This is a genomic window from Trichococcus sp. TS_SC_9 (assembly GCF_056156325.1).
Window position 1 is genome coordinate 1,196,582 of the sequence record NZ_CM149591.1, and the last position, 114,950, is coordinate 1,311,531.

91 protein-coding genes, 58 tRNA genes, 6 rRNA genes, 1 riboswitch and 1 other annotated feature (1 of these 157 cut by a window edge) are annotated in these 114,950 nt (G+C 47.4%); of the genes, 126 read left to right on the top strand and 29 right to left on the bottom strand.

The window, feature by feature from the left end:
- The 4 genes from AC0J5I_RS05625 to AC0J5I_RS05640 form a co-directional block, all read right to left on the bottom strand.
- A protein-coding gene (locus AC0J5I_RS05625) for an NAD(P)/FAD-dependent oxidoreductase (RefSeq protein ID WP_475304519.1) crosses the window boundary here: on the bottom strand, window positions 1–439 show its 5' end (the start). The gene continues 695 nt to the left of window position 1, outside the view; the window shows 439 of its 1,134 coding nt (coding positions 1–439); the start codon lies at window positions 437–439; its stop codon lies beyond the left edge, outside the window.
- Window positions 440–539: 100 nt separating this feature from the next.
- Window positions 540–1,790, bottom strand: coding sequence for a glutamate-5-semialdehyde dehydrogenase (locus tag AC0J5I_RS05630; RefSeq protein ID WP_475304522.1), 1,251 nt, complete (start codon window positions 1,788–1,790; stop codon window positions 540–542).
- 13 nt (window positions 1,791–1,803) lie between these two features.
- Complete coding sequence (proB, locus tag AC0J5I_RS05635) at window positions 1,804–2,610, bottom strand: glutamate 5-kinase (RefSeq protein ID WP_475305568.1); 807 nt, start codon at window positions 2,608–2,610, stop codon at window positions 1,804–1,806.
- Between the two features lie 316 nt (window positions 2,611–2,926).
- Window positions 2,927–3,772: a Cof-type HAD-IIB family hydrolase gene (locus AC0J5I_RS05640; protein ID WP_475304526.1), complete on the bottom strand. Its 846-nt coding sequence runs from the start codon at window positions 3,770–3,772 to the stop codon at window positions 2,927–2,929.
- Window positions 3,773–4,317: 545 nt separating this feature from the next.
- On the opposite strand from AC0J5I_RS05640, the gene AC0J5I_RS05645 reads away from it, so the two are divergent.
- The 68 genes from AC0J5I_RS05645 to AC0J5I_RS05980 all read left to right on the top strand — a co-directional run bounded on the left by AC0J5I_RS05645 (window position 4,318) and on the right by AC0J5I_RS05980 (window position 25,183).
- A 16S ribosomal RNA gene (locus AC0J5I_RS05645) occupies window positions 4,318–5,876 on the top strand.
- Between the two features lie 210 nt (window positions 5,877–6,086).
- A 23S ribosomal RNA gene (locus AC0J5I_RS05650) occupies window positions 6,087–9,000 on the top strand.
- Window positions 9,001–9,091: 91 nt separating this feature from the next.
- Window positions 9,092–9,207, top strand: a 5S ribosomal RNA gene (rrf, locus tag AC0J5I_RS05655).
- Together the 16S, 23S and 5S rRNA genes with 27 tRNA genes alongside form the textbook arrangement of a ribosomal RNA operon.
- A 22-nt stretch (window positions 9,208–9,229) precedes the next feature.
- A tRNA-Asn gene (locus AC0J5I_RS05660) sits at window positions 9,230–9,303 on the top strand.
- Window positions 9,304–9,317: 14 nt separating this feature from the next.
- A tRNA-Lys gene (locus AC0J5I_RS05665) sits at window positions 9,318–9,390 on the top strand.
- A 3-nt stretch (window positions 9,391–9,393) separates the two neighbouring features.
- Window positions 9,394–9,475, top strand: a tRNA-Leu gene (locus tag AC0J5I_RS05670).
- Between the two features lie 11 nt (window positions 9,476–9,486).
- Window positions 9,487–9,562, top strand: a tRNA-Thr gene (locus AC0J5I_RS05675).
- 3 nt (window positions 9,563–9,565) lie between these two features.
- Window positions 9,566–9,637: transfer RNA gene (locus AC0J5I_RS05680), tRNA-Gly, on the top strand.
- A gap of 47 nt (window positions 9,638–9,684) precedes the next feature.
- Window positions 9,685–9,770 (top strand) — tRNA-Leu (locus AC0J5I_RS05685).
- A gap of 5 nt (window positions 9,771–9,775) precedes the next feature.
- Window positions 9,776–9,849: transfer RNA gene (locus AC0J5I_RS05690), tRNA-Arg, on the top strand.
- A gap of 18 nt (window positions 9,850–9,867) precedes the next feature.
- Window positions 9,868–9,941, top strand: a tRNA-Pro gene (locus AC0J5I_RS05695).
- 15 nt (window positions 9,942–9,956) lie between these two features.
- A tRNA-Ala gene (locus AC0J5I_RS05700) sits at window positions 9,957–10,029 on the top strand.
- 11 nt (window positions 10,030–10,040) lie between these two features.
- Window positions 10,041–10,114 (top strand) — tRNA-Met (locus tag AC0J5I_RS05705).
- 14 nt (window positions 10,115–10,128) lie between these two features.
- Window positions 10,129–10,202, top strand: a tRNA-Ile gene (locus tag AC0J5I_RS05710).
- Window positions 10,203–10,222: 20 nt separating this feature from the next.
- Window positions 10,223–10,312: transfer RNA gene (locus AC0J5I_RS05715), tRNA-Ser, on the top strand.
- A 29-nt stretch (window positions 10,313–10,341) separates the two neighbouring features.
- Window positions 10,342–10,414: transfer RNA gene (locus tag AC0J5I_RS05720), tRNA-Met, on the top strand.
- Between the two features lie 22 nt (window positions 10,415–10,436).
- Window positions 10,437–10,512, top strand: a tRNA-Asp gene (locus AC0J5I_RS05725).
- Between the two features lies 1 nt (window position 10,513).
- A tRNA-Gly gene (locus tag AC0J5I_RS05730) sits at window positions 10,514–10,584 on the top strand.
- Window positions 10,585–10,595: 11 nt separating this feature from the next.
- A tRNA-Ile gene (locus AC0J5I_RS05735) sits at window positions 10,596–10,669 on the top strand.
- A 36-nt stretch (window positions 10,670–10,705) separates the two neighbouring features.
- A tRNA-Ser gene (locus AC0J5I_RS05740) sits at window positions 10,706–10,793 on the top strand.
- Window positions 10,794–10,820: 27 nt separating this feature from the next.
- Window positions 10,821–10,892 (top strand) — tRNA-Glu (locus tag AC0J5I_RS05745).
- A 16-nt stretch (window positions 10,893–10,908) separates the two neighbouring features.
- Window positions 10,909–10,981, top strand: a tRNA-Val gene (locus AC0J5I_RS05750).
- 2 nt (window positions 10,982–10,983) lie between these two features.
- Window positions 10,984–11,056: transfer RNA gene (locus AC0J5I_RS05755), tRNA-Asp, on the top strand.
- Between the two features lie 19 nt (window positions 11,057–11,075).
- Window positions 11,076–11,148, top strand: a tRNA-Phe gene (locus tag AC0J5I_RS05760).
- 13 nt (window positions 11,149–11,161) lie between these two features.
- A tRNA-Tyr gene (locus AC0J5I_RS05765) sits at window positions 11,162–11,242 on the top strand.
- 23 nt (window positions 11,243–11,265) lie between these two features.
- Window positions 11,266–11,336: transfer RNA gene (locus tag AC0J5I_RS05770), tRNA-Trp, on the top strand.
- 18 nt (window positions 11,337–11,354) lie between these two features.
- Window positions 11,355–11,427: transfer RNA gene (locus tag AC0J5I_RS05775), tRNA-His, on the top strand.
- A 7-nt stretch (window positions 11,428–11,434) separates the two neighbouring features.
- Window positions 11,435–11,506, top strand: a tRNA-Gln gene (locus AC0J5I_RS05780).
- Window positions 11,507–11,528: 22 nt separating this feature from the next.
- Window positions 11,529–11,599: transfer RNA gene (locus tag AC0J5I_RS05785), tRNA-Cys, on the top strand.
- 45 nt (window positions 11,600–11,644) lie between these two features.
- Window positions 11,645–11,728 (top strand) — tRNA-Leu (locus AC0J5I_RS05790).
- A gap of 311 nt (window positions 11,729–12,039) precedes the next feature.
- Window positions 12,040–13,107: a mannonate dehydratase gene (gene uxuA / locus AC0J5I_RS05795; RefSeq protein WP_475304528.1), complete on the top strand. Its 1,068-nt coding sequence runs from the start codon at window positions 12,040–12,042 to the stop codon at window positions 13,105–13,107.
- A 32-nt stretch (window positions 13,108–13,139) separates the two neighbouring features.
- A complete protein-coding gene (locus tag AC0J5I_RS05800) occupies window positions 13,140–13,781 on the top strand; it encodes a bifunctional 4-hydroxy-2-oxoglutarate aldolase/2-dehydro-3-deoxy-phosphogluconate aldolase (protein WP_475304530.1) in 642 nt (213 codons plus the stop codon).
- A 734-nt stretch (window positions 13,782–14,515) separates the two neighbouring features.
- Entirely contained in the window at window positions 14,516–15,946 is a 1,431-nt protein-coding gene (gene trpE / locus AC0J5I_RS05805) for an anthranilate synthase component I (protein ID WP_475304534.1), read from the top strand.
- The gene (locus AC0J5I_RS05810; RefSeq protein ID WP_475304537.1) at window positions 15,947–16,543 is read left to right on the top strand and encodes an anthranilate synthase component II; all 597 of its coding nucleotides are present in this window, start codon (window positions 15,947–15,949) and stop codon (window positions 16,541–16,543) included. It begins immediately after the preceding gene.
- Between the two features lie 567 nt (window positions 16,544–17,110).
- Window positions 17,111–18,669: ribosomal RNA gene (locus tag AC0J5I_RS05815) — 16S ribosomal RNA — on the top strand.
- Window positions 18,670–18,879: 210 nt separating this feature from the next.
- Window positions 18,880–21,793: ribosomal RNA gene (locus AC0J5I_RS05820) — 23S ribosomal RNA — on the top strand.
- Between the two features lie 91 nt (window positions 21,794–21,884).
- Window positions 21,885–22,000, top strand: a 5S ribosomal RNA gene (gene rrf, locus AC0J5I_RS05825).
- Between the two features lie 22 nt (window positions 22,001–22,022).
- Window positions 22,023–22,096 (top strand) — tRNA-Asn (locus AC0J5I_RS05830).
- 14 nt (window positions 22,097–22,110) lie between these two features.
- A tRNA-Lys gene (locus AC0J5I_RS05835) sits at window positions 22,111–22,183 on the top strand.
- A 3-nt stretch (window positions 22,184–22,186) separates the two neighbouring features.
- Window positions 22,187–22,268, top strand: a tRNA-Leu gene (locus AC0J5I_RS05840).
- Window positions 22,269–22,279: 11 nt separating this feature from the next.
- Window positions 22,280–22,355 (top strand) — tRNA-Thr (locus AC0J5I_RS05845).
- 3 nt (window positions 22,356–22,358) lie between these two features.
- Window positions 22,359–22,430: transfer RNA gene (locus tag AC0J5I_RS05850), tRNA-Gly, on the top strand.
- Window positions 22,431–22,477: 47 nt separating this feature from the next.
- Window positions 22,478–22,563: transfer RNA gene (locus AC0J5I_RS05855), tRNA-Leu, on the top strand.
- A gap of 5 nt (window positions 22,564–22,568) precedes the next feature.
- A tRNA-Arg gene (locus tag AC0J5I_RS05860) sits at window positions 22,569–22,642 on the top strand.
- An 18-nt stretch (window positions 22,643–22,660) separates the two neighbouring features.
- Window positions 22,661–22,734 (top strand) — tRNA-Pro (locus AC0J5I_RS05865).
- 15 nt (window positions 22,735–22,749) lie between these two features.
- Window positions 22,750–22,822: transfer RNA gene (locus AC0J5I_RS05870), tRNA-Ala, on the top strand.
- A gap of 11 nt (window positions 22,823–22,833) precedes the next feature.
- A tRNA-Met gene (locus tag AC0J5I_RS05875) sits at window positions 22,834–22,907 on the top strand.
- Window positions 22,908–22,921: 14 nt separating this feature from the next.
- Window positions 22,922–22,995 (top strand) — tRNA-Ile (locus AC0J5I_RS05880).
- 20 nt (window positions 22,996–23,015) lie between these two features.
- Window positions 23,016–23,105, top strand: a tRNA-Ser gene (locus tag AC0J5I_RS05885).
- Between the two features lie 29 nt (window positions 23,106–23,134).
- Window positions 23,135–23,207, top strand: a tRNA-Met gene (locus tag AC0J5I_RS05890).
- 89 nt (window positions 23,208–23,296) lie between these two features.
- Window positions 23,297–23,372 (top strand) — tRNA-Asp (locus tag AC0J5I_RS05895).
- 1 nt (window position 23,373) lies between these two features.
- Window positions 23,374–23,444 (top strand) — tRNA-Gly (locus AC0J5I_RS05900).
- A gap of 11 nt (window positions 23,445–23,455) precedes the next feature.
- Window positions 23,456–23,529: transfer RNA gene (locus AC0J5I_RS05905), tRNA-Ile, on the top strand.
- Window positions 23,530–23,565: 36 nt separating this feature from the next.
- Window positions 23,566–23,653: transfer RNA gene (locus tag AC0J5I_RS05910), tRNA-Ser, on the top strand.
- A gap of 27 nt (window positions 23,654–23,680) precedes the next feature.
- A tRNA-Glu gene (locus tag AC0J5I_RS05915) sits at window positions 23,681–23,752 on the top strand.
- 79 nt (window positions 23,753–23,831) lie between these two features.
- A tRNA-Val gene (locus AC0J5I_RS05920) sits at window positions 23,832–23,904 on the top strand.
- 25 nt (window positions 23,905–23,929) lie between these two features.
- Window positions 23,930–24,001: transfer RNA gene (locus tag AC0J5I_RS05925), tRNA-Glu, on the top strand.
- 101 nt (window positions 24,002–24,102) lie between these two features.
- Window positions 24,103–24,174, top strand: a tRNA-Glu gene (locus tag AC0J5I_RS05930).
- A 101-nt stretch (window positions 24,175–24,275) separates the two neighbouring features.
- A tRNA-Glu gene (locus AC0J5I_RS05935) sits at window positions 24,276–24,347 on the top strand.
- Between the two features lie 16 nt (window positions 24,348–24,363).
- Window positions 24,364–24,436: transfer RNA gene (locus tag AC0J5I_RS05940), tRNA-Val, on the top strand.
- 2 nt (window positions 24,437–24,438) lie between these two features.
- Window positions 24,439–24,511 (top strand) — tRNA-Asp (locus AC0J5I_RS05945).
- A gap of 19 nt (window positions 24,512–24,530) precedes the next feature.
- Window positions 24,531–24,603: transfer RNA gene (locus AC0J5I_RS05950), tRNA-Phe, on the top strand.
- 13 nt (window positions 24,604–24,616) lie between these two features.
- A tRNA-Tyr gene (locus AC0J5I_RS05955) sits at window positions 24,617–24,697 on the top strand.
- A 23-nt stretch (window positions 24,698–24,720) separates the two neighbouring features.
- Window positions 24,721–24,791: transfer RNA gene (locus AC0J5I_RS05960), tRNA-Trp, on the top strand.
- An 18-nt stretch (window positions 24,792–24,809) separates the two neighbouring features.
- Window positions 24,810–24,882, top strand: a tRNA-His gene (locus AC0J5I_RS05965).
- Window positions 24,883–24,889: 7 nt separating this feature from the next.
- Window positions 24,890–24,961: transfer RNA gene (locus AC0J5I_RS05970), tRNA-Gln, on the top strand.
- 22 nt (window positions 24,962–24,983) lie between these two features.
- Window positions 24,984–25,054, top strand: a tRNA-Cys gene (locus tag AC0J5I_RS05975).
- Window positions 25,055–25,099: 45 nt separating this feature from the next.
- Window positions 25,100–25,183: transfer RNA gene (locus AC0J5I_RS05980), tRNA-Leu, on the top strand.
- 286 nt (window positions 25,184–25,469) lie between these two features.
- On the opposite strand, the gene AC0J5I_RS05985 is transcribed toward AC0J5I_RS05980, so the two are convergent.
- Window positions 25,470–26,447: an aldo/keto reductase gene (locus AC0J5I_RS05985; protein WP_475304541.1), complete on the bottom strand. Its 978-nt coding sequence runs from the start codon at window positions 26,445–26,447 to the stop codon at window positions 25,470–25,472.
- 179 nt (window positions 26,448–26,626) lie between these two features.
- Here AC0J5I_RS05985 and AC0J5I_RS05990 point away from each other — a divergent pair, with 179 nt between their 5' ends.
- Together AC0J5I_RS05990 and AC0J5I_RS05995 are read left to right on the top strand one after the other, a co-directional pair.
- Window positions 26,627–27,388, top strand: coding sequence for a carboxymuconolactone decarboxylase family protein (locus tag AC0J5I_RS05990; RefSeq protein WP_475304545.1), 762 nt, complete (start codon window positions 26,627–26,629; stop codon window positions 27,386–27,388).
- 17 nt (window positions 27,389–27,405) lie between these two features.
- Window positions 27,406–27,762, top strand: coding sequence for a MerR family transcriptional regulator (locus AC0J5I_RS05995; protein ID WP_475304549.1), 357 nt, complete (start codon window positions 27,406–27,408; stop codon window positions 27,760–27,762).
- Window positions 27,763–27,850: 88 nt separating this feature from the next.
- On the opposite strand, the gene citC is transcribed toward AC0J5I_RS05995, so the two are convergent.
- Window positions 27,851–28,897: a [citrate (pro-3S)-lyase] ligase gene (gene citC / locus AC0J5I_RS06000; RefSeq protein WP_475304554.1), complete on the bottom strand. Its 1,047-nt coding sequence runs from the start codon at window positions 28,895–28,897 to the stop codon at window positions 27,851–27,853.
- A gap of 18 nt (window positions 28,898–28,915) precedes the next feature.
- Entirely contained in the window at window positions 28,916–29,767 is an 852-nt protein-coding gene (locus AC0J5I_RS06005; RefSeq protein WP_475304557.1) for a LysR family transcriptional regulator, read from the bottom strand.
- 286 nt (window positions 29,768–30,053) lie between these two features.
- On the opposite strand from AC0J5I_RS06005, the gene citD reads away from it, so the two are divergent.
- The 5 genes from citD to paiA all read left to right on the top strand — a co-directional run bounded on the left by citD (window position 30,054) and on the right by paiA (window position 33,978).
- Window positions 30,054–30,356: a citrate lyase acyl carrier protein gene (citD, locus tag AC0J5I_RS06010; protein WP_475304560.1), complete on the top strand. Its 303-nt coding sequence runs from the start codon at window positions 30,054–30,056 to the stop codon at window positions 30,354–30,356.
- Window positions 30,353–31,264 (top strand): aldolase/citrate lyase family protein, encoded by a 912-nt coding sequence (locus AC0J5I_RS06015; protein ID WP_475304563.1) that lies wholly within the window; start codon window positions 30,353–30,355, stop codon window positions 31,262–31,264. Before citD ends, AC0J5I_RS06015 begins: the two co-directional genes overlap by 4 nt.
- Window positions 31,265–31,291: 27 nt before the next feature.
- Complete coding sequence (gene citF / locus AC0J5I_RS06020) at window positions 31,292–32,851, top strand: citrate lyase subunit alpha (protein ID WP_475304565.1); 1,560 nt, start codon at window positions 31,292–31,294, stop codon at window positions 32,849–32,851.
- A gap of 131 nt (window positions 32,852–32,982) precedes the next feature.
- Window positions 32,983–33,435, top strand: coding sequence for a MarR family winged helix-turn-helix transcriptional regulator (locus tag AC0J5I_RS06025; protein ID WP_475304567.1), 453 nt, complete (start codon window positions 32,983–32,985; stop codon window positions 33,433–33,435).
- Between the two features lie 24 nt (window positions 33,436–33,459).
- A complete protein-coding gene (paiA, locus tag AC0J5I_RS06030) occupies window positions 33,460–33,978 on the top strand; it encodes a spermidine/spermine N(1)-acetyltransferase (RefSeq protein ID WP_475304571.1) in 519 nt (172 codons plus the stop codon).
- Window positions 33,979–34,177: 199 nt separating this feature from the next.
- Here the strand turns inward: paiA and AC0J5I_RS06035 are convergent, their stop codons facing one another.
- Window positions 34,178–35,071, bottom strand: a complete 894-nt coding sequence (locus AC0J5I_RS06035) for a MurR/RpiR family transcriptional regulator (protein ID WP_475304574.1) — start codon at window positions 35,069–35,071, stop codon at window positions 34,178–34,180.
- A 228-nt stretch (window positions 35,072–35,299) separates the two neighbouring features.
- On the opposite strand from AC0J5I_RS06035, the gene AC0J5I_RS06040 reads away from it, so the two are divergent.
- Both AC0J5I_RS06040 and AC0J5I_RS06045 read left to right on the top strand, forming a co-directional pair.
- The gene (locus AC0J5I_RS06040; protein ID WP_288925013.1) at window positions 35,300–35,539 is read left to right on the top strand and encodes a SemiSWEET transporter; all 240 of its coding nucleotides are present in this window, start codon (window positions 35,300–35,302) and stop codon (window positions 35,537–35,539) included.
- 14 nt (window positions 35,540–35,553) lie between these two features.
- Window positions 35,554–36,990, top strand: a complete 1,437-nt coding sequence (locus tag AC0J5I_RS06045) for a 6-phospho-beta-glucosidase (protein ID WP_475304581.1) — start codon at window positions 35,554–35,556, stop codon at window positions 36,988–36,990.
- Between the two features lie 268 nt (window positions 36,991–37,258).
- Here AC0J5I_RS06045 and AC0J5I_RS06050 read toward each other — a convergent pair whose 3' ends face one another.
- Complete coding sequence (locus tag AC0J5I_RS06050) at window positions 37,259–38,323, bottom strand: helix-turn-helix transcriptional regulator (protein WP_475304586.1); 1,065 nt, start codon at window positions 38,321–38,323, stop codon at window positions 37,259–37,261.
- Between the two features lie 231 nt (window positions 38,324–38,554).
- Between AC0J5I_RS06050 and AC0J5I_RS06055 the strand changes: the two genes are divergently transcribed.
- The 7 genes from AC0J5I_RS06055 to mgsA all read left to right on the top strand — a co-directional run bounded on the left by AC0J5I_RS06055 (window position 38,555) and on the right by mgsA (window position 46,743).
- Entirely contained in the window at window positions 38,555–40,888 is a 2,334-nt protein-coding gene (locus tag AC0J5I_RS06055) for an alpha-L-rhamnosidase-related protein (RefSeq protein WP_475304590.1), read from the top strand.
- A gap of 38 nt (window positions 40,889–40,926) precedes the next feature.
- Window positions 40,927–42,174: an ABC transporter substrate-binding protein gene (locus AC0J5I_RS06060; protein WP_475304593.1), complete on the top strand. Its 1,248-nt coding sequence runs from the start codon at window positions 40,927–40,929 to the stop codon at window positions 42,172–42,174.
- 138 nt (window positions 42,175–42,312) lie between these two features.
- Complete coding sequence (locus AC0J5I_RS06065; protein WP_475304595.1) at window positions 42,313–43,215, top strand: carbohydrate ABC transporter permease; 903 nt, start codon at window positions 42,313–42,315, stop codon at window positions 43,213–43,215.
- Between the two features lie 18 nt (window positions 43,216–43,233).
- Window positions 43,234–44,064, top strand: coding sequence for a carbohydrate ABC transporter permease (locus AC0J5I_RS06070; RefSeq protein WP_475304597.1), 831 nt, complete (start codon window positions 43,234–43,236; stop codon window positions 44,062–44,064).
- A gap of 62 nt (window positions 44,065–44,126) precedes the next feature.
- Window positions 44,127–44,753 carry a DUF624 domain-containing protein gene (locus AC0J5I_RS06075; RefSeq protein ID WP_475304601.1) on the top strand — a complete coding sequence of 209 codons (627 nt, stop codon included), beginning with the start codon at window positions 44,127–44,129 and terminating at the stop codon, window positions 44,751–44,753.
- Between the two features lie 42 nt (window positions 44,754–44,795).
- Window positions 44,796–45,704 carry an ROK family protein gene (locus tag AC0J5I_RS06080; RefSeq protein WP_475304603.1) on the top strand — a complete coding sequence of 303 codons (909 nt, stop codon included), beginning with the start codon at window positions 44,796–44,798 and terminating at the stop codon, window positions 45,702–45,704.
- Between the two features lie 619 nt (window positions 45,705–46,323).
- Window positions 46,324–46,743, top strand: coding sequence for a methylglyoxal synthase (mgsA, locus tag AC0J5I_RS06085; protein ID WP_086986980.1), 420 nt, complete (start codon window positions 46,324–46,326; stop codon window positions 46,741–46,743).
- An 81-nt stretch (window positions 46,744–46,824) separates the two neighbouring features.
- Here mgsA and AC0J5I_RS06090 read toward each other — a convergent pair whose 3' ends face one another.
- The 6 genes from AC0J5I_RS06090 to AC0J5I_RS06115 all read right to left on the bottom strand — a co-directional run bounded on the left by AC0J5I_RS06090 (window position 46,825) and on the right by AC0J5I_RS06115 (window position 52,662).
- On the bottom strand, window positions 46,825–48,012 hold the full coding sequence (locus AC0J5I_RS06090) for an amidohydrolase (protein WP_475304606.1): 1,188 nt from the start codon (window positions 48,010–48,012) through the stop codon (window positions 46,825–46,827).
- Window positions 48,013–48,092: 80 nt separating this feature from the next.
- The gene (locus tag AC0J5I_RS06095) at window positions 48,093–48,953 is read right to left on the bottom strand and encodes a MetQ/NlpA family ABC transporter substrate-binding protein (protein WP_475305572.1); all 861 of its coding nucleotides are present in this window, start codon (window positions 48,951–48,953) and stop codon (window positions 48,093–48,095) included.
- Between the two features lie 125 nt (window positions 48,954–49,078).
- Window positions 49,079–49,942, bottom strand: coding sequence for a MetQ/NlpA family ABC transporter substrate-binding protein (locus AC0J5I_RS06100; protein ID WP_475304609.1), 864 nt, complete (start codon window positions 49,940–49,942; stop codon window positions 49,079–49,081).
- A 78-nt stretch (window positions 49,943–50,020) separates the two neighbouring features.
- Window positions 50,021–50,875, bottom strand: coding sequence for a MetQ/NlpA family ABC transporter substrate-binding protein (locus tag AC0J5I_RS06105; protein ID WP_475304613.1), 855 nt, complete (start codon window positions 50,873–50,875; stop codon window positions 50,021–50,023).
- 33 nt (window positions 50,876–50,908) lie between these two features.
- Window positions 50,909–51,589, bottom strand: a complete 681-nt coding sequence (locus AC0J5I_RS06110) for a methionine ABC transporter permease (protein ID WP_475304618.1) — start codon at window positions 51,587–51,589, stop codon at window positions 50,909–50,911.
- Complete coding sequence (locus AC0J5I_RS06115; protein WP_475304622.1) at window positions 51,586–52,662, bottom strand: methionine ABC transporter ATP-binding protein; 1,077 nt, start codon at window positions 52,660–52,662, stop codon at window positions 51,586–51,588. The genes AC0J5I_RS06110 and AC0J5I_RS06115 overlap by 4 nt, the downstream gene beginning before the upstream one ends.
- Before the next feature lie 362 nt (window positions 52,663–53,024).
- Window positions 53,025–53,292 (bottom strand) — a binding site (T-box leader).
- Window positions 53,293–53,555: 263 nt separating this feature from the next.
- On the opposite strand from AC0J5I_RS06115, the gene AC0J5I_RS06120 reads away from it, so the two are divergent.
- Both AC0J5I_RS06120 and AC0J5I_RS06125 read left to right on the top strand, forming a co-directional pair.
- A complete protein-coding gene (locus tag AC0J5I_RS06120; RefSeq protein ID WP_475304627.1) occupies window positions 53,556–54,713 on the top strand; it encodes an aminotransferase class I/II-fold pyridoxal phosphate-dependent enzyme in 1,158 nt (385 codons plus the stop codon).
- A gap of 72 nt (window positions 54,714–54,785) precedes the next feature.
- A complete protein-coding gene (locus tag AC0J5I_RS06125; RefSeq protein ID WP_086943757.1) occupies window positions 54,786–54,974 on the top strand; it encodes a 2-hydroxymuconate tautomerase in 189 nt (62 codons plus the stop codon).
- A 178-nt stretch (window positions 54,975–55,152) separates the two neighbouring features.
- Here AC0J5I_RS06125 and AC0J5I_RS06130 read toward each other — a convergent pair whose 3' ends face one another.
- The 5 genes from AC0J5I_RS06130 to AC0J5I_RS06150 all read right to left on the bottom strand — a co-directional run bounded on the left by AC0J5I_RS06130 (window position 55,153) and on the right by AC0J5I_RS06150 (window position 59,732).
- Window positions 55,153–55,467 (bottom strand): hypothetical protein, encoded by a 315-nt coding sequence (locus AC0J5I_RS06130; protein ID WP_475304633.1) that lies wholly within the window; start codon window positions 55,465–55,467, stop codon window positions 55,153–55,155.
- A gap of 227 nt (window positions 55,468–55,694) precedes the next feature.
- Complete coding sequence (locus AC0J5I_RS06135; protein WP_475304638.1) at window positions 55,695–56,573, bottom strand: helix-turn-helix domain-containing protein; 879 nt, start codon at window positions 56,571–56,573, stop codon at window positions 55,695–55,697.
- 93 nt (window positions 56,574–56,666) lie between these two features.
- Window positions 56,667–57,479, bottom strand: coding sequence for a sugar-phosphatase (gene yidA / locus AC0J5I_RS06140; RefSeq protein ID WP_475304642.1), 813 nt, complete (start codon window positions 57,477–57,479; stop codon window positions 56,667–56,669).
- The gene (locus AC0J5I_RS06145) at window positions 57,476–58,861 is read right to left on the bottom strand and encodes an HD domain-containing protein (RefSeq protein ID WP_475304645.1); all 1,386 of its coding nucleotides are present in this window, start codon (window positions 58,859–58,861) and stop codon (window positions 57,476–57,478) included. The genes yidA and AC0J5I_RS06145 overlap by 4 nt, the downstream gene beginning before the upstream one ends.
- Window positions 58,862–58,889: 28 nt before the next feature.
- Window positions 58,890–59,732 carry a lipoate--protein ligase family protein gene (locus AC0J5I_RS06150; RefSeq protein ID WP_475304649.1) on the bottom strand — a complete coding sequence of 281 codons (843 nt, stop codon included), beginning with the start codon at window positions 59,730–59,732 and terminating at the stop codon, window positions 58,890–58,892.
- Window positions 59,733–59,945: 213 nt separating this feature from the next.
- Between AC0J5I_RS06150 and AC0J5I_RS06155 the strand changes: the two genes are divergently transcribed.
- The 9 genes from AC0J5I_RS06155 to AC0J5I_RS06195 all read left to right on the top strand — a co-directional run bounded on the left by AC0J5I_RS06155 (window position 59,946) and on the right by AC0J5I_RS06195 (window position 69,319).
- Entirely contained in the window at window positions 59,946–60,371 is a 426-nt protein-coding gene (locus tag AC0J5I_RS06155; RefSeq protein WP_475304652.1) for a YwiB family protein, read from the top strand.
- A 44-nt stretch (window positions 60,372–60,415) separates the two neighbouring features.
- The gene (rpoE, locus tag AC0J5I_RS06160) at window positions 60,416–61,024 is read left to right on the top strand and encodes a DNA-directed RNA polymerase subunit delta (RefSeq protein ID WP_086986998.1); all 609 of its coding nucleotides are present in this window, start codon (window positions 60,416–60,418) and stop codon (window positions 61,022–61,024) included.
- 216 nt (window positions 61,025–61,240) lie between these two features.
- Entirely contained in the window at window positions 61,241–62,851 is a 1,611-nt protein-coding gene (locus AC0J5I_RS06165; RefSeq protein ID WP_475304659.1) for a CTP synthase, read from the top strand.
- A 143-nt stretch (window positions 62,852–62,994) separates the two neighbouring features.
- A complete protein-coding gene (gene fba / locus AC0J5I_RS06170) occupies window positions 62,995–63,852 on the top strand; it encodes a class II fructose-1,6-bisphosphate aldolase (protein ID WP_086987000.1) in 858 nt (285 codons plus the stop codon).
- Window positions 63,853–64,292: 440 nt separating this feature from the next.
- Window positions 64,293–65,564: a UDP-N-acetylglucosamine 1-carboxyvinyltransferase gene (locus tag AC0J5I_RS06175; RefSeq protein ID WP_475304665.1), complete on the top strand. Its 1,272-nt coding sequence runs from the start codon at window positions 64,293–64,295 to the stop codon at window positions 65,562–65,564.
- Between the two features lie 135 nt (window positions 65,565–65,699).
- Complete coding sequence (gene rho / locus AC0J5I_RS06180) at window positions 65,700–66,959, top strand: transcription termination factor Rho (protein WP_475304670.1); 1,260 nt, start codon at window positions 65,700–65,702, stop codon at window positions 66,957–66,959.
- Between the two features lie 94 nt (window positions 66,960–67,053).
- Window positions 67,054–67,419 (top strand): DUF6568 family protein, encoded by a 366-nt coding sequence (locus tag AC0J5I_RS06185; RefSeq protein ID WP_475304673.1) that lies wholly within the window; start codon window positions 67,054–67,056, stop codon window positions 67,417–67,419.
- Window positions 67,420–67,607: 188 nt separating this feature from the next.
- Complete coding sequence (locus tag AC0J5I_RS06190; protein ID WP_475304676.1) at window positions 67,608–67,871, top strand: type B 50S ribosomal protein L31; 264 nt, start codon at window positions 67,608–67,610, stop codon at window positions 67,869–67,871.
- A gap of 314 nt (window positions 67,872–68,185) precedes the next feature.
- Window positions 68,186–69,319 carry a YdeI/OmpD-associated family protein gene (locus AC0J5I_RS06195; RefSeq protein ID WP_475304679.1) on the top strand — a complete coding sequence of 378 codons (1,134 nt, stop codon included), beginning with the start codon at window positions 68,186–68,188 and terminating at the stop codon, window positions 69,317–69,319.
- Window positions 69,320–69,598: 279 nt separating this feature from the next.
- Here AC0J5I_RS06195 and AC0J5I_RS06200 read toward each other — a convergent pair whose 3' ends face one another.
- Complete coding sequence (locus AC0J5I_RS06200) at window positions 69,599–70,378, bottom strand: SMI1/KNR4 family protein (protein ID WP_475304681.1); 780 nt, start codon at window positions 70,376–70,378, stop codon at window positions 69,599–69,601.
- A 198-nt stretch (window positions 70,379–70,576) separates the two neighbouring features.
- On the opposite strand from AC0J5I_RS06200, the gene AC0J5I_RS06205 reads away from it, so the two are divergent.
- From AC0J5I_RS06205 to AC0J5I_RS06250, 10 genes are all read left to right on the top strand, one after another.
- Window positions 70,577–71,134 carry a LemA family protein gene (locus AC0J5I_RS06205; RefSeq protein WP_107994602.1) on the top strand — a complete coding sequence of 186 codons (558 nt, stop codon included), beginning with the start codon at window positions 70,577–70,579 and terminating at the stop codon, window positions 71,132–71,134.
- A gap of 36 nt (window positions 71,135–71,170) precedes the next feature.
- Entirely contained in the window at window positions 71,171–72,079 is a 909-nt protein-coding gene (gene htpX / locus AC0J5I_RS06210) for a zinc metalloprotease HtpX (RefSeq protein ID WP_475304687.1), read from the top strand.
- Window positions 72,080–72,307: 228 nt separating this feature from the next.
- Entirely contained in the window at window positions 72,308–73,057 is a 750-nt protein-coding gene (locus tag AC0J5I_RS06215) for a hypothetical protein (RefSeq protein WP_475304691.1), read from the top strand.
- Window positions 73,058–73,232: 175 nt separating this feature from the next.
- A complete protein-coding gene (locus AC0J5I_RS06220) occupies window positions 73,233–74,318 on the top strand; it encodes a D-alanine--D-alanine ligase (RefSeq protein ID WP_475304694.1) in 1,086 nt (361 codons plus the stop codon).
- Window positions 74,319–74,458: 140 nt separating this feature from the next.
- The gene (locus AC0J5I_RS06225) at window positions 74,459–75,835 is read left to right on the top strand and encodes a UDP-N-acetylmuramoyl-tripeptide--D-alanyl-D-alanine ligase (RefSeq protein WP_475304698.1); all 1,377 of its coding nucleotides are present in this window, start codon (window positions 74,459–74,461) and stop codon (window positions 75,833–75,835) included.
- A 405-nt stretch (window positions 75,836–76,240) separates the two neighbouring features.
- A complete protein-coding gene (gene cshA / locus AC0J5I_RS06230) occupies window positions 76,241–77,809 on the top strand; it encodes a degradosome RNA helicase CshA (protein ID WP_475304701.1) in 1,569 nt (522 codons plus the stop codon).
- Window positions 77,810–77,932: 123 nt separating this feature from the next.
- On the top strand, window positions 77,933–78,283 hold the full coding sequence (gene acpS / locus AC0J5I_RS06235; RefSeq protein ID WP_107995057.1) for a holo-ACP synthase: 351 nt from the start codon (window positions 77,933–77,935) through the stop codon (window positions 78,281–78,283).
- A 13-nt stretch (window positions 78,284–78,296) separates the two neighbouring features.
- Entirely contained in the window at window positions 78,297–79,418 is a 1,122-nt protein-coding gene (alr, locus tag AC0J5I_RS06240; RefSeq protein WP_107994608.1) for an alanine racemase, read from the top strand.
- Between the two features lie 130 nt (window positions 79,419–79,548).
- Window positions 79,549–79,594: riboswitch (PreQ1 riboswitch) on the top strand.
- Between the two features lie 6 nt (window positions 79,595–79,600).
- The gene (locus AC0J5I_RS06245; RefSeq protein WP_234402536.1) at window positions 79,601–80,089 is read left to right on the top strand and encodes a QueT transporter family protein; all 489 of its coding nucleotides are present in this window, start codon (window positions 79,601–79,603) and stop codon (window positions 80,087–80,089) included.
- A 142-nt stretch (window positions 80,090–80,231) separates the two neighbouring features.
- The gene (locus tag AC0J5I_RS06250) at window positions 80,232–80,879 is read left to right on the top strand and encodes an MBL fold metallo-hydrolase (protein ID WP_107994609.1); all 648 of its coding nucleotides are present in this window, start codon (window positions 80,232–80,234) and stop codon (window positions 80,877–80,879) included.
- Window positions 80,880–80,953: 74 nt separating this feature from the next.
- Here the strand turns inward: AC0J5I_RS06250 and cbpA are convergent, their stop codons facing one another.
- Window positions 80,954–81,595, bottom strand: a complete 642-nt coding sequence (gene cbpA, locus AC0J5I_RS06255) for a cyclic di-AMP binding protein CbpA (RefSeq protein ID WP_107994610.1) — start codon at window positions 81,593–81,595, stop codon at window positions 80,954–80,956.
- A 385-nt stretch (window positions 81,596–81,980) separates the two neighbouring features.
- Here cbpA and AC0J5I_RS06260 point away from each other — a divergent pair, with 385 nt between their 5' ends.
- The 11 genes from AC0J5I_RS06260 to AC0J5I_RS06310 all read left to right on the top strand — a co-directional run bounded on the left by AC0J5I_RS06260 (window position 81,981) and on the right by AC0J5I_RS06310 (window position 97,009).
- A complete protein-coding gene (locus tag AC0J5I_RS06260) occupies window positions 81,981–83,315 on the top strand; it encodes a hemolysin family protein (RefSeq protein WP_107994611.1) in 1,335 nt (444 codons plus the stop codon).
- Window positions 83,316–83,385: 70 nt separating this feature from the next.
- Window positions 83,386–84,114 carry an O-methyltransferase gene (locus AC0J5I_RS06265; RefSeq protein WP_107994612.1) on the top strand — a complete coding sequence of 243 codons (729 nt, stop codon included), beginning with the start codon at window positions 83,386–83,388 and terminating at the stop codon, window positions 84,112–84,114.
- A 252-nt stretch (window positions 84,115–84,366) separates the two neighbouring features.
- Window positions 84,367–85,743, top strand: coding sequence for a L,D-transpeptidase family protein (locus AC0J5I_RS06270; RefSeq protein ID WP_107994613.1), 1,377 nt, complete (start codon window positions 84,367–84,369; stop codon window positions 85,741–85,743).
- A 210-nt stretch (window positions 85,744–85,953) separates the two neighbouring features.
- Window positions 85,954–86,661 carry a response regulator YycF gene (gene yycF, locus AC0J5I_RS06275; RefSeq protein ID WP_086987019.1) on the top strand — a complete coding sequence of 236 codons (708 nt, stop codon included), beginning with the start codon at window positions 85,954–85,956 and terminating at the stop codon, window positions 86,659–86,661.
- A 6-nt stretch (window positions 86,662–86,667) separates the two neighbouring features.
- On the top strand, window positions 86,668–88,515 hold the full coding sequence (walK, locus tag AC0J5I_RS06280; protein ID WP_107994614.1) for a cell wall metabolism sensor histidine kinase WalK: 1,848 nt from the start codon (window positions 86,668–86,670) through the stop codon (window positions 88,513–88,515).
- Complete coding sequence (locus AC0J5I_RS06285) at window positions 88,512–89,828, top strand: YycH family regulatory protein (protein ID WP_475304726.1); 1,317 nt, start codon at window positions 88,512–88,514, stop codon at window positions 89,826–89,828. Before walK ends, AC0J5I_RS06285 begins: the two co-directional genes overlap by 4 nt.
- Complete coding sequence (locus tag AC0J5I_RS06290; protein WP_475304730.1) at window positions 89,818–90,729, top strand: two-component system regulatory protein YycI; 912 nt, start codon at window positions 89,818–89,820, stop codon at window positions 90,727–90,729. Before AC0J5I_RS06285 ends, AC0J5I_RS06290 begins: the two co-directional genes overlap by 11 nt.
- 142 nt (window positions 90,730–90,871) lie before the next feature.
- Complete coding sequence (locus AC0J5I_RS06295) at window positions 90,872–92,740, top strand: DUF2207 domain-containing protein (protein WP_475304732.1); 1,869 nt, start codon at window positions 90,872–90,874, stop codon at window positions 92,738–92,740.
- A 132-nt stretch (window positions 92,741–92,872) separates the two neighbouring features.
- A complete protein-coding gene (locus tag AC0J5I_RS06300) occupies window positions 92,873–94,393 on the top strand; it encodes a pyruvate kinase (protein ID WP_159072100.1) in 1,521 nt (506 codons plus the stop codon).
- 149 nt (window positions 94,394–94,542) lie between these two features.
- On the top strand, window positions 94,543–95,331 hold the full coding sequence (locus tag AC0J5I_RS06305) for an MBL fold metallo-hydrolase (protein ID WP_192875250.1): 789 nt from the start codon (window positions 94,543–94,545) through the stop codon (window positions 95,329–95,331).
- 400 nt (window positions 95,332–95,731) lie between these two features.
- Window positions 95,732–97,009 (top strand): S1C family serine protease, encoded by a 1,278-nt coding sequence (locus AC0J5I_RS06310; RefSeq protein ID WP_475305576.1) that lies wholly within the window; start codon window positions 95,732–95,734, stop codon window positions 97,007–97,009.
- 633 nt (window positions 97,010–97,642) lie between these two features.
- On the opposite strand, the gene AC0J5I_RS06315 is transcribed toward AC0J5I_RS06310, so the two are convergent.
- Both AC0J5I_RS06315 and AC0J5I_RS06320 read right to left on the bottom strand, forming a co-directional pair.
- Complete coding sequence (locus AC0J5I_RS06315; RefSeq protein WP_086987027.1) at window positions 97,643–98,311, bottom strand: potassium channel family protein; 669 nt, start codon at window positions 98,309–98,311, stop codon at window positions 97,643–97,645.
- A 24-nt stretch (window positions 98,312–98,335) separates the two neighbouring features.
- The gene (locus tag AC0J5I_RS06320; protein WP_475304737.1) at window positions 98,336–99,745 is read right to left on the bottom strand and encodes a TrkH family potassium uptake protein; all 1,410 of its coding nucleotides are present in this window, start codon (window positions 99,743–99,745) and stop codon (window positions 98,336–98,338) included.
- Between the two features lie 293 nt (window positions 99,746–100,038).
- On the opposite strand from AC0J5I_RS06320, the gene rlmH reads away from it, so the two are divergent.
- The 8 genes from rlmH (at window position 100,039) to AC0J5I_RS06360 (ending at window position 108,096) form a co-directional block, all read left to right on the top strand.
- Window positions 100,039–100,518 carry a 23S rRNA (pseudouridine(1915)-N(3))-methyltransferase RlmH gene (gene rlmH, locus AC0J5I_RS06325; RefSeq protein WP_086628949.1) on the top strand — a complete coding sequence of 160 codons (480 nt, stop codon included), beginning with the start codon at window positions 100,039–100,041 and terminating at the stop codon, window positions 100,516–100,518.
- A gap of 491 nt (window positions 100,519–101,009) precedes the next feature.
- Complete coding sequence (locus AC0J5I_RS06330; RefSeq protein WP_475304743.1) at window positions 101,010–101,654, top strand: metal-dependent transcriptional regulator; 645 nt, start codon at window positions 101,010–101,012, stop codon at window positions 101,652–101,654.
- An 84-nt stretch (window positions 101,655–101,738) separates the two neighbouring features.
- Complete coding sequence (locus AC0J5I_RS06335; protein WP_475304746.1) at window positions 101,739–101,972, top strand: FeoA family protein; 234 nt, start codon at window positions 101,739–101,741, stop codon at window positions 101,970–101,972.
- Between the two features lies 1 nt (window position 101,973).
- Window positions 101,974–103,872, top strand: coding sequence for a ferrous iron transporter B (feoB, locus tag AC0J5I_RS06340; RefSeq protein ID WP_475304751.1), 1,899 nt, complete (start codon window positions 101,974–101,976; stop codon window positions 103,870–103,872).
- A 400-nt stretch (window positions 103,873–104,272) separates the two neighbouring features.
- Complete coding sequence (locus AC0J5I_RS06345) at window positions 104,273–104,992, top strand: DNA alkylation repair protein (RefSeq protein ID WP_475304755.1); 720 nt, start codon at window positions 104,273–104,275, stop codon at window positions 104,990–104,992.
- 406 nt (window positions 104,993–105,398) lie between these two features.
- Complete coding sequence (arr, locus tag AC0J5I_RS06350; RefSeq protein WP_475305580.1) at window positions 105,399–105,875, top strand: NAD(+)--rifampin ADP-ribosyltransferase; 477 nt, start codon at window positions 105,399–105,401, stop codon at window positions 105,873–105,875.
- 146 nt (window positions 105,876–106,021) lie between these two features.
- Window positions 106,022–107,734, top strand: a complete 1,713-nt coding sequence (gene ilvD, locus AC0J5I_RS06355; RefSeq protein WP_475304758.1) for a dihydroxy-acid dehydratase — start codon at window positions 106,022–106,024, stop codon at window positions 107,732–107,734.
- Window positions 107,735–107,751: 17 nt separating this feature from the next.
- The gene (locus AC0J5I_RS06360) at window positions 107,752–108,096 is read left to right on the top strand and encodes a metal-sulfur cluster assembly factor (RefSeq protein WP_475304760.1); all 345 of its coding nucleotides are present in this window, start codon (window positions 107,752–107,754) and stop codon (window positions 108,094–108,096) included.
- A 94-nt stretch (window positions 108,097–108,190) separates the two neighbouring features.
- Here the strand turns inward: AC0J5I_RS06360 and AC0J5I_RS06365 are convergent, their stop codons facing one another.
- Together AC0J5I_RS06365 and fabV are read right to left on the bottom strand one after the other, a co-directional pair.
- Window positions 108,191–108,952 carry an AIM24 family protein gene (locus AC0J5I_RS06365; protein WP_107994647.1) on the bottom strand — a complete coding sequence of 254 codons (762 nt, stop codon included), beginning with the start codon at window positions 108,950–108,952 and terminating at the stop codon, window positions 108,191–108,193.
- A 254-nt stretch (window positions 108,953–109,206) separates the two neighbouring features.
- The gene (gene fabV / locus AC0J5I_RS06370) at window positions 109,207–110,403 is read right to left on the bottom strand and encodes an enoyl-ACP reductase FabV (RefSeq protein ID WP_475304765.1); all 1,197 of its coding nucleotides are present in this window, start codon (window positions 110,401–110,403) and stop codon (window positions 109,207–109,209) included.
- A 343-nt stretch (window positions 110,404–110,746) separates the two neighbouring features.
- Here fabV and AC0J5I_RS06375 point away from each other — a divergent pair, with 343 nt between their 5' ends.
- Complete coding sequence (locus tag AC0J5I_RS06375; protein WP_475304769.1) at window positions 110,747–111,112, top strand: cupredoxin domain-containing protein; 366 nt, start codon at window positions 110,747–110,749, stop codon at window positions 111,110–111,112.
- Window positions 111,113–111,314: 202 nt separating this feature from the next.
- Here AC0J5I_RS06375 and rluF read toward each other — a convergent pair whose 3' ends face one another.
- Together rluF and truA are read right to left on the bottom strand one after the other, a co-directional pair.
- Window positions 111,315–112,022, bottom strand: coding sequence for a 23S rRNA pseudouridine(2604) synthase RluF (gene rluF, locus AC0J5I_RS06380; RefSeq protein ID WP_475304773.1), 708 nt, complete (start codon window positions 112,020–112,022; stop codon window positions 111,315–111,317).
- 146 nt (window positions 112,023–112,168) lie between these two features.
- Window positions 112,169–112,909, bottom strand: a complete 741-nt coding sequence (gene truA, locus AC0J5I_RS06385) for a tRNA pseudouridine(38-40) synthase TruA (RefSeq protein ID WP_475304775.1) — start codon at window positions 112,907–112,909, stop codon at window positions 112,169–112,171.
- Between the two features lie 317 nt (window positions 112,910–113,226).
- Here truA and allD point away from each other — a divergent pair, with 317 nt between their 5' ends.
- Entirely contained in the window at window positions 113,227–114,294 is a 1,068-nt protein-coding gene (gene allD, locus AC0J5I_RS06390) for an ureidoglycolate dehydrogenase (protein ID WP_475304777.1), read from the top strand.
- 197 nt (window positions 114,295–114,491) lie between these two features.
- Here allD and AC0J5I_RS06395 read toward each other — a convergent pair whose 3' ends face one another.
- Entirely contained in the window at window positions 114,492–114,812 is a 321-nt protein-coding gene (locus AC0J5I_RS06395; protein ID WP_106449893.1) for a winged helix-turn-helix transcriptional regulator, read from the bottom strand.
- Between the last annotated feature and the right edge of the window lie 138 nt (window positions 114,813–114,950).

Genomic DNA, 114,950 nt, shown 5'->3' on the forward strand with positions numbered 1-114,950 from the left:
CGCCTACGTAAAGGGCTTGTTCAACGTTGGTAAGGGGCGGGAAGGCTTTTTGGAGTTCGTTGCCTTTCAGGATAGCGACGTTTCCGATCAGAGGTGCCTGCTCGCGGCGTTCCAGCGCACGGTCATGGACCTCCTGGAGGTAATCGACGGATTGTCCCAGTATCAGGGCACCGCAGCGTGCGTAAGCATTCGTCTTTAAGCCATCCGAAGCCAAGTCCGCCAACAGCTGGTCATAAAAAGCCGCGCCTTCGGAAACGAGGCGATACCATTTTTTGTTGCGGCGTCTGGACAGCCAAGGACAAATGATCCCTGCCGCGGCGGCTGTAGCCTGCCCGGTGCCATTGTCGAATACGCTGACGCTGTGCCCGGCCCTTGCTAAATAATAACTCGCGGTGGCGCCGACGATGCCGCCACCGATGACTGCAATCTTCTTTTGCATTTGTGGAACCCTTCTTTCTCCGGTAGCCGGTTACTGCATTGTGAACAGAAAAAGCCGGGAACGGTGTCCCGGCTCTAAGCATTTTTGAGGAGAATCCCTCTTAGGATCTGATTTGGCCTTCGCCGTAGATGATGTATTTGTAGGAAGTCAATTCCTTCAATCCCATCGGTCCGCGGGCATGGAGTTTCTGCGTGCTGATGCCGATTTCTCCACCGAATCCGAAACAACCGCCGTCCGTGAAGCGGGAGGAAGCGTTGATGTAGACGGCCGCTGCATCGATATCGTTCAGGAAGTTCTGTGCCGTTTGGTAATGATCGGTGACGATCACTTCGGAATGGCCTGTGCTGTATTTTTGGATATGCGCGATGGCTTCGTCATAGGAGGAAACCACCTTGACTGCCAAAATGAAATCCGAGAATTCGGCAGCGAAATCTTCTTCTGTTGCTGGGATAGCTTCAGACAGGATGCTGCAGGTCTTCGCATCGCCGCGCAATTCGACTTTATAAGGCGCCAAAGCTTCCGCGAAAACAGGCAGGAAAGCATCGGCCACTGCTTCATGGACAACAAGCGTCTCGATGGAATTGCAGACGGAAGGGCGGGAACATTTCGCATTGACCAGAATGCGCGTAGCCATCTCCAATTCGGCAGCCTTATCGATGTACAGGTGGCAATTTCCGACGCCTGTTTCGATGACCGGCACAGTCGCGTTTTTCAACACGTTCTGGATCAGTCCGGCTCCTCCGCGAGGGATCAGGCAATCCAGATAATCATTCAGCTTCATGAATTCATTGGCCAGTTCGCGGGACGGATCAGGGATCAGTTGCAACGTTTCCTTGGCGAAGCCCGCGTCCGCGAGTCCGGCCTGCAATGCGGTCATGATGGCTTTGTTGGATTCCAAAGCCTCTTTTCCGCCGCGCAGGATGACGGCATTGCCTGATTTGAAGCAAAGGGCACTCGCGTCTGCCGTGACGTTTGGGCGCGATTCATAAATGATTCCGATAACGCCAAGCGGAACACGCTGCTTACCTATCATTAAACCATCGGCTGATTTCGTCATTTCCTCCACGTAGCCGATTGGATCAGGCAGTTGAGCGATTTCCTTGAAACTGTCCGCCATCCCTTTGATCCGTTGCGGATTCAAAGTCAAACGTTCAATCATCGGCGTTGGCAAACCATTGGCCTCAGCTGCTGCGATGTCCTTCGCGTTGGCGGTCAGGATGGCATCTTGATGCGTATAAAGGGCAGCTTCCATTGCCAGAAGTCCCTCATTCTTTTGTTTGGTTGATGCTTTCCTTAGGCTATTGGCTGCGGCTTTCGCGGCAATGCCCATTTCTTGCAATAAACTGTTCATCGAATATCCTCCTCTACTTGTCTTCCTTCACGAAATAGGTTCCAATTTCTTTGCCGGCCAACACATCGAACAATACGGTCGGGTCGGTGGCTTGCGTCAATACCATTTGTTGCTGGTTCTTCAGGATTTGTTTGGCAGCTTTCAACTTGGTTGCCATGCCGCCGGTCCCGAATTTCGAACCGTTCCCGCCAGCCAAAGCCATTTCCTTTGGTGTGACGGCATGGATGGTATGGAAGAGGACGGCATCCGGATGCGCCATGGGATTTTTATCATAAAAACCCGGGACATCAGAAAGCATGATTAGCAGGTCGGCGGAGATGATTTCCGCTACGGTTGCGGAAAGGCGATCGTTATCCCCGAATTTTGTCAGGTGATCCAATTCTTCAACAGAGACAGCGTCATTCTCGTTTACGATCGGGATGATACCCATTTTCAACAACTGCTCGAAGGCGTTGACAGCATTCCTGCGGCTTTCCGGGAACTGCACGATATCCAACGTCATGAGTATTTGCCCAACAATCTGGTTATAGTGCGAGAAGAAGCGGGTGTAGAGGTTCATCAGTTCGGATTGCCCCACAGAAGCGACTGCTTGTTGCTCCGGGATGGTTTTCGGACGATACGGAAGGTTCAGGCGGTTGAGCCCGACGCCGATCGCGCCGGAAGACACCAAGACGATTTCTTTGCCTTGCTTGCGCAGAACGGTCAAGACATAAGCAAGCCGGTCGAACGTCTGGTAGTTGACGGATCCGTCTTCCAGCATCAAAGAACTTGTGCCGATTTTGATGACGATCCTTTTGCAGTCCAATATTTTATTGCGAATAGGTTCCATGTGCACATCCCCGTTTACGATTTGATTTTTTACATCTATAAGAGAGTAGTATTTTTATGTATTGCAGAGCTCGCAACCAGCGAGGTATTACTTCATATAGTATCATGGAATGGCGAAAAAATTAAGATATAGCAAAAAAAAGCTGCCTGAAGTTATCAGGCAGCCCTAAAGGAGTTGCTCTTTACTTTGGAGGAGTAAAGAAATTGAAAAGATTGTTTGTGATTGGCCTAAAGTCATAATAAATCTCAAGTATGAAGAAACTATGAAGATAGTTTTATGAAATGAATAAGATTCTTAGCTGCCGTTATCAGATGAGCCCGAAAGTACGGAATGCCTGATGAAGGCCATCCTCGTCCACCGAACCAGTGATATGATCCGCGACAGCCTTCAATTCTTCCTTGGCATTTCCCATAGCGATGCCGATCTCGCAATAGTCGAACATCTCCAAGTCATTCAAGCCATCTCCAATCGCAATCGTCCGTTCTTTGGAGAGGCCAAGGTGTGTCAACAAAGCTTCGATGGCGGTCGCTTTGTGGATGCCGGGAACCATCAGTTCGCCGCTGTCATCGCCAAACTGAGGTACGGTGCATTGGATCGTGTCAAAGGCGTTTTCGAATTCCGCTTTGATCTGTGCGAAAGAAAGTTTGTCGCTCTGGAGGAAGCAAGCCTTATTGACGTCCGTCTTATACAGATCTTCTTCGCCGTAGATCAATCCCTCGATGAAAGGATGCGGCTGTTCTTCTTTGCGTTGTCGGGCATCCGGATCGTTATCTAGATCACCATAAATGCAACGTTCCACATGCGGCAGGAAATTCTTGCTGGCGAACAGGCCGCCGTTTGACTCCAAGTAAAAATCAACGCCATGCTGATCAAAGAAATCCACCATCCGTCTGACTTCGCTGGCTGGGACCGTCTTATGGTACAGCATCCCGTCTTGCAGCTCAACAAAGCCGCCGCCAGCGCCGATGATGCCGTCGAAGCCGATTTCCATGATGAAATCATAGATCTCCGGTTTTGACCGGCCGGTGCACAAATAAATCTCATGCCCATTCAGTCGGGCCTGTCTGCATGCCTCCGCAGCGGATGCGGGAACCCAACCGTCATCCGCCACCAAAGTACCATCAATATCCAAAAAAATGATTTTTTTATCCAATCTATATCCTCGCTCTCTGCCTTAAATATGGCTGTCCGATATTTTAGTCTACTATATAATGGAATGAGAATTATTGCCAGTAGAAGAGACCGCTCAGAGCCTTGGTTTTGAAGAATCGGCAATCATTCAGAAAAAAAAAGAAAAGAATCGTTGACAGCCCGAAGCCAGGATGATAGTATATAGAAGTTGTCCGCCAGAATCGACTTTGAAATGATTTGAAAAAATTGTTGACATGCGATTTAGAGCGTGATATTATATAAAAGTTGCTGATCCAAGCATCTGCAAGCCGATAACGCTTCTGGAAAAAATTCAGAAAAGGCTTGACGGAGAGCCGGAGCCGTGATATTATGAATAAGCAATCACGTAATACGTGATACACGATTGACCTTTGAAAACTGAATAAAGAATGAACGAACCAAATGTGCAAGGAGCTTAGACTTCGGTCGAAGCAAACGAAGACGATACTTAGTATCGCAAACATAAAGTCAGCAAAAAATTAAGAGCAATCAGCTTAACGTGTAGGATTTCTGTACAAGAGTCCACATTTACATGAGAGTTTGATCCTGGCTCAGGACGAACGCTGGCGGCGTGCCTAATACATGCAAGTCGAACGGTCTTTTCTATGGAAGCTTGCTTCCACTGAGAAGATAGTGGCGGACGGGTGAGTAACACGTGGGTAACCTGCCCATAAGAGGGGGATAACATCCGGAAACGGGTGCTAATACCGCATAGTTTTCTTGATCGCATGATCGAGAAAGGAAAGACGGCCTTTGTGCTGTCGCTTATGGATGGACCCGCGGCGTATTAGTTAGTTGGTGAGGTAATGGCTCACCAAGACGATGATACGTAGCCGACCTGAGAGGGTGATCGGCCACATTGGGACTGAGACACGGCCCAAACTCCTACGGGAGGCAGCAGTAGGGAATCTTCCGCAATGGACGAAAGTCTGACGGAGCAACGCCGCGTGAGTGAAGAAGGTTTTCGGATCGTAAAACTCTGTTGTCAGAGAAGAACAAGTTGGAGAGTAACTGCTCCAGCCTTGACGGTATCTGACCAGAAAGCCACGGCTAACTACGTGCCAGCAGCCGCGGTAATACGTAGGTGGCAAGCGTTGTCCGGATTTATTGGGCGTAAAGCGAGCGCAGGCGGTTCCTTAAGTCTGATGTGAAAGCCCACGGCTCAACCGTGGAAGGTCATTGGAAACTGGGGAACTTGAGTGCAGAAGAGGAGAGTGGAATTCCATGTGTAGCGGTGAAATGCGTAGATATATGGAGGAACACCAGTGGCGAAGGCGACTCTCTGGTCTGTAACTGACGCTGAGGCTCGAAAGCGTGGGGAGCAAACAGGATTAGATACCCTGGTAGTCCACGCCGTAAACGATGAGTGCTAAGTGTTGGAGGGTTTCCACCCTTCAGTGCTGCAGCTAACGCATTAAGCACTCCGCCTGGGGAGTACGGCCGCAAGGCTGAAACTCAAAGGAATTGACGGGGACCCGCACAAGCGGTGGAGCATGTGGTTTAATTCGAAGCAACGCGAAGAACCTTACCAGGTCTTGACATCCTTTGACAATCCTAGAGATAGGACTTTCCCTTCGGGGACAAAGTGACAGGTGGTGCATGGTTGTCGTCAGCTCGTGTCGTGAGATGTTGGGTTAAGTCCCGCAACGAGCGCAACCCCTATTGTTAGTTGCCAGCATTCAGTTGGGCACTCTAATGAGACTGCCGGTGACAAACCGGAGGAAGGTGGGGATGACGTCAAATCATCATGCCCCTTATGACCTGGGCTACACACGTGCTACAATGGATGGTACAACGAGCAGCAAGACCGCGAGGTCAAGCGAATCTCTTAAAGCCATTCTCAGTTCGGATTGCAGGCTGCAACTCGCCTGCATGAAGCCGGAATCGCTAGTAATCGCGGATCAGCACGCCGCGGTGAATACGTTCCCGGGTCTTGTACACACCGCCCGTCACACCACGAGAGTTTGTAACACCCGAAGTCGGTGAGGTAACCTTTATGGAGCCAGCCGCCTAAGGTGGGACAGATGATTGGGGTGAAGTCGTAACAAGGTAGCCGTATCGGAAGGTGCGGCTGGATCACCTCCTTTCTAAGGAATATAATGGAATCCTTGCTTGGTTCAATCATTCTTTGTTCAGTTTTGAGAGATCAATCTCTCAAGCAAGACAATTTGTTCTTTGAAAACTGAATACTACAAAAATAAAGTAAGAAACCTAAACATTTTACCGCGTTTTAAGTTAACTTAAATGAGTTTTTAACGAAATAAGTTAGCAAGCCAGCAATGGCGAGCTTAACCATAGGTTAAGTGAATAAGGGCGCACGGTGGATGCCTAGGCACTAGGAGCCGATGAAGGACGGGACTAACACCGATATGCTCCGGGGAGCTGTAAGTAAGCTTTGATCCGGAGATTTCCGAATGGGGCAACCCAATATCTTTGATAGGATATTACGTTACACTGAATACATAGGTGTATCGAGGAACACGCAGGGAACTGAAACATCTCATTACCTGCAGGAAGAGAAAGAAAATTCGATTCCCTTAGTAGCGGCGAGCGAAACGGGAAAAGCCCAAACCAAAGAGCTTGCTCTTTGGGGTTGTAGGACTGGGACATGAGACTGCAATGGATAGCAGAAGCCAACTGGAAAGTTGCGCAAAATAGGGTAATAGCCCCGTATGCGAAATCCAAATCAGCTCTACCAGTATCCTGAGTACGGCGGAACACGAGAAATTCCGTCGGAATCCGGGAGGACCATCTCCCAAGGCTAAATACTCCCTAGTGACCGATAGTGAACCAGTACCGTGAGGGAAAGGTGAAAAGCACCCCGGAAGGGGAGTGAAACAGTACCTGAAACCGTGTGCCTACAAGTAGTCAAAGCCCGTTAATGGGTGATGGCGTACCTTTTGTAGAATGGACCGGCGAGTTACGATTTCATGCAAGGTTAAGTTGCAAAGACGGAGCCGCAGCGAAAGCGAGTCTGAATAGGGCGAATAAGTATGAGGTCGTAGACCCGAAACCAAGTGACCTACCCATGTCCAGGTTGAAGGTGCGGTAATACGCACTGGAGGACCGAACCCACGCACGTTGAAAAGTGCGGGGATGAGGTGTGGGTAGCGGAGAAATTCCAATCGAACTTGGAGATAGCTGGTTCTCTCCGAAATAGCTTTAGGGCTAGCCTCGGATATGCGAATCATGGAGGTAGAGCACTGTTTGGACTAGGGGCCCTTCTCGGGTTACCGAATTCAGATAAACTCCGAATGCCATTGATTTAGATCCGGGAGTCAGACTGCGAGTGATAAGATCCGTAGTCAAAAGGGAAACAGCCCAGACCACCAGCTAAGGTCCCAAAGTATCTGTTAAGTGGAAAAGGATGTGGGGTTGCATAGACAACTAGGATGTTGGCTCAGAAGCAGCCATCATTTAAAGAGTGCGTAATAGCTCACTAGTCGAGTGACCCTGCGCCGAAAATTTACCGGGGCTAAACAGATCACCGAAGCTGTGGATGGAACCTTCGGGTTCCGTGGTAGGAGAGCGTTCTAAGGGCATCGAAGCCAGATCGTGAGGACTGGTGGAGCGCTTAGAAGTGAGAATGCCGGTATGAGTAGCGCAAGACGGGTGAGAATCCCGTCCACCGAATAACTAAGGTTTCCTGGGGAAGGCTCGTCCTCCCAGGGTTAGTCGGGACCTAAGCTGAGGCCGATAGGCGTAGGCGATGGACAACAGGTTGATATTCCTGTACCAGTTGCTTTTGTTTGAGCGATGGAGGGACGCAGGAGGCTAAGGAATGCACACGATCGGAAATGTGTGTCCAAGCAGCAAGTCTGAGAACGAGTGAAATGCTTTTTCTCTTAAGGACAAGCTGTGATGGGGAGCGAAATTTAGTAGCGAAGTTCCTGATGTCACACTGCCAAGAAAAGCTTCTAGTGAGAAAGTAACTGCCCGTACCGCAAACCGACACAGGTAGTTGAGGAGAGAATCCTAAGGTGTGCGAGAGAACTCTCGTTAAGGAACTCGGCAAAATGACCCCGTAACTTCGGGAGAAGGGGTGCTGACCGCAAGGTCAGCCGCAGTGAATAGGCCCAAGCGACTGTTTATCAAAAACACAGGTCTCTGCAAAATCGAAAGATGACGTATAGGGGCTGACGCCTGCCCGGTGCTGGAAGGTTAAGAGGAGAGGTTAGCGCAAGCGAAGCTTTGAATTGAAGCCCCAGTAAACGGCGGCCGTAACTATAACGGTCCTAAGGTAGCGAAATTCCTTGTCGGGTAAGTTCCGACCCGCACGAAAGGCGTAACGATTTGGGCACTGTCTCAACGAGAGACTCGGTGAAATTATAGTACCAGTGAAGATGCTGGTTACCCGCGACAGGACGGAAAGACCCCATGGAGCTTTACTGCAGTTTGATATTGCGTGTTTGTATCACATGTACAGGATAGGTAGGAGCCAATGATACCGGGACGCCAGTCTCGGAGGAGGCAACGGTGGGATACTACCCTTGTGATATGACCACTCTAACCCGCTGCTCTTAGCGAGCAGGGAGACAGTGTCAGACGGGCAGTTTGACTGGGGCGGTCGCCTCCAAAAATGTAACGGAGGCGCCCAAAGGTTCCCTCAGAATGGTTGGAAATCATTCGTAGAGTGTAAAGGCAGAAGGGAGCTTGACTGCGAGACCTACAAGTCGAGCAGGGACGAAAGTCGGGCTTAGTGATCCGGTGGTTCCGCATGGAAGGGCCATCGCTCAACGGATAAAAGCTACCCTGGGGATAACAGGCTTATCTCCCCCAAGAGTTCACATCGACGGGGAGGTTTGGCACCTCGATGTCGGCTCATCGCATCCTGGGGCTGTAGTCGGTCCCAAGGGTTGGGCTGTTCGCCCATTAAAGCGGTACGCGAGCTGGGTTCAGAACGTCGTGAGACAGTTCGGTCCCTATCCGTCGCGGGCGTTGGAAATTTGAGAGGAGCTGTCCTTAGTACGAGAGGACCGGGATGGACACACCGCTGGTGTACCAGTTGTTCTGCCAAGAGCATCGCTGGGTAGCTATGTGTGGACGGGATAAACGCTGAAAGCATCTAAGCGTGAAGCCCCCCTCAAGATGAGATTTCCCATCACTTTAAGTGAGTAAGACCCCTGAGAGATGATCAGGTAGATAGGTTGGGAGTGGAAGTACAGCGATGTATGGAGCGGACCAATACTAATCGGTCGAGGACTTAACCAATTTTTAAAAGATGAAAACTCAAGCGGTGTTTTCGGGTTCCCTTTAAATTTGTAGATTCAGTTTTGAGAGAACAACGTTCTCTTGAAAAATGTGCGGTGACGATGGCAAGAAGGTCACACCTGTTCCCATCTCGAACACAGAAGTTAAGCTTCTTAGCGCCGATTGTAGTGAAGGGTTTCCCTTTGTGAGAGTAGGACGTTGCCGCGCTTTTTTTTGTATACAGAATTATTCCGCAATAGCTCAGTTGGTAGTAGCGCATGACTGTTAATCATGATGTCGTAGGTTCGAGTCCTACTTGCGGAGTTTTTTCTTAAGATGAGTTATTAGCTCAGTTGGTAGAGCATCTGACTTTTAATCAGAGGGTCGCAGGTTCGAGCCCTGCATAACTCATTTGCGGGTGTGGCGGAATTGGCAGACGCACTAGATTTAGGATCTAGCGCCGCAAGGCGTGGGGGTTCAAGTCCCTCCACCCGCATAATTTAATACGCCGGCTTAGCTCAGTTGGTAGAGCATCTGATTTGTAATCAGAGGGTCGAGGGTTCGAATCCTTTAGCCGGCACCATTCGCGGAAGTAGTTCAGTGGTAGAACATCACCTTGCCAAGGTGGGGGTCGCGGGTTCGAACCCCGTCTTCCGCTTTCATAAGGACTATGCCAGACCTTATGAAAGCAACAAACAGTAACATGCCGGGGTGGCGGAACTGGCAGACGCACAGGACTTAAAATCCTGCGGTGAGTGATCACCGTATCGGTTCGATTCCGATTCTCGGCATATAGGCACCCATAGCTCAATTGGATAGAGTACTTGACTACGAATCAAGCGGTTACAGGTTCGACTCCTGTTGGGTGCATTTTTTAATATTTTCAAACGGGAAGTAGCTCAGCTTGGTAGAGCACTTGGTTTGGGACCAAGGGGTCGCAGGTTCGAATCCTGTCTTCCCGATTCAACAATCTTCACGGGGCCTTAGCTCAGCTGGGAGAGCGCCTGCCTTGCACGCAGGAGGTCAGCGGTTCGATCCCGCTAGGCTCCATTTTCATTTTTGGCGGTGTAGCTCAGATGGCTAGAGCATCCGGTTCATACCCGGAAGGTCATGGGTTCGACCCCCTTCGCCGCTATTATACCTTGCTTCGGACCTTTAGCTCAGTTGGTTAGAGCAGACGGCTCATAACCGTCCGGTCGCAGGTTCGAGTCCTGCAAGGTCCATGAAAAAATTATCAGCTTATGGAGGATTACCCAAGTCCGGCTGAAGGGAACGGTCTTGAAAACCGTCAGGCGTGTAAAAGCGCGCAAGGGTTCGAATCCCTTATCCTCCTTTAGTGGCCTCAGGCCATTGTATTATTATCGCGGGGTGGAGCAGTTGGCAGCTCGCCGGGCTCATAACCCGGAGGTCACAGGTTCAAGTCCTGTCCCCGCAATTGTTTTCTTTTTTTAACGCATGGTTCCGTGGTGTAGGGGTCAACATGCCTGCCTGTCACGCAGGAGATCGCGGGTTCAAATCCCGTCGGAGCCGCCATGCGGGTGTAGTTTAGTGGTAAAACCCCAGCCTTCCAAGCTGATGTCGGGAGTTCGATTCTCCTCACCCGCTTTTTTAAAGAAGGGCCTATAGCTCAGCTGGTTAGAGCGCACGCCTGATAAGCGTGAGGTCGATGGTTCGAGTCCATTTAGGCCCATTGATAAAGCATACAGATAGTGGAGTTCTCTTTTAAGGGGAAGTACTCAAGTGGCTGAAGAGGCGCCCCTGCTAAGGGTGTAGGTCGTTAACGCGGCGCGAGGGTTCAAATCCCTCCTTCTCCGTAGCTTTATCGCAAAGAATAAAAGCATGGTCCGTTGGTCAAGCGGTTAAGACACCGCCCTTTCACGGCGGTAACACGGGTTCGATTCCCGTACGGATCATTGTTTCCAGCATTATGGAGGTTTAGCTCAGCTGGGAGAGCGTCTGCCTTACAAGCAGAATGTCGGCGGTTCGATCCCGTCAACCTCCATTGGTTCCGTGGTGTAGGGGTTAACATGCCTGCCTGTCACGCAGGAGATCGCGGGTTCAAATCCCGTCGGAGCCGTTTTTTTAAATTTTATTTTGGTCTGATAGCTCAGTTGGTAGAGCACTTGATTGAAGCTCAAGGTGTCGGCGGTTCGAATCCGTCTCGGACCATTTTTTATATGATGGAGGGATAGCGAAGTGGCTAAACGCGGCGGACTGTAAATCCGCTCTTTCGGGTTCGGCAGTTCGAATCTGCCTCCCTCCATTTTTTAAAAGCTTACTCTGAATAGGGGTATAGTTTAAAGGTAGAACAACGGTCTCCAAAACCGTCGGTGTGGGTTCAAGTCCTACTACCCCTGTATCAACATTATATTATGGCGATTGTGGCGAAGTGGTTAACGCACCGGTTTGTGGATCCGGCATTCGTGGGTTCAATTCCCATCAGTCGCCCTCTTATTGGGCTATCGCCAAGCGGTAAGGCAACAGACTTTGACTCTGTCATTCGTTGGTTCGAATCCAGCTAGCCCAGTTTTTTTTAATAGTAACACCTCGGCGGTATAGCCAAGTGGTAAGGCACAGGTCTGCAAAACCTCTATCACCGGTTCAAATCCGGTTACCGCCTTTCCATAAGTACAAATAAGATGGAAAATTGCATTCTTCATATCATACCGGCGTGGCGGAATTGGCAGACGCGCTGGACTCAAAATCCAGTGCCCGCAAGGGCGTGCCGGTTCGACCCCGGCCGCCGGTATCACATCTGAAAAACCCAGAAAGATTATTTCATCTTTCTGGGTTTTTTTGTCGGATTTTTTTAACGGTGATTATCTGTTCTTTTTACTCTAGAGCTACGGCATTTATAAAAGAAAAAATATTTTCTTTTGATTTTCCCTTTACAAAAAAATATTTTTTTGTATAATAAGAGTATAAAGGTTGGATGCGCTATCATATCGCTGGAGTTGCGAATGGCCAAAGAACGGATGGTTTAAGTGCTTGGTAAGGCATCAAAGCTGGAAAACAATCAAGAGGACAATATTTCTCAAGGAAAAGGAAGGGTGAAGTGTAATGAAATGGGGATTTAGATGGTATGGGGAAAAGGGAGATACAATTCCGTTGAAACATGTTCGACAAATACCGGGAATAAACGGTGTTGTGGGTACTCTGTTGAACAAACTGCCTGGAGATGTGTGGGAAATTTCTGAGATTCAAGAATTGAAAGAGTCAGTTGAAAAAGGCGGTCTGGAATTACTGGGGATCGAAAGCGTGGCGATTCATGACGCAATCAAAGCGGGAACACCTGAACGCGATCACTACATTGAAAATTACATCAAGACAATCAAGAACCTATCCGCATGCGATGTTCGCATGATTTGTTACAGCTTCAAACCGATTTTCGGCTGGGCAAAAACAGACTTGTTCTATGAAAATAAAGATGGCAGCTTCTCGCTTGTATACGATCAAGCTGTCGTTGACAAGATGGAACCGGCTGATATGTTTAAACTGATTCACAGCCAATCGAAAGGGTTCAGCCTACCTGGTTGGGAAGAAGAGCGCCTGAATAAATTCGGCAAATTGATGGAAATGTACGAAGGCGTTACAGAAGAAATCTTATTTGAAAACCTGAGCTATTTCTTGAAAAAAATCATTCCGGTCTGCGAGGAAATGGATGTCAAAATGGCGATTCACCCTGATGATCCTCCATTTGCACTATTCGGCTTGCCTCGTATCACAAAGAATTTGCAAGACCTAAAAAAAATCCTCAGCATTGTGGATTCTCCATACAACGGACTTACGCTTTGCACGGGTTCACTTGGGGCTGAACCAAACAATGACATGGTTGAAATCATCCGTGAAGTCGGACACAGAATCAATTTTGTTCACTTCCGCAATGTCGAATTCTTGGGCGAACGCAAATTCAGGGAATCAGCACATTTGAGCACGGATGGATCCTTGGATATGTACGCCATCATGAAAGCTTTAGTGGATGTCGGGTTTGACGGAGTTATCCGTCCCGATCATGGGCGTACGGTTTTTGACGAAGTCGCAATGCCTGGGTATGGGTTGTATGACCGCGCAATGGGCATTACGTATCTGCAAGGATTGCATGAAGCAATCACGAAGGCAAAAGGATAAGCTTCCTTTATGCAAGAAAGTGAGAGTGGCATATGTTAGCAAATATGGAACACGAAATTTATCGACAAATCGAGGAAACGAAATTGTTGCCTCTTTATACCGCTACGGATCTTTCCTGTTTGGATCGATTGGAAGAGATTCTGATCAAGAACGAGGTGCGGTTCATTGAAGTGACGTTCCGAAGCAACTTAGCTTTGGATGCCATGAAGAAATTGGCTCAGTCAGGCGAGCTGATTGTTGGAGCAGGAACGGTGAGAACGCTGAAAGAAGCAAAAGACGCGGTTGAAAATGGCGCGAAGTTCATTGTTTCGCCAGCGATCGTTCCGGACGTAATCGAGTACTGCATCAAGCATGATATCCCTGTGTTTCCTGGGACGGCGACGCCTGGAGATATTCAACGTGCTACGGAATATGGAATCAAAGTAGTGAAATTTTTCCCCGCAGATATTTACGGTGGGTTAAAAGCGATCAACGCTTTGAGCGGTCCTTTCTACGATGTTAAGTTCCTGCCGACTGGCGGAATCAACGAAGAAAACTTTATGGAATATGTCCAAAATGATCATATAGTTGCTGTGGGCGGTTCGTTTATCATTTCCGAATCGGCCATCCAAAAAGATGGTGGCGAAACAGCGGATAAAACACTGAAATCATTGGTGGACAAAATCAGAGCCTAGAGAATAGCTGGAGGTCGGTTGTTGAAACGATCCTATGCCAATCAAGCTGAAATTAGTGGAGTAATGACACGAGGGTGTTGTTGCTCTGCTTTTTTTTTCCGTGCCTACTTGAGTGACTGATAATGGTCAGACGTGACCTGCTTGTCGCAAAGTAATACTATCGCACTAAAAAATGAGCACTTATCAGTTGACAATAATGAGAAATAGATTATAATAAATTGAAATTACACTAATAAAATCTGTGATGAGAAGTAGTAGCCAATGGCGTTTAGTCAAAGCGAGTTTGGGGTAGTGAAAGCCAAGCACTGTAGCGGTTGGTAAATGGATCTCTGAGACGTGATGCGAAACTTATAGTAGCAAAAACCGGGGGTCCGCCGTTAAAAGGACGGGGTATCGAGTAACATCCGTACCCGCAGAGCGAGTTTTGTACTGAGGTGGCAAACGAATGGAAACATTTCGTCCTTTTGAGGAGGAAGTGTTTTTTTGATTCTGTAGTATTAGCGCGAAAACAATGCATAGCCCATTTTTTGGTGACGCATTGGGTCCTTGATTCCGTTTGGGAGGCAAGGAGCGCAAAGAACGACAGAGTCGAGCGTGAGTCAACAGTAGAGAACTAATATGGGTGGCACCGCGGCTACATCGTCCCATTATAGGGGATGTTGTGGCTTTTTTTGTACCCAAAATCCCCTGAGTCAAGCAAAAATAGTGAAAAATTCTCATTAGGGGTGAATGAAATGTTTAATCTGACAGCAACAGAATTTGCAGCAACAAAAAAACAGAATAAGGTGTTTCCGGTACACTTGACGGTCAATGCAGACCAATTGACGCCCATCGGTATGTACTACAATCTCGAAGGGGAGCATAAGTTTTTGTTCGAGAGCGTCTTTTCTGAGCGGGAAATCGGCAGATATTCCTTTCTGGGTTCGAATCCTTACAAAAGCATCACGAGTATGGGCGAAGACGTGACGATCATCACCGATGGACAATCCGTGCACAAAAAAGGCAAAGTGCTCGATTACGTAAAAGAGCATGTATCGATTCCCTATCTTAAGACCGATATCCCGTTGCCTTTTGTAGGAGGAGCGATCGGCTATGTCGGTTATGATGTCATCCGACAGTACGAAAAACTGCCGAATGTGAACGCGGATGAACTGCAGGCGCCGGAAGCCTATTTGATGTTCTACAAGCAATTCATCAGTTATGACCACTACCAACACAAAATGATGCTCGTCCATAATGTTTTCCCCGAGGATATGGAGGATTATGAAACAATCACCGCCAATCTGGAACAATTAGCCGAAACGATGAACCAGACGAACGGCATCCGACCTTTCCAAGAGGTGAATCCGAATCAAGAGGTTTCCTCAAACGTCAGTGAAGCGGAATTTTGTACGCTCGTCGAAAAGGCGAAAGAATACATCAAAGCTGGCGACATCTTTCAGGTTGTCCTCTCGCAACGGCTGAAAATCAAGTCCGAATCCGAATCTTTCGATATCTACAGAAGACTGCGCACGAAGAATCCATCGCCTTATCTTTTCTATATCGACCTGGGCGATTTCCAGGTGATCGGGTCCTCTCCAGAAAGCTTGGTCACCGTTCAGGATGGCGAAGTCATGACGAATCCGATAGCCGGAACGCGCAGAAGAGGGAAGAATGAAGAGGAAGACAATGAGTTGAAGAAAGAGTTGCTTGCGGACGAGAAGGAACGGGCAGAACATGTGATGCTGGTGGATCTGGGACGGAACGATATCGGCAGGATCAGCGAATTCGGCAGCGTGAAGCTGGATAAGTTCATGGAAGTGGATATCTACTCCCACGTGATGCATATCGTTTCGAAAGTGACCGGCAAGTTGAAACCGGGTCTGACCTGTTTTGAAGCCTTGAGCGCGTGTTTGCCTGTAGGGACCGTTTCCGGTGCGCCGAAGATACGGGCAATGGGCATCATCGATGAATTGGAAAAAACGAAGCGGGGCATCTATGCCGGTGCGGTTGGCTATTTCTCCTATAATGGCAACATGGACACGTGCATCGCCATCCGTACCATCATTCTCAAGGACGGCTTCGCCTATGTCCAAGCTGGCGCAGGGATTGTGCATGATTCCGTTCCGCAGTCGGAATATACTGAGACACTCAACAAAGCAATGGCCTTGAAGGAGGTAATCTGAATGATTTTATTGATCGATAATTATGATTCCTTTACGTATAACCTCTATCAATACATCGGAGAAATCAACCCAGATGTGCTGGTCGTGCGCAATGATGCCCTGACACTGGATGAAATGAAGGCGATGGATCTGGATTGCATCATCCTTTCCCCAGGACCCGGCGTGCCGGAAGATGCCGGGATTTGCGTCGATGTGGTCAGGGAATTTGCCGGAAGAGTGCCTTTGCTGGGGATCTGTCTCGGGCACCAAGCCATCGGGTATGCCTATGGCGGGAATGTCATCCGTGCAGAGACGCTTAAGCACGGAAAAACCTCCATGGTCACGCATAACGGGGATCCTCTTTTTCAAGGGATCGCTTCCCCTTTCGAGGTCATGCGTTACCATTCGCTGGTAGTCGAGGAAAAGAGCCTTCCCGATGAACTGGAAATACTCTCAAAAAGTGTGGATGATGGCGTCATCATGGCGATGAAGCACAAAGAGCATGCCGTCTATGGCCTGCAGTTCCATCCCGAGTCCATCTTCACCAAAGATGGTCAGACAATTATTCGGAACTTTTTGGAAAATATCGCTAAAAAAACAGCGCAGCCAGTGAACTAATCTAAATAGGTATGGGTGAGCGGGACAAATCCATCAGAGCTTCCGATTGCGAAAGTCGGAAGCTTTTGTTGAAATACAGTGCGTTTGGACCGCTGCCGCGCATGCCGGTTGGAGAGCAATTATAACGTTTCTTAGGTCTGTGTCGAAAGGTTTAAAAAAAATTAAAAAATCGTTGACAGCATTCGGCTGCGATGATAGTATATAGAAGTTGTCCGCCAGAATCGGCTTTGAAATGATTTGAAAAAATTGTTGACATGCGATTTAGAGCGTGATATTATATAAAAGTTGCTGATCCAAGCATCTGCAAGCCGATAACGCTTCTGAAAAAAATTCAGAAAAGGCTTGACGGAGAGCCGGAGCCGTGATATTATGAATAAGCAATCACGTAATACGTGATACACGATTGACCTTTGAAAACTGAATAAAGAATGAACGAACCAAATGTGCAAGGAGCTTAGACTTCGGTCGAAGCAAACGAAGACGATACTTAGTATCGCAAACATAAAGTCAGCAAAAAATTAAGAGCAATCAGCTTAACGTGTAGGATTTCTGTACAAGAGTCCACATTTACATGAGAGTTTGATCCTGGCTCAGGACGAACGCTGGCGGCGTGCCTAATACATGCAAGTCGAACGGTCTTTTCTATGGAAGCTTGCTTCCACTGAGAAGATAGTGGCGGACGGGTGAGTAACACGTGGGTAACCTGCCCATAAGAGGGGGATAACATCCGGAAACGGGTGCTAATACCGCATAGTTTTCTTGATCGCATGATCGAGAAAGGAAAGACGGCCTTTGTGCTGTCGCTTATGGATGGACCCGCGGCGTATTAGTTAGTTGGTGAGGTAATGGCTCACCAAGACGATGATACGTAGCCGACCTGAGAGGGTGATCGGCCACATTGGGACTGAGACACGGCCCAAACTCCTACGGGAGGCAGCAGTAGGGAATCTTCCGCAATGGACGAAAGTCTGACGGAGCAACGCCGCGTGAGTGAAGAAGGTTTTCGGATCGTAAAACTCTGTTGTCAGAGAAGAACAAGTTGGAGAGTAACTGCTCCAGCCTTGACGGTATCTGACCAGAAAGCCACGGCTAACTACGTGCCAGCAGCCGCGGTAATACGTAGGTGGCAAGCGTTGTCCGGATTTATTGGGCGTAAAGCGAGCGCAGGCGGTTCCTTAAGTCTGATGTGAAAGCCCACGGCTCAACCGTGGAAGGTCATTGGAAACTGGGGAACTTGAGTGCAGAAGAGGAGAGTGGAATTCCATGTGTAGCGGTGAAATGCGTAGATATATGGAGGAACACCAGTGGCGAAGGCGACTCTCTGGTCTGTAACTGACGCTGAGGCTCGAAAGCGTGGGGAGCAAACAGGATTAGATACCCTGGTAGTCCACGCCGTAAACGATGAGTGCTAAGTGTTGGAGGGTTTCCACCCTTCAGTGCTGCAGCTAACGCATTAAGCACTCCGCCTGGGGAGTACGGCCGCAAGGCTGAAACTCAAAGGAATTGACGGGGACCCGCACAAGCGGTGGAGCATGTGGTTTAATTCGAAGCAACGCGAAGAACCTTACCAGGTCTTGACATCCTTTGACAATCCTAGAGATAGGACTTTCCCTTCGGGGACAAAGTGACAGGTGGTGCATGGTTGTCGTCAGCTCGTGTCGTGAGATGTTGGGTTAAGTCCCGCAACGAGCGCAACCCCTATTGTTAGTTGCCAGCATTCAGTTGGGCACTCTAATGAGACTGCCGGTGACAAACCGGAGGAAGGTGGGGATGACGTCAAATCATCATGCCCCTTATGACCTGGGCTACACACGTGCTACAATGGATGGTACAACGAGCAGCAAGACCGCGAGGTCAAGCGAATCTCTTAAAGCCATTCTCAGTTCGGATTGCAGGCTGCAACTCGCCTGCATGAAGCCGGAATCGCTAGTAATCGCGGATCAGCACGCCGCGGTGAATACGTTCCCGGGTCTTGTACACACCGCCCGTCACACCACGAGAGTTTGTAACACCCGAAGTCGGTGAGGTAACCTTTATGGAGCCAGCCGCCTAAGGTGGGACAGATGATTGGGGTGAAGTCGTAACAAGGTAGCCGTATCGGAAGGTGCGGCTGGATCACCTCCTTTCTAAGGAATATAATGGAATCCTTGCTTGGTTCAATCATTCTTTGTTCAGTTTTGAGAGATCAATCTCTCAAGCAAGACAATTTGTTCTTTGAAAACTGAATACTACAAAAATAAAGTAAGAAACCTAAACATTTTACCGCGTTTTAAGTTAACTTAAATGAGTTTTTAACGAAATAAGTTAGCAAGCCAGCAATGGCGAGCTTAACCATAGGTTAAGTGAATAAGGGCGCACGGTGGATGCCTAGGCACTAGGAGCCGATGAAGGACGGGACTAACACCGATATGCTCCGGGGAGCTGTAAGTAAGCTTTGATCCGGAGATTTCCGAATGGGGCAACCCAATATCTTTGATAGGATATTACGTTACACTGAATACATAGGTGTATCGAGGAACACGCAGGGAACTGAAACATCTCATTACCTGCAGGAAGAGAAAGAAAATTCGATTCCCTTAGTAGCGGCGAGCGAAACGGGAAAAGCCCAAACCAAAGAGCTTGCTCTTTGGGGTTGTAGGACTGGGACATGAGACTGCAATGGATAGCAGAAGCCAACTGGAAAGTTGCGCAAAATAGGGTAATAGCCCCGTATGCGAAATCCAAATCAGCTCTACCAGTATCCTGAGTACGGCGGAACACGAGAAATTCCGTCGGAATCCGGGAGGACCATCTCCCAAGGCTAAATACTCCCTAGTGACCGATAGTGAACCAGTACCGTGAGGGAAAGGTGAAAAGCACCCCGGAAGGGGAGTGAAACAGTACCTGAAACCGTGTGCCTACAAGTAGTCAAAGCCCGTTAATGGGTGATGGCGTACCTTTTGTAGAATGGACCGGCGAGTTACGATTTCATGCAAGGTTAAGTTGCAAAGACGGAGCCGCAGCGAAAGCGAGTCTGAATAGGGCGAATAAGTATGAGGTCGTAGACCCGAAACCAAGTGACCTACCCATGTCCAGGTTGAAGGTGCGGTAATACGCACTGGAGGACCGAACCCACGCACGTTGAAAAGTGCGGGGATGAGGTGTGGGTAGCGGAGAAATTCCAATCGAACTTGGAGATAGCTGGTTCTCTCCGAAATAGCTTTAGGGCTAGCCTCGGATATGCGAATCATGGAGGTAGAGCACTGTTTGGACTAGGGGCCCTTCTCGGGTTACCGAATTCAGATAAACTCCGAATGCCATTGATTTAGATCCGGGAGTCAGACTGCGAGTGATAAGATCCGTAGTCAAAAGGGAAACAGCCCAGACCACCAGCTAAGGTCCCAAAGTATCTGTTAAGTGGAAAAGGATGTGGGGTTGCATAGACAACTAGGATGTTGGCTCAGAAGCAGCCATCATTTAAAGAGTGCGTAATAGCTCACTAGTCGAGTGACCCTGCGCCGAAAATTTACCGGGGCTAAACAGATCACCGAAGCTGTGGATGGAACCTTCGGGTTCCGTGGTAGGAGAGCGTTCTAAGGGCATCGAAGCCAGATCGTGAGGACTGGTGGAGCGCTTAGAAGTGAGAATGCCGGTATGAGTAGCGCAAGACGGGTGAGAATCCCGTCCACCGAATAACTAAGGTTTCCTGGGGAAGGCTCGTCCTCCCAGGGTTAGTCGGGACCTAAGCTGAGGCCGATAGGCGTAGGCGATGGACAACAGGTTGATATTCCTGTACCAGTTGCTTTTGTTTGAGCGATGGAGGGACGCAGGAGGCTAAGGAATGCACACGATCGGAAATGTGTGTCCAAGCAGCAAGTCTGAGAACGAGTGAAATGCTTTTTCTCTTAAGGACAAGCTGTGATGGGGAGCGAAATTTAGTAGCGAAGTTCCTGATGTCACACTGCCAAGAAAAGCTTCTAGTGAGAAAGTAACTGCCCGTACCGCAAACCGACACAGGTAGTTGAGGAGAGAATCCTAAGGTGTGCGAGAGAACTCTCGTTAAGGAACTCGGCAAAATGACCCCGTAACTTCGGGAGAAGGGGTGCTGACCGCAAGGTCAGCCGCAGTGAATAGGCCCAAGCGACTGTTTATCAAAAACACAGGTCTCTGCAAAATCGAAAGATGACGTATAGGGGCTGACGCCTGCCCGGTGCTGGAAGGTTAAGAGGAGAGGTTAGCGCAAGCGAAGCTTTGAATTGAAGCCCCAGTAAACGGCGGCCGTAACTATAACGGTCCTAAGGTAGCGAAATTCCTTGTCGGGTAAGTTCCGACCCGCACGAAAGGCGTAACGATTTGGGCACTGTCTCAACGAGAGACTCGGTGAAATTATAGTACCAGTGAAGATGCTGGTTACCCGCGACAGGACGGAAAGACCCCATGGAGCTTTACTGCAGTTTGATATTGCGTGTTTGTATCACATGTACAGGATAGGTAGGAGCCAATGATACCGGGACGCCAGTCTCGGAGGAGGCAACGGTGGGATACTACCCTTGTGATATGACCACTCTAACCCGCTGCTCTTAGCGAGCAGGGAGACAGTGTCAGACGGGCAGTTTGACTGGGGCGGTCGCCTCCAAAAATGTAACGGAGGCGCCCAAAGGTTCCCTCAGAATGGTTGGAAATCATTCGTAGAGTGTAAAGGCAGAAGGGAGCTTGACTGCGAGACCTACAAGTCGAGCAGGGACGAAAGTCGGGCTTAGTGATCCGGTGGTTCCGCATGGAAGGGCCATCGCTCAACGGATAAAAGCTACCCTGGGGATAACAGGCTTATCTCCCCCAAGAGTTCACATCGACGGGGAGGTTTGGCACCTCGATGTCGGCTCATCGCATCCTGGGGCTGTAGTCGGTCCCAAGGGTTGGGCTGTTCGCCCATTAAAGCGGTACGCGAGCTGGGTTCAGAACGTCGTGAGACAGTTCGGTCCCTATCCGTCGCGGGCGTTGGAAATTTGAGAGGAGCTGTCCTTAGTACGAGAGGACCGGGATGGACACACCGCTGGTGTACCAGTTGTTCTGCCAAGAGCATCGCTGGGTAGCTATGTGTGGACGGGATAAACGCTGAAAGCATCTAAGCGTGAAGCCCCCCTCAAGATGAGATTTCCCATCACTTTAAGTGAGTAAGACCCCTGAGAGATGATCAGGTAGATAGGTTGGGAGTGGAAGTACAGCGATGTATGGAGCGGACCAATACTAATCGGTCGAGGACTTAACCAATTTTTAAAAGATGAAAACTCAAGCGGTGTTTTCGGGTTCCCTTTAAATTTGTAGATTCAGTTTTGAGAGAACAACGTTCTCTTGAAAAATGTGCGGTGACGATGGCAAGAAGGTCACACCTGTTCCCATCTCGAACACAGAAGTTAAGCTTCTTAGCGCCGATTGTAGTGAAGGGTTTCCCTTTGTGAGAGTAGGACGTTGCCGCGCTTTTTTTTGTATACAGAATTATTCCGCAATAGCTCAGTTGGTAGTAGCGCATGACTGTTAATCATGATGTCGTAGGTTCGAGTCCTACTTGCGGAGTTTTTTCTTAAGATGAGTTATTAGCTCAGTTGGTAGAGCATCTGACTTTTAATCAGAGGGTCGCAGGTTCGAGCCCTGCATAACTCATTTGCGGGTGTGGCGGAATTGGCAGACGCACTAGATTTAGGATCTAGCGCCGCAAGGCGTGGGGGTTCAAGTCCCTCCACCCGCATAATTTAATACGCCGGCTTAGCTCAGTTGGTAGAGCATCTGATTTGTAATCAGAGGGTCGAGGGTTCGAATCCTTTAGCCGGCACCATTCGCGGAAGTAGTTCAGTGGTAGAACATCACCTTGCCAAGGTGGGGGTCGCGGGTTCGAACCCCGTCTTCCGCTTTCATAAGGACTATGCCAGACCTTATGAAAGCAACAAACAGTAACATGCCGGGGTGGCGGAACTGGCAGACGCACAGGACTTAAAATCCTGCGGTGAGTGATCACCGTATCGGTTCGATTCCGATTCTCGGCATATAGGCACCCATAGCTCAATTGGATAGAGTACTTGACTACGAATCAAGCGGTTACAGGTTCGACTCCTGTTGGGTGCATTTTTTAATATTTTCAAACGGGAAGTAGCTCAGCTTGGTAGAGCACTTGGTTTGGGACCAAGGGGTCGCAGGTTCGAATCCTGTCTTCCCGATTCAACAATCTTCACGGGGCCTTAGCTCAGCTGGGAGAGCGCCTGCCTTGCACGCAGGAGGTCAGCGGTTCGATCCCGCTAGGCTCCATTTTCATTTTTGGCGGTGTAGCTCAGATGGCTAGAGCATCCGGTTCATACCCGGAAGGTCATGGGTTCGACCCCCTTCGCCGCTATTATACCTTGCTTCGGACCTTTAGCTCAGTTGGTTAGAGCAGACGGCTCATAACCGTCCGGTCGCAGGTTCGAGTCCTGCAAGGTCCATGAAAAAATTATCAGCTTATGGAGGATTACCCAAGTCCGGCTGAAGGGAACGGTCTTGAAAACCGTCAGGCGTGTAAAAGCGCGCAAGGGTTCGAATCCCTTATCCTCCTTTAGTGGCCTCAGGCCATTGTATTATTATCGCGGGGTGGAGCAGTTGGCAGCTCGCCGGGCTCATAACCCGGAGGTCACAGGTTCAAGTCCTGTCCCCGCAATTGTCATGATTGTCGCTGCTTCAGCAGCTTACAAGCATGATACACTTGGGCGCAAGCCCACAGTGTAACCTCAAAAAATTTTAACGCATGGTTCCGTGGTGTAGGGGTCAACATGCCTGCCTGTCACGCAGGAGATCGCGGGTTCAAATCCCGTCGGAGCCGCCATGCGGGTGTAGTTTAGTGGTAAAACCCCAGCCTTCCAAGCTGATGTCGGGAGTTCGATTCTCCTCACCCGCTTTTTTAAAGAAGGGCCTATAGCTCAGCTGGTTAGAGCGCACGCCTGATAAGCGTGAGGTCGATGGTTCGAGTCCATTTAGGCCCATTGATAAAGCATACAGATAGTGGAGTTCTCTTTTAAGGGGAAGTACTCAAGTGGCTGAAGAGGCGCCCCTGCTAAGGGTGTAGGTCGTTAACGCGGCGCGAGGGTTCAAATCCCTCCTTCTCCGTAGCTTTATCGTAAAGAATAAAAGCATGGTCCGTTGGTCAAGCGGTTAAGACACCGCCCTTTCACGGCGGTAACACGGGTTCGATTCCCGTACGGATCATTGTCATGGTTGTTGCAGCTTCAGCTGTTGTACAAACATGATACACTTGAGCGTCAGCTCACAGTGTTTCCAGCATTATGGAGGTTTAGCTCAGCTGGGAGAGCGTCTGCCTTACAAGCAGAATGTCGGCGGTTCGATCCCGTCAACCTCCATTGCATTATTTATTTCCAATCTTATGGTCCGTTGGTCAAGCGGTTAAGACACCGCCCTTTCACGGCGGTAACACGGGTTCGATTCCCGTACGGATCATCATCCTAGCTGTTGCGGCTCTAGCTGCTTAACGAACAGGATACAAATGGACGTCAGTTCCAACCAATCATTCTCTATCTTAATAGTATTTTCAACCTTACGGTCCGTTGGTCAAGCGGTTAAGACACCGCCCTTTCACGGCGGTAACACGGGTTCGATTCCCGTACGGATCATCATCCTAACTGTTGTGGCTCGGGCTGCTTAACGGACAGGATACGAATGGATGTCAGTTCTGTCCAATCAATCTCCATCTTAATAATATATTCAACCTTATGGTCCGTTGGTCAAGCGGTTAAGACACCGCCCTTTCACGGCGGTAACACGGGTTCGATTCCCGTACGGATCATTGTTTCCAGCATTATGGAGGTTTAGCTCAGCTGGGAGAGCGTCTGCCTTACAAGCAGAATGTCGGCGGTTCGATCCCGTCAACCTCCATTGGTTCCGTGGTGTAGGGGTTAACATGCCTGCCTGTCACGCAGGAGATCGCGGGTTCAAATCCCGTCGGAGCCGTTTTTTTAAATTTTATTTTGGTCTGATAGCTCAGTTGGTAGAGCACTTGATTGAAGCTCAAGGTGTCGGCGGTTCGAATCCGTCTCGGACCATTTTTTATATGATGGAGGGATAGCGAAGTGGCTAAACGCGGCGGACTGTAAATCCGCTCTTTCGGGTTCGGCAGTTCGAATCTGCCTCCCTCCATTTTTTAAAAGCTTACTCTGAATAGGGGTATAGTTTAAAGGTAGAACAACGGTCTCCAAAACCGTCGGTGTGGGTTCAAGTCCTACTACCCCTGTATCAACATTATATTATGGCGATTGTGGCGAAGTGGTTAACGCACCGGTTTGTGGATCCGGCATTCGTGGGTTCAATTCCCATCAGTCGCCCTCTTATTGGGCTATCGCCAAGCGGTAAGGCAACAGACTTTGACTCTGTCATTCGTTGGTTCGAATCCAGCTAGCCCAGTTTTTTTTAATAGTAACACCTCGGCGGTATAGCCAAGTGGTAAGGCACAGGTCTGCAAAACCTCTATCACCGGTTCAAATCCGGTTACCGCCTTTCCATAAGTACAAGTAAGATGGAAAATTGCATTCTTCATATCATGCCGGCGTGGCGGAATTGGCAGACGCGCTGGACTCAAAATCCAGTGCCCGCAAGGGCGTGCCGGTTCGACCCCGGCCGCCGGTATCATACAAAAAAGCCCAGAGAGATGGTTTCCATCTTTCTGGGCTTTTTTTGGCATGGTGATTATGTGCGGCAAGTTTGCTTGGAGCCACAGGATATCTGAACTCCGGTGAAGCTAGGGTTCGCAGGAGTTCAGGTGTCGATTACGCTATTCAGTTCCGGTGAGCAACCCTTAACAGGAGCTGAGCGCCTGGATTGTTTCTTACCTCCGGCGAATCTGTCCTCATCGGAGGTGAGGGCCCCCAGCCTAAACTATCTCGATTCATCCCTCCGCAGATCCTCATCGTTTCTATCTGTATCCCGTAATATTCCTTGGAACGTATGCTTCTTCCAAGTATTTGATTTCTTCGGCGCTCAATGCGACTTCGAATGCGCCAAGGGCATCATCCAGATATTTCACTTTTGTTGCCCCAATCAGTGGGGAGGTGACGAAGTCTTTGCTCAGCATCCAGGCAGTCGCGATTTGTCCGCGGGGGATGCCGCGCTCGTCCGCCAATTTATGAACCCTGGAAATGACTTCGTTGTCGGAAGCCACAATGTATGCAGGCAGATTTGCCTCCACGGCTTGACTGGTGCGGGCTGTGACGGCGCCGATATCCCTCGTCAATCTTCCGCCTGCCAATGGACTCCAAGGCGTTATCGCGATTTTTTGGTCCTGCAGCAAAGGGATCATTTCGCGTTCTTCTTCCCGGTAAAGAAGATTGTACAGGTTCTGCATGGAAACAAATTTCGTCCAACCGTTTTTCTCGGCGATGAATTGGGCCTTCGCAAATTGCCAAGCATGCATGGAGGAAGCTCCGATGTAACGCACTTTCCCCATCTTCACCAAGTCATGCAGTGCTTCCATCGTTTCTTCGATAGGCGTGCCGTAATCCCAGCGGTGGATGATGTACAGATCCAGATAATCCGTCTGCAATCTTTTCAAAGAGTGATCGATTTCGGCGAAGATGCTTTTGCGGGACAAGCCTTTCGCGTTCGGTCCGTCGAACATCGGGAAATACAATTTGGATGCCAGGACGATTTCATCGCGGTTGGCGAAATCCTTCAAAGCCTTCCCGACGATCTCTTCACTGGATCCAGCTGAATACAGATTCGCAGTATCGAAAAAATTGATCCCGGAGTCCAAGGCTTTTTTGATGATTTCGCGGCTTTCCGTTTCGCCGATCGACCATTTTTCCCGACCGCGTTCCGGATCCCCGAATCCCATACAACCCAAACAAAGTCTTGAGACTTCCAGACCGGTATTCCCTAATTTTACATATTCCATGACGGCGCCTCCATTTTTTTATTTTTATTATAAACCTATTGTAACTGTTGGAGTTAACTCCAAGACAAGTGTTTTCTGACGAATAAAAAAATGTTTTTGAATAGCTTCTGTTATGGTTGACTTGGAGTCCACTTCAGGGATTACACTGGAAGCAACAAAAGATGAAGAAGGAGGAATATATGATGGAAATGAGCGGAACTGCAAAAAAGAACCATGATGAATTGTTTCCCGGGCATGTGTCGATACTGGCTGAGAAGGATCCGGAACTAATTGAGGTATTCGATAATTTTGCGTTTGATGAGGTGCTGCAATACGCCAGTTTGGATGTGAAGGAACGGCAAAAAGTGCTGTTGGCTGCTTTGATTGCCATGCAGTGCGTGAACGAGTTCAAGGCGATGGCGAAGGGTGCTTTGAACGTAGGCGTCACGCCGGTTGAAATCAAAGAGATCGTCTATCAGGCTGTCCCTTATGCCGGCTTGGGGAAAGTGTTCGATTTCCTGCATGCGGCCAATGAAGTGTTGGAGGAAAGAGGGATCACGCTGCCGTTGGAGGGGCAATCCACTACGACAATCGAAAACCGTTTTGAGAAGGGCTTGGAAATCGTCCGTGAAGCTGCCGGGGACGCAGTGGACAACATGCTGGACACAATGCCGCAGAACCAGAAGCATTTCGCCACTTTCCTGGCGGATAACTGTTTCGGTGATTTCTTTACCCGCAGCGGCTTATCGATCCAGGAACGGGAACTGCTGAATTTTACCATGCTGGCTTCGATGGGCGGAGCGGAGCAGCAACTGAAGGGGCATATCCGCAACAACCTTCGCGTCGACAATGACAAGAAAAAGCTGTTGGATACGCTCACGGTCCTGTTGCCGTTCATCGGGTATCCGCGGACATTGACGGCGCTGAATTGCCTGAATGAAGTCGCTCCGGAAGAAAGCTGAAAGCGTAGGGGATAAAGATGAAAATCGCTCAAGTCAGCAAAGAGAAAAATGTGTCAATCGATAGTTTGCGTTATTATGAACGGATCGAGCTGATTCCGCCGGTAAAACGGGTTGCAGGCGGAATCCGGGAGTATTCGGATGAGGATCTGCAGTGGCTGGATTTCGTGATGGAGGTGCGAGCGGCGGGGGTGTCGATCGAACCGTTGATCGATTATGTGCACCTGTGCGGAGAAGGCCTCCACACCGTTCCGGCCCGGCGGGATCTGTGGGACGACGAGTGCGACCTGCTTGAAAAGAGGATCCGCGGACTCCAGGAGACCTTGGCGCAAATGAAGGGCAAAGTTGCCCATTATGACGGGATGCTGAAAGGCTAGGGTTGGGACATTTGTTCCAGCTCTTTTTTGTATTTTAGGAAAGCAAAAAAAACTATGGAATGTGGGGATAGCACATTCCATAGTTTTTTCAATAATGAATGACATTATCCGCATTCTTGATCCGTTCGATCACCGGCGCAGCCTCCTCGCTCATGAAAAAATCGTAAGTCGTCTGCGGAACCAGGCTCTTGAACTTTTCGAAATCAGCGTCATGGATGGCTTTGCGCACGGTCGAAGCGCTGATGGCACGGCCGCCGGATTCCTTGCGGGGCACTATGATGCAAGCGATGCCCGCTTTCGGTAGTTCCTTCTGCATGATTTCGTTATAGATATTCGTGACCTGGCTGGTGGGTTCCTCGCCCACATACCGGATGTTGATCCCCAACTTATCGGCAATCTTTTTGAAGATTGCCAGATCGATGCGCGCATGCCCTTGGATGACAGAAACGTCGTCCTTCAGGAAATAGCTCGGGAATGTCGACGTGCTGATGATGTACGGGCCGCTGTCGTGGTAGCGGACATTCTTAAGATGGGCAGTCCCCGCCATGACCAATTTTTTGCGCACAGCGAAAGGCACAAGGCTGGCATCTTCGCTGACAATGAATACATGCAGCGCATCGTTTTCGGCGGCGGCTTTCTCGATCAGATATTGATGGCCTAAAGTGAATGGGTTCGCGTTCACGACGATTGCGGCTGTCTTCAGCGCATCGATCTTATCGACGGCAAGATTGTCCAGGTAATCGGAAAAACCGGTCCGGCGGTTCTCCATGAAGACGACCTGATCCGCCACATGGGCAATTTCGTAGAAACCAAGGTCACCGAAGAATTTCGCGGTGTCGCATTTTGTATAAAGGAACAGATGCAGGTTGCCGCGATCAAACTGAACAGTGATGAGATGGGAGATGATTTCGTTCAACAAGCCTTCGCCTTGATGATCTTTGCTGACGGCCAGGCAGCGGAGTGTGTTGCCGAAGCAACTGCCGGTGGCGATGATGTTCATGTCATCATCGTACATGCCGCAGGTGTAATCCAGGTTCTTGTCGCGGGCGATGCCTTCATCTTCCAACAGCAGATCGACTTTTTTGTTGCCGAATGAATCTTTTGGGAAAATGCGGGAAATGTTGTAATCTGACATGCGATTTCCTCCTATTAGTTATGTTTTTCTGATTATGTCTACGAATGCTTTGACTTGAGGCAGCATCAGGGCCTGTTCTGAGTAAAGGATGTAGGTTGAGCGCACAAAAGGCTCTCCGTTGGCGAAGACAATCGGTTCGATATGGCCGTCAAAGTCCTTCAGACAGATTTCGGGAACGATCGCCCAGCCCAGTCCGTGCTTGACCATCTCGACGCAAGTGGAAATATTGTCGACGTGGATGCTATAGTTTTTCGGGTGCAATCCGTTTTCGTGCATCCATTGTCCCATTTCCCTTTCCGACTCCACATCGGAATTCCGGCCGATGTAGGGCAACTCCTGAAGTGTGCGCTCCTTATCCTGCAAGGAACGGATGACGCACATGTTCTCCCGGGAGAGCAGCAGCTTGTTGCTTTTCCATTCATACTCACCGCGCAGGATGGCAACATCGATCGTACCGTTGATCATCTGGACATACAGTTTTCGGCTTTGGTCCGTCGTGACGTGCGTGTTCACGTGGGGGTAGCGGTGGCAATAGTCAGCCAAGACATCCGGCAGCGCATAGAGGGCATAATTGATCGAAACGCCGGCACGGAGTGTGCCGCACACATAGTCTTTTTGTGAATCCAGGTTATCGCGCATCATCTTCAGCTGATCGGAGGCCTCTTTGCTGCGGCGTAGCACCTCTTCCCCTTCAGGAGTGAAATGGATGCCTTGTCTCGAACGCAGCATCAGGCAGATGCCGAGCTCATCTTCGATGGCGCGGATGCGTTTCGAAAGGGACGACTGGGAAATGAACAGCCTATCAGCGGCGTGCGTAATGTTTTTGGTGTCGTTCAAGGTAATCAACAGTTCAAAATCTCTTTCATCCATGGATGCAACTCCTTTTTAAATATTCGCTTTATGATTCCTTATAAGAATTGAAAATAAAAAAAAAATCTACTTTGGAATGGATGGGGTAGTGTTATGTTTCTATTTGTAACCGTTCTATCGATAAACATTATACATCAAAACGAGCAAATGCCCATATCCACAATCATTCCATATCGGAATGGGATTACATGAAAAATCAAACTTTTACATCCCGCCAAAAAAGTTGTGTAATAGGGGCAGGAAGTAGATTGATTGTTGGGACATAAAAGGGAAAAGGAGCACAGCAATGGAAATCAAAAAAGCAGGATTAGCTGGAACGCTTGAATCCAGCGATGCACAAGTAATCATCGAGCCATCAAACGCAGGGATCCAACTGACGGTTCAGAGCAGCGTCATGAACCAGTACGGCAAACAAATCAAGGCAATCGTTCTTCATACCTTAGAAAACTTAGGGGTTCAAAATGCAAAAATCATCGTAATCGACAAAGGGGCATTGGATTGCACCATCAAGGCCCGGGTGGAATGCGCAGTTTTCCGCAGTAGCGATGCATCAGAAAACAATATTCCTTGGGGAGGGGCAGTGAAATGATTAAACGTCCAACACCACAAAAAGTGCGCTTGCGCCGTACCATGATGTTCATGAATGCTCAAAAACCGGGGCTTATCAAGGATGCCTATATTTATGGAAGCGATAGCATCATCCTGGATCTTGAGGATGCCGTAGCGGAAAATCAAAAGGATTCAGCCAGATTTTCGTTGTACAATGCTTTAAAATCAGTAGATTATGGCGATACGGAAGTCATCGTCCGCATCAACGGTTTGGACACGCCGCATTGGCAAGAAGATATCCGTTGCGTTGTTGCGGCTGGCGCTGACGGTATCCGCATCGCAAAATGCGAAAGCGCGCAAGATGTATTGACCGTCGAAGAGCATGTGTTGGCGGCTGAACGCGAATTCGGAGCCGAAGAAGGCAGAACCATCCTGATGGCTGCACTTGAAAGCCCGAAAGGCATCATGAATGCTCAGGAAATCGTGAACGCTTCTCCGCGTATGTTCGGGTGTGCCATCTCTGGCGGGGATTTCCGCAAGAGCATGCACGTCCAAATCGAAGAAGGCGGTATCGAAATGCTGACAGCCAGAGGGCAAATGCTGTTGGCTGCGCGTGCGGCAGGCGTGATGTGCTTCGATACGATGTTCCCTAATATCGATGACATGGAAACGTTCAAAGCAGAAGTTATCCAAAACCACAAGATGGGCTTCGATGGCAAATCCGTAGTCAGTCCAAAGCAGATCCGGTTTGTGCATGATACATTTGCTCCGACACCAAAAGAGATTGCTTACGCCGAGAAATTGGTGCGTTCTTTCGATGAGCAGGCTGATTCCGGGGTCGGCGTTTATACGGTCGACGGCAAAATGGTCGACATTCCGTTCTTCGAGGATGCAAGAAGAATTATCGCTTTGGCGAAAGCCTGCGGCGTTTACAAAGGCGAATTATAATAGACAGGAAAGGAAGTGGATTCATTCATGATTAATGTAGTAGGAAGAGAAATTCCGGAACATCTGTTGAGTGAAGGAAAAGAAGGATATCAAGGCAAAGGCTATATGGACGGCAAATATTTCCAAAAAGCTACACCAAAAACACGTCGTTATGAAACACCACAAGAGAGCAAGATTGTCCAAAGCATCCGCGAAGCCTGCGAAAAGTGCGGCGCGCATGACGGCATGACTTTCTCGTTCCATACGGAATTCCGTGAAGGGGATTATGTAGCGAGCATGGTTGCGAAAGTATTGATCGAAGACATGGGATTGAAGGACATCACGGTGGCAGCTACCTCTTTGGGGAACGCTCAAGACACCTTCGCCGATTATATCGAACAAGGCAAAATCATCGGCGTGCAAACGTCAGGTGTGCGCGGCCGCATCGGTGAAGTCATCTCGGCAGGCAAGCTGAAAACGCCAGCCATAATCCGCAGCCACGGTGGCCGTCCGCGCGCCATTGAAACGGGTGACGTACACATCGATATCGCCTTCTTGGCAGTTGCATCTTCGGATAACTGCGGCAATTCAAGCGGCATCGGGGGCAAGAACAACTGCGGTTCGCTCGGATTCGCGATCCACGATACGCATTTTGCCGATCACGTTGTCATTGTGACGGACACAATCGTTGAATACCCTAACTTGCCGTCCTCCATTTCATCCATCGACGTTGACTGTGTCTGCGTTGTCGATGAAGTCGGCGATGCGACAAAAATCTCCACAAAAGAAGCGCGCATGACCGACAATCCACGCGAATTGATGATGGCGGAAAATGTCGCAAACGTTATTGCGGCCAACCCTTACTTCAAGGATGGCTTCTCTTTCCAGACAGGGGTAGGCGGACCTTCCTTGGCCGTCAACCGTTTCCTGGAAACGCACATGGTCGAAAAAGGCATCAAGATGAGTTTCGCTTTAGGCGGCACCAGCAAAGCAATCTGCGATCTTATGGATAAAGGTCTGGTCGGACGCATCCTGGATACGCAGGACTTTGATCAAGGCGCCATCGATCACATCTTCAAAAACCCGAATCACGTCGAAATCGATCTGAGCGAATACGCAAACCCTGCGAACAAAGGAGCATACGTCAACAAACTTGACTTCGTGGTCCTTTCCGCGCTGGAAATCGACACGAACTTCAACGTCAACGTCATCACAGGTTCTGACGGCGTTCTGCGCGGCGCTCCGGGCGGACACCCTGATACGGCTGCAGGAAGCAAGTGCTGCATCATCGTAACGCCTTTGACGCGCGGGCGCATGGCGACTGTCTGCAAAGAGGTCGTTACGGTAACGACACCGGGCGACTGCGTGGACGTTCTGGTCACGGACTACGGCATCGCCGTAAACCCGCTGCGCCAAGACATCATCGGCTATCTGGACGAAGCCGGCATAGAGCATGTCACAGTCGAATCCCTACAGGAAAAAGCCTACAGCATGATTGGCACACCAGATGACCTCGATTGGGAAGAGGACGTCGTTGCCATCGTGGAAGCCCGTGACGGCACCATCCTGGATGTCGTTCGCAAGATCAAACCGATGGAATTGGATTAACACAAACATCGCATCAAGTTTTGGACCATACGCACCATCCTTCATAGGTTGGAGTGTATGGTTTTTTGTTGCAAATGCAATAAAAATCCGTTATGCTTTATTTAAATTTCCAGAAAAGGCAGGTGAGTTGTATGGCGGAAATTCTCCGCGAAATAGGCATGGTCGCAAGGGCATTGGATTCGATTGCGAACATCGAGTTCAAGGAATACGACCTGACGAGGGGGCAGTACTTGTACCTCGTCAGGATCTGCGAAAATCCGGGCATCATCCAGGAAAAGCTGGCGGAAATGATCAAGGTAGACCGCACGACGGCTTCGCGCGCCATCAAAAAACTGGAGGCGAATGGCTTCATCGAAAAGAAAGCCGACTCCGCAAACAGAAAGATCAAACACATCTTCCCGACGGAAAAAGGCAACGAGCTCTTCCCAAACATCCACAGAGAAAATGAACACTCGGAACGGGTGGCGCTGCAGGGGTTATCGGAAGAGGAAGCGGCGGTTCTCAGCGGGCTGCTCCAAAGAGTCCGCAAAAATGTCGAAGGCGACTGGGAATACGTGAAAAAAGGCAACAAACGAAACTACTGAAGCAAAGGTAAGGAGACTATCGATATGGCAATCACACTGAAAAAATGCGGCAGTGAAGATTTGGCGGATCTTAAAGTAATCGGCATCGAAACGTTCACAGACACCTTCGCGGCCCACAACACGCCGGAAGATCTGCAGGCATACCTGGACAAAGCCTACGATCCGGAAAAGCTGAAGGAGGAGCTTTCCGCTGAGGGTTCGACTTTCTATTTTCTGTACGATGATGAGGAACTTGCGGGCTACATGAAGTTCAATGTCGCAGCGGCCCTGACGGAAGATATGGGAACTGATTCATTGGAAGTGGAGCGTATCTACATCCGGCCTGATTTCAAGCGCAGAGGGCTCGGGAAATATCTGATTGACAAAGCGATCGAACTAGCCCGCGCCCAAGACAAGAAGCTGATCTGGCTGGGCGTCTGGGAACATAATATGAATGCCATCGCTTTTTATGAAAAGATGGGCTTCGTCCATACCGGTTCGCATTCTTTCTTTATGGGCGATGATGAACAAACTGATTTCATCATGACGAAAAAACTGGGCTGACTAGCATACAAAAAAGCCATCGCCTGGTTGGGGGCGATGGCTTTTTGCGGTTGCTCTTTACATTGGAGGAGTAAAGAAGAGAAAAAGGTAAAAAGATTGTTTAATTGGCTTGTCTTTATAATAGGCCTCAGGTGTGAAAAAAGCATGAAGAAAACCTTGTTTATTTTTGTTTTTTTAAAGAAGGCAGCTTTATAATTTGTTATCCCGGGCCTTGTTCCTCTTCCTTGATAATATCCACCGTTGAGGATCGGCCGGCTTCGATCATCTTGGAAGTGCTGATCCGCAGCTGCAGGTTGGCATCGTAATCGAGCGCAAAGATGCAGGAATAGAGCACATCCAGCAAGTAGACAATGGCGCTATCGGTGGAGAAAGTGGCGATTTTTGAATAGAGTTTCTCCCTTGTGCAGATTCTGAGCACACAATCCGCAAGCCGGGCGGTCGTATTGTCCCCGATATTGGTGATGGCGATGACAGGGATATTGTTCGCTTTCAAATATTGGATTGTTTCGTTCAATATCGCAGTTTCTCCGGAATAGGAGACGATGATTGCGCAAGAGGAAGGATCCGCCAGGTGCGCCTTGAAGATCGTTTCGCCCTGCAACAAGCAAATGTCCACCCGTTTTTTGATCCGCGACATGTTGTGTTGGAATTCCTGCGTGATCAATAGGTTGTTGCTGACTGCAAAAAGACTGGTGTAGGAAGACTTCCGGATGATCTGGATGGCCTTCTGCAGGTCGTCATGGGTGATCAGCGACAAGGTGTCGTCGATGGATTCTTTTTCCAGGGCAGCAATTTTACTTGCAATCGACATGATGGTATCATTACGTTGAAAAGGCAGGTTCGCGTTAATTTCACTGAAGTGCTTCTGCAAATATTCTTCTTCCTTCAAGAAGGCTTCTTTCAAATCGCTCCAGCCGCTGAAGTTCATCTTATGGGCAATCCTCACCAATGTGGAAGGCGAGGTGTACGTCGCCTCTGCAATCTCTTTGGTGGTCATTTCTTGGATGGCCGCTTTTTTCTCCAATATATAGGCTACTATCTTTTGTTCGCTGTTCGAAAAATCGAAATTCTCCAGCCGTTCTCTGATAAGCATCTGCTACCTCCGCTCGTGTTTCATCTGAAGCTCAAGACTATCCTATCATATTTGTGAATGTTATTTGATATTCCCGAGTAAAAAAACGGGAAATTTGTAAACGTTGTTACGGAGTGTCCGGAATACATTGTTTCTGTTCCGCTATCCATTATAATCAAGTTGTAAAAGAATGTAGCAGCCTCACTTGTCGTTTGAGTCGCGCATCCATATCGGTAGGGGGAGAATATAATGATAGGGTTCATCGCTGCTGTTTTAACAACTTTGTCCTTCGTTCCGCAGGCGTGGCAGATCATCAAAACAAAGGATACTTCCGGCATCTCGTTGGGTATGTATGCCATGTTTGTGGTCGGCGTATTTTTGTGGTTGATCCACGGATGGAACATCCAGGATTATGCTGTCATTTCAGCGAACGGCATCACCTTGGTACTGGCTTCAATTATCTTGTTTTATAAAATCAAATATAAATAAGAGGAGAGATCATTATGGCATTGGATAAAGATTTTTTGTGGGGCGGCGCATTGGCGGCCCATCAGTTTGAAGGAGGGGTTCTGAACACTTCCAAAGGTTTGAGCGTGGCGGATGTCATGACAGCCGGAGCGCACGGCGTTCCACGCGTCATCACGGACGGTGTGGTCGAAGGCAACTATTACCCGAACCACGTCGGTATCGACTTCTACGGACGTTACAAAGAGGACATCGCCTTGTTCGCGGAAATGGGCTTCAAATGCTTCCGCACATCGATCGCTTGGTCGCGCATTTTCCCCAACGGCGATGAAGCCGAACCGAATGAAGAAGGCCTGCAGTTCTATGATGATGTCTTCGATGAATTGTTGAAATACGGCATCGAACCGGTCATCACGCTTTCACACTTCGAGATGCCTTACCACTTGGCCAAAGAATACGGTGGCTTCATGAACCGTAAGACTGTGGATTTCTTCGTCAAATTTTCGGAAGTCTGCTTCAAGCGCTACAAGGACAAAGTGAAATATTGGATGACTTTCAATGAAATCAACAACCAAATGAACTACAAAAACGACATCTTCGGCTGGACCAACTCCGGCGCGCACTTCGGCGATTATCCAAATCCGGAAGAAGCGATGTATCAATGCGGACACTATGAATTGCTTGCCAGCGCATTGGCTGTAAAAATCGGCAAAGAGATCAACCCGGATTTCCAGATCGGGAATATGATTGCGATGGTGCCGATCTATCCGTATTCTTCTCGTCCTGCTGATATGGTATTGTCGAACCAGATGATGCACGATCGCTGGTTCTTCGGCGATGTCCAATGCCGTGGCCACTATCCGGCTTACGCCTTGAAGATGTTCGAACGCAAAGGCTTCAACCTGGACATCACCGAAGAGGATAAAAAAGCTTTGGCTGAGGGCACTGTTGACTATATCGGCTTCTCTTACTACATGAGTAACTGCGTCGATTCGACCGTAAATAAAGATGTATCGAAAGCTCTGGACGGTTCCAGCGCACATTCCGTGAAGAACCCGTTCATCGAAGAGTCCGACTGGGGCTGGGCGATCGATCCGGAAGGCTTGCGTTATACATTGAATCTGTTCTACGAACGCTATGAAAAACCATTATTCATCGTCGAAAACGGCTTCGGCGCCATCGACGTCAAGGAAAAGGACGGCAGCTGCCACGACCCTTACCGCATCGACTACCTGAAGACGCATATTCAAGAAATGAAAAAAGCTGTCGAAGAGGACGGTGTCGATCTGATGGGCTACACACCATGGGGCTGCATCGACTGCGTATCGTTCACGACAGGCGAAATGAAGAAACGCTACGGCTTCATCTATGTCGACCGCGACAACGAAGGCAACGGAACACTGGAAAGAAGCAAAAAAGATTCTTTCGACTGGTACAAGCAGGTTATTGCTTCCAACGGGGAAGAGTTGTCTTAAAGTTCAAACATGAAAAAGCTCAGCGGGGATCGCGATATCCCGCTGAGCTTTTTTGTCGTTCGGTAATATGGGCGCCCTGCGCGCCCACGCAGCCAAGAGGGCTCTCCACCTCCGGCCAAGCGAGGCTCGCCGGAGATGGAGATAGATTATTCCGCCCACCTACGGCGAGGCGGGGCTCATCGGAGATCGAGGCTTAGATCGCTCCTCAGTTCCGGCGGACAAGCCCCCCCCAACGACCCCAGTCTCCTCAGCGCACCCCCAGGACGTGTCACAGTTTAAATTTACTGTGGTTTTTCCTGAATTGAGACGGTGTCGTCTGATAGAATTTTCTGAAGGAGCGGATGAAGTTTTCCTGATTTTTATAGCCTACATCAGGACCGATATCCTGGATTTTCATGTTAGTGTGCTTCAGCAAGTCAGCCGCAACCGTCATCCTCTTTCTTAACAAGAATTTGGTGAAAGACTCTCCGGTTAGTTGTTTGATCCGCAGAGAAATGTGCTGGGTAGAATAGTGAATGGAATCAGATAGTTGTTCCAAGGTGATGTCTTTATAGTTTTTCTCGATGGAAGTGATGATCTCAAAATCGATTACGTCCCGTTTGCGTTGTGGTTTCGGCATGATCGATCTGTCTTCATAGTGGCGGAGCAAATGGCTGAACAGCAACACAAGGTTGGAGTGGACGACTTGCACATAATACTTTTGTTTGTTGATCGTCTCCAAGAACATATCCAAGATCATATTTTTGATTTTCAGGTCCCCGTTTGTCGGGAAAATGATGAAGCTGTCGATTTTTTTCGCATAGACGTCGCTGATCAGGAAGTTTGAAAAAATATGGTCACCGCTTAGGTTATTGAAGAAAATTTCTTGGAAACTATCCTTTTGAATCAGAATATTCAGGACAATGCTATAGTTGTTCACATCCAAGGAGTGAAAGACGCCAGGCGGAACGAGACAGATGTCACCAGTCCGCATCACAAATGTCTTGTTATCAATGAATTGTTCAAACTCCCCTTCATAAACATAGAACATTTCGTAAAAATCGTGCTTGTGCATGACCGGAGTTGAATACCGCGTATGCTGGGTGATCCGGACTTTCAAGGGGTCATTTTCATTAAAGAAATAACTTTCAGAAAATGTTTCAGGAGGATTCAGTGTATCTGAAACCATATGCGGAAGGATGGGGACCAATTGTTCTTTTGCCTCTTCTTCATTGAGCGTGGCCACAAATTCTTTAATCAGCTGTTTGTTTGACCGGATTTCCCGATGGTTCATCAAATATTCTTCGACTTTTGTATACTCATGCAATTGCCGCAGTAGTTGCTCCAGCTCCATTATAGTTCTCATTCCTTCCGGTTTTTATCTTCCATAAAAGAGCAGTTTATTTTTTTCGCTCCCCGACTGATTATTCGATTTGGTTAACTATAGTTGCCCTTTTTGATAAAAATAGTCACTTTTCCATTATACTATGGATTATTCGTTAGAAAAAGTCAATTTTATTAGCGTAATTGCGCAATGGTTGATTTCTTTGGGAACCCTTACAATTCAAATATAAGGAGGGTTCAAATGGATAGAGACAGAACAACTGAGTGGATTTGGATAAAAGATTGGACACTCGAAGATGGAGAAACGCCTAAACAAGTCTATTTTCGTAAAGAGATTCATCTTTCAGCTCCGATTGAGGGAGAATTGAGGATATCCGCTGATTCCCGGTATAAACTATATATAAATGACAAGCTTGTGGAGGTGGGTCCGAGTAAAGGGGATCGACAAATCTGGTATTACGATACGATTGATATCACAAAGCACCTGAAGGAAGGATTAAACGTCTTCGCCGTAAAAGTGCTGCGGTATCCGCTGAATCATTCAAAAGGGAATCATGGCATATTCCGCACGGATACGCCTGGGCTCTATGTTTCGGGAGAAATGACAAGCGCTGAAGGTTTTGTGCAGAGCATCCAGGCAGACGAAACCTGGCGCTGCCTCATTGATCCAAATTTTGAAATCATTTCGGAATCAGCGGTTTTTGCGCCCCTGCAGATATATGAAAAAGTGAGCGGCGATGCTGAAAATGCCGACTGGCTGAAGGCCGGGTTTGACGCACGCGATTGGCCAATGGCGAGGGCATATCAGCCATCCGAGATGAGCCGAGCGGTCAGTCCGGGGAACTTGCATGCGCGCACCATTCCGTTTATGTACCGGAAGGAACGTAATTTCGAGAAAATCATGACACTGAGGCAGTCGGAACATCCGAAAGAAGCGTGGGAGAAATTCCTCAGCAAAAGAGAGCGCATTGTCATTCCGCCTAACAGCAAGGAAATCATTGAAATCTCTGCCGGTGAGGAAATGACAGGTTACCTCCAACTGGCGGTTTCCGGCGGGCATTCCGCTAAGATCAATATTCTTCAATCGGAAGCTTACGTCCAAAACGCAAAAACAGTCGTCAACGGTCTGGAGATACCTTTGAAGGAAGATCGGGAGGACTATCTGGGAGGGCACCTGGAAGGATTCAGTGATGAATATACAGTAACGGGTTACGGTACGGAACAAGCCCCGGAATGCTATGCACCGTTTTGGTTCCGGACATTCCGCTTCATCGGGCTGGAAATTGAAACAGAAGATGAGGAACTTGTCCTTGAAGCTTTTGATTACGTTGAAACCGGCTATCCTTTGGAAGTGAGCACATCTTTCGAAAGTTCAGATGAAAGTTTGAGCGCAATTTGGGAGATAAGCGAAAGGACCTTAAGGCGCTGCATGCATGAGACGTATGAGGATTGTCCGTTCTATGAGCAGTTGCAGTACGCAATGGATTCCAGGCTACAGATACTGTATACCTATGCTGTCTCTGCGGATGATCGGCTCGCACGCAAATGTATGGACGATTTTAAGCGCTCTCATCGTTACGATGGCACCTTGAATGGTTCGTACCCCTGTTATGGGCCGAATGTCATACCTGGATTTTCCATCTACTACATCTTGATGCTGCATGACCATATGATGTATTTTGAAGATGTGGCACTTCTGGAATATCATATGCCTACGGTTGAAGGCATATTGAACTACTTTGAGAGAAATTTGAGACCTGAAGGCTATGTAGGAAAGCTTGGGGGCATAAACGGGATCGATCGCTACTGGTCATTTATTGATTGGACGCCTGAGTGGAATGCTACAAGCGGTGTTCCTCCGGCAACGTTACAGGGTGCCATCACGATGGAAAGTTTGCTCTATATCATGGGCTTGCAGACGGCGACGCAGATAGCTGAACATCTAGGTCGCAGCCAATTGGCAAGCCAAATGGAAGACAAAGCAGAAGCAGTAAAACGGGCTATCAGAAAATACTGCCTCGGTTCAAACGGAATGATCCAGGATGGTCCAAGTATTGAAACGTACAGCCAACATACGCAAGTGTTTGCGTTATTGACGGATACCCTTTCCCATCAACAGGCAAAAGCAAATCTGCTGGAGACGATCCTGCATAAAGAAAACTATGCGCAGTGCTCGGTGGCAATGTCTTTTTATCTCTATCGCGCCTTGCAGAAAGCTGAGCTTTATGAGATGACGGATGATTATTGGAATATTTGGCGCAGGATGATCAAGAATAATGCCACGACTTGCGTTGAGGCAGAAGCCGGCGAGAGAAGTGAATGTCATGCTTGGGGGTCCTTGGCGCTGTATGAATTGCCGAGTGTGACATTGGGCGTTTATCCAGCAGAACCAGGCTACAAATCTGTCATGATCGCTCCAACTCCTGGATACCTGACATGGGCCAAAGGAGAGGTTATGACGCCTCATGGGATTGTCAAAGTTGAATGGAAGAAAGATGGAGCTGGTTTAAATGTCAGTTATCAGGTGCCGGAAGGCATGAATGTATACGCTGTCAGCAGTGCCGATAAACAGTAATGAATGATCAACAGTTTTTACAAAAGAGAGGAAGAATAATGATGAAAAAGAAATTATTATTTACAATTGCTTCAACAATGCTGGTGTTCCCGTTGATTTCAGGATGCGGAGGAGAAGCCACAAGTACGGATGGAGAAGTCAAGGGTGATTTGGTTATCTGGGAACATGACCCTAGTTTTGAAGAACCTGTACAAACGCTGGTGGATGAGTTCAATAAAGATTACCCAGATGTCAATATTGAGGTGGAAGCCAAGTCAGGGAGCGACTATTACTCGCTGTTGACGACATCACTGCAATCAGGCAGCGGCCCTGATCTGTTCTGGACGAACGGAACAGCAACAGAAAATATGCAAACCTATGTCGAACAAGAAAAGATTGCCGACATTTCAGAGATAGTCGATTTCAGTGAACTATCTGAAGAATCGTACGACTTAGCCAAAATCGATGACAAAACGTATTCGGTTCCTTGGATGACATTCGATGCGAGAGCGGTTTATTACAATAAGGATATCTTTGAAGAATTAGGCATCACGGAGCCAAAAACATTCGACGAATTTGAAGCGATGCTTGAAAAAATAAAGGACAATGGTTATGTGCCGATTTCGTTATCCGGATTGAGTTCATGGCAGCTATTGTGGGTCTATGAAGTGCTGTTGGCTTCACAATACCCAGAATATACGAAGGGCTTCGATGATTATTCTGTAAAAGCAGATTCAGAGGAAGCAAGAGCAGCGTTGGACAAAGTTGTTGAATGGGCAGAAAAAGGCTACTTCGGTGATGGGTTCAAAGGTGTGGACAGCAATGGACAAACCTTGGCGTTTACGACCGGCAAAGCTGCGATGACCATCGATGGCTCTTGGATGGTGCAAACAATCGAAAAAAATAATCCGGATCTGAATTTTGGTGCTTTCCAGATTCCTTCAAATGATGGAACGAAAACGATGATGGGATCATTCGCCAATGGATTCTCGATGAATGCTGATACAGAAAACAGTCCTGCAGCAGAAGCATTCCTGCAATTCTGCGCAACGAAGGAAGCACAAGAGATTTGGGTGAAAGAATTGCATGCCGTTTCAGGCGACTCAGAAATCCCTTCTGCTGAAGGTGTTGCCCAAGAAATCTCGAATGCGGATCAAGTAGTTGGTACTTGGCAGTCGATGTTGACAAAACACTCCTCTGGTTCAAACTCTGCGGCTTCTGTTTGGGAAGAGGAAGGAACCGCTATTTTTGGAGACAAACTTACTGTGGATGAATTGATGGATAAAATCGGCGCAGCCATGGATTAACCCAACAGAAAAATTAGAAGCATCGTTTTGGATCAGCATCCGTTCAATCTCTTTACTGATTGGACGGATGCTGCATTACAAAGCGCCAGGACGTGTGACTGACAGGATGTTGAAATTTTCAGCAAAAGGAGTGTACCTATGAAAAATCTTTTGAAAAGTAAGCCTCAGATAGGGTTTATCCTACCGGGGTTTCTGATATATACAATTTTTGCAATCATCCCCATTTTTTCGGCCATGTACTACAGTTTTTTTGAATGGCCCGGAATCGGGGAGAAGACCTTTGTTGGGCTAGATAACTTCATTACGCTGTTTACCGATGAAACGGTGGCCCCGATTTTCTATAATGCGTTGTTCAATAACCTAAAATATATATTGTGCATTTGGTTCATCATCACACCTGTACAATTCATATTGGCATATATCCTCTTCATCAAAATCCGCGGCGCCCAGTTTTTTAAATTAATGCTGTTTTTGCCTTACGTAATCAGTTCAACCATCATCGGCTTCTTCACTACTTTGATTTTCGATCCAAACATAGGAAGCTTGAATGCAGTGATTGAATCGATGGGGGGAACCAGGGGATTGTGGCTGGGGGATCCCAACATGGCTTTCAAAATCCTGATTCTGGTTGTCCTTTGGCAAGGTATCGGGACAGGTATGATGATTTTCTATTCGGACATGCAAGGGATTCCTAATTCCTTGATTGAAGCCAGCGAAATGGATGGCGCCAATGAGTGGGTAAAATTGACTAAAATCATTTTTCCGATGTCCATTTCTTCCTTTACAACGAACATGGTGATGTCGACCATTTGGGCATTGGCTGTTTTCGATCTGCCATTCCTGTTGGGCGGCGTGACCGGCGGAGCTGATAAATCACTGGATTTCGTGAATATCATGTTCTACAGATACACTTTTGGAACTGCGCTGAACGGGAAATCCAATATGGGCTTCGGTGCCGCCATCAGCGTCGTCATGTTCCTGGTCATTGCGGTGATAACGCTGGTACTGACGCAACTATTGAAGAAACTTGAGAAAAATTAGAAAGATAGGAGAGATAAAATGAAAAAGAAGCAAGATACCCTTTTAAGAAATGCCCTGTCTCTGTTATTGCTCTTGTTTACCTCAATAACTTTAATATTGTTGGTCATTACGTTCATGAATTCATTCAAGAGCAGTTCAGAGCTCGCCCGAAATACATTCGGGTTTCCGAGTACGATCACGCTGCAAAACTATATCACAGTGATCACGGAAGACAATTTCTTCAAATATTTGTTCAACAGCTTGTTCATCACTTTAGTGGGCGTGTTCTTCCTGCTGTTGCTGAGTGCGATGGTAGCTTACGGCATTTCCCGGTATGAATTCAAGCGGAAAGAAGTCGTAAGCACCTATTTCCTGATCGGGATGATGTTTCCCGTGCAGTTGTGCGTGATGCCGCTATTTGTAATTTTGAGAAATATGCAGCTGCTCAACACAATGACAGGTGTCATCCTGCTGTACATCGCAGGGATGTCCTTCCCTGTATTTACGCTGACTAAATTTTTCCGGAACATTCCCGCTTCAATCGAAGAGTCGGCAAGACTGGACGGTGCCAGCGAATTCCAAATTTTCTTCAGCATCATCATTCCGATCTGCAAGCCAGTACTGGCGACGCTCGGTTTGATCAACGGCATCCGCATCTGGAATGATTTCTATATCCCGATGGTTTTCCTTTCGGATTCAAATAAAAGAACGCTTATGTTAAGTGTCTATAAATATATGAGTGACTTCGTTCGGAATTGGGATCTGACTTTTGCGGCAGTCGTTCTGACGCTGATTCCAATTTTGATCTTGTACTTCCTGTGTTCCAGTCAAATTGTCGAGGGCATTACGGACGGAACCGTCAAAGAGTAAAGGCCTAAATGTTGAGGTAGTGGTGTGAATGATGAAAAGTCAAAAGGATGGAGGTAAGACTATTGAATAACACTTCTAGAGACGAGAATAAAGCGTGGAGCTTATTGGAGAAAGTCGGCAACCTTGCCATCCTCAATTTTCTCTTTTTGATCAGTTCACTCCCGCTGGTGACAATCGGAACGGCGCTGCTGACCCTTAATCAAGTCGGGAAAAATATTCTCGATGATAAAGAGCCCTATGTCTTTACAAGTTATATGAGATATTTCAAGCGGAATTTTAAGAGCGGCATCAAAAATTGGCTCTTGACCCTTCTGTTTTTCGTGTTGATTTTCGGCAATCTGGTCATGCTGGAAAATAATATAGTCAATCCGCTGTTGAAAATGGTAGCGCTGAGTGTTGTTCTGATATTCCTGAGTCTGTATTTGATTGTGGTGACTTTCGCATTCAATTTGGATGCGGAGAACAAAATAAATCTGAAAGACACTGTAATCCAGAATGTGGTCATAGGCTTTCAAAATCCATTAGTGACAATCGGTTTGGTTCTGTGGAATGTTTTGAACATACTGTTCTTTGCTTGGCTACTGACATTTGCCGGCTTCTTCCTGATCTACTACTTCTCGATAGGTTTTGCTCTGCTCAGTTTAGGGAATGGCAGGTTGATAAGGAGATTGAAACAGAAAACAGATTGACCATGCAAGTGTCCGTAATAGTAGTTTTTAGGGGATGAAAAGGTGAGTAATTATTTATGTATCGATGTCGGTGGGACGTTCATCAAGTACGCCTATGCGGATTGTTTTGGTAAAATCAGCTCCAAAGATAAAGAGACTACGCCAGCTAATTTAGATGGATTTCTGGCTGTAATAAGAAAGATTGTTAGTGAAAATGCAGAAAATATCGATGGGATTGCGATTTGTTGTCCTGGTAAGGTGGACCGCAAGGAAGGCATGATATTCCATGGAGGCTCCTTACCGTATCTGGATGGGTTGCCGTTAAAGGATATTCTGGAGGATGAGTTTCATTTGCCGGTTGGCATAATTAATGATGGGAAAGCTGCGGCCCTCTCGGAATTATGGCTCGGAAACCTGCAAGGTTGTGGCAATGGCGTTGCCCTCGTCCTCGGAACGGCTATCGGCGGGGGGATAATCGCTAACGGCCAACTGTTGGAGGGCGAGCATTTTCAAGCTGGCGAATTCAGCTTTATCGTTCATAATCCAAGGGAACAAGCGGGGAAATCATTGATTGGGGATCGCTTGTCGGCGGTTGCCTTTGTGGAAACTGGTTCACAAAAAATCGGTCTCGTTGAGGCGGAGGGCCAGCTAGTTTTTGATGCGATCAATGAAGGAAATCAAGTGCTGGTTCAACACTTGGAAAATTATTGCTACGAACTGGCGCTCGTCATCTTGAATATCCAGGCTGTCCTGGATTTTTCCAAAGTGGTTATCGGGGGCGGAATCAGTGCGCAGCCGCGCTTGATACAAGAAATCGATAAGCAACTTCAAAAGATTCGTTCGGATCTGCCGGCTCTGGAAGCAACGATGTGTAAACCGATTGTTTTACCATGTAAATTCTACAATGATGCCAATATATTGGGTGCATTATATAACCTGCTTTCGAGGTCCGAAACGGCAGATAGGCATTAGGGCTTTTAAAACAGAACAAATAACACAGACAGCAGACTTGTAAAGTCGCGCCTGCACAAGCGATAAAGAAGATGCTTCACCCCAACTGTTAGGATTAAAAGTCTAACGCTTGGGGTGAGGCATTTGCTATTGATAGAAACCTGATACAAAATAGGGAGGGACCTGCCAAGGCTCTCCAGCTCCGGCCAAGCGAGGGCTCCTCGGAGCTGGAGGTAGATTATTCCGCCCAACTACGGCGAGGAGGGGCTCATCGGAGATCGAGGCTAGAATGCTACCTCAACTCCGGCGGGACAAACGCTCACCGGAGATGGGGCGCCCTAGGCAGTCCATGAACATCCGTCCGCGCATCCCGCCCACGCAGAATGAACAAAAAAACCACCGCTCATAAGAGCGGTGGCATAAAGGAGTTGTTCTTTACCTTGGAGGAGTAAAGAAGAGTAAAAAGATTGTTTGTGATTGGCCTATCTGTATAATAGTCCTCAATTGTGAAGATATTATGAAGAAATCCTTCTTTATTTTGGTTATTTTAGCACTAAAAAGAAAAATATTGCGAGGGGTGCGACCATAAAACCGGCGAAATGATATACTGTTCTTATAAAAATTACAGGGAGGAAATTTAATGAAAGTAGCATTAATTGCGCATGACCGTAAAAAGGATTTGATGATCCAATTATGTACCGCCTATAAAGCAATCCTGGAAGAACATGTATTGTTTGCGACCGGCACGACCGGCACCCGCATCATGGAAGCGACCGGATTGAATGTACACCGTTTCAAGTCGGGACCGCTTGGAGGGGACCAACAAATCGGCGCTATGATTTCGGAAAATCAAATGGATCTGGTCATCTTCCTGCGGGACCCATTGGCCGCTATGCCCCATGAACCGGATGTAACCGCTTTGATCCGTCTAAGCGATGTCTATGAAATCCCATTGGCCACCAATATCGGCACAGCCGAAGTGCTGCTCCGCGGATTGGATGCCGGCTTCGTCGATTGGCGTGAATTCTACAACGCGGAAGGCAGCATCGATTTCGGATAAGTCCGCAAGAGGCTGTTTGCAAAAAAATAAAACGCATCACTTACTTGGATCATTCCAAATGAGCGACGCGTTTTTTGTCCATTAAATGGGGCTGTTCAGATAGGACAGCGCATAGGAAATATGCAGTTCCGTCGCGATGGCCAAGCCTTTTTCATCGATGTCGAATTTCTCGTGGTGATGGCCATATGCGGTCTCTTCGCTGCTTTGAGTGCCGATGAAGCAGTAGACTCCGGGCGCGACCGCCAGGTAATCCGCGAAGTCATCGGCGCCCATGCTTTTCGGGCTATCGGTGATGACGTTCTCGATTCCGACAATGTCCGAGGCGACCCGGATCGCATGGTTGGCCGATTGGATGTCATTGATCAGCGGTGCCGCGGCATCGTAGTTGGAGAATTCGATGGTGGTGCGATGCGCATCTGAAACGTTCCGGGCGATCCTTTCCACGGCCTCCAGAACCTGCGCCCGGACTTCGTGGCTGAAGGTGCGGACGGTGCCTTCGATCTCGGCTTCGTTGGCGATGATGTTGTAGTTCGTTCCCGCACGCAACACCCCGATGCCAACGACGACCTCGTCAGTAGGGCGGACTTCCCTGGCAACGATGGTCTGGAGTTCGGTGACGATGGCTGCTGCGCTGATTAAGGCATCGCGACCCAGATCCGGACGCGAGACGTGTCCGCTCTTGCCGAAAACTTTGATCTTGAAGATGTCGCAGGACGCGTTGGAAGGGCCCGGTGTCGCGACAATTTTGCCCACTTGCGTGCCGGATTGGAGGTGGATGCCGAAGACATGGTCAATGTCGTCGATATAGCCGCCGCGCACGAATTGGCGCGCCCCGGCGCCGATTTCCTCTGCAGGTTGGAAGGCGAACTGGATCGTGCCGGAGAACTCATCCTGATGTTCCTTCAGGATTTTCAGCGCGCCCAACAGGGAAGCCGTATGCCCATCGTGCCCGCAGGCATGGTTGAAACCGGGATTGACGGATGCGTAGGGTTTGCCGGTCTCATCCGGTAAAGGTAGTGCATCGATATCGGCGCGCAGCAGAATGGTCTTGCCTGAGCCTTTTCCGCCGGTCAAGGTGGCCAAGATGCCGGTCTCTCCGACATTGATGTAAGGTACACCGATTTCTTCGACTTCCTCCTTGATGCGTTGGATCGTTTCGAATTCCTTCAGGCTTGGCTCCGGATGACGGTGGAAATGGCGGCGCAGTGCGATGATGTAGTCGTAGATATCGGTAACTTCTTCATGGATCTGTTTTTGGTTGATTGTCATGGATGATTCCTCCTTGGATCTGTATAGGAAAGGGGCTGTGGGCACAAATGGCCCAAGCCCCTCGAAATAGTTCAGCTTTTCTATTCTGCTTCGTCCCAAACGGGAAATTGCGAGCCTTTTGATGATTCTTCGATGACTTTTGCCGTTCCTTCAGATTGGTAGTAGGCTACGATCGTTTGGAAAACTTCGTTATCTAAATCTTCGGAAAGTGCCGCGATGACGTTGTAGTAGGGTTTTGAATCAGCGGTTACCGGCTCAAGGAAGACAGCATCTTCGCTCGGGATGAAGCCAGCATCCACGGCCATGCCGCTGTTGATGACGGAAGCTGTCACGTCCTGCAAAGCGCGGGCGGTCTGGTTGGATTCAAGCGTCTGGAACTGCAGGTTCAATTTGTTTTCGACGATATTTTCGGTTGTCGGAACCAAACCGGCTTCAGGATCAAGCGTGATCAATCCTGCTGTCTGTAACAGAATCAAAGCGCGTCCTTCATTGGAGACGTCGTTCGGGATGGCGATGGTGTCGCCATCCTTCAGTTCGCTGATGTCAGTGATTTTATCGGAGTAAAGTCCTAAAGGAGCCATTACCGTATAGCCGATGGTCGTCAATTCTGTTCCATGGTCTTTGTTGTAGTTGTCCATGAAGATCTCTGTCTGGAAAGAACTCAGATCGATTTCACCTTCGGCCAAAGCATTGTTAGGAGTCGTGTAGTCGGTGAATTTGACCAGTTCGACTTCAATGTTTTCTTTTTCTTTCAGCTCTTCGATGACGTAATCCCAAGGCTCGTTGACTTCGCCGACGACACCCAATGTGACTTTGACGGGCTCAGTCGCTTCGGCAGAGGTCACGTCGCTGGACGAGGAATCGGATGCTGCGCTACCGCAAGCGGCAAGGAAAAGGCTGGCTGAAAGGGTCAAGGTTGCTAGAAATGTCTTATTTTTCATCATTAAAGGGCTCCTTTGTATATAAAGATAGCATCAAGAGCGGCGCGAAAAGAAACGCGACTGCTTGATGCTACTCGTAAATTTAGTATGTTTTCAGGCTGTTGAAGATGAAGAGCGGTTTTCGCTTAGTCCCAAGCAGGGATATCTGTGTTTGCAGTTGTTTCTGCGATCAAAGTTTTTGTTTCTTCTGTTTGGTATGCTGCTACAACTTTTTTGTAGACTTCATTGTCAACGTCTTCTGCACGGGCAGCAATAACGTTTTTGTAGATGTCCAAGACTTCCTGGATGTTGTCTGTATCCAAGTACAGGGCATCTTCAGTCGGTACAAGTCCAGCATCGACAGCGAAGTTGGTGTTGATGACTGCAGCGCCTGCATCTTCAAGCGAACGCGGCAATTGTGCAGCATCCAATTCTTCGATGTTCAGGTTCTTAGGGTTTTCGATGATGTCGTTTACGGTTGGCGTTGTGCCTGTTGCGTTGTCCAAAGTGATCAAGTCGATGGCTTGTAATAGCAACAAAGCGCGTCCGCCGTTAGTTACGTCATTCGGGATAGCGATTGTATCGCCGTCTTGAATTTCGCTGTAATCCGTATAGTTGTTAGAGTAGATTCCCAGTGGAGACACAAAAGTGAATCCAAGAGGCGTCAAGTCTGCGTCGTTGTTTGCGTTGTAGTTTTCCAGGAAGGCTACGTGCTGGAAGGCGTTCAAGTCGAGTTCACCGTTATCCAACGCGATGTTCGGTTGGTTGTAGTCAGTGAATTTGACGATTTCAAGATCGATGTTCTCGTCTTCCAGACGCACTGCGACGGCTTCCCAGATTTCGACTGCAGATTCGCTGACCAGACCGATTTTGACTGTAGTTGGTTCTGCTGCAACTGAGCTGCTTGACTCTGCAGCGGATGAATCAGCGGTTGTGCCGCCGTTTCCGCATGCTGCCAGGAATAACGAAGCTGTAAGGACTAGGCCACCAAATAATTTACTCTTTTTCATATGAATTTCCTCCGATTGGTTTTTTATATTTTTACATCACGTCTGCAAACGTGATTTTTGTAAACAAGTTAATGGTTCTTACTGTTCCCAAGCTGGTACGTCGTTGCCTTCTGTGACATCGTCCAGGATCGCTGCTGTTTCGGATGTTTGGTATTCCGCAACGACTTGTTTGTAGGTTTCGTTGTCGACATCTGCTGAACGTGCCGCTACGATGTTCTTGTAGACGTCCGCAACGCTTGCGATGTTGTCGGTATCAAGGAATAAGGCGTCTTCTTTAGGATTCAGGTCTGCATCAGTAGCGTAGTTCGTGTTGATGATCGCTGCGTCCACATCAGGAAGGGAGCGTGCGACTTGTGCAGCATCCAATTCTTCAAAGCTGATGTTCTTCGGGTTTTCTGTGATGTCGCTGACTGTCGGTGTTGTTCCTTTCGCTTCGTCGACTTTGATCAGGCCGATTGCTTGCAACAACAAGAGTGCGCGTCCGCCATTGGTCACATCGTTGGGGATGGCGATTTTAGCTCCCTCGGCGATATCCGCATAGTCCGTAACTTTTTCGGAATACAAACCAAGTGGAGAAACATAAGTGAAGCCGATAGGAGTCAGATCAGACTTGTTATTGGCGTTGAAATCTTCAAGATAAGCAACGTGCTGGAATGCGTTCAGGTCGATGTCGCCATTCTCCAACGCGACGTTAGGTTGTACATAGTCAGTGAATTGGACGATTTCCAATTCGATCCCTTTCGCTTCCAACCGGCTGGCTACATCTTCCCAGACCTCAACTTCTACTTCGCTGACTACGCCGATTTTCACTGTTTCGTTATCTGAAGAAGCAGTATCCGCTGCTGAGTCCGTGTTCGAGTCGCTGCTTCCGCAAGCTGCTAAAAATAAGGTAAGTGCTGCAACACCTGAGAATAATACGTTTTTCTTTTTCATGATTTGTTTCCTCCGATTTTGTTTTTTTATTTTTTAATGACTGACTTTCTTTACCAAGGCATTTCCGATGGCTTGGCTGATGAATACGATGATCAGGATGATGATGGTTGCGACCAAGGTCACGTCGTTCTGGAATCGGTTATAGCCGCGGGTGATGGCCAGGTTACCCAAGCCGCCTCCGCCGATGGCTCCAGCCATTGCCGTCAAACCGATCAGGTTGATGATCGTTACGGATGACACGCGGATGATGCCGGCCAAGCCTTCCTTCAGGTAGACGCGGAAGATGATTTCCCAAGGGCTGGCACCCATTGATTGGGCCGCCTCGATGACGCCGGGATCGACTTCAACCAAGGCATTTTGGATCTGACGGGCATAGAAGGGAACGGTCGCTACAACTAGTGGCACGATTGATGCGGTCGTTCCGATCGAAGTGCCGACCACGATCCGAGTGAACGGTACGATCAGCGCCATCAGGATGATGAAGGGCAGCGAGCGGAAAATGTTGACCAGCTTATCCAGAACGTTGTACAGGTGTTTGTTCTCCAGGATGCCGCCATCTTGTGTGACCAGTAAGATGACACCGAGGATGACTCCCAGCCCACCGGCGATCAGTCCGGCAACGAGGGTCATGTATAAGGTTTCCCAGGTGCTCAGGAGCACTTCATCCCAAATCTCAGAGACGTTAGGGAGAAAGGTTGTCATGAATGTGTTCATTCTTCGTCGCCTCCTTTACTTTTCTTTTCGGCAATGGTTTCCGCGGTGATGATCTCCACCGTCACGCCATTGTCCTGCAGGTAGCGGACGGCTTTCGCGATCGCTTCCGGTGTCCCGCTCAGGACGAGGAGCAGGGTGCCGACTGGCGTGTCCTGCAGTATCTCGACGTTGCCGAAGAGGATGTTGCCTTGGACATTGAACGTATTGGCCAGCTTGGCGATGAGCGGCTCGCCTGTGGAACCGCCGACGAATGAAAGCTTTGTCAGCACATCATGTTCGTTCAGGTTCAGGATGGTCGGGTGAGTGATGACCGTTTCGATGCCGTGTTCGACATGCGTTGCTGTATCGATGAAGTCCTTCGTCAATTGGTTCTGCGGCTTCGTGAAGATGTCTAAAATTGAGCCGTATTCAATCACGCCGCCGTCTTCCATCACAGCCACTTTGTTGCAGATTTCCTTCACGACCTGCATCTCATGGGTGATGATGACGATCGTCAAGTTTAATCTTTTGTTCAGTTCTTTCAATAGAACAAGTATCGAAGAAGTCGTCTTCGGATCCAAAGCGCTGGTCGCTTCGTCGCAAAGCAGCACTTCCGGGTCATTCGCCAAAGCGCGGGCGATGGCCACACGCTGCTTTTGCCCACCAGATAATTGGGAAGGGTAAGCTTTGGCTTTTTCGGACAACCCGACTAAGGAAAGAAGTTCTGTTACCTTGTCGTGGATTTCCTGTTTACTTAAGGAAGAATTCTTCAACGGAAATGCGACGTTTTCGTGAATGGTGCGGGAGTGCATCAGATTGAAATGCTGGAAGATCATCCCGATTTTTTTGCGTGACTCACGCAGGTCCTTGTCGTTCAATGCCATCATGTCTTTTCCGCTCACGATGACTTTTCCTTCGGTCGGACGCTGCAGAAGGTTGATGGTCCTTACTAATGTACTTTTGCCGGCGCCGCTGTAGCCGACGATGCCGTAGACGTCGCCTTTATCGACTTCCAGCGAAACATGCTGTACGGCATGGATGGCTTTGTTTTTGTCAGTTTTAAAAGTCACTGAGATATCCTGTAGACTGATCATGTATCTTTCCTCCTCTAATAAAAAAAGCATCCATCCTACATCAAAAAAATATGACGTTAAGGACGAATGCGGACGCTTCGTGTTACCACCTTTGTTCGAATCCCCCTCGCGGCAGGATTCCTCCATAAGTGAAGGCTTGCTTCACTCGCGCACGATAAAGGGTGCTCCCTGGAAGGACTTACCGCTTGTGCAGCTCATCCCTCCCGCTCCGAGGCCATCTTCAAAACCGTTCCGTATACCTGTTCTCATCCAACCAGGCTCGCTGTGATACGTTCCGATTCTTACTTTCCTCTTCCTTGCGTTTACATCTTATCATAAAATCAAAAAACTCTCGCCTTATCTGCTGCATATTCTATGCGCAAGATAAGGACGAGAGGTCAAAGTTCGATCTCGTGTTACCACCTTAGTTCACGAAAGCATCGCTGCATCCGCCTTAGCCAGTGCGCCTGCAAACTGCTGCAAGTCATACTGAGACACTGTAACGGGCGTTCCCGTCCTGTCTTAAGAAGTTACTCTTCGGACAAGCCACTCTGAGACCATCTTCAACCAACACTTCCTTGCTTGTTTTCACCCGACCAAGCTCTCTAATGAAGGAGTGGAATGATTTACTCTTCTCTTCGCTGTGTTTTTGATGTGATTAATATACCCAATCCCGCTTTCTTTGTCAACAGATAAGATTAGAAAAAAATAGAAATTTTTCAGGAATTCTCATTTTGCGCAAGAGAAAGCGCTCTTATTAAATGGGGAATACCATGGTACGCTTGACTTATGGACGGAATAGTCGTATTCTGATTAATATTAAAATTATGTGAGAAAAAACATAAGATCCTATAAAAAAGCATGCGCCGAGGGGTTTCTGGCGGTGATGCACACTTGGATGGAGGATGTACTACATGGCTTTGACAACGAATGAACTATTTTCCCGCATCAAACCTTCGCAGATCCGCGAATTTGATGAATTATTCCGCAGTGTGGAGGGCTGCATTCCGATGACGATAGGGGAACCGGATTTTGATATGCCCGAAAACGTCAAGCAAGCCGCCATCAAGGCGATCGAAGACAATGCTTCCCATTATGCACACACTTCCGGCGAAATCGGCGTCCGGAAAGCAGTCAGTGAATTCCTGGAAAAGCAATATGATCTGCACTACGATCCTGAAACGGAGATCGTGATGACAGTGGGTGCCACCGAAGGTCTTTTTGCCGCGGCTTTCGGGTTGCTGAACCCGGGCGATAAGGTCATCGTCCCGTCGCCGTTTTTTCCATTGTACAGCTATGCGGTGGAACTGAACCGTGGCGAATGCATCTTCGTTGATACTTCCGACACTGGCTTTTTGATGACGCCGGAGCTGCTGCACAAGACGATGGCGGAAAACGAAAATGTCAAAGCGATTTTTTTGAATTATCCGAGCAATCCGACAGGCGCTACCTATACAAAAGCAGAACTGACGGCTTTAGCCGACGCGATCAAGCGGTATGACATTTTTGTGCTGAGCGATGAAATCTACAGCGAAATCACCTACGGGGAAAAGCATACGTCGATCGCGACCCTGTTGCGCGACCGCACGATTTTGTTCCAAGGTGCTTCGAAAGCCTTTGCGATGACAGGCTGGCGTGTCGGCGTGCTCGCAGCGGATGCGAAATGGATGAAGACTTTGTTTTTGGCCCATCAGCAATTGGTGACGACCGGCGTTACGGTTTCCAACCGTGCAGCCGAGGAGGCATTCCGTAACAGCGCGCCGGATGTCGAAAAGATGCGCTCCGAATATGAAAAAAGAAGAAACATACTCGTCCCCGCTTTGCAGGAAGCCGGCTTTGAGGTTCCCGCACTGAAAGGGGCCTTCTATGCTTTTGCGAAGATTCCGGCGAAGTTCGGTACGGACGATAAGGCCTTCTGTCGCGAAATCGGCATGAACGCCAAAGTGGGCATGCTGCCTGGATCGATCTTCGGACCCGGCGGAGAAGGCTATGTCCGCATGAGCTATGCGTTGAGCACGGACATGGTCGCTGAGGCGGCTGAACGCCTGAAGACTTATATCGCCTCCAAATAGAGATGCAATCCAATCCAAACATTGATAAAATGGACCTGAGTCGAAACCATAAAGCGAAAAGAGGGAATTGAAATGCCATATGTTCACATTGAATTGCTGGAAGGCAGAACTGACGAGCAGAAACAAGGGTTGATGCGCGATGTCGTAGATGCTGTCGTAAAAAATGCCAACGTATCGAAGGAAAGCGTGCACGTGATTCTGAATGAAATTTCGAAACAACATTTGACCAAAAATGGAGAATTCATAGGCGAAAAAGCGTAAGGATTCAATGAAATAAGCCAAGACGGGGAAGAAAAACCCAGCCTTGGCTTATTTTTTTCGTAATCTACCTGCTACAAAAACCATATATCACCGATTATCAGACGGATCCAATGCATGGATGAGCCCCCTTTCTCACAACCGGCAAGCTTGCGACCGGAAATATTGAATACAAAAGCAGCTATTTTTCGTGAAAAGTGCTTTTGACATAGAGGAGCAGCAAGATAGCCAAGAGCACAACTACGTTCAAAGCCACCCCCAAGCTTGGCGGAAGGACCTGGATAAGCAAGGCCAGCACGATCAGATTCAATGCATCGATGCCAAGGAAGGTCCAATGCTGCGCGGATTCCATGCAGTTGCTGGAGATAAACAACAAGCCGCTGCATATGCCGATTGTGAGCCACCAGGATTTTGACACTTCCGGATACCGTACCATTCCGATCAGGCAGGCACAGCCCAGTACATAAGCGTATAGGTTACATCGTTTTGGATTCATGGACTTTCCCTGCCTTCCCTTCATGAAATGGTCATTTCGGGAATTGTCAGGACAGTCTTCCCATAGTTGCTCTCATTTTATTACAGATTTTTCGTGTCGCTACAAAATATTCCTATAAGCATAAAAATTGCCGCACAAATCAAGGTGTGCCCGCAATCCGACGCGAAACAATGGATACATTTCGGTTATTCATGGGTTTGCCCGCAAACGGACGCAAAAAGACGACCTCATCTAGAGGCCGCCTCTTCCAAGAGATTATATTCATTTTCGAGATTGGCTTTGAAGGCCTGGTCGTCCGCCGCTTCAATCAAGCGGAAGGCCTGGTCGATCAGCAGCTGGCCTTCGGGATTGCCTGTCTTCGCTAAGGCGAAGCCTTTCCTGAGGTAGCAGACACATAAATGCCGGTAGGAGCCTGCTTCCTTTGCAGTCGGGATCAGTTCATTGATGCGGGTGATCGTCTCTGCGTAACGCCCATTCTTCAACAGCAACAAGCATAGGTTGTAGCGCAAGGAGATGGCGATTTTGCTTGCGGAGGGATGACTGGCGTATTTTTGTATCTGCGCCAATGCGGTCCCGGAAATCAGGATGGCTTCGTCGATAGGAAACAGAAACAGCATCGCATTGATCATCCTTAATTCCACGAGATACCATCCATCAAGCTTCTCGAGCCTTTCCCATACAGGCCATACTTCTTTACGGGCACCCACAATGTCTCCAGTTTTTGCCAGAATGATCAGCGCATCCGTCAGATGGATGATGTCAGCGATGATGTAATCGGCATGTGCCTTCAGATAGTTCCGGGCTTTTTCGCGAAGTTCCTCCAACAATGCGACATCGTTGAAAGAGAGATTCATGAAAGCCGTCAGCAGTTGTTCCTTTTCGGAATGATTGTAATCGTTCGTGATGTAATGGAACTCTTCATCGGTCATGTCCAGCCTGCTCAAAAGATGCCGATAGTTGCCTAGCGTCGGCTCGATCAGATCCCTTTCCATCTTGGAATAGGTGGATTGATGGATTTTGTTTTCCGCCATGTATTGTTGGGAATAGCGTTTGTTTTTCCTTATCCGTAAGAGGGTTTTTCCGAACCCCGCAGAATGATTATCCATATCAGGCACCTGCTTCACACTTAATTAAAATAATGCCACATTTTGTCGAAGGACCTCCTTCAACAAAATGTAGCATCTCAGAAAAAATTCGGTTTATTTGTTGAGGTAGGTCCGGATTGCGTGTGCCACGCCGCTTTCAGCGTTGGATGTGGTGATGAAATCCGCAGCTTCCTTCACTTTATCGACGGCATTGCCCATTGCTACGCCTACGCCTGCGTATTCGATCATGCTCAGGTCGTTCTCGTTGTCGCCGATGGCCATGATGTTTTCCGCATCAATATTCAGCAATGCAGCCAATTCAACCAAAGCACTGGCTTTACCGGCATCTTTGTTCAGCACTTCCAGGAAATGCGGTTCGCTGCGGACGATCACATAGTCTTCGTGGAACTGCGCTGGAATCGCTGGGATCAATACATCCAACAGCTCAGGCTGGTCGATGAACATGATTTTCGTGAATAGTTTATCTTCCGGCAATTCAGCCAATGAGCGATAGCGGATCGGCATCGTCGTAATGAAAGACTCGCGTGTTGTGAAGATGCTGATGTCTTTGTTTGCGGTATAGATGGCTTCGTTGTCAATCCCGTGCGTATGCACGTTGAACTTGTCTGCCAATTCGTTGATTCTGACGAAGTCGCTGTAATCCAATGTGTGCGAAACGAGCACTTCATTTGTTGCGGTGGAAAGCACCAAAGAGCCGTTGTAGGTGATGACGTAATCTTCGTCCTGATCCAATTCCAATTCTTTGATGTAGCGTTTGACGCCTGGGAACGGTCTGCCGGTGCAGAGTACGATTTTGATGCCTTGTTCACGCGCTTCGGTGATGGCTGCTTTTACATCCGGGGTGATTTTGAACTCAGGGTCTACCAATGTGCCGTCGATGTCGATGGCGATTAATTTGATGCTCATAGTGTGCCTCCTGTTTGTTGGGTTGGTAAAATTTCATCATTCTCGAAAAAGGTTGAAAATTCCTGCGAAAGGGACTCGAACAGATTGATGCCCGCTTCCTCGTCGCTATGGGTAATTTCGCGCGGGAAGTAAAAACGTTCATCCCCGCGGACCTTGCCCGTCAAAGCCGATACGATCGAACTTGCTTGCGAAAGCTCCAAGAAACTGCCATTTTTCTGGACAAGCTCAATCTGGGTTCTGGTCGTGGCCTGGTAAGGCCGGTAAAGATCATAAGGCAGGTCATAACTGTTGTTTACTGCAGTATAGTAGTCTCTGTTGAAACCCATGCGCTCAATGAGTGCACTCATGCGTTCCAGTGTAGCATCATCGCGTCCTTTTGTGTAGCGGACCGATTTGAAAGGATGACGATTGACGAAGCGATAGGCCAGGTCGTTCAGAATCGGATCTTTTTCATCAAGCCAGTGGTTAAAATAGGTCGTCAGGACGCCATCATCCAAACGCAGGTAATCTTTCAGCGTCCAAGTCTGCTTGAAGAACGGCGTCAGGAAAGTGGCGGTATGGCGGAATTCGGCTTGTTCATCCAAATAGACATCCTTCGCGCGCTTCAACAGATGGCTGAGCACAACCTCCATGCCTCGGGAAACCGGATGGAAATAGATCTGCATATACATCTGATAGCGGCTGACGATATAATCCTCCACCGCATGCATGCCGGAAATGTCAAAGGCGATGCCGTGTTCGTAAGGCCTGATGACCCGCAGGATCCGCGTCAGGTCGAAATTACCGTAAGTGACGCCGGAATAATAGGCGTCGCGCAGCAGGTAATCCATTCGGTCCGCATCGATCTGGCTGGAAATCAGCTGGACGACCTGCGGATTGTCGTAGGTTTTGGCGATGACGGCGGCCACCTGGTTCGGGAAATCCGGTCCGATCTGCTGCAGGATCCGATTGATTTCCGTATCAGGGGAGGTGATGATCTCGATTGTGATGGCTTCATGATCCGTATCGAATATTTTTTCGAAGGTATGCGAGAACGGGCCGTGGCCGATGTCATGCAACAAGGCGGCGCAAAGCGTCACGAGCCGCTCCCCATCATCCCAAAGGCCGTCCCCGGGCTCTTTGCTGGGATAATTCCGGACGAATTTGTCGCAGATGCGGCGGGCGATTTCGTAGACTCCCAAAGAATGATTGAAGCGGGAATGTTCGGCGCCGTGGAAAGTATAGGAAGAAGTCCCTAATTGCTTGATCCGTCGCAAACGCTGGAATTCAGGTGTGTTGATCAGGTCCATGATGATCCGGTACTGGATATGGATGTAGTCATGGACAGGGTCACGAAATACTTTTTCTTTCGGCAATAATTCCGCAGTATAGTGTGTACTCAAATCGCATCGCCTCCTTCTGTCATTCCGTTTAGGTCTGCTGTTCCTGATTGACTTGTTCATTGCGTTTCTTCATTTTCGTATAAGCTGTTTCATACTCTGACATCAGACGCTCCGTGTATTCTCCTGGCAGGAGCGTATTGCCGTTGCTGGCGAAGACGGACAAAATCCGTTCCTTAACAGCGGCTACAGTCAACGGTTTATCCAGCAATTCCGCCAAGTTTGCCATTGAAGCGGGATCGACGGCAGGGAAATGCCAGCGGGTTTCTTCGCCTTGCAGGCTTTCTTCGTAGAAGCGGCGGATCATTTCCCCGCGCTGCTGCTGATTGCCAGTCACGCTCATGTAGATCATGATGGCCACACCGTTTTTGAAACGGCGCTGCGCGATGCCTGCGAATTTTTTGCCGTTGATGCTCAGGTCGAAATCGCCAGGGCAATAGGAGTCGCTGATTTCGAAGGCCTCAATCGTTTGGTCGGAATCGGAAAAAGTCTGCTCAACCAGTTCCTTCATGAGGACATAACCGTCATTGATCGTGAGTTTGGCATTCTCGGTTTCCGGAAGCACCAATGAGAAATTCAGGATCCCTTCATCGGCAACGACGGCCAATCCGCCGGCGTTGCGGACGACGATATCGGTCGGGACGCTCCGCAAGTAACGCAAGCCGTCCTCCAGATGGGGCAGGCGCGTGTCCATCATGCCGAGGATGACCAGCTTTTCCATCGGCCAAAAATGCAGAGCTGCCGGAGCTTCAGCGTTCCCTACCAATCTAATCAAAGCATCGCCCATCGCGAAGTGCGAAAGGGCATCGGTGCCGAATGCTCCATCTGAAGTATCGTAGATATGATAAATGTTGTTTTTTAAATGGTTTGTCATAAGCGTTTCCTATCTTTGTGGCTGTTTCTGCTCCCATTATAGCAAAGTTCAGGAAAGATTTGACGGTGAATTGCAGCGAAAGGCAGGATTTCTTCGCATTTTGGAAAATCAGCCCGCAAATGATTGACCAGCACTCATTTTTACCGCTATACTGTATTTGAAAACTCGTGCGGCCGCAAGGCTTCGGTACGATGGTCAATGAGGTGGAAAAGCTTGTCTTTAAAAGAAGGAATGCCCATCGAGTTCCAATTGGAAACGCTGGTGAAGCAAGAAGGGGAGCAGGAAAGCTTCCTATATGAAGGAATGGGTCAAATCGTGGAAATGGGCAACTGGCTCTATCTGCGCTATATCGAAGCCGAAACAGCTGTTCCGGTCACGTTCAAACTGTCCCGTGAAGGGAAAATGACGATCATCCGCAGAATGGAACAGACGAGCCGCATGTCCTTCGATGCAGAAGGAAAAGGCATGGCTATGCTCCCGACGCCGGCCGGATTGATGGAAATCGAAACGATCACCCATGAAATGTTGCTGGAGTTCAAGGAAAAGCCATTTGCCGGGAAAGTCACCTTGCATTACGAACTCCAAATGAACGAACAAAAATTGGGAGATTATCGAATTGAATTGCAATTTACCACCTGAGTATTGTATGATTAAGAGTAAACTTTTGAAAGGACGTGACACCATTGAAATTGAAGCAATTAGATGGTACTAGCAAAAACGAATTGTCAATGATAGAAGTTGCACATGCAATTTTCGAAGAAAACGGTGACGTACTGGACTTTAACCAATTATTGGTTCAGATACAGGACTATCTTGAAATGTCGGAAGAAGAATTGGAAGGCAAGATGACACGTTTCTACACTGACTTGAACATTGATGGCAGCTTTATTTCTTTAGGAGAAAATCGTTGGGGATTGCGTTCATGGTATCCAATTGATTCAATCGATGAAGAGATTCTTTCCAGTATCGATGAGGATGAAGTGAAAGTCCGCCGCAAGAAACGCAAGAAGCTGAATGCATTCGCTACATCAGAAGATGATGATGATGTAATCGATTATAATGATGACGATCCGGAAGATATCGATGTTGCTGACGAAGATGAAGATATCGATGTGGATGAGGATGAAGTCGATGATGTTGATGCTGTGGATATCACAGATGACGATGATGACATCACGAGCGGCATCGAAGAAGACTTGACCTTGATCATCGAAGAGGAAGATCTTGAAGAGGAAGAAGAGTTCGAAGAGGAAGAAGAGTTCGTTGCGGAAGAAAAGGACGAAGAAAAATAATCATTTCCTCCGGTGCCCAATTCTTTCTTGACACCTTGTGGAATTGGAGGTATCATCTTCATTGGGCTCCCAAAAAGCAATTCTTTTTTGGAAAGCATACGTTGAATTTTTACGGCTCCCTGTTCTTAAGAACAGGGAGCTTTATTTTGTTTATTGCAGCGTTGGAGAATCCTTCGGACATAATTTTGCACATTTTAAAACAGGGGGAAGAAAAAAATGACTAAGTATATTTTTGTAACAGGCGGGGTAGTATCTTCAATCGGTAAAGGTATCGTTGCGGCGTCTCTAGGACGTTTGCTGAAAAACCGTGGATTGAAGATCACAATCCAAAAATTCGACCCTTACATCAATGTGGATCCAGGCACGATGAGTCCTTACCAACACGGGGAAGTATTCGTTACTGATGACGGCACGGAAACCGATTTGGACTTAGGCCACTATGAGCGTTTCATCGACATCAACCTGAATCAATATTCAAATGTGACGACCGGAAAGGTTTATTCCGAAGTCATCCGCAAAGAACGCAAAGGGGACTATCTAGGCGCTACTGTCCAAGTAATCCCGCACATCACGAATGAAATCAAGGAAAAGATCATGCGTGCTGGCGAAACGACAGATTCTGACATTGTCATTACTGAAGTAGGCGGAACCGTTGGGGATATCGAATCTTTGCCATTCCTGGAAGCCTTGCGCCAAATGCGTATGGAAGTAGGCGCTGAAAACGTGCTGTACATCCACACGACCTTGATCCCTTACTTGCGCGCAGCCGGCGAATTGAAAACAAAACCGACGCAACACAGCGTTAAAGAATTACGCAGTTTGGGTATCCAACCGAATATCTTGGTTGTTCGTACAGAAATGCCATTGCCGCAACATATCAAAAACAAATTGGCATCCTTCTGTGATGTGAAACCCGAAGCGGTCATCGAATCCCGTGACGTAGAGACATTGTACGAAATTCCTTTGATGCTCCAAGAACAGAACATGGACCAAATCGTCTGCGATTATCTTGGTCTGTCCGATCTGCCGCAAGCTGATATGACGGATTGGAAAGCTTTGGTCGAAAAAGTTCAAAGTCTGGAAAAAACAACTAAAATCGCTCTTGTCGGAAAATATGTGGAACTGCAGGATGCTTACTTGTCTGTGGCTGAGGCATTGAAACACGCCGGTTATGCGCACAATACTGAAATCGATATCCAATGGGTCAATGCGGAAGAAGTGACTACTGCGAACGCGCAAGAGCAATTGGCTTCTGCGGATGGTATCCTTGTTCCGGGTGGATTCGGAGACCGCGGTATCGAAGGCAAGATTGTTGCCATCCAATACGCACGCGAAAATAATGTGCCGTTCTTCGGTATCTGTCTCGGCATGCAATTGGCTTGTGTGGAGTTTGCCCGCAATGTTGTTGGTTTGGAAGACGCGGATTCAGCGGAAACCAATCCGGAATGCAAAAATAACATCATCGATCTGATGCCAGACCAAGAAAACATCGATGAAATGGGCGGCACGTTGCGTTTAGGTCTGTATCCTTGCGAGTTGAAGGAAGGCACATTGGCTAAGAAACTTTACCACAACGCCGATATGGTCCAAGAACGTCATCGCCATCGTTATGAATTCAACAATGCTTACCGTGATATCTTGGCTGAAAAAGGCATGGTCTTCTCAGGCGTATCCCCTGATCAACGCTTAGTGGAAATTGTGGAATTGAAAAACCATCCATTCTATATTGCTGCCCAGTTCCATCCTGAGTTCATTTCACGCCCGAACAGACCGCAACCGATTTTTGACGGCTTTATCGCGGCATCTTTGGAAAATGCAGGCAAATAAGCGGGACAATGCTCTCCCGATTTGACTGATATTGTATTTTAATGAGCAGGTTTGACTGAAAAGGTAGTAAATATTTTCATTTTCTGCTAAAATAGGTGTGTTGTAAGAAATATAGACCAATGGATTCCAAGGAGGCAACAAGAATGAGTCGTTTAGTAAGTATGACAGATATGTTAAACAAAGCGTTAGAAGGAAAGTATGCCGTAGGACAATTCAACATCAACAATCTTGAGTGGACGCAAGCTGTATTACAAGCTGCCCAAGAAGAAAAATCTCCAGTTATTTTAGGTGTTTCTGAAGGCGCAGCAAAATACATGGGTGGACATTTAGTTGTTGCAGCTATGACTAATGCTTTATTAGAAACTATGGACATCACTGTTCCTGTAGCATTGCATCTTGACCACGGTACAAGCTTTGAAAGCTGCAAATCCGCTATCGATGCTGGTTACTCATCTGTAATGATCGACAAATCACATTACCCTATCGATGAAAACATTGCTCAAACTAAATTAGTAGTTGAGTACGCACATTCTAAAGGCGCTTCTGTAGAAGCTGAAATCGGAACTGTCGGCGGAACTGAAGATGGAATCACTGGCGGAATTCAATACGCTGATCCAGCTGAATGCTTACGTTTGACTACTGAAACAGCTATCGATGCATTGGCTGCTGCATTAGGTTCTGTACACGGACCTTACTCCGGCGAACCTGTACTTGGTTTCGACGAAATGAAAGAAATTTCTGAATTGACTCACAAACCATTAGTATTACACGGTGGTTCAGGAATTCCAGAACACCAAGTCAAAAAAGCTATCGAGTTCGGACATTCAAAAATCAACGTGAACACTGAATGCCAACAAGTCTTTACAGCTGCTGTAAGAGAAAAATTAGCTACAGACGCTAACGTTTACGATCCTCGTAAAGTTATCGGACCTGGTAAAGAAGCGATCGTTAAAGTCGTTAAAGAAAGAATGCAAGTTTTCGGTTCAAGCAACAAAGCTTAATTTAATCAAACGATCTTCGAGGAGGTCTGGGGCCTATGTTCCGGATCTCCTTTTTTGTCCTTATTTTTCCCAAACGCACATGCATTGTCGCCTCATTTTCCATATATTTCTGAGTTTGTGTTAACATTACATCATAAGGTAGGGTCAGTTGTCTTCAGTTGAAGCGTGATTGAGGCATGATAGTCATTTTTTTACGCTGGTCGGCCGTATCAAATTGAGAAATATAGCGGAAAGCAGACGATTGCATGAAAAAACTAGTAATGGACCCTGTATTTTTGTTAGAATTGTAAATGATCAACCAACAATCGAATAAAACTAAAAATAATGGTATTTCGGTATCGTTGCGCCGTTTTTCCTGTGACAGGGAATCCGTGCGAGCGATTCCATTTATTTCCGGACGACTTATCGTTCGGCAACTACACATGAAGTGAGGCTTTTTTATGAAAAAATTAGTTATAGAGGGGAATAAACCGTTGAATGGTGAAATCACCATCAGCGGAGCGAAAAACAGTACGGTTGCGCTAATCCCGGCTGCCATTTTGGCGGACTCCCCAGTCATCTTGGAAGGCATCCCCAACATTCAGGATGTGCACTCTCTGATTGATATCCTTGAGGATTTCAATGTAGAAGTGTCTTTCGATGAGGATGAGGGCATCATCACGATCGATCCGACCAACATGATTTCCATTCCGATGCCTACCGGAAAAATCAAAAGCTTGCGTGCTTCCTATTATTTCATGGGAGCTATCCTTTCAAAATTTGGAGAAGGCGTCATCGGTATGCCTGGAGGCTGTTTCTTAGGCCCGAGACCGATTGATCAGCACATCAAAGGTTTTGAGGCGTTAGGCGCGACGGTGCGCAATGAAATGGGCGCCATCTATCTGACTACACCGGAAGAGGGTCTGAAAGGCGAGCGCATCTATCTTGACGTAGTTTCGATCGGAGCGACAATCAACATCATCTTGGCGGCGGTCAAAGCTAAAGGCAAAACTATCATTGAGAATGTGGCAAAAGAGCCTGAAATCATTGATGTTTGTATCCTATTGAACAATATGGGAGCGAAAATCCGCGGAGCCGGGACGGACATCATCCGGATCGAAGGCGTGGAAACTTTACATGGCTGCAGACACACTGTGATACCTGATCGCATCGAAGCCGGGACCTATCTGGCCGCTGCCGCTGCAATGGGTGAGCGTGTGCTGGTCAAAAATGTCATCGTCGAGCATATCGAAAGCCTAATCGCAAAAATGGAAGAGATGGGCGTGCAGATGGAAATCGGTGAGGACAGCATTCTGGTCAAAAAATCCGATAACCTAAAGATGGTCCATATCAAGACACTGCCTTACCCTGGGTTTGCGACGGACTTGCAACAACCACTGACTCCGCTGTTGTTGAAAGCGAGCGGTGACGGCACCATCGTCGACACCATCTATCCGAAGCGCGTCAACCATATCCCGGAACTCCGCAGGATGGGGGCGAAGGCCAAGGTGGAAAGTGACATGATCTTCATGCAAGGGCCAAATAAATTGACCGGTGCGGAAGTTACAGCCAGTGATTTACGTGCTGGAGCCTGTCTAGTCATCGCCGGATTGATGGCGGAAGGCACAACCACAATTTCCGGTATCGAGAATATCCTGCGCGGGTATGATCATATCGTCGAAAAATTGACTGCTTTGGGCGCAGACATCAAAATGATCGAAGACGAAGAATAAATTTCTTCGCGCAACACGATAATAAGGAGCACCTTCAAAGCAGTAACCAACTTTGAAGGTGTTTTGAATATCTTATATATTACATTTGCTGAAAATAAGCATCATCAGAATGATAAGAGAGGAAGGTGGAGCTGTTTGGAAGATATGCTTACCTTGCATGAGTTGGAAAGTAAGACTCTGAAAGAAATATACACCTATGCCAGAGAACTGAAGATTCCCTATTACAGCCAAATGAACAAAAAAGAGCTGTCCTTGGCGGTCATCCGTGCCCAAGAGGAAAAACAAGGGTTCTTCATGACCGAGGGCATTTTAGATATCGTTGCTCAGGAAGGATTCGGTTTTTTAAGGCCGATCAACTATTCACCGAGCCAAGAAGACATTTACATCTCGACCTCGCAAATCAGACGCTTCGATCTGCGCAATGGGGACAAAGTAGCCGGAAAGGCCAGACCTCCGAAAGCATCCGAACGTTATTACGGCCTGATGCAAGTCAGCACGGTGAACGGAAAACGACCTGATCAAGCCAAAGAGCGCTCACACTTCCCCGGATTGACGCCCATTTACCCGAACCATCAGATGAAGTTGGAAAATACCCGGACAAACGTAACCGCTCGGATGGTCGATCTGTTCTCGCCAATCGGCTTCGGTCAACGTGGGTTGATCGTTGCGCCCCCGAAAGCAGGGAAAACGACTTTGCTGAAAGAAATCGCGAACGGCATCACCACCAATCATCCCGATGTCGAACTGATTATGCTGCTCATTGATGAGCGTCCGGAAGAAGTGACGGATATCGAACGCAGTGTGAAGGGAGATGTCGTCTCCTCGACTTTCGACCAACAACCAGCAAACCATGTCCGGGTGGCGGAACTCGTCCTGGAAAGAGCCATGCGCCTTGTCGAAGACAAACGCGATGTGGTCATCTTGATGGATAGCTTGACACGTTTGGCCCGTGCCTATAACTTGGTTATTCCGCCAAGCGGACGTACCTTGAGCGGAGGGATCGATCCGGCAGCCTTTTATCGCCCGAAACGTTTCTTTGGTGCTGCCCGGAATATCGAAGATGGCGGCAGTCTGACAATCATCGCAACCGCGCTTGTCGATACCGGCAGCCGGATGGATGAAGTCATCTACGAAGAATTCAAGGGAACAGGAAACATGGAGCTTGTGCTTTCCCGTGAATTGGCGGAACGACGAATCTTTCCAGCTATCGATATCAAAAAATCGGGCACCCGCAGAGAAGACCTCCTGCTGGATGCGAAAACGATGGAGAGTATCTACAAAGTCCGCCGTGGCATGCGCGGGGATGCTTTGGAATACACCGAGAGCTTCCTGAAACAGATGAACACAACCGAAAACAATGAAGCTTTGCTGACCCGGATTGCATTGATGAAATAAAAGCGTGCCGGAGGGCGTGTGAGCAAATCATGAGCATTTTTTACAGCTTCCCGGTATAGTGGGACTATCAAAACGCAAAACTGGAGGTTTTTAAATGCTTTTCAACAAAGGGAATTACGAAGAAGACACAAAAGAATTCATAGAGATCACGGCTGAAGAGTTTGAAGAAAAACTGGCTGCCGGCGAAAAAGCGGTCGTTTATCTCGGGAAAGCCGTTTGTCCGTATTGCCGGAAATTTGTGCCTAAATTGGATAAGGTCCGCAAAGAAAAAAACCTGACGATCCATTATCTCGATAGCCTGAACACACCGACAGACCCTGCGATCCAAAGTCTCCGCGACAAAATGGGCGTACGTACGGTGCCTGCTCTTGTGAGGATCGATGGTCCGGGCCAATTCACGAATTTGAATGCCGACAGCAGCCTTTCGGAAGAGGAGATTGAAGCCATTCTCAATAAATAACCCAAACACGTTTTTCTCACTGCTGCCTGGATGGGGAAAACGTGTTTTTTTAAATTTATCGTTGCATTCTTGCTGTTTGCGTGGTATCCTTTTAACGTTAAAAAGGATTACCCTGCGGTATACCTTTTATTACAAAAAGACAACTCTGGCTTAGTAAATAATCCAGGGCAAAAAGGAGCGAAAGAGACATGAAACAAGAAATCCATCCAAATTACCAAACAGTTGTGTTCATGGATACAACTACAGGATTCAAATTTTTATCTGGTTCAACAAAAGGTTCAAGCGAAAAAGTTGAATGGGAAGATGGCAACACTTACCCAATGATCCGTGTAGAAATTTCTTCAGATTCACACCCATTCTATACTGGACGTCAAAAATTCACGCAAGCCGATGGCCGTGTGGACCGCTTCAACAAAAAATATGGTTTCCAAAACAAAGAAGATCAAGAATAATCTTCTTGAGGAGGGCTTTCCCGGTTTCGGGAGGGCTCTTTTTTTGGTTTCTACCGGTTTTTTCTGGGTACGTACGTCAGCTCCGGGGAGGGCCCACTCCCCGGAGTACGTCGGTAATTTGATGGGCGCAGCTCCGATGAGTAGTGTCTCCTCGGAGCTGAAGTCCAGAAATGTGGATAGAACTCCGGCGAAGCCTCCGTTCACCGGAGAAACGGTATAATTCCGGTCAATCGGCTTCCATCAGGGCTTGGATTTTGCGGGTGGTCGTTGGGTTTGCTATGATAGCTTTAAGAAGGATTGAGAGGGGAAGCGAGATGGCATACGAACCTAAAACAAAGCCCACGGAAGTGTCTGTACAGGAGTTCATCGAGGAAATCCAGCAGCCGCAAAAGAAAGAGGATGCATATGCGCTGCTGAAGTTGTTTGCGGAAGTGACTGGGGAGGAAGCAAAATTGTGGGGGCCGAGCATCATCGGTTTCGGGAAATACCGTTACCGGTACGCGAGCGGCCATGAAGGCGATGCCCCGCTGGCTGCCTTTTCGCCGCGAAAAACGGCGTTGACGTTTTATTTTATGCTGCCGGATGGAAAACGGGAAGAGTTGCTTGCGAAGCTCGGTAAACATAAAATCGGAAAGGGTTGCGTGTACGTCAATAAACTTTCCGATATCGATATAGCTGTACTGAAGGAGATGATCCGGGAAGACATCGCTCATGCGCACCAACTTTATGGCGAGCAAGCTGCTGATAAACCGGTTCCGGCAACTATGCCGATCACGAAGCGGTTGGGACTGGATAAATTCCAAAAGCGCGCCGTTCTGGGGAAAGAGCGCGCCACGACTGACGATTTTGCGGATTTGGACTCCTATGATGCGGAACTGGATCCCGGGAAATACGATCTGATTTTTTCCTATGTCCTGACGCTTGAGGAACTGAATGAACGCGTATGGGATACGATTAAAGCGGAGCGCCTGAATCCGGAAGGCTACCTTTATATCGCATATCCGAAAATCGGGAACAAAACCTATGACACCTTCGTGCATCGCGATGCCATCTTTCCGAGTCTGGGCGTGGACGACGGTAACGGCTACGTCGGCGACAGCAGCTTGAAGTTTGCGCGGATGGTCAAGTTGGATGATACGTTCACGCTCGTCGGGCTAAAAAATGATGTCAAAGGAAAAGGCAAATCAACGAAAGCGAACAGCGGCAATGTGGCCGACTATGAGCAATTCATCCCGGATGTGAAGAAATATCTGGATGCAGAGCATCCAGACGCCGCAAAACTGTATGCGGAACTAACGCCGGGCTACCAACGGGATTGGGCCCGTTACATCTACAGCGCCAAACAACCAGCTACGCAAGCAAAACGCAAGACGGAGATGCTCGAAATCCTCGGCAAAGGCCACAAAACAAAGAACCTTTACCAACAGTGGCTGAAGGAACAGGGATAACAACAAAAACAGGGGTGCCGCGTGGTGGCACCCCCTGTTTTTGTTGTTATGAGGCACTTATGATGAGGCCCGTATCTCCGGTGAACGCAACCTTCGCCGAAGTTCCGACTGTTATTGTGGTCTCGCCTCCGACGAAATCTTCCCCATCGGAGGTGGCTCTGTTTTCACGACACCAGCTCCGACGAGACCTTTCTCATCGGAGCTGGTGTTGATTCTAATTGATTCTGCCATTCTGTCTCTGGTGGACGGCACTACTGCATGCTGTTTTAGCATTCGCATTCATTCAGCCGCAAGTTCTTTTTCCAACGTTTTGGCCAATTCTTGGATTGCCGGGTCAGGATCAGCAAGAAAGTTCGCCAGCACATCTTTGACGGTTGTCGGCAATTCATTCCTGAAGTAGAGGATCTGCGTTTCCAGCGCTTCGCAGGCTATTTTTCGGCAGTCCGCATCAGGATGGCAGGAAAAATGTTGTATCCACTGGAGATACCATTGCTTGTCCGGGTCATCCTCGAAGTGCAAAAACAGCTCAGCCAATCCCGCGGCATCGGCCAGCAAAAAGGCGTGCGCGCCTTCCGTGTGCGTGAGCCGGATTTCCTCTGGAACGGTCAGCAATCCCGGTGTCAGGTTGCGCAGGAATTGAGCGAAGTCGGGAGCGACAGTCTGCCAATTGTCCGTTTCGATATCGATGTGCCGGATACTCGGCTCGCCGGATGGGGACACTTGTGAATAATCGAAGGCAAAAAGCTGATTACCATTGCTGCTGAAAAGCACGAAATAATCCGGCAGCTCCGCCGAACGGGCAATTTCTTGTTGGGCATACAGGCTGTTCTGGGGATCGTCGTGAAGTCCCAGGATCGCATGGACAGCGGCATAATCGATGCCGTCGGATGTGGGCTCTTTGGTCGCGATGCGGGAGCACAACAGATAGCCACCGTTCTGTTCCGCCAGCAATTCGAGGTAGGCCCGAGGCAGATCCGCTGCAGTGACGCCTTGGTATAACGGGGTGGGTTTGAATAGGATGGGCCAATTTTTTTTAGTTTGTTGCGGGATGAAATACATACGGACACCTCATCTGATTTTCTTTCCTTTATCGTATCATGAAATGTATTGTTCGGATAGGGCAGCAATTTTCGGTAAATAGGTGGTTGGTCTATTTTTTTACAAAACTGCGGGAGTCTTCTATAATGGAAGGTGTAGACGAGGAATTGTCTAGGTCAGCCGTTAAGTCGGCAAGATAGAAAAGGAGCTGTGAGCAAAATGGAATGGATAATAGGAATCATTGTAGTGGCAGCGATCATCGGGGCAATATGGATTTCGTTGTATAACAGTCTTGTGAAAAATAAATTGTGGGTAACGGAAGCTTGGAGCCAGATCGATGTCCAGTTGAAACGCAGGAACGATCTGATCCCGAACATCGTTGAGACAGTCAAAGGCTATGCCAAGCATGAGCAGGAAACTTTGACCAAAGTCATCAATTTGCGCAACATGATCTCGGATATGGGAACCGAAGATCCGGCCAAAAAGATGGAATTGTCCAATCAACTGTCGAGCCAATTGCGGACCGTTTTCGCTCTGGCTGAAGCATATCCCGATTTGAAGGCGAACCAGAATTTCTTGGCATTACAGGAAGAATTGTCCGCAACGGAAAATAAGATCGCCTATGCGCGCCAATTGTACAATTCGAGCGTGACACAATACAACATCAAATTAGGGACATTCCCGAGCAATGTTGTGGCAAATGTCCATGGTTTCCGTCCGGAAGTCGTTTTGGCAACCCCGGAAGAAGAAAAGAATGTACCGAAAGTATCGTTCTGAGTAAATATGATTTTGATGGAAAGTTGGTGAGTACCTTTGCTCCATCAACAAATTGAGCAGAATAAACGGCGCACCGTGCTGATTGTATTCTTATTCTTTCTCCTGTTTGCGGCATTAGGGGCGGCCATCGGTTACATGAATTGGGATAACGCCTTGTCCGGTGTCGCACTTGCGATGATCATCGGAGTGGTCTACGTCGGCATCATGGTGGCGCAATCCACACAAGTGGTCATGAGCCTGAACAAAGCCCGGGAAATAACGGATAAGGCGCAATACCCGATGCTCTGGAATATCGTCGAGGAAATGACAATCGTGACGCGGTTGCCTTTTCCGAGAATTTTCATCATCGAGGATGAAAGCCCAAATGCATTTGCTGCCGGGAATTCGCCGGAAAAGGCATCCGTCGCCGTGACGACAGGCTTGTTGAATAAATTGAACCGTGAAGAATTGACGGGGGTGTTGGCGCATGAGTTCGCGCATATCCGCAACTATGACATCCGCTTATCCACTGTCGCTTTGGCGATAGCGGGACTGATCGCATTTTTAGCCCAATTCAGCACCCGGATGATGTTCTGGGGTGGCGGCGGCCGGCGACGCAGAAGCGACAACAGCGGAGGGGCGGGCATCATATTGCTGATCCTTTCCTTGCTGATCTTGGTACTTTCACCCTTTGTGGCCACAATCATCCGTCTGGCGCTCTCACGGAACAGGGAGTATCTGGCTGATGCGAGTGCGATTGAGTTCACACGCAATCCGGAAGGGCTGAAATCCGCTTTGAACAAAATAGCGGCAAGCGAACCGATGGAGGCAGCAAATGCTGCCAGCGCCTCCCTTTATATTGTGAATCCTTTCAAACGGATGAAGGAGGGTGAAGCAGAAAGCGATGGCTTGTTTTCGACCCACCCTTCAACGGCAAACCGAATCAAACGATTAGAAGCTATGTAAATAGCTTCTTTTTTTCGGACATTTTATCCAAATTATGCAAATAAAGTTCGGTTTTCGATGTGAAAACCCTTTCAATTTATTGATGTGAAAAAAAATAGGGGAAAAAGGCAAATTATCTTTGTAAAAGATACGGATTTGTAATAATATTAACATGGTACTGATACCTTAATCGGTTTTGCGCGTAGTAGAATGATAATAAGGGATATTTCGGAAAGGGGGGGATCATTCATGAGCGAAGATATGTTATATGTTCATTATGAAACAGTCAGCAATTTTGTTTTGAGCAAAGGGATAGCGGTGAAAGATTACACAAAGTTAGCCCGGAAGCTTCCAGAAAACTTATTGTTGGTGGACGGAAGAAAAAGCATCGGAACATATGATAATCATACCGGTTTTCAGGTTATCAAAGGCCAAGAAAACGTAAAAGCGTTCTTCCAAAAAGGGACGGACAATCAAACCGCTATGGGAAAATGGATTGATTTTGTGAATGTGGATATGTTGCATCTCCTCACCCCAATCGAAATATCCGAGATCCTGTATATCGCCCATGCGCATACGCACTTGCACTCACCGTTCTATTACAAATTACAAAACAGCTACATCTACCTCACGTTGCCGAATGGCTTCATAAAAATGTACTATCGCTACTTGGAGCAATTCCATGAGCTGTTCGCTGAAGCCATCACCGTCAAGTTGAAGGAAAAAGTGAATGAGAAGAAGCGTTTTTATCAGAAAGACAAAGAAATTGCTCCATTCCCGATCGAACGCGTGAAGGAATTCATTCCGATCTTCAAAGAAGGAGCCGTCATCTCTTTCAGACAGATGAGCATCGAAGAAAATACATACTGCATCCCATTGTTCATCGCGGAAGACCGTTACGCCAGCATCGGCGGCCGTTTCAACGAAAAAGATTCAGTGGGCACCATCTGTTATAACATGGAACGCAACGAGTGGGAAATAGACATAGACTTTGAATGAAAGCCTGAGCCGGAACTTAGGCTTTTTCTGTATCCATTGAGCCTGAATCAGCTGTTTTGACCCAAGCAATCGGGATACCAAGTCACTTTTCACAAAAATCGTTTTAGCTAAAAAATAAATATGGTACAATGTTTGGTGATTAAGGTAGTTATCAAAAAATTCGGAGGATTTCTCGATGAAAATTTATTTGATTTACGGCGGAAAGAGCGCTGAGCACGAAATCTCGATTCTGACAGCACATTCGATCATAAAGGCGATCTATTTCAACTATTACGAAGTTGTGCCCGTCTATATCACTAAGGCAGGCGCTTGGATTCAAGGGCAATCCCTTTCTGAACCGGTAGCATTCGCTGAGAACCTTTACTTGGAGCCGGGTTCCGAGAAGCGTTTTGCCGATTCGCAGGATGGGAAATCCTACGGCGAACGTATTTCACCTGCAGACATCCAGTCTGAGGATGCTGTCATTTTCCCTGTACTGCATGGACCCAACGGAGAAGACGGAACGGTACAAGGGCTATTTGAAGTCCTGAATATGCCGTATGTCGGCTGTGGTGTCCTTGCCAGCGCCAGCGGAATGGACAAAATCGTCAGCAAGCATCTTTTCCAACAAGCCGGGTTGCCACAAGTGCCTTATGTGGCCGTAACCCGAAATGATTGGAAAAATGACCGCGAGAAGATCTTCATCCAATGCGAAGGCAGCCTGATTTATCCGATGTACATAAAGCCAGCCAATATGGGCTCAAGCGTCGGCATTTCCAAAGCTACGAATCTTGAGGAGTTGACCGCAGCAATCGAAACGGCTTTCCGCTATGACCGTCGCGTGGTCGTTGAACAAGGCATCGAAGCCCGTGAAATCGAAATCGCGGTATTGGGAAATGACGATGTTCATACCTCCGTACCCGGTGAAATCGTTAAAACCAAAGATTTCTATGACTACGAAGAGAAGTACGGCAATGAAGAAGTATTGCTGCAGATTCCGTCTGAATTACCGGAAGAAATCACTGCCAAATTACAGAATTATGCAACAATCGCTTTTCGAGCGCTTGACGGAAGCGGTTTGAGCCGATGTGATTTCTTTGTTACCAAAAACAATGAAATCTACATCAATGAAGTCAATACTTTGCCTGGCTTCACTTCCCGCAGCATGTATCCGTTGCTATGGGAACACACAGGATTGAAATACAGTGATCTGGTGGAAGAATTGATTCAGTTGGCATTGAAGCGCCATGAAGAAAAACTGTCCTATCAATTTGTAGAATAATGAATGGAAGGCCGTGATTTCCCTGATTGTCAGCAGCACTGAAAGCATGGAGTGCTTGCTGCAAACCTAGGGAAAGGACGGCTTTTTTTTAGATCAGGGGGAAGGTCTTCTGAGAACTAATCGGAAATGAGGAACCAACTATGAAACCACTACGCATCATCGATGTTGTGAAAGCAGTAGGGGCGATCGACTACACGTCGGCCAACCGCTTCGCTGAAATAAATGCTGTCACCTTTGACTCCCGTAAAGCAACGCCAGACAGCTTGTTTGTGCCTTTGCAAGGGGAAACGGATGGTCATGATTATGTCCAATCGGCAATCAAGAACGGAGCGGCAGCAACTTTATGGAGCCGCGCGGCCGGAGAAGCACCTGAAGATATTGCTGTCATTCTGGTGGATGACACGTTGGAAGCTTTGCAAAAATTGGCGGAAGCCTACCTGAATATGATCCAACCAAAAGTGGTCGCAATCACGGGCAGCAACGGGAAAACGACCACCAAGGACATGACGGCCGCCATCCTGTCCGCCCGGTTCCGTGTCCACAAGACGGAGGGCAATTACAATAATGAAATCGGCATGCCGATGACCATTCTTGAGATGCCGGAAGACACGGAAGTGCTGGTGCTTGAAATGGGCATGAGCAACTTCGGCGAAATCAGCCTGTTAAGCCGATTGGCCAAACCGGATGTCGCCATCATCACCTTGATCGGGGACAGCCATCTGGAGTTCCTCGGAAGCCGCCGCGGCATCGCCAAAGCCAAATTGGAGATTTTGGAGGGGCTGAAGCCGGAAGGGACGTTCATTTATCCCGGTGACGAGCCGTTGATTGCCGAAGAGCTGCCTCAGGAAGGCAACTTCCATCAGCTGACTTTCGGCACGGACGAAACGGATACGATCTATGCCTATACCATCGTTCCCGGCAAAACCCGAACGACTTTCCATGTGAACCTGGATCCGAATGTCGATTTGGAGATCCCTGTATTGGGTGTGTACAATGTCCGAAATGCTTTGGCCGCATTAGCTGCTGCCCAAGTGTTGGGCATGACGATCGCTGAAGTGAAAGAAGCATTGGCGACGTTTCAGCTGACTGCCAACCGCACGCAGTGGTTGAATGGGGTAAATGGCTCGCAACTGTTGAATGATGCGTACAATGCCAGTCCAACGTCCATGACGGCCGTGCTGCGTTCATTCGCGTATCTGCCGCGGGAGGGAAAGAAAATTGCGGTGCTAGGGGATATCCGTGAGTTGGGCGAACGTTCTGCTGAAATGCACGCGGCCTTGGCGGCTGAAATTTCCCCTGCGGATTTCGATCAGGTCTATCTTTACGGCACGGAAATGGCCGCTCTTTATGAAAACTTAAAGACTGCCTTTCCGGAAGGGAAACTTTATCATTATATTGGGGAGAAGGCGCCATTGATCGATAAGCTCAAGGCAGAGCTTCAACAAGCCGATCAAGTACTGATCAAATCCAGTTTCGGCACTGATTTATTGGCGGTTGTGGCAGCTTTGCGTGTATAATAGGAAATGTAAGGGAATTTGGATGGGTCGTGTCGTCGCATAAGCAAGGAGATCCCTTTTTCAGCCAATTTGGAGCGCTTGTGTCAATTGTCGGTAAATTGTAGAGTCACTTGTCATTTTCATTAGAAATATCCTTACAACAAGGTTTTTTTGTAAGAAATTTCATTATTTTAAGAGAAAATGATTTGTAAAACTCTTCGGAACGTGTTATTATTGCTGATGGTAAGAATAGAGAAATAAGAGGGTTTTTTCTGCGAAGTGCAGAATGTTTGATTTATCAAGCTTTCTATTCAAGGGATTAAGTAAAAAAGGTTTATCTTTTATTTATAAGATTATGAACCGTATTTAGATACGGGTAAAAGAAAAGACTCTCTAAATTTTAGTTTCTCAAAATTAGGAGGAAACATGAAATTTTCAGAATTAGGTTTAGATGCAGTATTATTACAGTCAATTGAGACAATGGGCTTCGAGGAAGCAACACCCATCCAAACGGAAACTATTCCTTTGGCGCTCAAAGGATTAGACGTTATCGGCCAAGCACAAACAGGTACTGGTAAAACAGCTGCTTTTGGATTGCCGATGTTGCAAAAAATCAACACAGAAAACAAAGCTATCCAAGGGATTGTTATCGCGCCAACACGTGAATTAGCGATTCAAACACAAGAAGAACTTTATCGCTTAGGCAAAGACAAACATGTATCAGTACAAGTTGTTTATGGTGGAGCAGATATCAGCCGTCAAATTCGCGCTTTAAAAAACAAACCGCAAATTATTGTTGGGACACCAGGCCGTTTATTGGATCATATCAAACGCAAAACAATTCGTTTGGATCATATTGAAACGCTAGTTTTGGATGAAGCAGATGAAATGTTGAACATGGGCTTCTTGGAAGACATCGAAAGCATCCTTAGTGAAACACCATCTGAGCGTCAAACATTGTTGTTCTCAGCAACAATGCCTGACCAAATCAAAAAAATCGGTGTTAAATTCATGCATGCTCCAGAACACGTAAAAATTAAAGCATCTCATGCTTCAGCTAACTTGATTGATCAATATTTCGTCAAATGTAAAGATTTCGAAAAATTCGATACAATGACTCGTTTGTTCGATGTTCAAAATCCGGAATTGGCTATTGTTTTCGGCCGTACAAAACGTCGTGTTGATGAATTGTCTAAAGGATTGGAACTACGCGGTTACCGTGCAGAAGGAATCCATGGCGATTTGACACAACAAAAACGTATGAGTGTTTTGAATGCATTCAAGACTGGCGATTTGGATTTCTTGGTAGCGACTGACGTTGCTGCGCGTGGATTGGATGTTACAGGTGTTACACATGTATACAACTATGATATCCCGCAAGATCCAGAAAGCTATGTTCACCGTATCGGCCGTACTGGTCGTGCCGGTAAAGAAGGTATGTCAGTGACTTTCGTTACACCAAACGAAATGGATTACTTGCGTACAATCGAAAACTTAACAAAAAAACCGATCACTCCATTACAACCACCAAGTGATGAAGAAGCTTTCCGTGGCCAAGTAAAATCAGCTATGGATGAAGTGGAATCATTGGTGAAAGAAACAGAAACAGACAAATATCAACGTGCAGCTGTTCGTTTGCTTGAAGAGCACACTGCTGAAGATTTGGTGGCAGCATTCCTGAAGAGTCTTTCTAAAGATGCTACTGATGTTCCTGTTAAGATCACACCAGAACGCCCATTGCCTTCAAGAAAAGGTAAAGGCGGCGGTGGTTACAAAGGCAAGAGCACAGGCGGCGGCTACAAAGGTAACCGTAGTTCATCAGAAAGACGCGGCAGTGGCGAACGCAGCGGCGAGCGCAGTGGCAACAAAAATCGCTCAAGCGACAGCAAACCACGCTCAGGCGGCAAACGCTATGATGACAAACGTGGCGGCGGCAGTGCCGGCGCACCTAAAAAAAGCAGCCATAGCTTCACTATCCGCAGCAACAACGATTAATTCGTGATCAAAAACCTCTTCCCCTGGCGTAGGCCAATTGGGGAAGAGGTTTTTCTTATGCTGGAAATTTTTTTTGTTTTTGGTAAAATTAGAGCAATGCATGCAGAAGAGGCGGTGATTGGAATGATTTATGGAATAGGATTGGACGTAACCGAGCTGGACCGCATCACGAAAGCCTACAATCGGCGTTCTGGTTTTGCGGAACGGATTCTGACCGAAGCGGAAATGAAACTGTTTTTGGCTCTGAGCGGGTCGCGCCAAATGGAATTTCTGGCCGGGCGCTATGCCGCAAAGGAAGCTTTCTCGAAGGCTTATGGCACAGGCATTGGCAAGCTATCTTTCCAAGATATCGAAATTTTGCCCGGAGAGAACCGGAAACCTGAAATAACCAAATCTCCGTTTGATGGGGGAGGATTCGTTTCCATCACCCATTCGGGGAACATCATTGCCGCGCAAGTGGTATTAGAAAAGTAAAGGGGTTTTAACCATGGTAGTAGGAAAGCACCGTCCCACGATAGAAACCATCGATTTGGAAGCTATTTCGTGGAACATCCAACAAATCAGGAAGGGTCTGTCTCCTGGAAAGAAATTTTTTGCGGTTGTCAAAGCCGATGCCTATGGATTGGGAGCTGTTCCAGTCGCGAAAAAGGCGAAGGAGGCGGGTGTGGATGGATTCTGTGTCGCGCTGTTGGATGAGGCGATGGAGCTGCGGGAAAACGGGCTGTCCGATGATTTCATCATGGTTGTGGGCCCGACGGAGGCAGAAGACGCTGCGCTCATAGCGGACAACGGAATCAGCGTAGCCGTCACGGCAGTGGAATGGCTGGAAGCGGCTGTGCCGTATCTGCAAGGACGGAAAACGGAGCTGCCTGTTCGGGTGCATTTGGCCATCGATACCGGGATGGGCCGGATTGGCTTGCGTACGGTCGAGGAGGTCAAAGCCTTCGAAACGCGCATTGCCGAACTGGATGGCTTTGTTTTTGAAGGTATCTTTACGCACTTCGCGACGGCCGACGGTGAAGATCCGACATTGGTGGATCGCCAGCTGGCTTTGTTTGAAGAGATTTTGCAGGCAATGGAGCAACGACCGCCGATCGTGCATCTGGCGAATTCCGCCATTTCCCTTTGGCATGAGGCGTTCCAGACGGATGCGGTCCGCGTCGGTATCGCAATGTACGGATACAATCCTTCTGACACCGTATTGGAGCTTCCGTATGAATTGAAGCCATCGGTACAGTTGGATACCCATATCAGCTATGTCAAGCAGATGCATGAAGGCGACACGATCGCATATGGCGCCCGTTACCGTGCTTTTGAGGGAGAATGGATCGCTACGCTTCCGATTGGTTATGCCGACGGTTGGAGACGGGATCTTCGCCATCAGACAGTCATCGTCGATGGCCAGCGCTGTCCGATCCGGGGAGTCATCTGCATGGATCAATGCATGATCAGTCTGCCGAAAGAATATCCGGTCGGGACGAAAGTGACGCTCTTGGGGGAAAACGGCGGACTCGTCAACAATCCGTCCGAAATGGCGGTAACGATCGATACTATCGGCTATGAAATATTGACGGGAATCAACGCGCGCGTCCCGCGCGTCTACAAATAGAAAAATCCGGAAAGCTGTCTGGTGCCTGGCAGGGGTAGATAGCTTTTTTGGTAATGAAAATCAGATGAAAATGCGCCGTTAGTCGTTTTCAAAAGCGAACATGTATGGTAAACTGTTTGAGCTCTCGAAGGAGTGCGTGGTTCGTCTACCATCCCACGAAAAAAAACTAGGAGGTTTTTAGGTTGAGTACAAGAAAAATGGTTATCAATACAATTATCGCAGCGCTTTATGTTGCGTTGACAGGGATTTTTGCTTTTATGTCGTTCGGGGCCGTCCAATTCCGTGTTTCAGAAATGCTGAATCATTTGGTGGGTTACCACAAAGATTATAAATACGGTGTTTTGGCGGGTGTTTTTATCGCCAACCTGATTTTTTCAACATTGGGGGCTTGGGACTTGGTGTTCGGATTTGGCCAGACATTGATTTCTTTCCTTATTCTGGAAAAATTGTTCAAGCCCAACGATTCTGAAATGAAACGCATGATGATGACTGCGGTCGTCTTCACGGTGACGATGGTTCTTGTCGCGATCGAACTTTATATCGTTCTTGATTTGCCTTTCTGGTTCAGCTTTGTGACAGCAGCATTCGGTGAAGCTGTCGTGCTGGTGGTCTCAGCACCGCTCATGAAATACATGAATAAGATCATCGGTTTTGCCGAGAAAATGGCCTGATCCATTAAAAAATCATATGAGAAAACTGGAGAACGGGGGCTTTTGCTGGATGAACAGCAGAAATCCCTGTTTTTTCGCTAGGATATTTCTCATCGTTCTCTTATAATAGAGGGGTAATCGAAAAAGAGGGAGGCAACAATATATGGAAATGTATGCAATCACAGTCGGTCCTATCCAGGAAAATTGTTATTTTTTGATCGGCGACCACGAGAATGATACGATCATCTTTGATCCAGGTGAGCAAGCGGAGGACATCATCGCAGCTATCGAAGAGAATGAGTTGCATCCGATAGCGATCGTGTTGACACATGCGCACTATGATCACATCGGAGCTCTCGAAACAATCCGGGAGAAATATGATGTTCCCGTCTATCAAAATCCTATCGAACGGGAATGGTTGTTGGATCCGGAACTGAACGGATCAGCACGCAATCCGAACGTTCCGGATATCCGATTGACGAAGGAAGCAGATGTCTTCTTCGAGGAGATGGGGCCTTACGAAATCGGAGAGTTCCGTTTTGAGATGCAACATATTCCCGGGCATTCGCCAGGAAGCACCGTCTTCATTTTCCGCGAGAACGGGTTCGCGATTGTTGGGGATGTCATCTTCAAAGGGAGCGTCGGCCGCAGTGATTTGCCGGGAGGCAGCCATACAACTTTGATCGAAGGAATCCAGAAATATATCGTACCATTGCCAGGAGAAACCGTCCTGTTCCCGGGACATGGCGATCCTACGACAGTAAGGGAAGAAATTTATTCAAACCCCTATCTGAATGGCGCTACTCGCTGATCCGGGGACACGCTGAAAAAGTCGGACAAGCACAAGGCTTTGTCCGACTTTTTTAATTCGTAAATGGAGCTTTTTCAGAAATCTACTTGCAGGTTTTCGATTTCCGTCACGCGGAAATCTTTGCGTTCCAGTGCCTTTACGATGGAGTCCAGCAACTGTTTGGGTGTGCCAGCGGGTAAAGTGACCAATACTCTGCGCAGAGCATCCTCCCGGTTGATGTCCAAGGAAATGCAGCTGGCGATGGACGAGTAGCGGTTGATGATTTTGGTGATGTGGTACAGATCGCCTTTCTGACCGGGCGCGATGACCGTCAGCACATAACTACCGACATCGATGCTCCATGATTGGGCCAACATGTTCAACAAGGCGTTGTGGGTCAGGATGCCGTAAAAGGTCATGTCCTTATTCAGAACGGAAATGTAGGGCAATTCTTTGATGGTAAAAAATACCTTAAAGAAGGAGCTGTCTATCGAAATGAATTTTGTGGCATTCTTCAGCAGATGCGTGACAGGCAGGTTCATGTCGCCGCCGTTCGCTTTGTGCCGATAGATATGCATTTTGTAGATATTTCCACGAAAAATGGTTTCTGTTTCGTCCAAGATAGGAACGCAACGGTAGCCGGAATCTTCAAGGATATCCAGTGCATCCCGAAGCGTGGCGGACTCCTTGACGATGGTCAGCTCCCTTTTGGGGATGGCAAGTGAGCGGATAAGCATATATTTAAAATCCTCCTAAAAACGCGGGTGTCTAATGTGATAATAACATTAAAATAAAAAAAAGCAACGGTTATAAACGTATAGTTGAAAATTCTTAAACATTTGATAAATCAAGCAGTAAAGCCCTTCCAAGACGACGGAAGCTTTTGCTAAACATTAGATTGGAATGAGAACACTTGTCGGTGCCGGAAAGCTCAAGGAAGAAGCACAGGACAGTTCCAGCATGTGCCGCATGAAAAATCTCTTGATTTTTCGAGCGGAGTTGACTATATTAAGTAGTATATAATTGAACAGAATCTATATTTTTTTATGCAACTGCACAGAGTCTTGATTCAGGGCATGTGCCAGTTGCGTGAGTCATCATAAAAAAGGAGAAAAAAATCATATGAACCCAGACCCCGAAGGTCAGTCGTTATCATCAAAAATAGTATTGATCCTAACCCTGACTTTACTGAATGCTTATTTTGCCTCAGCCGAATTAGCATTTGTTTCCATCAATCGTACCAAAATCGAGAAGCTGGCCAAAGACGGCGATAAGAAATCACAGAAGGTTTTGCGTCTCTTAGAGAATCCGGATGATTTCTTGGCTACGATCCAAGTTGCCATCACCTTTGCCGGATTCTTCAGCAGTGCGTCGGCTTCATCCAATTTCGTCGGCTATATCGAACCTTTGTTGGGGAGCATCGCCGGTGGCAAAACAATAGCGATGATCATCATCACCGTTGTCCTTTCCTACATCACCCTCGTGTTTGGTGAACTGTACCCTAAACAGATCGCTTTGCAGATGCCTGAAACCATTGCGCGCCACACTGCAGGCCCGATAGTGGTCGTCAAGACCCTATTCAAACCGTTCGTTTGGCTTTTGTCTTTTTCGACCGGTATCCTCAAGAAATTGACACCGATCGAATTCACGAATGAGGAAGAGAAGCTCACCCGTGACGAAATGAAGGCTATCCTTGCACAGAGCCGAGGCGAAGGGGTCATTGACCCATCTGAGTTCACGATGATGCAGGGAGTGCTCTCGTTGGACACGAAGCTTGCCCGTGAATTGATGGTGCCGCGCACGGACACTTTGATGATGGATTTGGATGATGATCTGGAATACAATATTGCGCTGGTTTTGAACAGTCAATATTCTCGGATTCCGGTTTATGAGGAAGATAGGGACAATATCATCGGTGTTCTGCATATGAAAAATGTTTTGAAGGCATCAAAGGAAGTCGGTTTTGAGCGGATCTCTTTCCGTGAATTGGTCAATACGCCTTTGTTTGTCCCTTCCACTATTTATATCGATGATCTCTTAGTAGAGTTCCGCAAGACCCACACGCATATGGCCATCATCAAGGATGAATACGGTGGTGTAGAGGGGATCATCACCCTCGAGGACCTTTTGGAGGAAATCGTTGGGGACATTGAAGATGAGTATGATGAAATTTATCGCCTTTCGAAAAAAATCGATGATAATCATTATGTCGTGAATGGGCGTATGCCACTGGACAAGTTCAATCAATTGTTCAAGACGGCTATCGCATCCGAAGAAGTGGATACGATAGCCGGATACATGATCGAGGAACTCGGCTATTTTCCGAAAGATGATGAGCATGCGACGATTCAGACTGGTGAGTACCTGCTGACGACTACGCAGGTCGAAAGCGGCAGGATCCGGGGTATCCGTGTCACGAGAGAGCCCGTCCAAGCAGTAGTTGTTGAAGATGAATAAGCGCAAGGCTGGGATCCATTCCCAGCCTTGTTGCCATTGATAAAAGAGTATGCGATAAGGAGAAAAAAGTATGGCATTGAACGAAATGATGGACAGACCCGTCGTAAAGAAAGAACTGGTCGCTTTTATGCGCGACAGACTGAAGCGTTTCCCCGGAGAATTGGGGGAACTGGAAAAGACTGCGAATGAAAGAGGCGTGCCGATCATTCCGCATGAAACAGCTGTTTTCCTGAATATGCTGCTGGGACAGATTAAACCCAAACAGATATTGGAAATCGGAGCGGCAATCGGCTTCTCCGGCAGCCTGATGGCGCAACACGTCGGAGCGGAAGGCCATGTCACGACCATCGATCGTTTTGAGGTCATGATCAACCACGCAAAAGCAAACTTTGAAAAATTGGGCATCGCAGACAAGGTGACGCTTTTGGAAGGCGATGCGGCGGAAGTCCTGCCTACACTGGAAGGTCCGTATGATTTCATCTTTATGGACAGTGCAAAGTCCAAATATTATGAATTTTTGCCCCATTGCATCCGGCTTCTGAAGAAAGACGGCATGCTGGTCATCGATGATGTTTTCCAAGGAGGAACCATCCTGGATGATGAAGCTGACGTTCCGAAGAGGGTCCGCAAGATTCACCGCCGCCTGAACAAGCTGATGGATACCGTGTTGGACCACCCGGCATTGGAAACTTCCCTCGTACCTCTTGGTGACGGCCTATTACTGATCGTCAAAAAAGAAGAGTTCGATTTCGGCTATATCCTCGATGAAATCAAAACAGAGAACCAGAATCGCGCATAGCAATCAAGGCCTGCCTCATATGAGACAGGCTTTTTTGTCGGTCCACACAGATGAAAATGCAGGTGTGTCTGTTTGCATTTCTTCCGCATAGGTATTATGATTAATACTTAAGATGCCGGCCTATTATAAAAAAATTAAGCTAAAATAGCTTGCTTTTTAAAGAAAACATGGTAAAGTATTGAAAAGTAAGTTACAATTATTTGTAACACAAACGTAACTTAATTGTAATAAAACGAGAAGGTGGTCTGGACAGTGAAAAAGAAACCCATCATCATTGGCGCTACAGCGGTCTTATTGGTCGCAGCCGGATACTTTGGTACAGGTAGCTATTATGAGGATAAATTCTTACCGAATACGATGCTGGATGGCATTGACATATCGAATGATACCGTAGCCCAAGCAAAAGAAGAGACAACCGCTGCAATCGCACAAGCGCAGATCCAAATAATCGAAAATGGAGAGACTATCCATGCCTTCACACCCGCCGACCTGGGCGTTTCCATCGACAACACCGAGAAATTGGAAACGATGAAGGCCGAACAAAGTGGCTGGGATTGGCCATTCCTGCTGTTCCAAGAAAAGCAGGAAAAAACCGACCTTAGCGGTGTGTCCGTTGATGAAACGGCTTTAGGGAACATTTTGGCGGCGCTGCCGTTGGAGAATGAGAGTCGCACGGCCCCCGTGAACGCTACTGTTGTCAAAGGGACTGACGGCTACGAGATTTCGCCTGAAACGGCAGGAAACATGGTAGATCTGGAATTGTTGAAGGCAACGATGCTGGAAGCAGTCATTGCCGGAGAAACCGAAATCGATCTGGCACAGGCCTATCAACAGCCAACATTAACGGCGGATGATCCAATTCTGGCGGAAACGTTGCAAAAACTGGATGATTTGACGGATACGGTTATCCAATATACCATTTCCGGACAGACAGAAACTGTGCCGCAAACAGCCATCGTCGAATGGTTAGGCATAGACGAGAACGGCGAAGTGTCCGTCAATCGCGAAGGCGTTGCAGCCTATCTGCAAGGACTGAGCGACAAATACAGCACCTATTCCCGTACACGGGATTTCCTGGCAACTGACGGTGAAACGGTCCAAGTCCCATCCGGCACGTATGGATGGACACTGGCTGTCGCAGCCGAAACGGACAACCTGATCAGCTATGTTTTGGCAGGGAAAGATGTGACGGTAACGCCGAACTACAACGGCACTGGCTATCATGCGGATGGCGCGGACATCGGCACCACCTATGTCGAAGTGGACCTATCCAGCCAACACATGTGGTATTACCTAGATGGCGTGGTTGTGCTTGAAACGGATATTGTTTCCGGCCATCCGATGTCGCCGACTCCGACTGGGGTCTTCTACATCTGGAACAAAGAAGAAGATGCCGTTTTGAAAGGCTATAATCCGAGAACTGAAAAGGATTACGAATCGCCAGTCGAATACTGGATGCCTGTCGAGTGGACAGGCATCGGTATCCACGATTCATCCTGGCAGCCTGCTTACGGCGGTGAATATTGGCTTACTGCCGGCTCGAATGGTTGTGTCAATACGCCACCCGGTGTAATGGCTGAACTGTTTGGGATGATCGGTATCGGGGTTCCGGTCGTCATCCACAGCTGATGAATCAATAAATGAATGCCATAACGTCAAATAGGGGGATGAGCCATCAGTCAGGAAAACGATTGATGTCTCGTCCTTTTTTGTACAGTAGTACGGGTTCTGCCGATGGATAATTCAGGAACGCTTTGCACTTAATCGGCTGCAATTGTATAATAAAGAGTAGACGTTCCGAAAGGGACAGTGAGTTGCAAGAAATAAGGAGGTTTGAAGATGAAAAAGGTATTAGTGGTAGACGATGAAAAACCAATCTCAGATATAATCAAGTTTAATCTGACCAAAGAAGGTTATGAGGTCTTCACTGCATTTGATGGTGAAGAAGCCTTGGCGCAATTTGCGGAAGTGGGCCCGGATATCATCCTGCTAGATCTGATGCTGCCCAAGATGGACGGATTGGAAGTCTGCCGGGAAATCCGCAAGACGAGCGATGTACCGATCATCATGCTGACAGCTAAAGACTCTGAAATCGACAAAGTGCTTGGGCTGGAATTGGGTGCGGATGACTATGTCACGAAACCATTTTCTAACCGGGAATTGGTCGCACGCGTAAAAGCGAACTTGAGGAGACAAGCCTCACCAGTTGCGGCACCGCCTGAAGAGAACGATACAAATGAAATCAAAATCGGAGCATTGATCATTCACGAAGATGCTTACATCGTGTCGAAGCGCGGGGTAGAGATCGAGTTGACCCACCGCGAATTCGAATTATTGCATTATTTGGCGAAACATATCGGCCAAGTGATGACGCGGGAGCATCTGCTGCAGACTGTCTGGGGATATGATTATTTCGGCGATGTCCGCACTGTCGATGTGACGGTCCGCAGACTGCGCGAAAAAATCGAAGATACACCAAGCCATCCGACTTGGTTGATCACGCGAAGAGGAGTAGGCTACTTCTTGAAGAATCCGGATCAGGAGTAACAGTATATGAACAAAAAGATACGTTTGGTTCACTCCATCCATTTCAAGATACCGATGCTGTTCATTCTCCTCCTTTTGGTATCCCTGCAACTGATCGGTGCTTACTTTATCCGTGAACTGGAAACGAAAATGATCAGCAACTTCGACAGCCAAATGAGCCTGAATGCGGGCTTTCTTGAGAAAACGTTGCAGCCGATCCTGATGGCCGATGAGACGGAAAAGCTGGAGGAGTCGGTCCAGACCATCCTTAGCGATTTTACGGGCTCCAACATTCTGGAAACGCAGGTCATGGATGAACAGGGGTATATTCTCGGAATCAATGACCAAACGCTGCAATCTTTGATCGGAACGAAGTCGACCGATCGGGATGTCCAACAGGTCATTCTTCTGGATGCACCCTCTTCCTATCAATATGTGAAGGAAGACACGAACAGCCGCGTGCTCAAGAACATCAGTCCAATCTATTCGACTGACAATACCGGTACCCTTATCGGGGTGTTGGTGATGGAATCGAATATCGAGTCGGTCTATTCGCAGATGAGCCAGACAGTGGGCATCTTTCTGAACGCTTCGGTTGTGGCAATCATCATTACGATCGTGTTGGCTGTGATCATCTCCCGCGGTATCACGCGGCCCATTTCCGAAATGCGCAGGCAGACGGCCAACATTGCCGACGGGGATTATTCCGGCAAGGTAACGGTCTATGGTGCGGATGAATTGGGCGAATTGGCTGATACCATCAACGATCTGTCCTACAAAGTCAAGGATGCGCAGGAAACGACGGAATCGGAGCGCCAAAGGTTGGATAGCGTCCTGCGGCACATGACGGATGGCGTATTGGCCACCGATCGCCGCGGCAAAATCATCATCATCAATAGCCGGGCGATGGATCTGCTCTCGATTTCCCAAGACAAAGCGATCGGACAATCAATCATGAAAGTGCTGAAGCTGGGCGAGAAATTCACTTTCCGCCAGTTGTTGGAGACGCAGGATGAATTGATTCTGAATATTCCGACTGAAGATCAGGATACGATCCTGCGCGGAGAATTTTCCGTCATCCAGCGGGAATCCGGCTTCATCAGCGGATTGGTCTGCGTGCTTTCCGACATCACAGAGCAGGAAAAAGTCGAACAGGAACGTCGCAGCTTCGTTTCCAATGTGTCCCATGAACTGCGCACACCGTTGACGAGCGTGAAAAGTTATACGGAATCGCTGATCGACGGTGCTTGGGAAGACAAAGACATCGCTCCTGAATTCCTGAAGGTCATTTCCACCGAGACCGATCGGATGATCCGGATGATCACCGATTTGCTGAATCTCTCCCGGATGGATCAAGGCAAACAGGAACTGAACCTGGAGTTCGTCAGCATCAATGAGCTGGTCGCGCATATCATCGATCGCTTCGAAGTGGTGTTGAAATCGGAACAGTACCGCAACAAAAAATATAAGATCGAACGGGACTTCACGCAACGTACGCTGTGGGTCGAAATCGATCAGGATAAATTTATCCAAGTAATCGACAATATCATGAACAATGCCATCAAATATTCTCCGGACGGCGGGAAAATAACCTGCAGACTGATGGAGACGCATAACAGTGTCGTCATCAGCATCACCGATGAGGGCTTGGGCATTCCGCGTAAGGACATCGGCCATGTCTTTGACCGATTCTATCGGGTGGACAAGGCGCGTGCTCGTTCGATGGGCGGCACCGGGCTAGGATTGGCCATTTCCAAAGAGGTCGTCCAATTGCACGGCGGGAAAATCTGGGTAACCAGTGTGGAAAATAAAGGGTCCACTTTCTTTATTTCCTTGCCGTACATTCCGATGGATGAGGAGGATGAGTGGGAATGAGACAAAAAGAATCACCGATACTGAGCGCTCTATTATACACGTTGGTCGCAATCAGCTTGTTTCTGACGGTCAGAATCCTTTCCACTCCGAGCACGATCGGGTTAAGCCAGAATTCGACGACATCCGTCTCTGCCAATCTGACAAACACGAAGAAGATAGAGGATGTCTTTGCGCCGATAAGGATGATCGTCCATACGGATAAGCGCATCTACTTGACGCAAACGCCGAAAATCATGAAGAGCGTGAATGAGCTGTTGGGTGAGAGTTTGCTTGACGGGATCGAAGATGTCTCAACCTACACGCAGGAGGAGTTTGATGCGCTTATTCTGGCACCTACCCAACTGGAGATCCGCTTTGCCGAGGAAGTTCCCCTGGAGCTGCTTTCGCGTTATTTCACGAATCTCCAGGAGGATTATTATGCTGACACGATCGATCGGATCATTTTCAACTCAAATGAAGAGGATCCCGTCTATCTGTTGAATGATGAGACGAAGCAAGTATTCACCTCAAAGCGTCCGGATAATGTGCTGCAGCCGTTGGTGGACCTTTACGAAGGACAAAAGGATGCGTACATGGAAGTGGAATCGTATGAATCCGAATCATCCATCTCTTACCTTCCGAAAGAGGCAATCACGATCCAAAAGTTGGTCTATCTGGTTGAGAAACCTTCGAACAGCTATTTCATCGATCTGCTTTTCAGTGATACAACCGACCTGAAGGACAACGGAAACGACGAATTCGTGAGTTATAGTGATAACATTTCCGAATTGAGCATCCATAAGGAAACCGGGCAGTTGAACTATTACCGCAACATCCTCGATGCCGAGGATGTGCCTGATTATCGGTTGATCCGCGACAGTTTCCATGAAATCAAAATGTTGGACAACTGGACAAATCCTTTTTATTTCTATGGGTTCGATGAGGACACGGATAATGTTTATTACCGAAGATACGTAAACGGCTATCCGATTTTCGGGGAAATTGATTACGGGTTGACGCGGATCCATATGTCCGGATCATCTATGACGGAACTGCAATTCCTGACGCAAGTCATCCAGACACCGCTGACGGATCGCGGAGAGGATGTCACCCTGTTGAGCGGGACAGACCTTTTGGCTGCGCTGGATGCCGGTGGCTACAGCAGCCAAGAGATTCAGATGATCGCATTGGGGTATGATTGGACGTTCAGCGAAGAATCCAACCGTCTCGTCAATCTGATGCCAAAATGGTTCGTTCAGATCGACGGAGCATGGAAGTCGCTGGACCAATGGCTCGGCGGAACGGAAACGGAGGCGGATGATAGTGGACTTTAGACGCATCAAAATCATTTTTATCCTCACCTTCGCAGCCCTGAACATCTATCTGCTAAGCGTGCTGTTGGAAAAAAACGCCACGACATTGAGCTTCGGCAGCGAGAGCACTACCCTGAACATCGAAGAGGCAATGAAGGCGGATGACATCGCGTTTCCGACTCTGTCGACCGACCAGGAGAAGATCCCATTGCTGAAGACGGACAAAGGTGCCACGCTGGAAGCTGAACAGTCAAAGCTGGTTAATCAGACGACTGTCTTTGAAGAGGGTGTGTTGTCCAGCGTCCTGTCGAATCCGATCCCGCTTGAGATCGATGCGGAAGATTTGACGATCGTCGACAGAACGCCGATCGCAGATTTCATCTTGCAAGGCAACGTACTCTACGGAGCCGAATACACCTTCCTTACGTATTTGCCGCTCAAGAGACAACTTGTGTATGCGCAAGTCGCAAACAATATTCCCATCGGCGACAGCACGGGCAGCATCACGTTCAACTTGGATCCCGATTATGAAGTCATTTCCTATGAACAGACCTTTGCGGGTGTGGCTGAAGTGCAAGGCAGCAGCAGGACCGTGATTTCGCAGAAGCGAGCGGTCGAAGCACTGTATCTCAATAACCAGATTCCCTCGAATTCCACCGTGCGGATGGTGCAGCTGACCTATTACCGCACGTTAAGCCTGTCGGATATGGATATCTACAGCCCAATGTGGTATATCGAAATCAAAATCGAAAACGCACCTGTGGAAATAAGACGGGTTGATGCTTTGACCGGAAGCATCATCACGACGTCCACCGTTGCGCTTCCGTCAGCTGAAGCGCAAATCCAAGCGAAAACAGCCAACAAAAGTGCTTTACTGATGGAGGAAGTGGACTCTTCGGAAACGGAAAATACACTGGATTGAAACGGAAATTGGGGTTTCAACCAACATAAACAAAAGGAAGGATCTCGAAATGAGGTTCTTCCTTTTTTAACGGAGATAAGTTTGTTAAAATGGGGGTATCAGAAGCGACAAGCTTGATGGAGGGTAACGGAAGGGGAAGGTAATGATGAAACGGATAGGCTCGATTATGCTGTTCATGTTCTTTTTTTTGATTGGATTTGGACAGAAGGAAGTACAAGCCCGTTCCTATGAGATTACGAATTATGATGTGTTGGTCGAAATACAGCGGGATGGTAGCGCTTTTTTCACTGAGAGCATCACTTACGATTTTGAAGGGGAATTCAATGGGGTGCTGTATGATTTGGATATTTCAGAGGTAGCGGATCCGACAGACGTAAAAGTGTCAATGCAAGGGTATCTGTCGGAAACTCCTTTCCCATTTGCTTTAAGTGATACGGAGGAACCAGGGACGTTCAAAATGGACAACACCGGTGATTTCCTGAATTTCACCGTGTACAATAAAATGACGGATGAAATTCAGACGGTCATCTATCAGTACCGCATTCCTGAAATCGTCACGAATTATAACGACATAGCGGAGTTAAACCGCAAAGTCATCGGTTCCGCCTGGGAGGATCCGTTGAATGACGTGGATATTACTGTTCTTTTGCCGGAAGCCACCGGTGAAGAAGAATTGCGCGCTTGGGGCCATGGCGGCGACGAGAACAGTTCAGTGACACTGGAAGACAATCAAAAAGTCTTACTGTACGTACCGCAGAATCCTGCCAATCAATTCGTGGAGGCCCATGTGATTTTCCCGACCAGAATCACTGCAGACAATCCGAATGTGGTGAATGAAGATAAATTCGATGAAATATTGGCGCAGGAAGCCGCATTGGCCGAGGAAGAGCAACGCAATGCGTGGCTCTTCGGAATAATCAGTGCGGTCTTGGCGGTAGTTGCACCGATTCTGCCGATTCTGGTGTTCTTGTGGGTAAGAAAAGCCAGAAAAAAAGAAATTCCGCAGGAAATCCATCTGCCGGACCATATCTACGAATTGCCTGAAGACATGACGCCGGCTGTCATGAATGGTGCCGTCTTCACCGGAAATGTACAGGCTGCTGACATTTCGGCCACTATTCTTGATTTGGTGCGGAAAGGCTATCTGACGATTTCGCCGGTGCAAATCCCTCAAAAAGGGATTTTCGGACGAGAAAAAGCGCCGGAAGATTCCTTCCGTCTGACGCAGATCAAGGACACAAAAAATGCCCCGCTCCTGAGCCACGAAAAACAGCTAGTGGATTGGTTCATCGGCGATGTCGGGGATGGGGAAAGCGTCACGCTCGATGATATCGAGAACATCGCCGACAATTCGGCGGAAGCGAAACGTTTCAATGAGAATCGGGTCAAATGGCAAGAGCGCGTGATGGATGTGGCTTCGCCGAAACGCCAGAACTATCGTTCGAAGGATAACAAAAAAGCTGTCGCCTTCGCGGTGCTGGCTTTGGTTGCAAACATCTTCCTGTTGTTCGCGATCGTGTTCTTCGGCGTCATGGGCGGCACTTTCACAGTGTGGGCAATCATTCTTGCTGTTCTGGGTGCGGCGCTCAGTTTCATCCAGCTCATGGCAGTGGCTGTCAAGCCGATCATGACGGCCGATGGGGAACGCGCGAAACAGGAATGGGCCGGCTTCCGCAATATGCTGAAGGACGTGGGGGATTTTCCGATGCGCGATGTCGGATCCATCGCTCTATGGGATCATTTCTTGGTCTATGCCGTCTCTTTGGGGGTGGCCGACAAAGTCATGAAACAGATGCAGGTCGAGTTTCCTGTCAATGAGATCCAGGCTTCCGCTTTCGGCAGCTATTACTACATGAACAACGCCATCTTCCTGTCCTCGCTGAACAACAGCATCAACACCGGCGTAACCAAATCGATGCCGACTTCCTCGAACAGCAGCGGCTTCGGCGGCGGTTTCAGCGGAGGTTCATCCGGCGGTTCCGGTGGCGGTTCCGGCGGCGGGGCTTTCTGACGAACCCCGTCCATACTTTCAAAAACATCCTATTCTGAACCAGAGCAGGGTGTTTTTGTTTCAGATACCGGGCTATATTCCAGCAGACAATCCTTTATTTGATAAAAGATGAAAGGTCGAGGTGCGAACAGAATGAAAGAGAAAGAACAGAATGAATTGCAGTCGTTATATCAAGAGATGCAGGCGCTCCGTCAGGCAGTTTATGAGGAAGGCAATGCCCTCTTTGCGGAATGGAAGCCTGGCATTTCCCGGACATCGTTTGAGCTCAGCGCCAAAAACCTTGCCTACTATCTGGCGTTGCGACGCAGGGATATCCGACCTTTGCAGAGCCGTCTGTCCAAATGGGGGTTATCCTCACTGGGAAGAACGGAATCGAAAGTGCTCCAACAGCTGGATGCGATCGTCCGCAACTTGGCCTTGATGTCAGGAGAAATCAAGCAGTTGGCTGATTATCCTAAAACAAGCGGGAAATTTCCAGGCCGGAAAAAACTGGCAACCGAGGCAAATGCCTTATTAGGTGACCCGCCGAAGCACCGGACGACCCGGATCATGGTTACCCTTCCGGAACAGGCTGCAGAGGATAAGGCCTTTCTTGTCCGCCTGTTGGAGCGCGGCATGGATATCGCCCGTGTCAACTGCGCCCATGATGACAGTGCAGTCTGGCTTAAGATGGTCGAAAACCTGAAGGAAGCCCAAAAAACTACCGGTAAAAGTTGCCGTATCTATTTTGACATCGCGGGCCCGAAAATCCGGGTTGATGCCGTCATCAGCGAAAAAGATAAGCCGCGCCTAAAAGTTGGCGACCTTTTCTTCCTGACGGCGGATGCTGCCTTCAAAGATCTGAAACACTATCCGATCATTGTCTTCAGCGAAAGCCTGAATCTTTTTGATGCGCTGAAGGTCGACAGTCCGGTCATTTTGGATGACGGCGTCCTGGAAGGGCGTGTTGTGGAACAGAAACCGCAAGGCATCGTTGTGCAGGTCGGGAAAGTTGCCAAGCCAAAGGGAATCAGAGTGAAGGCGCAGAAAGGGCTCAATTTCCCGGAATCAACTTTTAGGATGCCAATCTTGACGGATAAGGATCGCGAAGACTTACTGGTGGCCGAAAAGGATGCCGACATCCTAGGCTTCTCTTTTGTCCGCGGCAGCAAGGACATTGCCGCTATCCAGAAGACTTTAGTGGAGCAGGTCGGAAGCGAAGCAGCTGCAGCTATCCCGCTGGTGATCAAAATCGAAACGGTGGAAGCCGTGAACCATCTGCCGGAGCTGATCGTTGCCGCAGCCAGCCAAAATCCTTTGGCAATCATGATCGCCCGCGGGGACTTGGCTGCCGAGGCCGGTTTTTTGAGGCTGTCGGAACTCCAAGAAGAAATACTCTGGATCTGCGAGGCTGCCCATATTCCCGTCATCTGGAGCACACAGGTGCTCGAGAATATGGTGAAGAACGGGGTGCCGACGCGGGCGGAGATGTCGGATGCGACCATGGCCGGACAGGCAGAGTGCGTCATGCTGAACAAAGGCGAATTCGTGGAAGAGGGCATCACCTTGCTGGATGCGATACTGGTGCAGAGCCAACAGAACCGTTCCAAGAAGACAGCCCAGCTGCGTGCGCTCAAAATCGCCAAGAAAGCATGGCGCAAGCCCAAAAAATAATCGGCTTTCGGAGTGGTCTCCCCATGCAGTGCCGGAAGATTAACTTTTCCTAACAGGGAGAAAAATTACTGGTATTTTCCAAAAAATAAGTTACACTTATGGATGTATTGGAGGGGCTATGTTTGATTGAGACAATAGAAAAAGAGGGCATGCGCGTCAGCTATCTGGCGAGCGGCAGTTCCGGCAACTGCACCTATATCGAGACACCCAAACGGAAAATATTGGTGGACTGCGGACTAAGCGGCAAGAAAATCGCTGGTCTGATGGCGAAAATCGACCGCAACCTTGCGGATGTGGACACGATCCTCGTCACGCACGAACACCGCGATCACGTGCACGGCTTAGGAGTTCTGGCGCGCAAGTACCACATGGATCTTTATGCGAACGAAGCGACTTGGAAGGCGATGGACCACATCATCGGCAACGTCAAGACCGAGCAGAAGCACATCTTCGAGATGGGTCAGGTGCTGACCTTGGGCGATGTCGACATCCAAAGTTACGGCGTTTCCCATGATGCTGCCGAACCGCAGTTCTACTCCTTCCATCATGAAGGTAAGCAGATGGTCATGCTAACCGATACCGGCTACGTCAGCGATCGCTTGCGCGGTCTCTTGCGGGATGCAGACGCGTACCTTATCGAAAGCAACCACGATCTGGAATTGCTGCGCATGGGCGGGTATCCTTGGTCGCTGAAACAGCGCATTTTAGGGGATGAAGGCCATCTGTCCAATGAGGATGGAGCTGCCGCCGTCGCCGAAATGCTGGGTGACCGGACAAAGCGCATCTATCTGGGGCATTTGAGCCGGGACAACAACATCAAGACCTTGGCGCACCATACGGCTGAAAGCATTCTGATGCAAAAAGGCATGGGCGTCAATGAAGATTTTTTTGTATATGATACCGATCCGGACGAGCCGACCGAACTTTTCAGAGTTTAGGCGACAGGCGGGATGGCAAGTGCAGGAGGGGCGAATCGAGTGATTCCGCTCTTTTTTGCATACGCGGGTATGATACAATAAGCTCACTGAGGATCAACTTTCCGAAATATTCTCTTACTATCTTCATAATTTATTCAAAATAAGGAACTATACTGAACTTGTAGAACGATAAGGAGGAATCATCATGGACAGGGACGAAGAAAACAAAAATAATCCGCTTAATCAAGAAGAATACAATGAAACGGAGACTGAATCGACTGCCACCGACGCTCCATCTGCTGATCACAATCAAGAAGACTTATCCGAAGAAACAGAAATAGAAGCCGAATACACTGAGGTCGAAGAAACGGCCAGCGAAGAAGAGTCGGTTGTGGAACCAACCGCAAGCACAAGGCCGACGATGAACAAAGAGGAACGCGCGCGCGTATACAACACTGTTAACGAAACCGAAGACGCATCCAGACGTCCAAAAGACCGCAAAAATTCACCGATCAGGAACGGAATCGTCGGCGGACTGATAGGAGGAGGGATGGTCGCCCTGATCGGCGCTGGCTTGCTGTTCGGTTCGGGCATCCTCGGCAACGGATCCGGTACAGATGGCAATGGAAACACATCCGTCAACGAAACCGTGACGGATGTCGCCGTCAACATAACGACCGATACGACGGCAGCTGTGGAAAAAGTGCAGGACGCGGTCGTGTCCATCATCAATATGCAGGCAGGCAATACGAACATGTTCGGCTTCGATCTGCCGCAGAACTCTTCTGACACCACAAATGGAACCTTGGAGACATCCAGTGAGGGCAGTGGCGTCATCTATAAAATCGAGGACGACCTTGCTTATATCGTTACGAACAACCACGTCATCGATGGAGCGGTTGAACTGGAAATCCTGATGAAGGACGGCACGAAAGAGGTAGCTACCGTCGTCGGAAGCGATGTCTGGACCGATTTGGCCGTCTTGACGATTCCGGCAGCCAATGTCACCGCAGTGGCTTCCTTCGGTGATTCCGATGCTGTGAATGTGGGTGAACCAGCCATCGCAATCGGCTCTCCGCTCGGAACCGAGTTTGCAACTTCGGTCACGCAAGGGATCATTTCAGCCAAGAACCGTTCCGTATCCACAGATGTGGATGGGGACAGCATCGTCGACTGGGATGTGACGGCGTTGCAGACGGATGCGGCGATCAATCCGGGTAATTCCGGTGGCGCGCTGATCAACATCGCCGGACAGGTCATCGGCATCAACTCGATGAAAATATCCGATTCTAATGTTGAGGGGATGGGCTTCGCGATTCCGAGCAATGATGTTCTGACCATCATCAACGAACTGGAACAGAACGGCGAAATCGTGCGTCCAATCCTGGGCGTATCCATGCTGGATCTCTCCCAGATTTCGGCGGCCCAACAAAGCTCCGTCCTGACGCTGCCTGAGGGTGTGACGGAAGGCGTCGTCATCGCCGAAGTCCAGGCTTTATCTGCAGCTGAATTGGGCGGATTGGAACAATACGACGTCATCACGGAAATGAACGGCGAAGCCGTAACGAGCATCGTAGACCTGCGCAAAATCCTGTATGCACTGGAAGTAGGAACCGACGTGGAAATCTCCTACTACCGCGCAGGAACGCTGCAGTCAACGACCGTGACCCTGACTGAAGGGCAGACTTCAGCCGAATAAGCTGAAAAAATAATTGAATGTTGAACACCCCGCTTGGCGTCTCTTGAGAGCAGCTATGCGGGGTGTTTTGTGTTTTGGGGTTATAGCGACGGGTCGCTGGGAAGGGATTGGATCTTGGAGGATGGATAAGTCCGAGTTATCATCCTCCACCCAGAAAACAAAGCTGAAAAGAGTAGAAATCCACATAAGTGTGGATAATTTCTGTGGAAAAAAAGTTTATGTGTGCAAAACGCGTAAATGATGATGGGAGCGGTGCTTTCTGAAAATGGGAGTTATCCACAGAAATCGGAGAAGTCTGTGCATAAGAATGTGACCCCATGTGAAGAATGCTAATTAATCGTTGGTAAATAAGGGATAAATAGCATTTCGATTGCTCAACAGGCCATGTGCATAACTGTGCGGGTAGGGGGATAATTCATTTTAAGGATAATCAATATGATGTGGCCAAAAATAATGCTACCACTAGATAACGGGGGAACGTGTGTACATGTGCATAACTTTTGTGGATAAGGTGTGAGTTGGGTGTGTGAAGTGGGTATAACCGAAGGCATAATCCAAAACCTGGGCAGCAAAAATCTGATTCCGATTATCAAACAAAAAAACAGCATCCCGAAAATGGGATGCTGCAGAAAATCAAGTCAGTTGGTTCAAGTAGTCGTAACGTTCGAAGACATCGGATTCGGTGATGCCCACAAGCACGATATCTTTATCCACAATATAATCGCCCGAGAAGGATACGTTCAGGTGCTCACCGCGGTGTTGACGGAGGCCGATGATATTGATATCGTATTTGTTGCGCAGATCCAAATCACCCAGTGTTCTGCCCACCCATTTAGCTGGAGGATAGAATTCGATGATGGAAGTCTGGTCATCCAAGTTCACCACATCTTCAATATTTGTGCGCAGGATGTTTTTGGCGACGCGCATCCCGGTTTCCTTTTCAGGCAGGATGACCGTGTCGGCGCCGATCGCCTCCAAAACTTCACGGTAATTTTTGTTTTTGGCTTTTGCGATGATATGCTTGATGCCAAGTTTTTTGCAGTTCATGACGGCCAGCACGCTTGCTTCCAATACGGTACCGGTAGCGATCACGACCACATCGCAGTCGGAGAGTCCAATCGATTCCAACAAGGCCAAATCCGTTACGTCTCCGATGATTCCTTTTGTGATGAATGGTTCCAAACGGTTTACGTTCTCAGGATCCTTATCGACAGCGATAACATCCGCATCGAATTCGCTCAATGTTTTTGCGATTGTCGATCCGAAAATACCAAGACCCAAAATTCCAACCAATTTACTCATATTTAGATACGCTCCTCTTTGCTATTATCCGATCAGGATAGTTCCTTTAGAAAATTCAACATCTTGAACTTTTTGCGTACGTTTTGCCAAACTGTCCAACATTGTGATTGGGCCGATACGACCGGCGAACATTAAGAACATGATGACTGCTTGACTCAGGCGATCCAATGTAGGCGTCAGATTTGCGCTGACTCCGACTGTCGCAAGCGCTGATATGGATTCAAAAAGAATGTAAATGAAATCCACCTCTGGATTCAAGATGCTCAACAGGCTGGTGCCGACAATCAAGGTGCCCAAAAGCGCCATAAAGATGACGAAAGCCTGGCGGACTTGCTGGCGGCTGATTGTGTGGTTCGCGATATTCACATTGCTCTGTCCCCGCAACTCATTGTAGAGCGTCAGGAAGATGATTGCGAATGTCGTGGTCTTCAGACCGCCCGCTGTACCCCCTGGAGAACCACCGATAAACATGGTCAACACAAACCAGAAGAGTGTAAATGGATAAACGGTCGTGTAATCAATCGTCGCAAATCCGGCTGTACGCATGGTGACGGTCTGGAAATAACCGGCCAAGAGTTTCTGCGGGAAAGTGAATGTCCCAATCGAGTTCGGGTTATTGTATTCAATAACGACGAAAAATACAAGACCGATCAGAATGACAATCAAAGTGACACCAATGGCCAAACGGCTATGCAAGGATAGACCGCGGAAAAATACTTTCAGACTAGGTCTGCATTTTTTACCCATATAGCATTTCACGCTTTTTGATACATCGAACCAGACCGAGAAACCGATACCGCCCAGGATGATGAGCGAAGTGATGACAAAATTCACCAGCGGATCATGGACGTAAGCCACCAAGCTGACATTCCCCAATGTATCGAATCCGGCATTACAGAATGCGGAAATCGCCAGGAACAGGGAAGTGAACATTCCGGATGCCCAACCCATTTCCGGCACAAAGCGGATAGAAAGCAGAAGGAAACCGGTCCCTTCGATGACGGCGGTATATTTCAGAATATCCGAAAGATATTCCCTGAATCCGCGCGCATCTCCACGGTTGATCCCTTCTTGGACGGCCAAGCGGTTCCGCAGGCCCATCCTTCCTTTCAGGCGCGTGATGACGGAAGCGATCAAGGTCATCAACCCTAAGCCCCCGATTTGCATCAGGGCCATCCCGACGATCTGGCCGAAGATGGTGTAGGAATCATGAACAGATTCGGTGAACAGGCCGGTCACACAAACCATCGATATAGCAGTGAATAAGTTGTCGAAATAGGTTGCTTCCGAAGTAGGCAATTGACTGATCGGCAGCGTAAGTAAAATCGATCCGGTAAAGATGACAAAGGCAAAGCTCGTTGCGATCTTTTGCGAAACAGACCAACTCGAAAATTTCTTTAACACAATGATTCCAATTCTCCTCTCTAATAGCATGCGAATAGGATTTGATATTATTATAATGCTACTGCATGATAAAGCAACTCAAAAGCATAAGAGTATCTTAAATCATTTACAGAAAAAAGCAACTGGTTTTCACGCCTTTTTCAGACAAAAATTGCACTTTTCTTCATATTATAATAAGACTGTACAACCATGTTGGTTAATAATAAGACAAACAGGAAATCATAGATATATTTCCATCAAAAAGCCGTCAAAAAAAAATCCGGTTGCGAAATCGCATTTATTCCCATAGGATAGTAGATGAGAACAAAAAGGAGCGAAAAGGAATGAACATAAAAATCATCACGGTCGGAAAACTGAAGGAGAAATATCTGAAGGAGGGCATCGCCGAATACACGAAGCGGCTGGGCAGCTACTGCAAGCTGCAGATCATCGAGGTCGGGGACGAAAAAGCGCCCGAAAACCTGAGCGATAAGGAAATGGAAATCATCAAGGACAAGGAGGGCGAAAAAATCCTCGCAAAAATCCCAGAACAGAGCTACGTCTTCGCGATGGCGATCCAGGGCAAACAGTACGATTCGGTGGAATTCGCTAACGAAATCGACAAACTCGGCACCTCCGGAAAAAGCGACATCGTCTTCATCATCGGCGGCTCGCTCGGCCTCAGCCAAGCCGTCCTGTCCCGCGCCAATCAGCACATCTCCTTCGGCAAACTGACCTACCCGCACCAACTCATGCGCCTCGTGCTTGTCGAACAGATCTACCGCGCTTTCCGGATTATCCATGGGCATGCTTATCATAAATGAGGTTTATAAGTATGTTACTAATTAGTCAATATAATAAGAGCTATCATCTGTATAAAGGGTGAGGGCTCTTTTTTTTCGTAGAAGGGCTCATTTAATTGTTTAGTTTTCTATCTTAACACGTTTATCAAAGTTGTTACTTTTGTTACTGGATTTCCAAGAAATTATAATGAGGTCGGCGGTGTGTCCCCTAGGGTATCCTATAATTTGTGCTTACTTCTGTGTAACTTCACCAACACGCATTGTACTACTTAGGTTTTTGAATGCTGCGATAACATCCAGTTCATCCAGTAATACCTGCGTCGAATAATTCTAATACAGTTATTTTCGAACATTTTTTTGATATATAAAAGTCGGATTATTGTGATTAAATGAACATAAAATTTCCTTTAAGCGATATTTAGGAATACACCACTTTATTTTTACTTGCAAATGGAAAGTTTTGAAGTATAATATGAAATGTAGTTTAGGTATACCTAAAAAGGAGGTTGCGCATGACACCCCATAAAGAAGATTATTTGAAGGTTATCATGGAGTTGGGTGGAGACCAGCGAATGATCAACAACAAGCAAATAGGTGAAGCTTTATCCGTTTCCGCCGCATCAGTTACTGAAATGTCGACAAAGCTACTGAAGGATGGATTGATTAGTCATGTTCCTTATCAGGGTATACAGATAACCGAAAAAGGCCAGTTGATTGCTAATAAATTGATAAGGAAACATCGCTTATGGGAAGTTTTTCTTGCGGATAAATTAGGCTTTAACTGGGGTGATGTCCATGAAGAGGCAGAAATGTTAGAGCATGTGTCCTCGGATCGATTAATCAAGAGTTTAGACGCGTATTTAGGTTTCCCAAAATATAATCCTCATGGAGGCGTAATACCCGACAAAGAGGGGCGGATTGAAGTTTGTGAAAGCAAACCGTTAATCGAACTAGAAGTTGGAAGCCGCTTTGTCATCCAGGAAGTTGATGACAATCATGAATTTTTGGCATATCTGCTCAACAAGAACGTAAAATTAAGTGTGCCTTATTTGTTGACTAACGTGGAGCCGTACGAAGGTCCGTATACCTTTGAGGCGAAGAATCATCAATCCTATCAAATCAGCTTCAAAGCTGCAAGCAAGATTTATGTTCAATGAATCAAAGTAGGAAAAAAGGTCAAGCATGTAAAGGCCGTACTGAAAAACGGAGCGGGTAGACTAAAAATGAAGCGAGGTTTTTTGATGGAATTATCGAAATTAACAAGAAATGAGCCAGTCGTGGTGACGGAAGTTGCCCATCCTGATACAAAAATGCAACAGAGATTATTGGATTTAGGTTTTTATCCAGGAAGTACAGTCAAATTGGTGTTGATCAGCCCTAAGAAAGATCCTAAAGCCTACGAAGTGAGAGGGACAGTTATCGCAATCCGTGACGAAGATGCAAATTATATACAGGTAAAAACAGAGGAGGGATAGTATGCCAGATGAATTCGTATTGCAAAATGAGAAAAACGGTCATGTGATTTCCTTAGCAGGCAATCCTAACGTGGGGAAGAGTACGGTTTTTAATCGGTTGACTGGTTTAAAACAACACACAGGCAATTGGCCTGGAAAAACCGTTGGCTTAGCGGAAGGGATACATGAGTATCAAGGTAGCCACTATTGCTTGGTGGATTTACCCGGGACATATTCGCTTTCCTCTAACTCAGAAGAAGAGGAGGTAGCGCAAGCATTTATTCAATCGGACCTATCTGCAGCTACTATTTGTGTGTGTGATGCAACATCATTGGAACGTAGTTTAAACTTAGTGTTACACATTATGCAAATATCAGATAAAGTAGTGGTTTGTGTTAACTTAATCGATGAGGCACGTCAAAAAGGAATAAAGATTGATATTGAGAAACTCCAATCTTTATTGGGGGTGCCTGTAATTGCCACAGCGGCACGTCAAAACGAAGGATTAGATGATTTAATGTCCACCTTAGCGAACGTTGTGTCTGGGGAAATTAAAATGAATCCTTATATGAAAGAAGCTTTAGCAAGTCTGGAAGGGAATCAGGAAGAAAAAACTCTAGCACTGTTAGATCGCGCCACAGTTATCGCAAAAGATGTAGTGGAGTTTACCGATGAAGATTACAATCGTCATGACCGTAAACTGGATATAATTTTAACGCAAAAATTGACAGGGATTCCGATTATGATTTTGTTGTTAATCGTCGTTTTCTGGTTAACTATCCAAGGAGCCAATGCACCATCAGATGTTTTAGCTAGCCTGTTCGCTGTAATAGGTGATTATTTGAATCAATTTGCTAATTATATTCATATGCCCGAATTGCTGCGAGGGGCATTGATTGATGGGGTTTATAATGTGCTATCAACTGTTGTCTCAGTTATGTTACCGCCAATGGCAATTTTTTTCCCATTATTTACGCTGTTGGAAGATTTTGGTTATCTGCCACGTGTAGCCTTTAATCTAGATAAATATTTTGCACGCGCAGGGGCTTGTGGGAAACAAGCGCTGACTATGTGTATGGGGTTTGGATGTAATGCGGCAGGTGTAGTTGGGACACGAATCATCAACTCGCCTAGAGAAAAGTTAATTGCTATTGTTACCAATAATTTTGTTCCTTGTAATGGACGTTTTCCAATCTTAATTTCAATTATTACTATGTTCTTTGTAGGGAGTTCAGTGAGTTTGGGGAGTAGTTTGCTATCTGCTATCCTTTTGGCTGCCACAGTCATTTTAGGGATATTAACCACTTTTTGGATTTCTCAATTGCTCTCTAAAACAATCTTAAAAGGAATCCCATCATCATTCACGTTGGAATTACCACCTTATCGTAAGCCACAAATTGGCTCGGTTATCGTTCGCTCTATTTCTGATAGAACCTTGTTTGTTTTATGGCGTGCAATCATTGTAGCGGCACCAGCTGGATTAGTTATTTGGATGATGGCTAACATCATGATTGGTGACTACAGTGTATTAACTTGGGTAACAAACGCGATTGATCCATTTGCTCGTTCAATGGGCTTGGATGGAACCATTTTGATGGCCTTTATTTTAGGGTTTCCTGCTAACGAAATTGTCATTCCGATTATGGTTATGGGGTACTTGAGTAAATCAACGCTCTTCGAATTCGAGTCATTAGATCAATTTAAGCAGCTTCTTTTGGATAACGGTTGGACGTGGTTAACAGCAGCTAATATGATTCTGTTTACGATTTACCATTGGCCATGTTCTACAACATTATTCACAATCTATAAAGAAACCAAAAGTAGTAGATGGACATGGATATCCTTCGCAATACCAACCGTGATGGGCATTGCAACATGCATGATTACTACCTTCTTGGCGAACCTGTTCCATTTAGTATAAGCGCTGCTGCGTATAAAACTTAATTCATTTCAGTCGCTTTTCCGTAATGGACACTTCTCATTCCTAGCTAAAAGGATAGCCAAAAAATTATATTCTGGATTTAAGTTTGAATGAGTACTAGCAGCATGATTTTTTGTGGGTGATGGTAATTACTACATAATGATGAGATTTTTTAGTATATTGGCATGTTTACAACACCAGCACGTTTGTTAAACAACTGAATAGAATTGGATAACGAAAAGTTTTGAGTTAAACTTTTCGTTTTTTTTGTGAAAACTTAAAAAACGATAATCACAACAAGTTGATTAAATTCACCGGTGTTGAGATAATTAAGCGAAATGAACTTACTTTAACGTACCGAGAAATAAGAATGGGTAAAAGTTTGAGAGGGTGGTGGGCTATGTCTAACATAATCGAACAGGTAAGGCATGAACTAATCAATAATTCAGACGAAACGAAAAGGGAAAGCGGCAAAAGATTTTTTAAAGAAGAAGTAAGGTTCTATGGCGTAAAAACGATGACAGTCTCGAAGATTTCCAAAGAGGCATTTAAAAGCATCAAGAAGCTTTCCAAAAAAGAAATATTTGATTTATGCGAACAACTGTGGATTTCCGGAATGATGGAGGAAGCTTTCATTGCTTGCAATTGGGCATATGCAATCAAAAAGCAGTACACTGAAGATGATTTTCCTCTGTTTGAAAAATGGGTAAATGAATATGTGACCAACTGGGCAACTTGTGATACTTTATGTAACCACACTGTTGGAACATTCTTGGAAATGTATCCATTGTACATAGATAAATTAAAAGATTGGACGAAATCTCCAAATAGATGGGTTAGGCGGGCGTCAGCTGTATCGCTTATAATCCCAGCCAAAAAGGGTCAATTTAAAGACGATATATTCGAAATTGCAGACAGTTTATTATTGGATACTGATGATTTAGTGCAAAAAGGGTATGGCTGGATGCTGAAGTCTTTATGCACCAAGTATGAAGATGAAGTATACCAGTATGTGTTAAGCAAGAGGGACATAATGCCCAGAACTGCATTAAGGTATGCTATAGAAAAAATGCCAAAGCCAATGAAGCAAGAGGCAATGAAAAGAGAGAAGAAAAAGTGAGTAAGCGTCAGCAGTCTCACTTTCGAAGCTTTTAGAATCTAAAGTTGTATCCATGCAAAATGCAGTGGATTTTTAAGAAGCTAGGTATCATTATATTTCAGCTGGCGGTTCAATAATTAAGAGGTGAAATAAGATGGAAAATCAATTCAACCCGAATAACAAGATCATTCAACTGCTTCTTCGGGGTATGGTCATGGAAGACAGCGGCAAACCTGAAGAGGCAAGCTTGCTATTTCTTAAAGCCTGGAGTGAAGCGACAGACGACTTTGAAAGATTTGTCGCGGCTTATTATGTAGCCCGACATCAAAAAAATAGTTCAGACAAATTAAAATGGTTCGAAACATCTTTGCGGTTTGCGCTAGAAGTGAATGAAGTTGCAGTTAAGAGTGCGTTCCCATCTTTGTATATGAACATCGCGAAATGCTATGAGGCGTTATCCGATTCTGAAAAGGCAAAAAAGAATTATGAATTATCAAATTCGTATAAGCTTGCGCCTTCTGACCCAGGCCCCTTTTTTCATGGGACAAAAGCAGATTTGCAGGTTGGGGATCTACTGACAGCAAATGAGGAATCGAATTACAAATCCGGACTTAAAATGAACCACATTTATTTCACGGCCTTGGTCAGTGGTGCGGGCCTTGCAGCCGCATTAGCAAAAGGTGATGGAAGTGGACGTGTATATATTGTAGAACCGACAGGGGAATTTGAAAACGACCCAAATGTTACAGACAAAAAATTTCCAGGAAATCTGACGCGTTCCTATCGTTCACAAGAACCATTAAAAATTGTTGGAGAGGCAACAGAGTGGTTGCGACAAACGCCAGAGGACCTTCGTCGGTGGCGTGAAAAGTTGGCGAATAATAAAGGCGAAATTATTAACTGAGGATTCCACTTTCGCCTCGGAAATATAGATCATTATCCGCCATGTCCTACATTACGGAGGGACCCCGATAGTCTTTTGTGGACATAAATGTTAAAATTCGATTAATAGTAAGTGTTTGTGCATGAAAATTCGGGAGGGGTTTGGGAATGGATAACGCAAAAAACAAAAAAGATTTACGCATCAACAGCTTCGTTTACGATGGGGTTGTGAAGTCGCCGAACCGTGCGATGCTGCGCGCGACAGGGATGCATGACGAAGACTTTAAAAAGCCTATGGTAGGAGTAATCAGCACTTGGGCTGAGAACACACCTTGCAATATACACTTGAACGACCTGGCTGCCATCGCAAAAGACGGCATCAAAAAGCAACGCGGTTGGCCGATCCAGTTTACGACAGTGACCGTTTCGGACGGCATCGCCATGGGCACACCGGGAATGAGTTATTCGTTGCCTTCGCGCGATCTGATTGCGGACTCAATCGAAATTGCGGTCGGCGGCCAAAATCTGGACGCATTCATCAGCATCGGCGGCTGCGACAAGAACATGCCGGGCTCTGTCATTGCGATGGCCAATGCGAACATTCCCTCCATTTTTGTTTATGGGGGTACGATTGCTCCGGGGCAAGATGAGGATGGCAATGACATCGACCTCGTATCCGTTTTTGAAGCCATCGGAAAGTGGAACAATGGCGAAATGACGGAAGAAGAAGTACGGGCGATCGAATGCAACGCCTGTCCTGGACCAGGGGCTTGCGGCGGGATGTATACGGCCAACACAATGGCATCGGCGATCGAAACAATGGGGCTGGGCTTGCCGGGCTCATCGTCAAACCCTGCGGCAACCGGTGATAAATTGAAGGATGTTTTCGAGGCAGGGGAAGCAATCATCGGCTTGATCGAAAAAAATATCCGTCCGCGCGACATCATCACGCGTAAATCTCTGGAAAATGCCGTGGTGATCACGATGGCATTGGGCGGATCGACGAATGCCATCTTGCATATATTGGCGATTGCCCATGCCGCTGAGGTGGACTTTGCGATTGAGGACTTCAATGAAATTCAAAAACGGGTACCGCATTTGGCCAATTTGAAACCTTCAGGAAAATATGTCTTCCAAGATCTATACAATGTCGGAGGGGTGCCCGCCGTTCAAAAATACTTGCTTGATAACGGCTTGTTGCACGGCGACTGTTTGACCGTAACCGGAAAGACGTTGGCGGAAAACTTGGAAAACGTGGCGCCTTTAGCAGAAGGCCAGGATGTGGTTATGACGCTTGAGAATCCGAAACGCAAAGATGGCCCGTTGATTGTCTTGAAAGGCAATCTTGCTCCTGATGGTGCCGTCGTAAAAGTTTCCGGACTGAAGGAACGACGCCATGAAGGGCCGGCGAAGGTTTTCAACACCGAAGAAGCGGCGATCGAAGCGACCCTGAACGGAGAGATTATTGAAGGTGATGTAGTGGTTGTGCGCTTTGTCGGGCCGAAAGGTGGGCCAGGTATGCCAGAAATGTTGTCCTTGTCAAGCATAATTTCCGGCAAAGGCATCAAAGTGTGTCTGATTACAGATGGCCGTTTTTCAGGCGGCTCACACGGATTCGTGGTTGGGCATGTCGCACCGGAGGCACAAGACGGCGGCCCGATTGCCTTGCTGGAAACGAATGATACGGTCATCATTGACCAGGATACGCGTGAGTTGACGATGCAAGTATCGGATGAAGAGTTGGCTCAGCGTCGCGAAAAATTGGTGTTGCCGCCTTTGCAAACACGGGGTGTCCTGGGCAAATACGCACACATCGTTTCATCCGCATCAAAAGGCGCCGTTACCGACTTTTTCAACCGCAATCCATTTGAGGGGAAATAAAGGAGGCGTGCGACATTTTGGAACAAAGCATCGAGTATACTGGTCAAGCGGGCCAGCATAAGGAAGAACTGGAAGAAAAACTGATGAACGTCATGGATACGGAGATCGGTCTTGATATCGTCAATCTCGGATTGATCTATGGCATCGACCTGGATCACGACGGGGGTTGCAATGTCCGATTAACGTTCACAGGCGCCGGTTGCTCTTGTTCGGAGCATATTTTAAAGGGCGTCCATGAACAGCTTGAGCCGCTGGGTTTCATCAATGAGGTCAAAATTAAGATTGTGTGGAGTCCCGCCTGGGTGCTGGATCGCATCACCCGCTACGGACGCATTTCTCTTGGAATCAATCCAGGCAGATAAGAAAAAGGATCGGAACAAAGTGTTTTTAATACACTTTGTTCCGATCCTTTTTTGAATGAACGCAAGTATTACTGGATTTTTAAGCGACTTTCTTTTATCTGAGAACGGGCGCCATCAAAACTTTGCCTGTCCCACGATAAACGTTTACCAAACCTTCGCCGGATGCGGCTGAACCCATGAGTGTCTTGCCCGATCGTGCTACTGTAAATTCTAGGCTGCCGGACCAAGCGATCGCCATATTCCCATCAATCTTCAATTCATCATTTTCCAACTCTATTTCTATCAGTTCTTCTCTGGGTACATACGATTCAAGTGCGACAATTCCTCCACCAGAAAGCCCCAGGTTGAAAAGACCTTCTCCGCCCATTGCAACAGAAGAAAGGTTAGACCTCATAACGGCTTTGTGATTCAATTCTGAATCACAAGCCAAAAACAATCCATCTTCGATCACGATTGAGCCATTCCAGTCATCAACATCAATAAGCAAAATATGCTTGTAGGTTGGCTCTAATACCAGTTTGCCGGTTCCTGTGTACTCAGGCTTAATTGCAGATTCATTAGTAACCTTTCCTCGAAGAGCTTTTCCAAAAAAATCGCCTACTCCTTTAATACCTGTTGTAGCACTCACATTCCCCACCATCCACTGCATAGCTCCTGACTGAACGGTAATGTCGGAAAGATTGACATCGCATACTAGCTGTCTTCTTCTGACATTCATTTCAGAAGCGTAGTACGCAGCTTGAGCTGTCATATGATCGACACTCAAATCTTTTAAATATTCCACTACTTTAAAAGCTCCTAGCTCTTCCACAATCTTCACGTCATTATTATCTTCAAAATTTCTTATTCTAAACATATTCCTTTTCCTTCTTTCTTTTACAGAAGCAATAGTTGTTTCTGATCAATGAAATCTTATTCAATTTTGCTTTATCAATGTCTATTATTATAACACTATTTTGATTTACGCCCAATATATAGACGGGTACTGATAAATTAATTGAAGAGGAACGCTTATGTTGCTATCCGTAGAAGCAGAAAAGTCTTGACTCACAGAGCCAAGACTTTTCATTCATTATTGCAGATAAAGGTTGTTTGTGTCACTAAAACAGCTTAATATTCCAATGCCTTCAAATCTTCAATCGTAACGTCTTGTTCAACATAGCCATCAACCATGAAGCCACTTAAAATTGAAAACTCTTTATAAAGGATGTCATACGCTGCTATATCAGTATTGAAATTCTCTTTGTTCAATTGTTGGATCAGGGCTTTCGTTGCCGCTTGCGTGTCGCTGTCGAGTTCCCAGCTATCCGGTCTCAGGCGGCCAACTTCATCATACTCGGCCTTGTCGCCAAAAATCATATCGCGATAAATGCGGTCGATGTGCATGATCGGTGTTTCATGCGTGCCTTTTTCGGTCATCACTTTGTAAAGACCGATGCAATAAACAGGGAAGAACGGAATCACGGAGCTTGCTTTAGTGGTCACGGCAGTAGCCACTACAATCTGGGCTTTTCCGTTGATGTCAGCCAACAACGCATTGATAGTCTTCGCCTTTTCATCACAGTCTGCTTTAGCAAGACCAAGGGTGCCGCCACCGTAGTAAGGACGGTTCAGCTCTGTTCCCAAATAAGAGTAATTTGTCGTGAGAATCCCATCGGCCAATACATCGGCTTCTTTCAACGCTTCCATCCATAATTGCCAGTCTTCTCCACCCATAACTTTAAGCGTACCAGCGATTTCTTGATCAGTTGCTGGTTCCAACGTCTCCGTATAGAAATCCTGATTTTGCATATTGATATTAGGACCAACCACTGGCTCCCCAAGCGCTTTGATTGCGGAAGTGTACGTCTCACCGGTATCGGGATCTGTCCTTCTGCCGCTTGCCAAGCTATAAACGACTAGGTCCACTTTGCCGCCGAACTCGTTCTTGATATACTCGATGACTTCTTGTTTGCTTTCGTGGCTGAAGGCGTCCTGCACAAAGTTTTTGGCGATCAGACCTTCTTTTTCAGCTGCTTCACGAAAAGCGATATTGTTGTACCAACCGGCTGTGCCGAGGTTCCTTTCGTTTTTCGGTCCCTTTTCAAAAGAAACGCCGATTGTATCCGCTCCTGCACCGAAAGCCAAGCTGATTCGGGTGGCTAAGCCGTAGCTTGATGACGCCCCAATGATCAGTACTTTTTTCGGACCAGCAAAAGTTCCTTTGTTTTTAACATAGTCGATTTCATTCAATACTTCCTGCTTGCATCCAAGCGGGTTTACACCAAGGGCCACATTTCCCCGTATATTTTGTTTAAATTCCAACATGTTTGATTTTCCTCCATTAAAATGTCATAAGAATATAATACCAGAAAATGCTTCTCAAGAATAATTATCTGCAGAAATTTCAAGTCTAATTTAGCCAGTTTTATTTACCAGTGGATAGGGAGGTTTTTTTTACAAAGGAAAATGTGCGCTGTATAATGAACATGCGAAGTAACTCACGATATGTTTATAAGGAAAATTGGAAATACATACCAGATTACTAATTTGATGAAATATAAGGGCGTATTTAAGAATTGTTTGAAAATGAAAGCAAGTATTATGTCATCCGAATCTGAAGATGCAATTTGTGATAGGCTTTTTTTAAAGGAAAGGGGAAGGATCTATTATGAAGAAAAAAGTGTTTAGCGTATTCCTGATACTTTTTTTGGCCGTCTTGTTTACTTCTTGCTCATCAAACACAAATGGAAATTCAACTGACGCCACAAACAGTCAATCACCTGCAGTAAGCATCGAAAATTCTTCTTTTACACCCTCGAATCTAACTGTACGAAAAGGCGCTACAGTGGAATGGACTAATAACGAGGCTACAGTTCACAACATCAAAGCATCTGCCTTCAACTCTCCTGATTTGGAAAAAGGAGAAACATTTGAATTTACGTTTACAACAGCGGGAACTTATGATTATTCTTGCGGAATACATCCCACAATGAAAGGGAAAATCGTAGTAGTTGAAAATAAATCGACTTATTGATTTTGTTCAAGGAGAGAAGAGAATGAACGCCTGCTGAAAAATCAAAACAAGGAATATCTCTCTTTTGAAATATGTCAACTCCATGAACTAGGGTACAAAAAAGAAGGCCAAGATCCCAACTAAACGGATCTTGGCCTTTCTTTATGCGGAAAATGAAAATGGATGAGGAAGTCGTAGGAGAGGCCATTCTGGTCCTCTGGTTTTACCATTCTTTAGGTTCGTAATTCAACTCTTGGAATAACTGTGCCTTCTCCTTCTTGGACAGGTAGCGCCATTGTCCCACAGGAAGATTGTCCAACTGGATATTCATGATGCGGATTCTTTGCAACCGGTAAACGTTGTATCCCAATTCCTCGCACATGCGGCGTATTTGACGGTTGAGTCCTTGGGTTAAGATGATTTTAAAATCATATTTTGATAGCTGTTCGACTCTGCAAGGCAGGGTGACCGTATCCAATATTTTGACCCCTTCTGACATCTGCTTCAAGAATTCAGGCGTGATCGGGCGGTCTACGGAGACAACGTATTCCTTCTCATGCTGGTTCTCAGAACGCAAAATTTCATTGACGATATCGCCGTCATTTGTGAGTAGGATCAAGCCCTCGGAATCTTTATCGAGGCGCCCAATATGGAAAACCCGGAAAGGATGGTTAACCAAATCGACAATATTTCCCTTGACGCCTTTTTCGGTCGTGCTCGTGATGCCGACTGGTTTGTTCAAGGCAATATAGACATTGTTACGGGCTACGAAAAGCTGGTTGCCGTTTACGCGAACATCATCCCCCGGCTCCACTTGGCTGCCAATCGTTGCCCGCTTTCCATTGATCGTTACACGCCCCCCAGTAATCAGCTTGTCAGCGCCTCGTCTGGAGGCTTGGCCTGCTTCACTTATAAATTTATTAATACGCATGTGGACACTTCCTTAATCCAAATATAGTTTGTTCCTTACCTGGTCGAAAAAAATCTAGGCGGACAGGTGACAATCAATAAAAAATAGCCGGATACTTGCGAAAAACCGCAGCGTATTCGTCTACTTTTTTTGTTACGGGCTTTTTGTCAATCGTAGTAAACTGCATCCAGGAACAGTCCGTGGGAAGGCACCGTCATCCCGGCCTCGCTTCGGATTCCGCTCTTGATGATGGCGTCAATATAGTCCGGCTCCATCGTCCCGGCCCCGATTTCCAGAATGGTCCCCATCATGATCCGGACCATATTGTAGAGGAAGCCTTCCCCTGTGAAAAAGAAGTGCAGCAGATTGCCTTCCTGCTGGATCGTAATGTCGTTGATGGTCCTGACCGTCGATTTTTTCGACTTCTTGAGTGAAGAGAAACCGAGGAAGTCGTGGGCTCCGACAAGCTTGCTGCAAGCCTCGTTCATTCTGTCGATGTCAAGGTGTCCAGGGTAATGGTAGCTGTAGTGGCGTTCAAATGCGGAAGGCACGACATTATTCCAAACATGATAGCTGTATGTCTTTCCGACTGCATGATAGCGGGCATGGAACCTTTCCGGAACCTCCTCCAGTTCTTTGACGACAATGTCGCGCGGAAGATAACGGATCAGATGATCCTGCATCGCCTTCAAATCCATATTGGATGTCGTCTTGAAATTGGCGACTTGCCCTCTGGCGTGGGTGCCGGCATCCGTCCGGCCCGAGCCGATGATTTCAATCTCTGTTCCTGTCATCGCCGACAGGATATTCTCTATTTTACCTTGAATGGTTTTGTCCGAATCCCCGAGCCTTTGCCAGCCCAGGTATCTGCCGCCATCATACTCGATCGTCATTTTTATATTTCTCATTTTATCTCCCTTAATCATCTGATTCTGTGCATCGTTACATGCCATGTACTCTTGTATTATACCGAATATGGTTCCGATTTGGCGTGTTTTCGCAGAATTTTTATAAACAACTGTCATTCCGTTTTCTTTTTGTTCGTTCGATTTGGCCAAGGAATTATAGTCAATTTGTGCAATTCAGCTAAATCCCTCCGAATGTTCTTGTGATAATGTGAATATATTAAAATGGTAGCGCTTTATGACTAGGCGGAATCAGTTTGTTTGGTGACTTCCGTCATTCAGTCTAGCCATCATTGTAGAAAACGAAGGAGGAATCGTTCATGTCGGAAGAAAAATTAATAAAAGTTACTCCGGATGCGTTGCACGCATTGATCCAAAATAAACTCCAAGCGGCTGGTTTGCCGGAAGTCCAAGCAGTAGAAACAGCGAATCACTTGGTGTATGCAGACTTATGCGGTGTGCACTCACATGGCGCGGTTCGGGTGGAGTACTATTCGGAACGCATCCATAAAGGTGGCATCACTTTAGATCCGGAAATCAAATTTGAAAAAACCGGGGAAAGCTCTGGTGTTTTCCATGGGGATAACGCGCAAGGACAGTACGTGGCGAACTTAGCCTTGGAACCAGCCATCAAAATGGCGAAAGAATCCGGTGTGGCGGTTATCGGGATGTCCAAATGCGGGCATACGGGAACATTGTCCTACTATTTGCGCAAAATTGCCGAAGCAGGTTTAGCCGGTGTGGCAATGACGCAATCAGATCCGATGGCTGTGCCTTTTGGGGGCGCAGAAGTGTATTACGGGACCAATCCGCTCGGTTTCGGTGCGCCGAGTGCGACGGAGACGCCACTGATATTTGATATGGCAACTACTGTGCAGGCATGGGGAAAAATCTTGGATGCCCGCTCAAAAGGGCGTGAAATTCCGGCAGATTGGGCTGTTGATGAAGAAGGACAGCCGACAAAAGATCCAAACGCAGTGAGAGGATTGATGCCTATCGCCGGCCCTAAAGGTTATGGACTGATGATGATGGTCGATGTCTTTTCCGGTGTCCTAATGAATTTGCCATTCGGGAAACACGTCAGTTCCATGTACAATGACTTGCATGCTGGCCGCAACTTAGGTCAACTCTACATTATCCTCGATCCAGCGCGCTTTGGGGATGCTGATACATTTAAGCAGCATATCAGCCAAACGATGGAGGAATTGAACGCCATCAAACCAGCAGCAGGCTATTCAAGCGTCCGCTATCCGGGTCAAGGATCCAACGAGCGCTACGAGAGGAACAAGTCTGAAGGTGTGGAAATTCCGGAATCAATCATTAACTATTTAAAATCTGATACAATCCACAACGACAGCTACGAAGGGTTAAGCCCCTTTGCTAACTGATATAGCATTCCTGCTAAACTGGCTTCACAAACGAATTGAAAAAGAGAATAGCACCGACTGAGCGGGAAGCCTATAAACACAGGCTTTTCGCTTTTCTTTTGCGTTCCGGTCCATCCATGAGAAACCAAAAAGCTGGCAAGTTGGGGTCCGAAAGACCTTAACCAACTCTACCAGCGCAGCTACTGTTTTTGTCTATATCAGTGGACTTCCCGAGACCATTTTCGGATTTCGCTCAAGGATTCCACTAATTTCAAACCATTCTCGGATAAAGAGTATTCAACGCGTGGCGGAACCTCATTATATTGGAGACGAATGACAATGTTTTGGGCAACAAATTCTTTTAGGATTTTAGTCAGCATCATATCGGTGATACCGTTAAGTTCCCGTTTCAATTGGTTGAAACGTATGGACTTGGATGTATAAATGGTCCAGAGTACGCGTGATTTCCACTTTCCCCCGAGGATACTGATGGCATATTCAAGAGGGCAATCGGAAAAAGCTGGGTTATCATGCTGCATTGTATTAACCACACATTTCTAAAAAAAATTTTATGGGCGTAAGCCTGTATCGTACACAATTCTATCTTTTTGTATAGTTACTCTGTTATTTTTGCGTACTTGTTCTGCTATTATTTTCAAATATAATAATAGCATATT

What these genes read in the sequence shown, in the direction of transcription:
- AC0J5I_RS05630 (WP_475304522.1), bottom strand. Translation starts at nt 1,790, where the DNA reads ATGAACAGTTTATTGCAAGAAATGGGCATTGCCGCGAAAGCCGCAGCC.
- uxuA (WP_475304528.1), top strand. Translation starts at nt 12,040, where the DNA reads ATGAAATGGGGATTTAGATGGTATGGGGAAAAGGGAGATACAATTCCG.
- AC0J5I_RS05800 (WP_475304530.1), top strand. Translation starts at nt 13,140, where the DNA reads ATGTTAGCAAATATGGAACACGAAATTTATCGACAAATCGAGGAAACG.
- trpE (WP_475304534.1), top strand. Translation starts at nt 14,516, where the DNA reads ATGTTTAATCTGACAGCAACAGAATTTGCAGCAACAAAAAAACAGAAT.
- AC0J5I_RS05810 (WP_475304537.1), top strand. Translation starts at nt 15,947, where the DNA reads ATGATTTTATTGATCGATAATTATGATTCCTTTACGTATAACCTCTAT.
- AC0J5I_RS05985 (WP_475304541.1), bottom strand. Translation starts at nt 26,447, where the DNA reads ATGGAATATGTAAAATTAGGGAATACCGGTCTGGAAGTCTCAAGACTT.
- AC0J5I_RS05990 (WP_475304545.1), top strand. Translation starts at nt 26,627, where the DNA reads ATGATGGAAATGAGCGGAACTGCAAAAAAGAACCATGATGAATTGTTT.
- AC0J5I_RS05995 (WP_475304549.1), top strand. Translation starts at nt 27,406, where the DNA reads ATGAAAATCGCTCAAGTCAGCAAAGAGAAAAATGTGTCAATCGATAGT.
- citC (WP_475304554.1), bottom strand. Translation starts at nt 28,897, where the DNA reads ATGTCAGATTACAACATTTCCCGCATTTTCCCAAAAGATTCATTCGGC.
- AC0J5I_RS06005 (WP_475304557.1), bottom strand. Translation starts at nt 29,767, where the DNA reads ATGGATGAAAGAGATTTTGAACTGTTGATTACCTTGAACGACACCAAA.
- citD (WP_475304560.1), top strand. Translation starts at nt 30,054, where the DNA reads ATGGAAATCAAAAAAGCAGGATTAGCTGGAACGCTTGAATCCAGCGAT.
- AC0J5I_RS06015 (WP_475304563.1), top strand. Translation starts at nt 30,353, where the DNA reads ATGATTAAACGTCCAACACCACAAAAAGTGCGCTTGCGCCGTACCATG.
- citF (WP_475304565.1), top strand. Translation starts at nt 31,292, where the DNA reads ATGATTAATGTAGTAGGAAGAGAAATTCCGGAACATCTGTTGAGTGAA.
- AC0J5I_RS06025 (WP_475304567.1), top strand. Translation starts at nt 32,983, where the DNA reads ATGGCGGAAATTCTCCGCGAAATAGGCATGGTCGCAAGGGCATTGGAT.
- paiA (WP_475304571.1), top strand. Translation starts at nt 33,460, where the DNA reads ATGGCAATCACACTGAAAAAATGCGGCAGTGAAGATTTGGCGGATCTT.
- AC0J5I_RS06035 (WP_475304574.1), bottom strand. Translation starts at nt 35,071, where the DNA reads ATGCTTATCAGAGAACGGCTGGAGAATTTCGATTTTTCGAACAGCGAA.
- AC0J5I_RS06040 (WP_288925013.1), top strand. Translation starts at nt 35,300, where the DNA reads ATGATAGGGTTCATCGCTGCTGTTTTAACAACTTTGTCCTTCGTTCCG.
- AC0J5I_RS06045 (WP_475304581.1), top strand. Translation starts at nt 35,554, where the DNA reads ATGGCATTGGATAAAGATTTTTTGTGGGGCGGCGCATTGGCGGCCCAT.
- AC0J5I_RS06050 (WP_475304586.1), bottom strand. Translation starts at nt 38,323, where the DNA reads ATGGAGCTGGAGCAACTACTGCGGCAATTGCATGAGTATACAAAAGTC.
- AC0J5I_RS06055 (WP_475304590.1), top strand. Translation starts at nt 38,555, where the DNA reads ATGGATAGAGACAGAACAACTGAGTGGATTTGGATAAAAGATTGGACA.
- AC0J5I_RS06060 (WP_475304593.1), top strand. Translation starts at nt 40,927, where the DNA reads ATGATGAAAAAGAAATTATTATTTACAATTGCTTCAACAATGCTGGTG.
- AC0J5I_RS06065 (WP_475304595.1), top strand. Translation starts at nt 42,313, where the DNA reads ATGAAAAATCTTTTGAAAAGTAAGCCTCAGATAGGGTTTATCCTACCG.
- AC0J5I_RS06070 (WP_475304597.1), top strand. Translation starts at nt 43,234, where the DNA reads ATGAAAAAGAAGCAAGATACCCTTTTAAGAAATGCCCTGTCTCTGTTA.
- mgsA (WP_086986980.1), top strand. Translation starts at nt 46,324, where the DNA reads ATGAAAGTAGCATTAATTGCGCATGACCGTAAAAAGGATTTGATGATC.
- AC0J5I_RS06090 (WP_475304606.1), bottom strand. Translation starts at nt 48,012, where the DNA reads ATGACAATCAACCAAAAACAGATCCATGAAGAAGTTACCGATATCTAC.
- AC0J5I_RS06095 (WP_475305572.1), bottom strand. Translation starts at nt 48,953, where the DNA reads ATGAAAAATAAGACATTTCTAGCAACCTTGACCCTTTCAGCCAGCCTT.
- AC0J5I_RS06100 (WP_475304609.1), bottom strand. Translation starts at nt 49,942, where the DNA reads ATGAAAAAGAGTAAATTATTTGGTGGCCTAGTCCTTACAGCTTCGTTA.
- AC0J5I_RS06105 (WP_475304613.1), bottom strand. Translation starts at nt 50,875, where the DNA reads ATGAAAAAGAAAAACGTATTATTCTCAGGTGTTGCAGCACTTACCTTA.
- AC0J5I_RS06110 (WP_475304618.1), bottom strand. Translation starts at nt 51,589, where the DNA reads ATGAACACATTCATGACAACCTTTCTCCCTAACGTCTCTGAGATTTGG.
- AC0J5I_RS06115 (WP_475304622.1), bottom strand. Translation starts at nt 52,662, where the DNA reads ATGATCAGTCTACAGGATATCTCAGTGACTTTTAAAACTGACAAAAAC.
- AC0J5I_RS06120 (WP_475304627.1), top strand. Translation starts at nt 53,556, where the DNA reads ATGGCTTTGACAACGAATGAACTATTTTCCCGCATCAAACCTTCGCAG.
- AC0J5I_RS06125 (WP_086943757.1), top strand. Translation starts at nt 54,786, where the DNA reads ATGCCATATGTTCACATTGAATTGCTGGAAGGCAGAACTGACGAGCAG.
- AC0J5I_RS06130 (WP_475304633.1), bottom strand. Translation starts at nt 55,467, where the DNA reads ATGAATCCAAAACGATGTAACCTATACGCTTATGTACTGGGCTGTGCC.
- AC0J5I_RS06135 (WP_475304638.1), bottom strand. Translation starts at nt 56,573, where the DNA reads ATGGATAATCATTCTGCGGGGTTCGGAAAAACCCTCTTACGGATAAGG.
- yidA (WP_475304642.1), bottom strand. Translation starts at nt 57,479, where the DNA reads ATGAGCATCAAATTAATCGCCATCGACATCGACGGCACATTGGTAGAC.
- AC0J5I_RS06150 (WP_475304649.1), bottom strand. Translation starts at nt 59,732, where the DNA reads ATGACAAACCATTTAAAAAACAACATTTATCATATCTACGATACTTCA.
- AC0J5I_RS06165 (WP_475304659.1), top strand. Translation starts at nt 61,241, where the DNA reads ATGACTAAGTATATTTTTGTAACAGGCGGGGTAGTATCTTCAATCGGT.
- fba (WP_086987000.1), top strand. Translation starts at nt 62,995, where the DNA reads ATGAGTCGTTTAGTAAGTATGACAGATATGTTAAACAAAGCGTTAGAA.
- AC0J5I_RS06175 (WP_475304665.1), top strand. Translation starts at nt 64,293, where the DNA reads ATGAAAAAATTAGTTATAGAGGGGAATAAACCGTTGAATGGTGAAATC.
- AC0J5I_RS06185 (WP_475304673.1), top strand. Translation starts at nt 67,054, where the DNA reads ATGCTTTTCAACAAAGGGAATTACGAAGAAGACACAAAAGAATTCATA.
- AC0J5I_RS06190 (WP_475304676.1), top strand. Translation starts at nt 67,608, where the DNA reads ATGAAACAAGAAATCCATCCAAATTACCAAACAGTTGTGTTCATGGAT.
- AC0J5I_RS06195 (WP_475304679.1), top strand. Translation starts at nt 68,186, where the DNA reads ATGGCATACGAACCTAAAACAAAGCCCACGGAAGTGTCTGTACAGGAG.
- AC0J5I_RS06200 (WP_475304681.1), bottom strand. Translation starts at nt 70,378, where the DNA reads ATGTATTTCATCCCGCAACAAACTAAAAAAAATTGGCCCATCCTATTC.
- AC0J5I_RS06205 (WP_107994602.1), top strand. Translation starts at nt 70,577, where the DNA reads ATGGAATGGATAATAGGAATCATTGTAGTGGCAGCGATCATCGGGGCA.
- AC0J5I_RS06215 (WP_475304691.1), top strand. Translation starts at nt 72,308, where the DNA reads ATGAGCGAAGATATGTTATATGTTCATTATGAAACAGTCAGCAATTTT.
- AC0J5I_RS06220 (WP_475304694.1), top strand. Translation starts at nt 73,233, where the DNA reads ATGAAAATTTATTTGATTTACGGCGGAAAGAGCGCTGAGCACGAAATC.
- AC0J5I_RS06225 (WP_475304698.1), top strand. Translation starts at nt 74,459, where the DNA reads ATGAAACCACTACGCATCATCGATGTTGTGAAAGCAGTAGGGGCGATC.
- cshA (WP_475304701.1), top strand. Translation starts at nt 76,241, where the DNA reads ATGAAATTTTCAGAATTAGGTTTAGATGCAGTATTATTACAGTCAATT.
- acpS (WP_107995057.1), top strand. Translation starts at nt 77,933, where the DNA reads ATGATTTATGGAATAGGATTGGACGTAACCGAGCTGGACCGCATCACG.
- alr (WP_107994608.1), top strand. Translation starts at nt 78,297, where the DNA reads ATGGTAGTAGGAAAGCACCGTCCCACGATAGAAACCATCGATTTGGAA.
- AC0J5I_RS06250 (WP_107994609.1), top strand. Translation starts at nt 80,232, where the DNA reads ATGGAAATGTATGCAATCACAGTCGGTCCTATCCAGGAAAATTGTTAT.
- cbpA (WP_107994610.1), bottom strand. Translation starts at nt 81,595, where the DNA reads ATGCTTATCCGCTCACTTGCCATCCCCAAAAGGGAGCTGACCATCGTC.
- AC0J5I_RS06260 (WP_107994611.1), top strand. Translation starts at nt 81,981, where the DNA reads ATGAACCCAGACCCCGAAGGTCAGTCGTTATCATCAAAAATAGTATTG.
- AC0J5I_RS06265 (WP_107994612.1), top strand. Translation starts at nt 83,386, where the DNA reads ATGGCATTGAACGAAATGATGGACAGACCCGTCGTAAAGAAAGAACTG.
- yycF (WP_086987019.1), top strand. Translation starts at nt 85,954, where the DNA reads ATGAAAAAGGTATTAGTGGTAGACGATGAAAAACCAATCTCAGATATA.
- walK (WP_107994614.1), top strand. Translation starts at nt 86,668, where the DNA reads ATGAACAAAAAGATACGTTTGGTTCACTCCATCCATTTCAAGATACCG.
- AC0J5I_RS06285 (WP_475304726.1), top strand. Translation starts at nt 88,512, where the DNA reads ATGAGACAAAAAGAATCACCGATACTGAGCGCTCTATTATACACGTTG.
- AC0J5I_RS06295 (WP_475304732.1), top strand. Translation starts at nt 90,872, where the DNA reads ATGATGAAACGGATAGGCTCGATTATGCTGTTCATGTTCTTTTTTTTG.
- AC0J5I_RS06300 (WP_159072100.1), top strand. Translation starts at nt 92,873, where the DNA reads ATGAAAGAGAAAGAACAGAATGAATTGCAGTCGTTATATCAAGAGATG.
- AC0J5I_RS06305 (WP_192875250.1), top strand. Translation starts at nt 94,543, where the DNA reads ATGCGCGTCAGCTATCTGGCGAGCGGCAGTTCCGGCAACTGCACCTAT.
- AC0J5I_RS06310 (WP_475305576.1), top strand. Translation starts at nt 95,732, where the DNA reads ATGAACAAAGAGGAACGCGCGCGCGTATACAACACTGTTAACGAAACC.
- AC0J5I_RS06315 (WP_086987027.1), bottom strand. Translation starts at nt 98,311, where the DNA reads ATGAGTAAATTGGTTGGAATTTTGGGTCTTGGTATTTTCGGATCGACA.
- AC0J5I_RS06320 (WP_475304737.1), bottom strand. Translation starts at nt 99,745, where the DNA reads ATGCTATTAGAGAGGAGAATTGGAATCATTGTGTTAAAGAAATTTTCG.
- rlmH (WP_086628949.1), top strand. Translation starts at nt 100,039, where the DNA reads ATGAACATAAAAATCATCACGGTCGGAAAACTGAAGGAGAAATATCTG.
- AC0J5I_RS06330 (WP_475304743.1), top strand. Translation starts at nt 101,010, where the DNA reads ATGACACCCCATAAAGAAGATTATTTGAAGGTTATCATGGAGTTGGGT.
- AC0J5I_RS06335 (WP_475304746.1), top strand. Translation starts at nt 101,739, where the DNA reads ATGGAATTATCGAAATTAACAAGAAATGAGCCAGTCGTGGTGACGGAA.
- feoB (WP_475304751.1), top strand. Translation starts at nt 101,974, where the DNA reads ATGCCAGATGAATTCGTATTGCAAAATGAGAAAAACGGTCATGTGATT.
- AC0J5I_RS06345 (WP_475304755.1), top strand. Translation starts at nt 104,273, where the DNA reads ATGTCTAACATAATCGAACAGGTAAGGCATGAACTAATCAATAATTCA.
- arr (WP_475305580.1), top strand. Translation starts at nt 105,399, where the DNA reads ATGAACATCGCGAAATGCTATGAGGCGTTATCCGATTCTGAAAAGGCA.
- ilvD (WP_475304758.1), top strand. Translation starts at nt 106,022, where the DNA reads ATGGATAACGCAAAAAACAAAAAAGATTTACGCATCAACAGCTTCGTT.
- AC0J5I_RS06365 (WP_107994647.1), bottom strand. Translation starts at nt 108,952, where the DNA reads ATGTTTAGAATAAGAAATTTTGAAGATAATAATGACGTGAAGATTGTG.
- fabV (WP_475304765.1), bottom strand. Translation starts at nt 110,403, where the DNA reads ATGTTGGAATTTAAACAAAATATACGGGGAAATGTGGCCCTTGGTGTA.
- AC0J5I_RS06375 (WP_475304769.1), top strand. Translation starts at nt 110,747, where the DNA reads ATGAAGAAAAAAGTGTTTAGCGTATTCCTGATACTTTTTTTGGCCGTC.
- rluF (WP_475304773.1), bottom strand. Translation starts at nt 112,022, where the DNA reads ATGCGTATTAATAAATTTATAAGTGAAGCAGGCCAAGCCTCCAGACGA.
- truA (WP_475304775.1), bottom strand. Translation starts at nt 112,909, where the DNA reads ATGAGAAATATAAAAATGACGATCGAGTATGATGGCGGCAGATACCTG.
- allD (WP_475304777.1), top strand. Translation starts at nt 113,227, where the DNA reads ATGTCGGAAGAAAAATTAATAAAAGTTACTCCGGATGCGTTGCACGCA.
- AC0J5I_RS06395 (WP_106449893.1), bottom strand. Translation starts at nt 114,812, where the DNA reads ATGCAGCATGATAACCCAGCTTTTTCCGATTGCCCTCTTGAATATGCC.